The following is a 108,580-nucleotide window of genomic DNA, read 5'->3' as shown; positions in this document are numbered from 1 at the left end:
GCAGGGCGTCCGCCAGCGACTGCACGTCGCGCAGCGACAGGTTGAAGCCCTGACCGGCGATCGGGTGCAGGCTGTGGGCGGCGTTGCCCAGCACCACCAGGTGCGGGCGTACCTGCTCCTCGGCCTCGACCAGCGACAGCGGATAGAGATGGCGGGCACCGACCTGGCGCAGGGCGCCGAGGCGGTAGCCGAAGGCCTCCTGCAGCTCGCGCAGGAAGCTGCGCTCGTCGAGCTCGGCCAGGCGCCTGGCGTCCATCCCCTGTCGGGTCCAGACCAGCGCGCAGCGGTTGTCCGCCAGCGGCAGCAAGGCCATCGGGCCTTGCTCGGTGAAGCGCTCGAAAGCCTGGCCGGCGTGGGCTTCGCCCGGGGTGATATTGGCGATCAGCGCGCTCTGGTCATAGGGCGTGTTGCGCACATGGATGCCCAGTTGCTCGCGCAGGCCCGAACGACCGCCGTCAGCCAGCACCGCCAGGTCGCATTCCAGCGAAGTGTCGTCGTCCAATTCCAGGCGGTAGCCGCCGGCGATGGCCTGCATCGCCTGCACCTGCGCCGGGCAGCGCCAGCTGATCACTTCGTTGTCGATGGCCTGCCACAGGCACTGGCCGAGCCAGGCGTTCTCCACCACGTAGCCGAGTGCCGGCACGCCTTCTTCCAGGGCGTCCAGGCGGGTGCCGCCGAAGCGGCCGCGGTCGGACACCTGGATCTGCCGGATCGGCTCGGCGCGGCGGCTGATGGTCTGCCACAACCCCAGGCGCTCGTATATCTGCCGGGTGCCGTAGGACAGCGCCGAGGAACGTGCGTCATAGCTGGGCTGGAAGCTATCGCCGGGCGCGAACGGCTCGATCAGCAGGATCTTCCAGCCACGGGCCTTGGCCGCGGCCTGCAGCGTCAGGGCCAGGCTCGCGCCCACCAGGCCGCCACCGATGATCGCCAGGTTGACCCGGTTCATGCGACGTCCTTGCGGGCGTCATGCATCAGCGCCTCGATCTCGGCGACCGTGCGCGGCACGCCTGAAGTCAGGATTTCACAGCCTTGTCTGGTCACCACCACGTCGTCCTCGATCCTTACCCCGATGCCGCGCCACTTCTTCGCCACCGCCTGGTTGTCGACGGCGATGTAGATGCCGGGTTCGACGGTCAGCGCCATGCCCGGTTCGAGCACGCGCCACTGGCCACCGACCTTGTATTCGCCCACGTCGTGCACATCCATGCCCAGCCAGTGTCCGGCGCGGTGCATGTAGAAGGCGCGGTAGGCCTCGCTGTCGATCAATGCCTGCACCTCGCCCTTGAGCAGCCCCAGCGCCACCAGCCCTTCGGTTATCACCCGCACGGTCGCCTCGTGGGCGTGATTCCAGTGCTTGCCCGGGGCGATCTCGGCGAACGCCGCGGCCTGGGCCGCGAGCACCAGCTCGTAGATGGCTTTCTGTTCCGGCGAGAACCGCCCGTTGACCGGGAAGGTGCGGGTGATGTCGCTGGCGTAGCAGTCGATCTCGCAACCGGCGTCGATCAGGACCAGGTCGCCGTCCTTGAGCGGCGCATCGTTCTGCTGGTAGTGCAGGATGCAGCCATTGCGCCCGGCGGCGACGATCGAGCCGTAGGCCGGCATCTTCGCTCCGCCCTTGCGGAACTCGTAGTCCAGCTCGGCTTCCAGGCTGTACTCGTGCAGCCCGGCACGGCAGGCCTGCATGGCGCGCACGTGGGCCCGGGCGGAAATCGCCGCGGCCTCGCGCATGACCTTCACTTCCGCCGCCGATTTATACAGGCGCATGTCGTGCAGCAGATGATCCAGGGCAACGAACTCGTTCGGCGGCTGGGCGCCGAGGCGGGCCTTGGAACGGATCACGTTAATCCACTCCATCAGCCGGCGGTCGAACTCGGGGTTGCTGCCCATGTTGCTGTAGACCCGCTCGCGCCCTTCGATCAGGCCCGGCAGGATCTCGTCGATATCGCTGATGGGGAAGGCATCGTCGGCGCCGAAATCGCGCACTGCGCCTTCCTGGCCGGCGCGCAGGCCGTCCCACTGCTCGCGCTCGGGGTTGCGCTCACGGCAGAACAATACGTACTCGCCATGCTCGCGCCCCGGAATCAGGGCGATCACCGCCTCCGGCTCGGGGAAGCCGCTCAGGTACTGGAAATCGCTGTCCTGGCGGTAGACATGCTCGACGTCGCGGTTGCGAATGGCAACTGCGGCCGCCGGCAGGATGGCGATGCTGTTGGGGACCATCTGCGCCATCAGCGCCTTGCGCCGACGGGCGTACTCCGCCTTGGGTATGTGGCTCATGGGCAAACGACCCCGTTCAGATCAGTGCAGCGATGGCTTTGGCGCGGGCGCTTGCGGCTTGGCCAGCTCCGTGTACAGCAGCAACGGGGCGACGCGCAGGTACTCCATGACTTCCATGTAGTCGCTCTCGCCGTCCTCGGACTCTTCCAGCGCCTCCTGGACCTGCGAGATGGCCACCAGGTCCTGGAGCACTTCCTTGGCATCGGTGGACAGGTCCTTGCCACCGGCGTTCAGGCCGAAACCGGTGATGAAGCCCTGGCACCACTGGCCCAGCGCGGTGGCGCGGTCGCTGAGTGCGGCATCATCGGAAGGCAGCAGCAGGACGATGGCGACGTCCTCGCCGGTCAGCTCGGCCTTGACCATCTCTTGCAGGCCGACCAGGGCGTTGCGCACCGAGTCGCCGGGCTCGGTCTCGAGCAACTGGGCGGCGTCGGCCAGCCAGGCATCGGCATCGAAGCCGGCGCCGGCGCAGCTGCGGCCGATCAGCAGGCCATGCAGCTCGGCGGGGGTGACGGGGTGGCCATTGCTCGAAAGCAACATGGCGAAGGCGATGTAGGGCGATTGGGTATTGGGCATGGGCAGCTAGGCGCCAGACGGCGCAATGACTAGAATGGAGACCTTGTATCCTAGCACCGGCAGGCGCGCCAAGACCATCGGCACTGGCCGTCGCGCCCTTGGGGCAGGCATGATCGCCAGGCGAGTGAAGGAATCGAGTGCAACCCATGCAAGAGAACGACCTGCAAGCGCTGATGAGCCGGTTCGAGTTGCTGATCGAACGGGTCGAGCAACTAAAGCGACAAAACGCACTCTTAGTAGCTCAGGAACGATCCTGGCGCGAGGAGCGCGCCCACCTGATCGAAAAGAACGAGATCGCCAAACGCAAGATCGAATCGATGATCCTGCGCCTCAAGGCCCTGGAGCAAGACTCATGAGTTCAAGCAATAGCGTCACCGTCCAGATCCTCGACAAGGAATACTCGATCATCTGCCCGCCCGAGGAGCGCAACAACCTGGTCGGCGCCGCCCGTTACCTGGACGGCAAGATGCGCGAGATCCGCAGCAGCGGCAAGGTGATCGGCGCCGACCGCATCGCCGTGATGGCCGCGCTGAACATCACCCACGAGCTGCTGCACCGCCAGGAACGCCCCGAAGTGACCAGCGGCGGCACCACCCGCGAGCAGGTGCGCGACCTGCTGGAGCGGGTCGACCAGGCCCTGTCCGACGATCCGGTTAGCAAAAACGACTGAGATTGGTATACTGGCGCCACTCCCTGGGGGATGCGCCAGTCGGTTATGTCCCTGAGCCGATACGCACAACCACGGGGGTTGCACGCTGGGGCAGGTGTGCATGTCCGCCCGACGGAAAGCCTTAACGCCCCCTGCAATCTCCACCTTGAACTTTCGGGTTCAAGGGCTACACCGATAGCGGTCTTGTCGGGGAGCCTGCATTCAGAACTGCCCGCCTCCAACGGCGGGCTTTTCGTTTCTTCTGGGATCGCCCGTGCCATGACCGACACCGCGCCGCTTACCCGCCCCCAGCTTCGCCGCCTCCTGCGCAACGCCCGCCGCGCCCTCACGCCCGCCCAGCAGCGCCAGGCCGCCGAAGGCCTGTATCGCCAACTGGCGCAGGATCCGCTGTTCCGCCGAGCCCGGCATATCGCCCTGTACCTGCCCAACGACGGCGAGATCGACCCGCGCCTGCTGCTGCGCGAAGCACACAAGCGCGGCAAGCGCGTCTACCTGCCGGTGCTGCACGCCTGGCCACGCACGCGCATGGTGTTCCAGCGCTTCGAGGCCGGCGAGGCACTGCGCCCCAACCGCTTTCGTATCCTGGAGCCGGTGATCGAACGCAAGCGGCAACGGCCGATCTGGGCGCTGGACCTGATCCTGCTACCGCTGGTCGGTTTCGACGAGATGGGGGGGCGCCTGGGCATGGGCGGTGGTTTCTATGACCGCAGCCTGGCCTATCAGGGCCGGCGCAAGGCGTGGAAAAAACCGCTGCTGCTGGGGCTGGCGCATGAATGCCAGAAAGTGGAGCGGCTCAACCAGGCGAGCTGGGATGTACCGTTGCAAGGCACGGTCTCGGACCGTGGTTGGTACCTGGCACCCAAGTGAGGTGCGCGAAGGGGGATCAGCGGTGCTGTTGCTGCGCCGGATCGACGGGCGCCTGCTGGTAGGCGGCATCCAGCTTGCGTTCCCACAAGCCTTGCGCGTAACCGGTGGTGACCACGCCCAGCCCGAAGATGAAGGCCAGGATCCAGAGCAGGTCCGGTTTACGTTGTTTCATTGATCGTCCCCCAAGAACAACTGTCCAGGCTCGGCGGCTTTCTTGATGGCGGCCGGAGCGTATAGCTTAAAATCGGCGCATTTTCCGACAACATGAGTCGCCAGGCAAACGTTGACGCCAACCGACTGTCGGTTTCATGCAACGAGTTATTTCAAACTCTTTCAGGAGCAGCATCCATGGCCTACTGGCTGATGAAATCCGAGCCCGACGAGCTCTCCATCGAAGCCTTGGCACGCCTGGGCAGCGCCCGCTGGGACGGGGTGCGCAACTACCAGGCGCGCAATTTCCTGCGGGCCATGAGCGTAGGCGACGAATTCTTCTTCTACCACTCCAGCTGCCCGCAACCGGGGATCGCCGGCATCGCCCGGATCAGCGCCGCCGCCTACCCGGACCCGACCGCCCTGGATCCGCACAGCCACTACCACGACGCCAAGGCCAGCGCCGAGAAGAACCCATGGAGCGCGGTGGACGTCGAACATGTGCAGACCTTCCGCCAGGTGCTCGGCCTGGGCCTGCTCAAGCAGCAGGCGGCGCTCGAGGAACTGCCCCTGGTGCACAAAGGCAGCCGCCTGTCGGTGATGCCGGTGACCGCCGGGCAATGGGCCGCGATTCTCGCGCTGAGCTGATTGTGCGGCTATTGTCAGGGGTTTGACCAATATCAACGCGCAAGGAAGCGCGTCGCGCCAGGATAAGGCGTGCCAGCCGCAGGATGCAGACCGATGAATCGAAAAGCCCCCAGAATCTTCGCCTCCGCCTTGGTATTGTTGTTGCTGGCGGCAGGCGGGCTGGGCTACTGGAAGTCCCTTCACGACCGCCTGCCCGAAGGCCTGAGCATGGGCAACGGGCGCCTCGAGTCCACCGAGGTGCAAATCGCCAGCAAGATCCCCGGGCGCCTGGCCGAGGTGCTGGTCGACGAAGGCGACAAGGTCACCCGCGGCCAGTTGCTGGCGCGCATCGACACCCGCACGATGGAAGCCCAGCGCAGCCAGGCCGAGGCCGAAGTGCTGCGCGCCCGCGAGAACTACGCCGCCGCCCAGGCCAGCGTACAGCTGCGCCAGAGCGAACTGTTGCTGGCCAGCCAGGAGCTCAAGCGGGTACGCGAGATCTACCAGCGCAAGTTTGCCAGCCAGCAGCTGCTCGACCAGCAGCAGGCCCGCTACGACACCGCCACCGCAGCCGTGGTCGCGGCCCGGGCCCAGCTGGCGGCGATCAAGGCCGCCATCGGCGCCGCCGAGGCCCAGGTCGCCCAGCTCACCAGCGAGATCGACGACAGCAGTCTGCGCGCGCCCATCGACGGCATCATCCAGCTGCGCCTGGCCGAACCCGGCGAAGTGCTCGGCGCCGGTGGCCGGGTGCTGATGCTGATCGACCCCAGCGACCAGTACATGAACCTCTACCTGCCCGCCGCCACCACCGGCCGGTTGACCGTGGGCGACCAGGCGCGGATCGTGCTCGACGCCCTACCCGACAAGGCCCTGCCAGCCAAGGTGGCATTCGTCGCGGCCAAGGCGCAGTTCACCCCGAAGCAGGTCGAGACCCGTGATGAGCGGCAAAAATTGGTGTTCCGGGTCAAGCTGCGCCTGACCGAACCGAGCGCCGTGCCCCAGGCCAAGCCGGGCATGCCCGGCGCCGGGTACGTGCGCACCGCCGACGTGGGCTGGCCGGCCAACCTGCAATGAACGCGGCGATCGCCCTGCGGGCCGAGGGTGTCAGCCACCGCTATGGCGACCTGCAGGCCCTGCACAGCCTCGCGTTCAGCCTGCCGGCCGGGACCCGCTGCGGCCTGATTGGCCCGGATGGCGCCGGCAAGTCGACCCTGCTCGGGCTGATCGCCGGGGTCAAGCGCCTGCAACAAGGCGAGTTGCAGGTGCTCGGCGGCTCGATCCGCCAGCGCCGCCACCGCACCGCGCTGTATCCCAAGGTCGCCTTCATGCCCCAGGGCCTGGGCAACAACCTGTACCCGGAGCTGTCGATCCGCGAGAACATCCGTTTCTTCGCCACCCTGTTTGGCCTGGGCCGTGCCGAATGCGAACAACGCATGGCCAGCCTGCTGCGCGCCACCGACCTGGAGCGCTTCGCCGAGCGCCCGGCCGGCAAGCTGTCCGGCGGCATGAAGCAAAAGCTCGGGTTGTGCTGCGCGCTGATCCACGAGCCGGACCTGCTGATCCTCGACGAGCCGACCACCGGCGTCGACCCACTGTCGCGGCGGCGCTTCTGGGAGCTGGTCGAGCAGGTGCGCGCCCAGCGCCCGCAGCTGACCCTGCTGGTGGCCACCGCCTACATGGAGGAAGCCGAGCAGTTCGAGCACTGCCTGATGCTCGACGCTGGCCGCCTGCTGGCCGCCGGCCTCAGCCGCGAATTGGCGGCGGCCACGCCCAGCGGCAAGCTGGACGACGCCTTCACCCACTTCCAGGGCGCCGGCCGACCACAGCCCGAGCCCCTGCGCATTCCGCCACGCCAGGCCGACGACGGGCCGATTGCGATCGAGGCCCACGACCTGACCCTGCGCTTCGGTGACTTCACCGCGGTGAACAAGGTCAGCTTCGCCATCGGCCGCGGCGAGATCTTCGGTTTCCTCGGCTCCAACGGCTGCGGCAAGACCACCACCATGAAGGTGCTCACCGGCCTGATGCCGGCCAGCGAGGGCAGCGCCAGCCTGCTTGGCCGACCGGTGGATGCCCGCGACCTGGCCACGCGCAAGCGGGTCGGCTTCATGTCCCAGAGCTATTCGCTGTATGGCGAGCTGAGCGCCCGGCAAAACCTCGAACTGCACGCCCGCCTGTTCGACCTGGCCAAGGCCGACAGCGCGCCGCGCATCGCCGAGCTCATCGAGCGCTTCGACTTAGGCGCCATTGCCGACCAGCCGTCCGGCGCCCTGCCCCTGGGCCTGCGCCAGCGCCTGTCGCTGGCCGTGGCGGTGCTGCACCGCCCGGAAGTGCTGATCCTCGACGAGCCGACCTCGGGTGTCGACCCGGCGGCCCGCGACGATTTCTGGCGCCTGCTGGTGGAGTTGTCCCGCGAGCAGGGCGTGACCATCTTCCTGTCCACCCACTTCATGAACGAGGCCCTGCGCTGCGACCGCATCTCGCTGATGCACGCCGGCCGAGTGCTGGCCTGCGACACCCCGCTGGCCCTGCAGCGAAAGTTCGGCGGCGAAACCCTGGAAGACGCCTTCGTGCGCTGCCTCGAACAGGCCCAGGACGCGCCCGTCCAGGCGCAGGCCGACACGGGGCTGGAACAGGCCGCCGCCCCGGCGCCCGCCTTGCGCCAGGCCTTCAGCCTGCGCCGCCTGCTGGCGGTGGCCAGCCGCGAAGGCAAGGAACTGCTGCGCGACAAGGTACGCCTGGCCTTCGCCCTGCTTGGCGCGCTGTTCATGATGGTGATCTTCGGCTACGGCATCTCGCTGGATGTGGAGGATCTCGCCTTCGCCGTGTACGACCAGGACCAGAGCCCGCAGAGCCGCGCCTACCTCGAGGCCTTCCGTGGCTCGCGCTATTTCGCCGAACAGGCGCCGATCCGCGATGCCCGCCAGTTGCACCAGCGTCTGCAACGCTCGGAGATCAAGCTGGCCCTGGAAATCCCGCCGGGCTTCGGTCGCGACCTGCATGCCGGGCGCCAGCCGGTGGTGGCCGCCTGGCTCGATGGCGGCATGCCGTTCCGCGCCGAGACCAGCCGCAACTATGTCGAAGCCGTGCACCAGGCCAACCTGGAGCAACTGGCCGCCCTCGGCCCGCACCCGGTGGCGCGCCAGCAGCCGGTACGCCTGGAGACACGCTTTCGCTACAACCAGGACGTGGTCAGCGTGAACGCCATCGGCCCCGGCGTCATGGCGCTGATCCTGGCCTTCATCCCGGCCATGCTCACCGCGCTGGGCATCGTGCGGGAAAAGGAACTGGGCTCGATCACCAACTTCTACGCCACCCCGCTGACCCGCCTGGAGTTCCTGCTCGGCAAGCAGGCGCCCTACCTCGCGGTAAGCCTGGTCAACTTGGCGCTGCTGGTGGCGATGAACCGCTGGCTGTTCGGCGTGCCGCTCAAGGGCAGCCTGCTGGCCCTGGCCTGCGGCGGCCTGGCCTATCTGCTGGCGACCACCAGCCTGGGCCTGCTGATCTCGGCGTTCACCCGCACGCAGATCGCGGCGATCCTCGGCACCATGATCATCACCAGCCTGCCGACCATCCAGTTCTCCGGCCTGATCGTGCCGCGCTCGTCGCTGGACGGCGCGGCGGCGCTGATGGGCCAGCTGTTCCCGGCCGGCTATTTCCTCGACATCGCCGTCGGCACCTTCACCAAGGCCCTGGGCCTGCGCGAGCTGTGGCCGCAGTGCCTGGCGCTGCTGGGCTTCTTCGCCGCCTTCACCGGGCTGAGCCTGGCCATGCTGAAAAAACAGGAGGCCTGAGATGAGCCGCCTCTCCCACACCCTGCGCCTGGGCCTGAAGGAACTCACCAGCCTGCGCCACGACAGCGTGTTGCTGCTGTTCCTGCTGTACGCCTTCAGCGTGGCGATCTACATGCCCGCCGCAGGCTCGGTGATCGGCGTGCACAATGCCAGTGTCGCGGTGGTCGACGAAGACCACGGCGCCGTCTCGCGCAAGCTCGCCGAATCGCTGCAGCCGCCCGAGTTCCAGCCCGCCGTGGCACTGCCGGCGAATCGCCTGGACCAGGCCATGGACAGCGGCCAGTACACCTTCGTGGTCAACGTGCCGGTGAACTTCCAGGCCGACCTGCTGGCCGGGCGCTCGCCGGAACTGCAGGTCAATGTCGATGCCACGGCCATGAGCCAGGCCTTCATGGGGGCCGGCTACATCGGCCGGATCTTCGAGCGCGAACTGCTGGAGTACGCAGGCCGCGGCACCAGTAGCCCGGCCCTGCTCAACCCGAAAGCGCTGTTCAACCCCAACCTGGAAGGCGGCTGGTTCCTGGCGGTGATCCAGATCGTCAACAACATCACCATCCTGGCCATCATCCTCACCGGCACCGCGTTGCTGCGCGAACGCGAGCACGGCACCCTAGACCACCTGCTGGTGCTGCCGCTGACAGCGCTCGAGATCATGCTGGCGAAGATCGCCAGCAACGCCCTGGTGGTGGTGGCCTGTACCTGGATTTCGCTGGAAGTGGTGGTCAAGGGCGCCCTGGGCGTACCGCTGGCGGGCTCCATGGGGCTGTTCCTGGGGGTGACCGCGCTGTACCTGTTCGCCAGCACGGCGCTTGGCATTTTCCTCGCCACCCTGGCGCGCTCGACACCGCAGTTCGGCCTGCTGGCGATCCCGGTGATCATCCCGATGCTGCTGCTCTCGGGGGGCAGCACGCCACTGGACAGCATGCCGCAGTGGCTGCAGTGGGTCATGCAGGGCTCGCCCTCGACCCACTTCGTCAGCCTCGGCGCGGCGATCCTGTTCCGCGACGCCGGGCTGAACGTGGTGTGGCCGGATGTGGCGGCCCTGGCCGCGATCGGCCTGGTGTTCTTCGGCGTGGCCCTGGCGCGCTTTCGCCGCAGCCTCGCCGCCTGATCACTGCACGATCAGGTTGTTGAACAGCAGGTCCTCGACGATCGGCTTGCCCTCTTCGGACTCCATCACCTGCTGCACCTGCTTCAGGGCTTCCTGGCGCAGTTTTTCCTTGGCCTCGACGTTGCTCATGTTGTCCACGCCCTGCTGGGTGAACAGCGCCACCAGCTGGTTGCGGATCAGCGGCTCGTGGTGCTTGACCGCGGTGGCGGCGGCATCGCCGGTCACGCGCAGGGCGACGTCGGCCTTGTACACGCGCAGCTTGGGGCCGCCGTCGAGGGCGTAGTTGCCGACGAAGGGCGGGCTGAGGCTGATGTAGGCGACCTTGGGCTCGCCTTCCTTTTCCTCGGCCATCGCCGCCACTGGCAGCATCAGGGCCAGCACCATCAAGATCCACGCTTTCACGAATTCGCTCCTCAATACAGTTGGCGCCAGCTTACCCAGCGCGCCGGCCAAACCCAAGCCCGGGCTTATGCCGGCTCATCAGGGCCGGCCATGCTCGTTGACCCTCGGGACAGCCCTCCTACACTTATCGGCCACCACACGCAAAGGAATAGCCCTGATGAAAGCCTTGTTGTGCAAAGCCCTGGGCCCGGCGCGGGACCTGGTCCTGGAAGAGGTCGCCAGCCCCACGCCTAAGAAGAACGAGATCCTCCTCGATGTGCACGCCGCCGGGGTCAATTTCCCCGACACCCTGATCATCGAGGGCAAGTACCAGTTCCAGCCGCCGCTGCCGTTCGCCCCGGGTGGCGAGGCGGCCGGCGTGGTGGCCGCGGTCGGCGAGAAGGCCGGCGCGTTCAAGGTCGGCGACCGGGTCATGGCCCTGACCGGCTGGGGCGCCTTCGCCGAGCAGGTGGCGGTGCCGTTCTACAACGTGCTGCCGATCCCGGCGGGCATGGACTTCACCACCGCCGCCGCGTTCGGCATGACCTACGGCACCTCGATGCACGCGCTGACCCAGCGCGCTCAGCTCAAGGCCGGCGAAACCCTGCTGGTGCTCGGTGCCTCGGGCGGCGTGGGGCTGGCGGCGGTGGAGATCGGCAAGGCCCTGGGCGCCCGGGTGATCGCCGCGGCCAGCAGCGCCGAGAAACTGGCGATCGCCCAGGCGGCCGGGGCCGACGAACTGATCGACTACAGCCAGGCCAGCCTCAAGGACGAGATCAAGCGCCTGACCGGCGGCCAGGGCGTGGACGTGATCTACGACCCGGTCGGCGGCGCGCTGTTCGACCAGGCCGTGCGCGGACTGGCATGGAATGGCCGGTTGCTGGTGGTGGGCTTTGCCAGCGGCACGATTCCGCAACTGCCGGTGAACCTGACCCTGCTCAAGGGCGCGGCGGTGCTCGGGGTGTTCTGGGGCGCCTTCGCCCAGCGCCAGCCGGAAGACAACGCGGCCAACTTCCGCCAGCTGTTCGCCTGGCATGCCGAAGGCAAGTTGAAGCCCCTGGTGTCGCAGACCTTTGCACTGGCCGAGGGTGGCGAGGCGATCGAACGCCTGGCGCAGCGCCAGGCGGTGGGCAAGCTGGTGGTGACTATCCCGCGCTGACCGCTCTGGCCTCATCGCCGGCAAGCCGGCTCCCACAGTGTTGCGGCGTTTTCATGGGAACCGGCTTGCCGGCGACAGAGCCGACCCTGCAGTTCTTCTATTCATATTCCTAAACGGTAGTTCATAAACTTTTTCTAAACGAATAGGGTATATCGACCGGACCACCGGACCAGCAAACGTCTGTCGCCATCAGCTGAGGCGACGCTTTCAACTTTGTGAGGTTAGGAATGGTCAGGATCACAATCACCCCAGTGCATAACGCCAGGGCATTGAGTGCAGCCAAGGAGCGGTACTGATGTCCAGCCAACCAACTACCCGATTCCACAGCGATCTCGACAGCTCGCCGCTGCTGCTGCCGGCCACGGTGTTGCGCAACGACGAAGAGGCCCTGCAGGCCGCCCGCGAACTGGCCGAGGTGGCCCGCCAGCAGGCCGCCAAACGTGACCAGCAGCGCAAGCTGCCATGGGCCGAGATCGAACAGTTCACCCGCAGCGGCCTGGGCAGCATCAGCGTGCCCAAGGCCTTCGGCGGTCCCGAGGTGTCCTTCGCCACCATCGCCGAAGTGTTCCGCCTGATCAGTGCCGCCGACCCGGCGCTGGGGCAGATTCCGCAGAACCAGTTCGGCATCCTGCAACTGGTCCGCCTGACCGCCACCCAAGCCCAGCAGGAACTGATCTTCCGCTCGGTGCTCGACGGCTGGCGCATCGGCAATGCCGGCCCCGAGCGCGGAACCAAGGACACCTTGACGCTCAAGGCGCGCCTTACCCGTGATGGCGACGGCTATCGCATCAGCGGCGAGAAGTTCTATTCCACCGGCGCCTTGTACGCCCACTGGGTGGCGGTCAAGGCGCTGGACGACGATGGCCGCCAGCGCCTGGCGTTCGTCCGTCGCGGCAGCCCGGGGCTGCGCATCGTCGACGACTGGTCCGGCTTCGGCCAGCGCACCACCGCCAGCGGCACCGTGTTGCTCGACCAGGTGCCGGTGGACGGCGACCTGGTGGTGGACAACTGGCGCCTGCGTGAGGAGCCCAGCATCCAGGGCGCCGCCTCGCAGCTGATCCAGGCGGCGATCGACGCCGGCATCGCCGAAGCGGCCATCGAGGACACGATCCAGTTCGTTCGGGAGAAGTCCCGGCCGTGGATCGAGGCCAAGGTCGAACGCAACAGCGACGATCCCTATGTGATCGCCGACATCGGTCGCCTGAAGCTCGAACTGCACTCCGCCGAAGCCCTGCTGCGCAAGGCCGCCAAGGTGCTCGATGAGGTGAACGCCGGTGTGATCGATGCCGCCGCCGCAGCCCGTGCCTCGATTGCCGTCGCCGAAGCCAAGGTGCTCACCACCGAGATCTCGCTGCAGGCCAGCGAGAAGCTGTTCGAGCTGGCCGGCAGCCGCGCCAGCCTGGCCGAGTTCAACCTCGACCGGCACTGGCGCAACGCCCGGGTCCACACCCTGCACGACCCGGTGCGCTGGAAGTACCACGCCGTCGGCGCCTACCACCTCAACGGCACCCTGCCTGCCCGCCATTCCTGGATCTGATATCGAGCCTTGGGGCTGCTGCGCAGCCCTTCGCGGGTAAACCCGCTCCCACAGGGATCGCACCGATTCCGATAACAGCGCTGTACCTGTGGGAGCGGGTTTACCCGCGAAGAGGCACACGGCGTCCCCAGGCTCCGGAGAGCAAAATGACTGCATCCATCATCACCACCGACGCCCAGGCCCTGGCCGTCGCCGACGAACTCGCCCAACACCTGCGCCAGGACAGCGCCCTGCGCGACCGCGAGCGCCGCCTGCCCCATGCCGAACTCGAACGCTTCGTGCAGTCCGGCCTTTGGGGCATCAGCGTGCCCAAGGCCTTCGGCGGCGCCGGAGTGTCCAACGTCACCCTGGCCAAGGTCATCGCCCGCATCGCCCAGGCCGACGCCTCGCTTGGGCAGATCCCGCAAAACCACTTCTACGCCCTGGAAGTGCTGCGGGTGAACGGCAGCCCAGAACAGCAAAAACGCCTCTACGCCGAGGTCCTCGCCGGCCGGCGCTTCGGCAACGCGCTGGCCGAGCTCGGCACCAAAAACGCCCACGAGCGCACCACCCGCCTGAGCCGCGACGGCGACCACTACCGCATCGACGGCCGCAAGTTCTACTGCACCGGCGCGATCTACGCCCAGCGTATCCCGACCCTGGTGATCGACGAGCAGGATGTGTCGCACCTGGCCTTCGTGCCCGCCGACAGCCAGGGCATCGAGGTGATCGACGACTGGAGCGGCTTCGGCCAGCGCACCACCGGCAGCGGCTCGGTGGTGTTCAACCACGTGGCGGTCCGCGCCGAGGACGTGGTGCCATTCCAGAGCGCCTTCGAACGCCCGACCACGGTCGGCCCGCTGGCGCAGATCCTCCATGCCGCCATCGACACCGGTATCGCCCGCGCCGCCTACGAGGATGCCCTGCACTTCGTGCGCACCCGCAGCCGGCCGTGGATCGACTCCGGCCTCGACAAGGCCAGCGACGACCCGCTGACCCTGAAGAGCTTCGGCCACCTGGCGATCCGCCTGCATGCCACCGAGGCATTGCTCGAGCGCGCCGGGGAAATCCTCGACATCGCCCAGGCCGACGGCAACGCCGAGACCCTGGCCGCCGCCTCCATCGCCGTGGCCGAGGCCCGGGCGATCAGCACCGAGATCTCCCTGGCCGCCGGCACCACGCTGTTCGAGCTGGCCGGCAGCCAGGCCACCCTGGCCGAGCACAACCTCGACCGCCACTGGCGCAACGCCCGGGTACACACCCTGCACGACCCGGTGCGCTGGAAGTACCACGCCATCGGCAACTACTACCTCAACGACGAGAAGCCGCCGCGCCGGGGGACCATCTGATGGCGAAGCAGATCCTGCTCAATGCCTTCAACATGAACTGCATCGGGCACATCAACCACGGCCTGTGGACCCACCCGCGGGACACCTCCACGCGCTACAAGACCCTCGAGTACTGGACCGACCTGGCCCGCCTGCTCGAGCGCGGGCTGTTCGACGGTCTGTTCATCGCCGACATCGTCGGCACCTACGACGTCTATGGCCAGTCGGTCGACGTGACGCTCAAGGAGTCGATCCAGCTGCCGGTCAACGACCCGCTGCTGCTGGTCTCGGCCATGGCGGCGGTGACCAGGCACCTGGGCTTCGGCCTCACCGCCAACCTGACCTACGAGGCGCCCTACCTGTTCGCCCGGCGCCTTTCCACCCTCGACCACCTGAGCAATGGCCGGGTCGGCTGGAACATCGTCACCGGCTACCTCGACAGCGCCGCCCGGGCCATGGGCCTGGAGCAGCAACCCGAGCACGATCGCCGCTACGACCAGGCCGACGAGTACCTGCAGGTGCTGTACAAGCTGCTCGAAGGCAGCTGGGCCGACGATGCCGTGGTCGCCGACCGCGAGCAGCGGGTCTATGCCCGCCCCGACAAGGTGCGCAAGGTCGAGCACCACGGCGAGTTCTACAAGGTCGAGGGCTACCACCTGTGCGAGCCTTCGCCGCAGCGCACCCCGGTGCTGTTCCAGGCCGGCAGCTCGCCGCGCGGGCTGGCCTTCGCCGGCAACCACGCCGAGTGCGTGTTCATCAGCGGCCAGGACAAGGCCGCCACCCGCGCCCAGGTCGACAAGGTGCGCGCCGCGGCCAAGGCGGCCGGACGCGACCCACAGGCGGTCAAGGTGTTCATGGGCATCACCGTGATCGTCGCGCCGACCGAGGCACAGGCACAGGCCAAGCACGCCGAGTACCTGCGCTACGCCAGCGCCGAGGCCGGGGTCGCGCACTTCGCCAGCTCCACCGGTATCGACTTCTCGCGCTACGAACTGGACGAGCCCATCGGATTCGCCAAGGGCAACGCCATCCAGTCCGCCACCCGCCAGTTGCAGGAAAGCGCCTGGACCCGCCGCCGCCTGCTCGAGCAGCACGCCCTGGGCGGTCGCTACGTGACCCTGGTCGGCGACGCCGAGCAGGTGGCCGAGCAACTGATCGCCTGGATCGACGAGACCGGCCTGGACGGTTTCAACCTGACCCGCACCGTCACCCCGGAAAGCTACGAGGACTTCATCGAGCTGGTGGTCCCCGCCCTGCAACGCCGCGGTCGCTACAAGACCGCCTACGCCGAGGGCACCCTGCGCGAGAAGCTGTTCGCCAGCAGCGAGCCGCGCCTGCCCGCCGGACACCCCGGCGCCCGCTACCGCAACACCCCCGACCCTGCCCCGACTGGAGCCCTGCACCATGCTTGAGAAACTGTTCCGGCCCGTCGCGGCCATTGCCCTGGGCCTCGGCCTGTCCGCCGCCGCCTTGGCCGCCGAACCGCTGAAGATCGGCACCACCGCCGCCTTCGCCATCCCCCTGGAGGCGGCGGTGGAGGAGGCCCATAAACAGGGCCTGGAAGTGAAGCTGATCGAGTTCAGCGACTGGATCGCGCCCAATGTCAGCCTCAACAGCGGCGATATCGACGTGAACTACTTCCAGCACATCCCGTTCCTGGAAAACGCCAAGGCCGCCGCCGGCTTCGACCTGGTCCCGTACGCGCCGGGGATCATCAACAACGTCGGCCTCTACTCGAAGAAGTACAAAAGCTTCGCCGAGCTGCCCGAGGGCGCCAGCGTGGCCATCGCCAACGACCCGATCAACAGTGGCCGTGGCCTGCAATTGCTGGCCAAGGCCGGGCTGATCACGCTCAAGCCGGGCGTGGGCTACAAGGCCACCGAGGACGACATCGTCGCCAACCCGAAGAAGATCCGGATTCTCCAGGTCGAAGCCGTGCAACTGGTGCGCGCCTATGACGACGCCGACCTGGTCCAGGGCTACCCGGCTTACATCCGCCTGGCCAACAGCTTCGACGCCACCTCGGCGCTGCTGTTCGACGGCCTGGAGAACAAGGAGTACGTGATCCAGTTCGTCATTCGCCCGCAGGAGAAGAACGACCCGCGCCTGGCCAAGTTCATCGATATCTACCAACATTCGCCGGTCGTGCGCGCCGCCCTGGACAAGGCCCATGGCAAGCTCTACCAGGCCGGCTGGGAAGGCTGACATGGCCCAGGCCAGCGCCCTCAGGGCGCCCGTCCCGCCCGCTGAACCGTTCAAGGTCGAGGATACCGCCCTGCGCCCGGAGGTGAACCAGGCGCACATCCGCTTCATCGGCCTGGGCAAGACCTATCCGGGCCAGGGGCAGCCGGCGCTGCAAGGCATCGACCTGAACATCCGCCGGGGCGAGATCTTCGGCATCATCGGCCGCAGCGGCGCCGGCAAGTCCTCGCTGCTGCGCACTATCAATCGCTTGGAGCAACCTAGCCAGGGCCGGGTGCTGATCGACCAGGTGGATATCGCGCCGTTCGACGAGGACCGTCTGGTGGCCTTGCGCCGGCGCATCGGCATGATCTTCCAGCACTTCAACCTGATGTCGGCCAAGACCGTGTGGCAGAACGTCGAGCTGCCGTTGAAGGTGGCCGGGGTGGCCAAGGCCGAGCGCCAGCGCAAGGTGCGCGAGCTGCTGGAGCTGGTCGGCCTGGCGGAGAAACATCACGTCTACCCGGCGCAACTGTCCGGCGGGCAGAAGCAGCGCGTCGGCATCGCCCGGGCGCTGGTGCATGACCCCGAGATCCTGCTGTGCGACGAGGCCACCTCGGCGCTGGACCCGGAAACCACGGCCTCGATCCTCGAACTGCTGCGCGACATCAACCGGCGCCTGGGCCTGACCGTGGTGCTGATCACCCACGAGATGGCGGTGATCCGCGACATCTGCCAGCGCGTAGTGGTGCTCGAACGTGGCGAGATCGTCGAGCAGGGCGAGGTCTGGCAGGTGTTCGGCGCGCCGCGCCACGACGTCACCCGCACCCTGCTCGCACCGCTGCAGACCAAGCTGCCGGCAGCCTTGCAGGCCAGCCTGCGCGCCCAGCCGGTCAGCCGCGACGCGGCCGTGGTACTCAAGCTCGACCTGGTCGGCGAGCCGGAGCTGAGCGCCCTGTTCAACGACCTTGGCGGACGCGTGCGGCTGCTCCAGGGCGGCGTCGAGACCATCGGCGAGCAGGCCCTGGGGCAGTTGATCCTGTCCGTGCGCGGCTCGCCATTGGACACCCACCAATTGCTCGAACGCGCCCGCCGCTGGGCCGCGGATGTGGAGGTACTCGGCCATGTGGATTGATCGCCTGCTGCAAGGCCTGTTAGACACCCTGCTGATGGTCGGCGTGTCCTCGCTGGTCGCGCTGCTCGTCGGGGTGCCGATGGCGGTGCTGCTGGTCACCAGCGACAAGGGCGGGATCTTCGAGGCCCCGGCGCTGAACCGGGTGCTGGGCGCCATCGTCAACCTGTTCCGCTCGATCCCGTTCCTGATCCTGATGGTCGCGCTGATCCCCTTCACCCGCCTGGTGGTCGGCACCACCTATGGCGTGTGGGCAGCCGTGGTGCCGCTGACCATCGCCGCCACGCCGTTCTTCGCGCGGATCGCCGAGGTCAGCCTGCGCGAGGTCGACCACGGCCTGATCGAAGCCGCCCAGGCCATGGGCTGCCGGCGCTGGCACATCGTCTGGTACGTGCTGTTGCCGGAGGCCCTGCCGGGGATCGTCGGCGGCTTCACCATCACCCTGGTGACGCTGATCAACTCATCGGCCATGGCCGGGGCGATCGGCGCCGGGGGTCTGGGGGATATCGCTTATCGGTACGGATACCAACGCTTCGACAGCCAGATCATGCTGACCGTGATCGTGATGCTGGTGGCATTGGTGGCGGTGATCCAGCTGGGCGGGGACCGTTTGGCCAAGGGTTTGAACAAGCGTTGACGACAGGCCGCCGCCTCACAGTCAAAACTGACTCAAAGCTTGATTCTGGCTGTGAGGCTCCTGCACACGACAAGAACGAAATTATAATTTCGTTTCCCCACAGAAACATCATCCAACATATGAAAACTAAGTAATGGTTTAGTTTTTCTTGAAACCTGACCGTTGTGCGACATAATCGAAGCTATTCTTTCGCTTCAGACAGGTCGCGTTCGCATGAACGGTCTCACACAGATCCGCACCCCTGCCGAGCTGGGAAACACGGTAAGAAACATCCGGAAAAGCCAGAACATCACCCAGACCGATCTCGCGCTGATCGTCGGCAAGAGTCATGTCCTGCTCAGGGACATCGAGCAGGGCAAAGGCAGCGTTTCTCTCGCCAGCGTCCTGCAAGTACTACAGGAGCTCGGCATACGGCTCTACGTGGATACACCTGACCGATGAGAATGCTCGAGGTCCTCATAAACGCCGATCACGTCGCCACGCTACGCGACGATGGAGGTGTCTGGAGCCTTTCGTACACGTCGGGGTGGCGCTCCAGCGCAACGGGGTATGACCTTTCTCCCGCACTTCCCAGAGCCCGCGAGACGATTGTCGACAGCTCCTCCTATCGCCCGGTCCAGTGGTTCTTCGACAACCTTCTGCCAGAAGAGCACGCCAGGTCCCTGCTGGCCAACGACGCCAGAATCGAATTCGCCGATGCCTTTGGCCTGCTCGGGTACTATGGGTCGGAGTCAGCCGGTGCGATCACGCTGCTGGAGGACCTGGCGCAAGACCAGCCCGATGGGCTCAGGCCGCTCACCGATGCCCGACTTAGTGAACGCATTCGTAACCTACCGCATAGCGCGCTGACCACGGGAGCACCGAAACGCATGTCGCTGGCCGGCGCGCAGCACAAGCTGCCAGTCGTGATAGTAGGCAATGCCCTGTTCGAACCCGAAGGCAACACGCCGTCAACCCACATCCTCAAGCCCGATCACCCGCTACGCGAGCTGTACGATGCAACCGCCATCAACGAATGGTTCGTGATGCGTCTGGCTCGGGTAATGAACCTCGCAGTACCTGACGTGTCATTTCGGCGCGTACCGGAAGCCGTCTACCTGATCGAGCGCTTTGATCGCATGGGTCACGGCGAACGGCTCGAACGCATACATGTGCTGGATGCGTGCCAGCTCCTGGCGTTGGACAAAAGCTTCAAATACCACCAGGCGACACCGGAAACACTACTGAAAATCCTGGATCTTGTGCGCAATGTCGCACAGACCCGCATGCAATTGTTTCGCTGGCTGGTATTCAACATCCTGGTGGGGAACAACGATGCACACCTGAAGAACCTGTCGTTCTTCATGCATCCGGACGCTTGCTATCTGGCTCCGCACTACGATCTGCTGTGCACCGCTGTGTATGGTGACTCGGCCGCCCCCTGGCTGGACGCGGAACTGGTGTGGAAACCTGATGGAGTCCGCACCCACGGTGAGGTCACCAGGGACAGCGTGTTGAGCCTTGGTGAAGCCATCGGCGTACGTGGAGCACTCGGGCAAAGGATCATCGATGAGCTTGTACCGGGCACTGAGACCCAGGCCAAGGCTTTGCTTGATCAGCATGTGGACGGCTTGAACGCTGGTGAGAGCAGGCTCGTCAGGCGGATCGTGCATGGCGTGATCCGCGACATGACGCAAAGGCTTCGTTACTGACGGACTCAGCCCCAGTGCAGCTCCGCCGCCGGCACCGGCCGCCCGAACCAGTACCCCTGCCCCAGCTGGCATTGCTGCTCCAGCAGGAACCGCGCCTGCTCCGCCTGCTCGACCCCTTCGGCGTGCACCTGCATGCCCATGCTCCGCGCCAGGGCGATGATCACCCGCACGATGGCGATGTCGTCCTCGTCATGGGGCAGGCCCGCGACGAAGCCCTGGTCGATCTTGAGCTTCTGCACGGGCATTCGCTTGAGTCGCAGCAATGACGAATACCCCGTGCCGAAGTCGTCAATGGCCAGTGTCACGCCCAGCTCGCGCAAGCGGTGAAGCTGCTCCAGGGCAACCTCGGGATCTTCCATCACCGCGCTCTCGGTCACTTCGAGTTCGAGCAGCGCAGGGTCCAGCCCGGTGTCGTGCAATGCATCGGCCACCTGCCGGTACAGGTCGCGCTGGCTGAACAGGCGGCTGGAAATGTTCACCGCGACGAACGCCAACTGCCGACCCTCGGTCTGCCACTGCACCATCTGCCGGCAGGCCTGGTGCAGCACCCAGGCGTCGATCTCGGCGATCAGTCCGGTGCGTTCGGCGATGGGGATGAACTCCCCGGGCGGGACCAGGCCGCGCTGGGGATGCTGCCAGCGCACCAGTGCCTCGACGCCGATCATTCGGGCGGTAAACAGGTCGTGCACCGGCTGGAAGAACACCCGCAGCTCCTGCTGCTCCAGCGCCCGGCGCAACTCGCCGGCGGTCTCGACCCGCTGCTGGGCATGGGCGGTGAGCTCCTCGGTGTACAGCGCATAGCAGGCTCGGCCGTTGCTCTTGGCCTTGAACAGCGCCGAGTCGGCGTTGCGCAGCAACTGCTCGGCGCTCAGCGCATCGCTGGGGAACAGGCTGATGCCGATGCTGACGCTGATGAACAGGCGGTTGTCTTCGAAGCAGAACGGTTCCTTCAATCGCTCGATGATCGATTGCGCCAGCTTGCCGGCCTGGCCGACCTGCTGGCAGTTCTCGGCCAGCACGCCGAACTCGTCGCCGCCCAGCCGGGCCAAGGTCACGCCGCTGCCCAGCACCTGGCGCAGGCGCTCGCCGACCAGCTTGAGCAACTGGTCGCCGATGGTGTGGCCGAGGCCGTCGTTGATGCTCTGGAAATGGTCGAGGTCGAGCAGCAGCAGGGCGCAGCCGCGCTTGTTGGCCTGGGCCGCGGCCATGGCCTGCATGGCGCGGTCGTTGAACAGCAGGCGGTTGGGCAGGCCGGTCAGCGGGTCGTGATGGACGAGATAGGCCAGTTCTTCCTCGGTGTGCTTGATCGCGCTGATGTCGCTGAAGACCGCGACGTAATGGCTGAGCGCGCCACTGTCATCGCGAATGGCGCAGATCGTCTGCCATTGCGGGTAGATCTCGCCGCTTTTGCGGCGGTTCCAGATCTCCCCGCTCCACTCGCCCTGCTCCGCGAGGGCGGCGTAGATCTGCTGGTAGAACGGCGCGCCATGCCGACCGGACTTGAACTTGCTCGGGCGCTGGCCGATGACTTCTTCCTGCTGGTAGCCGGTGATGCGCATGAAGGCCCGGTTGACGTGCACGATCAGGCCATTGCGGTCGGTCACCAGCACACCCTCAAGGGTGCTGTCGAACACCGCCGCTGCCATGCGCAGGCGCTCGCGGTCTTCACTGCGCAGGCGGGCGCCGATGCCGATGAAGTTCAGCAGGCGGGCACGAGAGACGAAGATCAGCAAGGCACTGAGCAGTACCCAGACCACCACGTTGATCTGCCGGCCCACGACCAGCGCCAGCGGGTCGTCGGTCATGCCACGCAGAACCAGCTCGGACAGCACCAGCCAGAGGATCGAAAGCACCACGTAGAGCCCGGCCATGCGCAAGGCGTCGCGAACGGAAACAGACATGTCGGGTGGAGGAGCCCATGAAAAAGGAAGGGGCATTATAAGGGCTGAAACACCCTGTGACCTCCTATCTAAAAGGGCGACTGGTTTTATTTCCCCGCCCAGGGATAATGCGAGCGCTGTTCCCCTGAGTTTTCGAGGGTCTTTCCCGTTATGTGGTATTACGGTCTACTCGACTTGTCGGCCTGGCAACTGGTCGCCGTCACCCTGCTGATGACCCACCTGACCATCGTCAGCGTCACCATCTACCTGCACCGCTACTCGGCGCACCGCGCGTTGGAGCTGAACGCGGGGCTCAAGCATTTCTTCCGTTTCTGGCTGTGGCTCACCACCGCGCAGAACACCCGCGAATGGACCGCCATCCACCGCAAGCACCACGCCAAGTGCGAAACCCCGGACGACCCCCACAGCCCGGTGCACAAGGGCCTGGGCACCGTGCTGCGCAAGGGCGCCGAGCTGTACCGTGAAGAGGCGCGCAACGAGGAAACGCTGCGCATCTACGGCAAGAACTGCCCGGACGACTGGATCGAGCGCAACCTCTACACCCGCTACAAGCTCGGCGGCATCGCCCTGATGGCAGTCATCGACCTGCTGCTGTTCGGCACCATCGGCATCACCATCTGGGCGATCCAGATGATGTGGATTCCGTTCTGGGCCGCCGGCGTGGTCAACGGCCTGGGCCATGCCGTGGGCTACCGCAACTTCGAGTGCCGCGACGCCGCCACCAACCTGGTGCCGTGGGGCATCATCATTGGCGGCGAGGAGCTGCACAACAACCACCACACCTACCCCAACTCGGCGAAGCTGTCGGTGCGCCGCTGGGAGTTCGACATGGGCTGGATGTGGATCCGCCTGCTGAGCCTGCTGCGCCTGGCCAAGGTGCAGCGCGTCGCGCCCATCGCCCATCGCGTGGAGGGCAAGGCGTCGCTGGACATGGACACCGCCATGGCCATCCTCAACAACCGCTTCCAGATCATGGCCCAGTACCGCAAGCTGGTGATCGGCCCGCTGGTCAAGCAAGAGCTGGACAAGGTCGACGCCTCGGTGCGCCACCGTTTCCGCCGTGCCAAGCGCCTGCTCTCGCGGGAAACCAGCCTGCTGCAGGACCGCCACCACGTGCGCATCGAGTCGATGCTGGCCCACAGCCAGGCACTCAAGACCATCTATGAAAAGCGCCTGGCGCTGCAGCAGATCTGGGCGCGCACCAGCGCCAACGGCCACGACATGCTCGCCGCGATGAAAGATTGGGTACACGAGGCCGAGGCCAGTGGCATCCACTCGCTACGTGACTTCGCCGCCCAGCTCAAGACCTACTCGCTGCGCCCCAACGGCGCCTGAGCACCGTTGATCGGCATGCCCCGTAGCGGGGCGTGCCGACCGGAACTTCCCCTGCGCAAATCGACTCAAACCCGGCATATCGCCCGCGTGGCGGGCCGGACCGTGGCCGCACGCCCATCGTCGAGAAACGTTCCGTGCTCATGGCCAAAGACCTCCCACCCACACCTGCCGGCACTCCCCGCCCAGAAGCCGCCCAGACCCTGCTGGCCCTGCTCCACGCCCAAGGCGAAGTGGCTCGCCTGAGCGAACGCGAGCAGCTGTACAGCTCGCTGCTCGACAGCGTCAACGCCGTGCTCTGGGCCTTTGACTGGGAAACCCGCCAGGTGCTCTACGTCAGCCCCGCCTACGAGCGCATTTTCGGCCGCCCGGCCAGCCTGGTACTGGCCGACTACAACGAATGGCGCGACGCCATCTACCCGGACGACCTGGAGTACGCCGAGCGCAGCCTGGCCCAGGTGCTGGTCAAGGGCACCGTCGAGGACCGCGAGTACCGCATCCTCAATGCCGCCGGCGAGGTGCGCTGGCTCAGCGACAAGTGCTACATCAACCAGCAGCGCGAGGGCGACCAGCGGGTGATCATCGTCGGCATCGCCGAGGACATCACCGAAAAGAAGCAGCTCGAAGGCGAGTTGCAACGCCTGGCCACCACCGATGTGCTCACCCAGAGCAGCAACCGCCGGTACTTCTTCGAGTGCGCCCAGCAAGCCTTCGACAGCGCCCGCGAGGAAGGCACGCCGATGGCTTTCCTGCTGCTGGACATCGACGATTTCAAGCACATCAACGACACCTACGGCCACCAGGAAGGCGACCAGGTGCTACAGCGCATCGCCGACAGCGGCAAGGCCGTCCTGCGCCGTGGCGATCAGTTCGGGCGAATCGGTGGCGAGGAGTTTGCGGCAGTGTTCCCCGGCTGCACTGCACAAGTGGCCGAGCAGATTGCCGAGCGTCTGCAGCGGGAAATCCAGCGGTTGAGTTTCATCCATGGCGAGCACACCTACGGGGTTACCGTAAGCCAAGGGCTGACCGGGCTGCAGGATGAGGATGAAACGCTCGACAGCCTGTTCGCCCGAGCAGACGCCGCCATGTACCGTGCCAAGCGCCAGGGCAAGAACCAGATCGTTAAAGGCTGAAGCGGATCACTTCACGGCTGCGGTACTCCACTCGTAATCGATCGGCCCGCTACGTGGCCCAGCCAGTTTCCCCCCGGGCTCTTTCTCCAGACCCTCCTTGAAGCCGACTTCAAGAAAATGCCATTGCTGATCGGTGATTTCACCCGCCAGAGCGATGGCTTGGGCTGTGTAGCGTTTGATCAATGCAGCCTTCCTGGAATCTTTCGAATAGCTCATAGGTACCTCCGATATGTGGAAAGTACGTTGCTGGCTCATAGCCGCAACGGGTAGAACGAGACTCCCGGCTGAATCGCGAACGAAGCCAAGCGACTGATACAGGGGTTCAGCCCCCGGGTCGGGCTGTTGAACTTCGATTCGCGAGTACTTGAGCATCCTTGCGTACTCCGCAACCGCCAGCAGCGACAGTGATGCCACCAGCCCTCTCAGTGGGTTCCCAGGACCTGGCTTGCCCTCCAGCAGGATGATCTTGATGCAGCGCCTGCTTTGCCGGGGACTGGCATAGCAAAGACCGCAGAGCTCTCGTTCTGACCACAACGACAGGTCGAAACCTTTGAGATCGCAGTCAGTCCATCGCGGCACCTCCTCCCAAGGGAAGTGGTGAGTCTGCTCGCCCCAGCGCTGAAAAGCCTCGACAGCCCTGTGACCAATGGGTTCGAAACACAGCTTGTCGACGTCAAGCCCAGGCCTGAGCAGACGTTGACTCCTGCAGAATGCTTGCAGGGCGAGCTTCCGCGCTTGCGATCGATAGACCTGATAGCGCAGACCACGGTGTCTGTACGTGCTCATCTTCGGCCGCAACCTTCCTGCCATTCCGTTGATGGAGTGAAGGGAAAGCTACGCCTGAAGGACTTCTCTGGATACGAACAGTCGTCCGCAAAATCTGTAGGAAGGGTCCCAAGCCTGATACAACCCCGGCGATACGCCGATCAGGCCTGGCGCTCCTCGCCCTCGGCCGAGCCTGCATCGGTAGCCGGCGCAATGACCGGGGCAACCTCCGGCTCGCTCGCGGCAGCTTCCGCTGCCTGACGCTCGGCCTCCTCCCGCGCCAGCGCCTCAGGGTCCACCTTGCGCAGCCGCGTCAGCTCCGGCAACCCAAGCTTGAGCAGGCGCGCCGTCTTGCTGCTGGCGACCTTCTCCAGCCCTTCGCTGGGCTTGAGCTGCGACAGCTGCCCGGCCAGGTTCATCGCCAGGATCTCCCGGGAATAGACGCCGCCGCCAAGCTGGTACACCGCGGCGATCAACTCGCGCAGGTCCAGCGGCAGACGCCAGCGGGTGCGCAGCGCCGAGCCGAACGGCGCGCCGAACTCGTTGAGCGACAGCTCCACCTGGTCCTCGTCCAGCTCGCCACCGGCCAGGCGCCACTCCTGCAAGGTACGCAGCACCGCCAGGTCACCCAGACAATGCAGCAGCCCCGCGCAATAGCAGCGCGCTTCGTCCACCTCGAGCATGCGCGCCAGGGTGCGGCCGTACTCGGCGGTGTGCAGCGACAGGTTCCAGTAATGGGTGGCGTGCCGGGTCAGCAGCGGGTCGCTCAAACGGGCGCTGCGCTTGAGCGTGAGGCCGAGGATGAGGTTCATGCTCTGGGTGCTGCCGAGCTTGTTCAGCGCCTGCAGCAGGGTCTGTACCGGCGCTTCTCGGTGCAGGGCGGCACTGTTGGCAGCGGCGATGAGCACGCCGGTGATCTGCGGGTCGTTGCGCACCTCTTCCTCGAGCACCTTGAGGTTGAGGCCATGGGGATTGAGGGCACGCTTGACCGCCACCTGCACATCGGCGAACAACGGGCCGCCATCGGCGGTGGCCCGGCGCTGTTCCAGGTAGGCCGGCAGTTGCGCGCCGGGCTGCAGCGGCGGTACCGGACAGGCGATCTGCTCGCCCACTGCCAGCAGCAGGTTCTCCAGGCGCTTGCGCAGGTTGTCCAGGTCGAGCGGTTTGCTCAGGTAGGCGGTCGGGTGCAACGGCAGCGCCTCGCGCACACTGGCGCTGTCGGTGCGGTCACTCATGAGGATGAACGGCAAACCGGGCTTGTCGCCCTTGGCGCGCACCTTGCGCAACAGATCGAGGCCGTCGAACCCTGAGAGTTCACGGGCGGCGATGATCAGGTCGGGTTTGGCCGCCAGCGCGCTCAGCGCCTCGGAACCATCGGCACAGACCTGCAGGCGGGCGTCGCAACGCACGCTGAGCAGCATTTCGCTGAGCATGTCGCGCACCCAGGGATCGCCTTCGGCAATCAGCACGCAGGGGGGGACGGGGTCGACAGCGCTCATGGGCTATTCTCCAGGCTATGACGCGCGATCCATCGCAGCTTCCATGGAATCCTCGTACAACCTTAGCGCCTGATGCCGGCCAACGGCACAAAAAAAACCCGCCGAGGCGGGTTTTTTTCTGAAACCTGTCACATTTTTCAGGCCAGTTCGGCGAAGCACTCTTCGATGATGGCCAGGCCTTTGTCCAGCAGCGCGTCTTCGGCGGTCAGCGGAACAAGGATCCGCAGGACGTTGCCGTAAGTGCCGCAGGACAGCAGGATCAGACCCTTGTCGCGAGCCTTGGCAACCACCTGGGCAACAGCGGCGGCGTTCGGGGTGTGGGTGCCTTTCTCGAAGACTTCCACGGCGATCATCGAGCCCAGGCCACGGACATCGCCGATGATCGGGTGCTTCTTCTGGATTTCACGCAGGCCAGCGGTCAGGCGCTCGCCGACTGCCTTGCTGCGGTCCAGCAGCTTCTCTTCCTCGAACACCTCGATCACGGCCAGGGCCGCGGCGCAGGCGATCGGCGAACCGGCATAGGTGCCGCCCAGGCCGCCCGGGGCGATGGCGTCCATGTACTCGGCCTTGCCGCACACACCGGCCAGCGGGAAGCCGCCGGCAATCGACTTGGCGAAGGTGGTCAGGTCAGGCGCGACGCCCATCTGCTCCATGGCGAAGAAGGTGCCGGTACGGCCGGCGCCAGTCTGCACTTCGTCGGCGATCAGCAGGATGCCGTGCTGGTCGCACAGGGCGCGCAGGCGCTTCATCAGCTCTTTCGGCGCCGGCAGGAAACCGCCTTCGCCTTGTACCGGCTCGAGGATGATCGCGGCGATGTCGCGCGGCTCCGCGTCGTTCTTGAAGATGCGCTCGACCGAGGCGATGGCGTCGTCGACGCTGATGCCGTGCAGTTCGCTCGGGAACAGGGCGCGGAAGATGCCGCCTGGCATCAGGCCCATGCCGGCGGAGTACGGCACGACCTTGCCGGTCAGGCCCAGGGTCATCATGGTGCGGCCGTGGTAGCCGCCGGTGAAGGCGATCACGCCGGCACGGCCGGTGGCGGCACGGGCGATCTTCACGGCGTTTTCAACGGCTTCGGAGCCGGTGGTGACCAGCAGGGTCTTCTTGTCGAAGTTGCCCGGGACCAGCTTGTTGATCTTCTCGCACAGCTCGACGTAGGGCTCGTAGGCCAGTACCTGGAAGCAGGTGTGGCTGACCTTGGTCAGCTGCTCTTGCACGGCGGCGACCACTTTCGGGTGCAGGTGGCCGGTGTTCAGTACCGCGATGCCGCCGGCGAAGTCGATCAGTTCGCGGCCTTCGACGTCGATCACCGTCGAGTTCTTCGCGGTGTCGACGAAGATCGGGTGGATCTGGCCGACGCCACGTGGGACGGCGGCGACACGGCGTTGCATCAGGGATTCGTTGGTCTTGCTCATAGTGCCCTCAATTGCGCCGGTTCTGCGGCGCTTTTGTTCGGGGGTGGCTGGATGCAGGCGTGCACAGTATTCGTTGATCGACTGCCACACATGCCCTGGCCACCAGGTACCGCTATGTCAAAAAGGCCAGCGAGACGTCGCTCTCGCGCCCCGCTGGCAGAGGTAAAAGCGTTTACCTGGCGATCAGACGCTGATGCACAGGTATTTGATCTCGAGGTAGTCCTCGATACCGTACTTGGAACCTTCACGGCCCAGGCCCGAGGCCTTGATGCCGCCGAACGGCGCCACTTCGTTGGAGATCAGGCCGGTGTTGATACCCACCATGCCGTATTCCAGGGCCTCGGCGACGCGGAACACGCGGCTCATGTCGCGGGCGTAGAAGTACGAGGCCAGGCCGAACTCGGTGTCGTTGGACATGGCGATGACTTCTGCCTCGTCCTTGAAGCGGAACAGCGGTGCCAGCGGGCCGAAGGTCTCTTCCTTGGCAACGGCGGCGGTCTTCGGCACGTCGACCAGGATGGTCGGCTCGAAGAAGTTGCCTTCGATGATCTTGCCACCGGACAGCACCTTGGCGCCCTTGGCGACGGCGTCCTCGATGTGCTCCTGGACCTTGGCGACAGCCTTGCCGTCGATCAGCGGGCCAGTTGTGGTGCCTTCTTCCAGGCCGTTGCCGATCTTCAGCTTGGCCACGGCGGCTTTCAGCTTCTCGGCGAACGCGTCGTAGACGCCGTCCTGCACGTAGATGCGGTTGGCGCAAACGCAGGTCTGGCCGTTGTTGCGGTACTTGGAGATGATCGCGCCCTCGACCGCCTTGTCCAGGTCGGCGTCGTCGAACACGATGAACGGCGCGTTGCCGCCCAGCTCCAGGGATACCTTCTTGATGTCCTTGGCGCATTCTTCCATCAGCTGGCGGCCGATTTCGGTCGAGCCGGTGAAGGACAGCTTGCGCACCAGGGAGTTGCCGGTCAGTTCGCTGCCGACTTCGCCGGCGCTGCCGGTGATCACGCTCAGCACGCCGGCCGGGATGCCGGCACGGGTGGCCAGCTCGACCAGGGCCAAGGCGGAGTACGGGGTCTGCGAAGCGGGCTTGAGCACCATGGTGCAACCGGCGGCCAGGGCCGGGCCGGCTTTGCGGGTGATCATCGCGGCCGGGAAGTTCCACGGGGTGATGGCGGCGGTGACACCGATCGGCTGCTTGATGACGATCAGGCGCTTGTCCGGCTGGTGGCCTGGGATGACGTCGCCGTACACACGCTTGGCTTCTTCGGCGAACCACTCGATGAACGAGGCGGCATAGGCGATCTCACCCTTGGCCTCGGCCAGTGGCTTGCCCTGCTCGGTGGTCATCAGGCGGGCCAGGTCGTCCTGGTGCTCGATCATCAGCTCGAACCAGCGACGCAGCTTGCCGGCACGCTCTTTGGCAGTCAGTGCGCGCCAGGCCGGCAGGGCCTTGTCGGCGGCCTCGATGGCGCGGCGGGTCTCGGCGGCACCCATCTTCGGCACGGTACCGATCACCTCACCGGTGGCCGGGTTCGTCACCTTGATGGTCTGACCGCTGTCCGCATCCAGCCATTCACCGTTGATGAAGGCCTGCTGGCGGAACAACTGAGCGTCTTTGAGCTGCATGTCGGCTTCCCTTTACTGCGAATTATTGATTGTTGAAAAGGCGCCCCGAGAAGGGGGCGGCCGTCACAAATTCGTGCACCAGGGTGTTCGACGCCTGGGTGCCGAGCGTTTGAAATCTCAAACGGAATGCTAAGCGGGGGTTGGGGTGTTGGACAATAGGCTGTTCGAAAAAAAGAACGAATGGTTGAACACCCCCCTGGCAAACGGCCCAATCGCGGGGCAAGCCCGCTCCCACAAGGAGCGCAGGGTTCCTGTGGGAGCGGGCTTGCCCCGCGATTGGGCCGTAAAAGGTTAGACCATCGGTCAGAAGGAAGGGTCAGAACGCCTTGTCGAGATCGATCACCAGCGCCCGGTAGCCCACGCTGCCCGGCTGGCGACTGTGCACTTTCAGCTCCACCGCCACCTCCTGGGTGCCACGGCGCACTTCATTGAGCACGCTGGTCGTCAGCTTCTCGGACGTCAGGAAATTCACCGAAGCCGAGTAGATGAACTGGGTATCGGTATCCGCCCGGTACGCCACCACCGAGGTGATCGGGCTATACCACTCGTCACCGCGCTCCTTGCCGTACTGCCACACCTGCTCGACCGTGCCCTTGGCCTCGTCGATGCGGTATTCCACCGCCCGGCTGTAGTTTCCGCTCAGTTTCGTCGGCCCGAAGTCACGGCCCCAGCCGTTGTCGAACACGTTCAGCGTGCCACGCCCGGTCAGCCAGGCGGTGTGCTGGGTCCAGGACCACTCGAAGCCCTCGCCCACGGGCTTGAGCACCTTGTCCTGCAGGCGCGTCGGCCAGCCCTGGGGGGCGGCCAGAATCCACTTCACCTGCTTGTCACGGCCGATCTTCACCACGCCCTGGTGCCGTGCTGAAACGATGATGCTGTCGTCATCGGCATCGTAGTCGATGGCATTGACGTGGGCCCAGTTGCGCCCGGTACCGACGCCGGGCGTGTCGCCGAACGGCAGGTCGCCTTCGGCCAGTTCGTTGGCCAGCCGGTCGTCCTGTTTCTGCACACCGTCCGGCAGCTGGATCGCGGCCTTGCCCAGGGTTTCCAGCAACTCGCCGCGGTACGGGTCGAGGATCTGGTTCAGATCCCAGAAGTCCAGCACGTCGCCGGCTTCGTTGATTTCGATGATATGGTCGCGGATCGAGCGCACGCGCTTGCCGTCCGGGCGACGGTAGTCGCTGGTGCCGACCCGCAGCAGGTAGCTGCCGCTCACCGTCTCGCGGATTTCGTGGGAGAAGTCGGCGAACTTGTCCGGCAGGTTGCGCTGCCACACCTTGCGCCCCAGCAGGTCGTACTTGGAGTAGGTCTGGCCCTGGCCCCAGATCAGCTTGCCGTCGCGGGTCTGGTGGAAGCCCATGGTGCCGCCCAGGCCATCGCGGTGGTTGGAGTCGTGGATCTGCTCGATGTCCAGGTACCAGCGCACGTCACCGTTGCTGTCGGCGATCCAGTTGTTGCCCACCGAGTCCCATTCGGCGGCGCCGCCCAGGCCGTTCCACTTGAAGGCACGCCCACCGGGGATCTCGGCCAGCAGGTGGTTGAACAGGTACAGGCGCTGCTCGAAACCGGGCGCGACCTTGACCGGCTCCACCTCGGGCAGCGCGGCGGTCTGCTTCGCCACCACTGGCAGGCGCACCGCCGGGGCGTAGATTTGGTAACGCTCGCGGATGCGTTCGCCATCGAGCTTGTAGCTCACCTCGACCTGGTTGACGTGGTCGGGGTACAGGCCGAACACCGGGATGCCGCCGTAGGTCCACAGCGAGCGGTCGGACACGTCGTAGATGATATCGACACCGCGCTCGCCGCGGCCCAGTACCCGCACATGGGCGGCGCTCAGGGTACGTCCGCCGTCACGGATGATCGCGGTCAGCGGCGCCAGGCGGTAAGGGTTGACCACCACGTCGCCGAGCAGGGCTTGGTCGCGGTCGGGCACCTTGGCGGTGAGGCAGGCGCCTTCGGGCAGGTCGTGCGGTTGGGTCTTGGCATTCATGGCAAAGCTCCTTGTGCTCAGAAGTCGTAACGGGCGGTGGCGCCCACGGTGCGCGGGGTGCCCAGCACGCCGGCATAGCCACCGTTGGCGGAGTTCCACAGGCTGGTGAAATAGGTCTTGTCGCCGGCGTTCTTCACCCACAGCGACAGGTCGAGCACGCCGTCGCCCTGGTCCAGGCGCACGCCGGTGGACAGGTTGACGATGCCGTAGCTGGGGATCTGGCCGTAGTCGGAGTCATCGATGGTGCCGACGGCCTTGGAGCGGAACGCGTAGCTGGCGGTGACGTAGGGCTCGATGCGTTCGCCGAGCTGCCACTTGTACTGGCCGTTGAGGTTGGCGATGTACTTGGAGGCGCCGACCACCTGGTGGCCGGACAGGTCGCAGGTGGCGGCGGGGTTGGCCAGGCTCACCTCGGGCGGGCACGGCGCGTCCTTGTAGTCGGTGTAGCGCACGTCGTTCCATGAACCGTTGAAGTTCACCGTCAGGCCTCGGATCGGCAGGGCCGTGGCTTCGAACTCCAGGCCGCGAGAACGCACGCTACCGGCGTTGGCCAGGTACTGCACACGGTTGGCTTCGTCGTAGACGTTGGCCTGGTAGCCGTGTACTTCGGTCCAGAACAGGTTGGTGTTCAGCTGCAGACGGTTGTCGAACAGGGTGCTCTTGAGCCCGAGCTCGGCGTTGTTGGCCCGCTCGGTACCCACCAGCAGCGAATCGGTGCCCAAGCGTGGGGCGGCACCGACGGTCAGGTTGACACCCCCGGACTTCTCGCCGTGGGACAGGCTGGCATAGCCCAGCACGTCGTCGCTGAAGCGGTAGCTCAGGCTGAGCAGCCCGGACGGTGCGAAGCTGTACTGGTTGAGGTCACCTGAATCGTAGGCGCCCACCCGGCCCTGACGGGCGGCGGCCGCCGCGCCGGTGACGGGCGCGCCACCGGACGGCGCATCGCGGGTAACCCAGGCGCTTTTCTCCTCGTAGGTACCACGCACCCCGGCGGTGAAGTCCAGGCGTTCGGTCAGGTGCCAGGTACCCTGGGCGAACAGGGCGTAGCTGTCGGTGTCGATGTGACCATTGCCGATGGTGTTCACGTTGGCCAGGGCGCCGGCCGGGGTCAGGTTCCAGACATCGGCCTGCGGCCCGTAGTAAGTGAACGATTTATTGTCCAGGTCCTGCTTGAAGTAGTAAGCGCCCAGTACGTAGTCGAAGAAGCCGCCGGTGGGTGAGGCCAGCCGAATCTCCTGCGAGTACTGCTTGTCCCGCACCGAAACTCCGGCACTGTAGAACACCGGCACGTTGAGACCGTCGTCGTTGCGCGGGGTGAAATCCCACCAGCGGTAGGCGCTGATCGAGGTGAGGGTGAAATCGTTGGGCAGGGTCCAGTTGGCTTCCACCGAGGTGCCACCCTGGAACACCTTGACCATCTGGTCGGCGTCGAAGTTGACCTTGCGGTCCTTGCCCGACACCAGGGTGGCGCCGGCCTGGGCGGCCAGGCTTTCGTAGCGGTTCACGCCATTGATGGTCGGGCCGGTGCTGTAGAGGCTGAGGATGCCGTTATCGGAGTCTTCTTCGTTGTACTCGCCGATCCAGCGCAGGTTGAAGGTTTCGCTGGGCTTGAACAGCAACTGGGTACGAAAGCCCTGGCGCTTGCCGCCATTGAGGTCGTGGCCGTTGTAGACGTTCTTCACATAGCCGTCGTCCTCGGTGTGGTAGGCGCTGATGCGCCCGGCGAGGGTGTCGGTCAGGGGGCCGGAGAAGCTGCCCTGGGTCTGCCAGTAGCCATCCTCGCCCAGCGACGACTGCACGCTGCCCTCCTGGTGGAAGGTAGGCTTGCGGGTGGTGATGTTGAGCACCCCGGCGGTGGTGTTCTTGCCGAACAGCGTGCCCTGCGGCCCGCGCAGCACCTCCAGCTGCTCGACATCGAGCAGGTCGAACACCGCCATGCCCGGGCGCCCCAGGTAGACGTTGTCCAGGTACACGCCGACGCTGCCTTCCAGGCCATCGCTGGCCGGGTTGTTACCCAACCCACGGATGGAGATGCTCGACTGCCGGGCGTGCACATAGGCGACGTTGGTACTCGGCACCAGCTGTTGCAGGTCCTGCACGCGATAGATGCGCTGGGTCTCCAGGGTTTCGCTGCCCAGCACGCTGATCGGCGTGGGCACGCTCTGGGCGGTCTCCTCACGGCGCCGGGCATTGACGGTGACGGTGCCAAGCTTGGCCTCCTGCTCGACGGCCGGCGCAGCCGGGCGCGGTTCTTCGGCGAAGCTGTTGCCGGCGGCGGCCAGCAGCACGCCAGCGGCCAAGGGTTGCAGGGCGAATACCGACGCGCGCGCCGGCCAACGGGAAATTCGGGACATGCAGATGCTCCTTGGAGGCACAGGCCCTGGCGAGCATTTCCGTTGGCGGAACCGAATCGCGATCAGATGGGCTTTATTCTTTTAAGAAATATAAATATTTATATTTCATATTTTGTGGAATAAGTGACTCCCTTTATAAGGTTCCCAACCCTTCCCAGCAATTGCATTCCACCGAAAGTTTCCATGTAGAAAATGCATATCGACCTGCGCCAGCTCCGCCACTTCATCGCCCTTGTCGAGCACCGCAGCTTTGTCGCCGCGGCGGCGGCGGTGAACCTCTCGCAATCGGCCTTCAGCCGCAGCATCCAGACGCTGGAACACAACGTCGGCTGCCGCCTGGTCGACCGCGCCAGCAAGGAGCTGGCGCCGACCCGCCAGGGCCTGCTGGTGCTGGAGCATTCGCGGCGGCTGGTGCACGGGGCGCATAACCTGGTCAACGAGATCAACCAGTTCAATGGCGCCACCACCGGCGTGGTGCGCTTCGGTTCGGGGCCGGCCCCCGCCGGCGGGCTGGTGCCCCGGGCGGTGGCGCGGTTCGTCGCCGAGTACCCGGCGGCGCGCACCTGCTTCCAGGTGGACAACTGGCAGGCGCTGAACCGGCGGCTGATCGCCGAGGAGATCGAGTTCTTCGTCGCCGACACCCGCCAGTTCGAGGCCGACCCGGATTACCAGGTGCACAAGCTCAGGCCACAGCGCTGGCATTTCTGCTGCCGCCGGGGGCATCCATTGACCGAGCTGGCCGAGGTAAGGGCGCGGGACCTGTTCGATTACCCGCTGGCCACCACGTTTCGCCCGCCGAACATCCGCAAGATCCTCAGCGATCTGAGCGGGCGGCAGGACTTTCTGCCCAGCGTGGAATGCGAGCATGGCTATGCGCTGCTCAATGTCGTGCTGCAGTCGGACACCATCGGTATCGCTTGCAGTGCGAACTTGCGGCCTTATGAAGGCGATCGCGGGCTGGTCGCGCTGAAGCTGGTGGACCTGGCGCCCGAGCAGGAAGAGGCGTTCTACACCCGTTATGGGGTGGTGAGCCGGGTGGGGTATGGGTTGTCGGCGCTGGCGCAGGGGTTGGTGAGGCAGCTGGTGGCCTGCGATACCGAGTTGTAGCGGATAGGGGCTGCTGCGCAGCCCTTTCGCGGCGCAAGGCCGCTCCTACAGGGGAACAAGATCTCCTGTAGGAGCGGCCTCGTGCCGCGAAAGGGCCGCAAAGCGGCCCCAACGATCTCAACCCTTACGCGTGGTCCGGCTCAGTTGCCCATCGACGCCCACCGGCACCTCGCCAGCCAGGGTAACCCGGCGCACGATGCGCGGCTGGGTGCCATAGTCATCCACCGCATAGTGCTGCGTCGCGCGGTTGTCCCAGATCGCCACGTCCCCCGCCTGCCAGCGCCAGCGCACGGTGTTTTCCAGGCGTGTCACATGCCCCTGCAGCAGCGCGAACAGATGCTGCGAGTCCGCCAGCGAATAGCCCTTGATGCGCTTGACGAAGTGCCCCAGCTGCAACGCCCGCTCGCCACTGATCGGATGCACCCGCACCACCGGGTGCTCGGTCTCGTACACCGTCGAGGTGAACACCTTGCGGTAGCGCTCAAGCTTCGCCGGATCGACGTCCGGCTTCACGCTGGCATAGTCATATTCGTTGCTGTGCACCGCCCACAGCTTGTCGGCCAGTTCGCGCAGCGGCTCGGGCAGCTCCTGGTAGGCTGCGGCGGTGTTGGCCCACACCGTGTCGCCACCGGCAGCCGGGGCCACCACGCTGCGCAGGATCGAGGCCTTGGGGTAGGCGTCGACGAAGGTCACGTCGGTGTGCCAGGAGTTGGCCCGCTGCCCCTCGGCGCCATCGAGCTGCAGCAGGTAGCTGGTGCCATCGACCACCGGCACCGTGGGGTGGGCGATCGGCTCGCCGAGCAACTGGGCGAAGGCCTCCTGGCCCACGTCGTCCAGGTGCTCCTGGGCGCGGAAGAAGATCACTTTGTGGCGCACCAATGCCGCCTGTATGGCATCGATGGTAGCCGGATCGAGGTCGGCGGACAGCTTGATGCCATGGATCTCGGCGCCGATGCGCCCGGCAACGGGGTGGATGTCGAGTTCGAGGGATTGCGGCGCGGTGGCCAGTGCGGCGTTGCTCATGGTCGTGCTCCTCACGGTTGTTGTCGGATCAGCGGGCGGCCTGAACGGCCTGGTCCTGGCGCTGGGCGGCATCGATGAAACGCGGTTCGATCCAGTCGGCCACCTGGAAGCCACGGCGGATCAGGCGCTCCTTGACGGCCAGGTCCACGCCCTGTTGCAGCAGGCCGACGAAACCGGCATCCAGGCGTGGGTCGAAGTAGTCGGCGAGGTTCTCCTCGGCCAGGTCGTCGCGCAGGATCGCCTTCGGCCAGTTGGCGGTGTTCGCCACCAGGTCCACATAGGCCTCGCGGTTGCGTTCGTCGCGCAGCCACTTCACCGCCTGCTCCTGGGCGTTGACCACCCGCTGCACCAGGTCGGGGTGCTGGCGGATGAACTCGCCGGTACCCAGCAGCACCGCCTGGGTGCTGCCGGCGCCTTTCAGGTCCCGGGAGTTGACCGGCAGCTCGACCAGCCCACGCTCGCGCAGCGACAGCAGGTTGGACAGGCCCCAGGTGGCGTCGATCTGCTTGGCGGCCAGGGCGGCGTTCGCCGCGTTGAAATCGAGGTTGATGACTCTCAGCTCACGTTCGGACAGCCCCTGGCTGGCCAGGGCGCTGGCGAACGACAGCTGGTTGGCGGTGCCGCGGAACACCGCCACGCGCTTGCCCTTGAGGTCCTGCAGGCTGTGGATACCCGAGCCCGGCACCACGCCGAGGTAGCTCTTCACCCCACGCACCCCGGCCGACAGCACGCGGGTGTCGAGGCCGTTGGCCTTGCCGATGATCGCGGCCAGGTCGCCCAGGTAGGCGAAGTCCGCCTGGCCGTTGGCCAGGGCTTCGTTGACCACGGGGCCGGCGCCCTTGAAGAAGCGCCAGTCGATACGGATGCCGTCCTTGGCAAACTCTTTCTCCAGCAGTTGCTGGTCGCGCAGCACATCCACCACGCCGCCGGCGCTGGGCTTGCTGCCAGCGCTGAGGTCGGGCACGGCGATACGGATCACATCCGGCTGGGCGGCATGGGCTGCCACGGGCACGGCACTCAACACGGCGGCGAGCAACGGGCTGAGCAGATGGCGGAAGGCGGTTTTCATGGCAAGGCTCCTTGGCAGGCTGCCACCGGCGATGGCCGGCGCTATGGGCCAGAAGCTAGGCAGGTCCGGTTAGAACCTACAAAGATCAAAACTTCATTTTTTAGTAACCAGAAGACATAACCCAGGCGCCATGCGGGGCGCCGGGCGGCTTGCAGAGCACGCATGGAAAATATGAGGAAAACGCAATGCCTCGGGGGTTTCGCATGCAACAGCCGCATGCTCTTATCTCTTGAATATCGCTTGTGAGAACTTTTTAATTCCATAAACGAATAAACAAGGAATGGTTTGTTTGAGAGGTGCCTTGATGAGCGAAGTCTTGAGCGTAGGCCAGCGCCGTCGATGGGGGCCGCGACGCGGCCCTTTCGCGGCGCAAGGCCGCTCCTACATACCGTGGGTCGTGCCGCTGGTGGTGGCGGCGTTATGGATTATCGCCAGCCGTGAACACTGGATGAGCGAGCAGATCCTGCCTGCGCCATCGCTGGTCTGGCAGAGTGCGCTGGAGTATGGCTCCGGCGAGCTCTGGGGACATCTGTGGATAAGTTTGCAACGGCTGATCTGGGGGCTATTGGCGGGGATTGGCAGCGGGTTGCTGCTGGGGACCTGGCTGGGCGGATCGCGACGGGCGCAGACCCTGGTGCTGCCCACCTTCGTCGCCCTGGCGCAGATCCCGACCCTGGCCTGGATCCCGCTGTTCATGCTGTTCTTCGGCATCGGCGAGCTGCTCAAGCTGGTGGTGCTGGTCAAGGCCGTGGTGGTGCCGGTCACGCTGCATACCCTGGTCGGCGTGCGCGACGCCCAGCCCAAGCTGCGTGAAGCCGCCGCCGTCCTGCGCCTGCCCCCTCACCTGCTGTTCCTGCGCCTGCTGCTGCCCGCCGCGCTGTCGGCGTTTCTCGCCGGTGTGCGACTGGCCCTGGCCACTGGCTGGACCTCGCTGCTGGCCGTGGAGCTGCTGGCCTCCAGCGAAGGCATCGGCTACCTGATGGTCTGGGGGCGGCAACTGTTCATGCTCGACCTGGTGTTCCTCTGCATCCTGGTGATCGGCCTGGTCGGCGCGCTGATGGATCGCGGCTTCACGCGCCTGGAGCGCGGCCTGTTGCACTGGCCGCAACCGGCCACGGGCGAACAGCTGCGCGGCCAGGTGCCACGCGGCTGGCAAAGCCTGCTGCTGCCTGCGGGGCTGTTGCTGCTGTGGCAGGCCGCCAACAGCCTTGGCTGGGTCGACGCCAACATCCTCACCTCGCCGCTGGATGTGCTGCGCAGCCTGTACGCAGGCCTGCTCGACGGATCACTCCCCGAGGCCCTGCGCCTGAGCCTGCAACGCACCCTGGCCGGGCTGCTGCTAGGCGGTGGCGCGGGCTTTGTGCTGGGCCTGCTGCTGGGCCTGTCAGCCAACGCCGAGCGGCTGCTCGGCCCGAGCCTGTCGGCGCTGCGTCAGGTAGCGCTGTTCGCCTGGGTGCCGCTGCTGACCGCCTGGTTCGGCCTGGGCGAGGGCGCCAAGCTAGTGTTCGTCGCGCTGGCGGCGTTCTTCCCGCTGCTGATCGCCACCCAGCGCGGCATCGCCAGCCTTCCGCCACAGCTGGGCGAAGCCGCCCAGGCCCTGCGCCTGGACCTGCCGCACCGGCTGCGTCTGCTGGTGCTGCCCGGCGCCGCCCCGGCAATCTTCGCCGGGTTGCGCCTGGCACTGATCTACGCCTGGCTTGGCACCATCGGCGCCGAGTACTTCATGCCCTCGGACGGTGGCATCGCCAGCCAGATGATCGGCGCCCAGCAATTGTTCCGCATGGACCAGGTGATGGCCGCCATGGTCCTGATCGGCCTGGTCGGCGCCCTGCTCGGCCACCTCGGCCAACGCCTCGAATCGCGCGCCACGCGCTGGAGATCCGCATGAATGCCTTCATCACCCCGGCCCTGCACGCGGCCAACCAACCCGACGCCACGCCGCCGCTGGTCAGTTTCGAGGGGGTCGGCAAGACCTTCAGCGTCGACGGCCAGCCCTTCGAGGCGATCCGCGACTTCGACCTGTCGATCAACGAAGGCGAGTTCATCGCCATCGTCGGCTCCTCCGGCTGCGGCAAGTCCACCCTGCTGCGTCTGCTGGTGGGGCTGGACACCGACTACAGCGGCACGATCCGGGTCGACGGCCAGCCGCTCGACGGCATCGGCGGCGAACGCGGCATCGTGTTCCAGGAGCACCGCCTGTTCCCATGGCTGACGGTGGCGCAGAACATCGGCCTGGGGCTGGTCAACGAGACGCTCACCCAGGGCGAGCGCGCCCGGCGCGTGCACGAGTACGTGCAACTGGTAGGCCTGGTCGGCTTCGAATCGGCCTATCCGCACCAGCTGTCCGGCGGCATGGCCCAGCGCGTGGCCATCGCCCGTGGCCTGGTGGCCAGCCCACGGATCCTGCTGCTGGACGAACCCTTCGGCGCCCTCGACGCGCTGACCCGCCAACAGTTGCAGGACGAACTGCTGGCGATTCGCGAACGCTCGGGCATCACCATCCTGCTGGTCACCCACGATGCCGAGGAAGCCACCTACCTGGCCGATCGGGTGGTGGTGCTGGAGCCGAGGCCGGGGCGGATCAAGGCGGTGGTGGAAATCGAACTGCCGCACCCGCGCCAGCGCACCGGCGTGGCATTGCATGGCTTGCGCGAAAAGGTCTTGCACCAGATCACCGGGGATGGCGGGTATCTCAAGCCTGCGGGACAGCGGGTGGAGGGGCTGCGGCCGGAGCTGATCGCACTGTGACCGGCACCCGCTGTCCCCCCGGGAAAAAACTCCGCAGATCAAGGTCATGGACGCCACCGACACAGATGGGTATCATGCGGCCCGTTGCACTCGTAGCTCAGCTGGATAGAGTACTGCCCTCCGAAGGCAGGGGTCGTGGGTTCGAATCCCGCCGAGTGCGCCATACACCAAAGCCCCGGAACGCTCCTGGGCTTTTTTGTTTCAGCCCCCCACCCGCGTGAAGAACCCTCTACGCGGGTGCATGGCCACCTCTCATGCCCCTTGTTAATCGGTACAGGGTTGCCCACCGTCTCGGACGGCCTGCCGGGCGACGCTTCCGGCACCCTATCCATGCACACAGCAAACCGACGCACTGACCGGCCCAGGCAAGCGCTCCTCGCTCAGATCTTGATCCTGTCGATCCCCAGCACGACATAGAAGGGCGAGTACTTGATCTGCTCAATGGTCAGCAGGAACGTTTCGTTCTCATGGGTAAAGGTGATCGTCGAGCCTGGCTGAACGTCGTAGTTCGGCATACGAAAGGATGAAGTCGTGACATCCAAGGTGGCCTTCGACTTAACCTGGCAAGGCAAGGCACATATATCGCCCATCGACTTGAGGATGATCGTCAGGCCAAGAGAAGGCTCGGTGCGTGTGCCGCCGGGAGCGAGCGCCGACCTCGCGGGAAACACCATGCTCTGCTTGTTCTGTGCCTTGTCATCGCCAGGTGTTCCTCGCGCAGGTGAACCGAACAGGGGCAGTGCCTGGATTGCCTTTTTGTACTCCTCCTTGGTGAAGGTCCCATTCGAGTACTCGATGCACAGGCGATAGTGGACAGTCTCGACCGTTTGAAGCTGAGGGTCGATCTCTCGGATCTTCTCGTACTTCCTCTCGATACCCGCCCCCGCTTCCAGGGCGACCTTACGCACCTCATTCAGCTTGAAGTCGAAGGAACCATCCGCCTTGGTAGCCGTTTGCATGACATCCGCCGGAGGTGGGGGGCAACGAATGCCATCGGTAGCCGTCTTCACGACAGTGGAATCCCGGGCATTCGGATCATTAACGCATCCGGCACAGACCAAGGCACAACACAGCAAAAACAGCATTCTAGTCGTCATTTCCATACGCCTGCACATTTCCGGGGCCGCCCACCATATAGGCTTGATGCCGGAAACAAAAGGCCACTATAAGGCCACCACCAAATTCGCCATGACCTCACAATGCCACCTCTCACACGCAGCCGCGCATTGGTGATAGCTTGAGCATCTTCCGTTTGCGTAAACGGTCACCCTCCACCCCTTGCAAAGGAATGCGCACCCCCATGCCATTTACCAAGCTATCCGCCGCATCGCTCCTGCTGGCCAGCGTGGCCATGTTCTCGATCCCGGCCCAGGCCAACCTCTCCCAGCAGCAGTCCGCCGCCATCATCAAGGCCTACGATGGCAGCGACCCGGCCGACTTCAAGCAGTTCCTCGGCAAGCTGGCCGGCAGCGACCTGGCCAAGGCCGACAAGCTGGACGACACCCTCAAGCTGTACCTGGCCGGCAAGCCGCTGAGCGCCGAGCAGCAGGACGAGATCAACCGCCTGCTGGGCCTGTACACCCGCATCAAGTACGGCAAGGCCGCCAAGGAAACCCTGCGCGAGCTGGTGGAGATCCCGACCTATCGCAAAGAGGGCGTGGCGCAGCACGAGAACCCGGAATTTCTCAAGATCGCCGACAAGATCAAGGCCCTGGCCGAGGGCTTCGGCCTGACGTTCCGCAACATCGACAACCGCGTCTACGAGATCACCCTCGGTGAAGGCAAGGAAGTGATCGGCATCCACGCCCACGCCGACGTGGTACCGGTCACTCCGGAAAACTGGAAGCTCAAGGACGGCACCAAGCTCGACCCGTTCAAGGTCACCCTGGTGGGCGACCGCATGTATGGCCGCGGCACCGAGGACGACAAGAACGGCATCGTCGTCGCGCTGTACGCGCTGAAGGTGGCCAAGGACGAGAAGCTGCCGCTGGCCCGCCAGTTCAAGCTGCTGGTGGACACCACCGAAGAAACCACCGGCGACGCCATCCCTTACTACTTCGAACGCAACGCCACCCCCGACTACAACCTGGCGCTGGACGGCGGCTACCCGGTGGTGATCGCCGAGAAGGGCTATGGCACCGTCATGGCCACCTTCGCCAAGCGTGCCGGTGACGGCAAAGGCGCCGAGGTGATCAACCTCACCGGCGGCCTGGCCACCAACCAGATCCCCGGCAGCTCGGTGGCGACATTGACCGGCGACAAGCCGGCCGACCTGGCCAAGGCGCTGAACAAGGCCGGCGCGGCCTACGTCAAACGCCATGGCGGCGACTTCAGCATCGACGCCAAGGTCGACGGCAAGCAGGTGCTGCTCACCGTGACCGGCGTCTCGGCGCACTCCTCCGAGCCCGAGTCCGGGGTCAACCCGGTGGCACGCATGCTCGACTTCCTCAACGGCCTGGGCAAGGACGTGCCGCTCAAGCACAACCACATCACCGACGCCGCCCGCTACGCCGCCGACAACTGGGGCTTGGACTACCTGGGCAACAAGCTCGGCGTCGGCTTCAAGGACGACTTCATGGGCCCGCTGACCACCTCGCTGACCTTCGTCGGCCTGGATGACAAGGCGCTGAAGCTGGCGGTGAACCTGCGCATTCCCAAGGGCAAGTCGCTCGACACCCTGAAGGGCGAGATCGCCCGCAAGCTCGACGGCTGGAAGGCCAAGAGCAAGACCCAGGTGGCCTTCGACTACACCCTCGACGCGCCGATGTACCGCAACCCTGAAGGCGAATGGGTCAAAGCCCTGCTGGCCGTGGCCAGCGAGAACCTGGGCATGAAGCACGAGTACGGCACCTCCGCCGGCGCCACCTCGGTGCACGACCTGCCCAACGGCGTGCAGTTCGGCCTGGCCATGCCGGACGTGAAGTACACCGGGCACAACGACAACGAGTTCAAGACCGTGGAGCAGTTCATGCTCGACCTGCAGATCGTCAGCGAGATGGTGGCGCGGATCGGGCAGATGCCGAAGCTCTGATGACCCACTTGGGGCCGCGTTGCGGCCCCTTGCCGCAATGACGTTTTTCAATCACCTCGATGCCGTTTCCTGCATTGCCGTGCAGAGCGCCGTGCCGGATGCTTTATTTACTCCGACACGTCGCGTTTCCACCCACAGAGGCCCGTATGAAGAACGTCGAACAAATCCTCAAAGCCAAGTCCCAGCACCACACCGTCTACACCATCAACCCTGACGACTCGGTGCTGGATGCCTTGAGGCTGCTGGCGGAGAAGAACGTCGGTGCACTGCCGGTGGTGGAGAACGACCAGGTGGTGGGAATCGTCAGCGAACGCGACTACGCCCGCAAGCTGGTGCTCAAGGGTCGCTCCTCGGCGGCCACGCCGGTACGCGACATCATGAGTTCTCCGGTGGTCACGGTTGAGCCCAAGCAGAACCTCGAGTACTGCATGAACCTGATGACCAACCGCCATCTGCGCCACCTGCCGGTGGTACACGAAGGCAAGCTGCTCGGGCTGCTGTCGATCGGCGACCTGGTCAAGGAAACCATCGCCGAACAGGCCAACCTGATCCTGCAGCTGGAGCAGTACATCCGCGGTGAATGACCCTGCTCAGTGATAGGCGCGTTCCAGCTCGTCCAGCTGATGGTCGAAGCTGCGCAGGCGCGCCGACCAGGTGTACACCAGCACTTCCAGATCCCTGTTGAGCACGGCGGTGTTGCCGCCGTCACGGGCCGGCGCGTCGCACAGGTCCAACTGGTAGCGCTCGCGGGCCATGGCCGTGGCCACGCTGGACAGGTCGCGGGCATTGGCCAGCCAGTGATGGTGGTGGTCATGCACTTCCCGGTCGAGTTCCCGGCACTGGCGCTTGAGCGCGTCCAGGCTCTGCTCCAGCGGCGTGCCCTTGAGCTCGCCCATCACCTCCTCGAAGGTACGCCCGGAGTGCCAGTAGCTGCCCCAGAAATAACGGTCGAACACCGTCTCGACCCGGCGCAGGGCGACCTTGGTGTTCCAGATGGTCAGCAACGTTCGTCCCTGGGCGACTTCGCGCCTGTTCAGGTGCAGCTGCTGCCAGGCGATCCACGCCAGGCCGCACAACGCCACCGCTGCGGTCACGGCGGCGGCGGCATAGAGAAACTGCACGGCCTGGTTCATCGTGTGGGTGTGCCGGATACCGTAGAAGTAGCCGGCGGTCAGGGTGCCCAGGATCGTCACGGTGCACCAGAAACCTGGTGCGTAGGGATCTTTCATTGCGCCATCCCCTCTTGTTTTACCTGAGCATAGCAACGGCCCGATCGCCCATCAGGTGCCGCTCGGCGCTTTATTGGCGGGGACGGCGCAGCGCTTCGTTGAGTTGGTCGAAGGGTACCGCCCAATCGGCGTCCTCTTTGATGCTTTCCTCCAGGAAGTCTTTTTGGGCCTTGGTCCAGAACGGTGCATCCACCAACTTGATTTCGTTCTTCAACGGCGAATGACTGGTAATGAACTGGTCGATGCTCTTGGCATCGTCCGGCAGGCCCAGTTGCTTGAACAGTTCGGAAAACTTGTGGATCGGCGCTTCCATGATTCACTCCTATGGCCGGGTTGGTCGTCCACGACGCCAGCCCGGCGTGGGTTGCGAGCATCAGCTCAGTTCGCGCACTTCGGCGTGCGGCACCAGTTTCAAGTATTGCTCCATGCTCATGTGGATAAGGTGATCGTGGTCACCTGCCTCGAGATAGACATCACCCTGGCGGGTAAGGGTCCGGTCGAGCAGCATGGGAATGTTGTAGGCGTCGCCCAGGGCCGGGATGGCGCCGCGCTCGCAATCGCCGAACAGGCTCGGCAGGTTGCTTTCGCGGGTCAACTGCCAGGCGCCGGTCATGCGCACCTCGGTCATGTCCAGGTGCCGGTTGGCCGGCAGCACGGCCATGATGTAGTTGCCATGGCGGTCATCGAGCATCACCGACTTGGCGACCCGCTCAGCGGGTACGCCGGCCGTGCGCGCCGACTCCAGGCTGGTGGCCGAATGGGGATGGGGAATGATGTCGTAGTCGCAGTTGGCCTGGTCCAGGCGCTGCTGAAGGGTCTTGGCCATACGCATGATGCACCTCCGGTTTTGCCCCCACCCTCAAGTTTAGGCCGTGGACCGGCAGCCACGGCTAAACTTCAAGGACAGGTCCGCATGAGGTGACGACAGGTGATCGCCCGACGCTGGCGCATGCTGCTGTTGTTGCTGATCCTGGGCTTCGCTCCGGGCGGCTTGGCCGCGCCCGGCGCCAATGTGTGGCTGCTGAGCGTCGACGACGCCATCGGCCCGGCCAGTGCCGACTACCTGTTGCGCGGGCTGGACCAGGCGCAGGCGCAAGGCGCGCAACTGGTGGTGATCCGTCTCGACACCCCCGGCGGGCTCGACAGCGCCATGCGCCAGATCATCAAGGCCATCCTCGCAAGCACGGTGCCGGTGGCCACCTACGTCGCCCCGGGCGGTGCCAGGGCGGCCAGCGCCGGCACCTACATCCTCTATGCCAGCCACGTGGCGGCCATGGCCCCAGGGACCAACCTGGGCGCGGCGACGCCGGTACAGATCGGTGTCCCCGGCACGGAGGAAAAGCCCGCCGCGAACAGCGAGCAGGACACCCTCGCCCGCAAACAGGTCAACGATGCCGCAGCCTACATCCGCGGCCTGGCGCAATTGCGCGGGCGCAACGCCGACTGGGCGGAAAAGGCCGTGCGCGAGGCGGTCAGCCTGTCCGCCAGCGAAGCGCAACGACTGAAGGTGATCGACCTGGTTGCCGCTGACCTGCCCGACCTGCTGCGCCAGCTCGATGGCCGGACGCTGACCGTCGCCGGCCAGGCCCTGCCCCTGCAGACCGCCGGCGTCAATGTGGTGGAGCACCTGCCGGACTGGCGCACTCGCCTGCTGGCGGTGATCACCAACCCCAGCGTGGCGCTGATCCTGATCATGATCGGCGTGTACGGCCTGCTGTTCGAATTCATGAACCCAGGCTCCGGGGTCGGCGGCGTGGTCGGCGGCATCTGCCTGCTGCTGGCGCTGTACGCCCTGCAATTGCTGCCGGTGAGCCACGCCGGGGTGGCGTTGATCCTGCTCGGGGTGGCGTTCATGGTCGCCGAGGCGTTCCTGCCCAGTTTCGGGGTGATCGGCTTCGGCGGCATCGTCGCCTTCGTGGTCGGCGCGGTGATCCTGATGGACACCGACGCCCCTGGCTTTGGCATTCCGCTGACGCTGATCGTCAGCCTGGCGGTGCTGTCGGCGCTGTTGCTCGGCGGCGTGCTGGGCATGGCGCTGAAGGCGCGCCGGCGCGCCCTGGTCAGCGGCGATGCCGGGCTGGTGGGCAGCCTGGTGACGGTGACCCAGGTGCGCGCGGACAACCCGTTCTGCGGCTCGGTACAAGCCCAGGGCGAACAGTGGCAGGCGCAGTGCGCGACACCGCTGCAGCCGGGCCAGCACGTGCGGGTAACGGCCCGTCATGGCGTGACGCTGGAGGTCAGCGCCACTGCGCCCACGGCGCAAGGAGAGTAGACGATGTTCATGCAATTCGGATTCAGCGCCGGGCTGGTGCTGCTGGGCATACTGCTGCTGTCGGCCCTGCGCATCCTGCGCGAGTACGAGCGAGGCGTGGTGTTCCAGCTTGGGCGCTTCTGGCAGGTCAAGGGCCCGGGGCTGATCATACTGATTCCCGGCATCCAGCAGATGGTCAGGGTCGATCTGCGCACCGTGGTGCTCGACGTGCCGCCCCAGGACGTGATCACCCGCGACAACGTCTCGGTCAAGGTCAACGCGGTGCTGTACTTTCGCGTGCTCGACCCACAGAAGGCGATCATTCAGGTCGAAGACTTCCTCACCGCCACCAGCCAGCTGGCCCAGACCACCCTGCGCGCCGTGCTCGGCAAGCACGAGCTGGACGAACTCCTGGCCGAGCGCGAACAGCTGAATTCGGACATCCGCGAGGTGCTGGACGCGCAGACCGACGCCTGGGGCATCAAGGTGGCCAACGTCGAGATCAAGCACGTCGACCTCAACGAGTCGATGGTCCGCGCCATCGCCCGCCAGGCCGAGGCCGAGCGCGAACGACGGGCCAAGGTGATCCATGCCGAAGGCGAGCTGCAGGCGTCGGAGAAACTGATGCAGGCGGCGCAGATGCTAGGCAAGGAGCCGGGGGCGATGCAGCTGCGCTACATGCAGACGCTGGGGTCGATTGCCGGGGACAAGAGCTCGACCATCGTGTTTCCGTTGCCGGTGGATCTGCTCAAGGGGTTGGTGGACAAGCAGCGATAGCGGTGCAGCATTCGCGGGTAAACCCGCTCCCACAGGTACGCCACTGTCCTCGAGAGGAGTGGTATGCCTGTGGGAGCGGGTTTACCCGCGAATGGCTTCACGCAATTTATCAGAGCGGCGCCCGGCGCAGAGTGGCAAGGAACGTCGCCGCACCGATGAACAACCCGGCAAAGGTACGGTTCAGTCGCTTCTGCTGCTTCGGCGTGCGCAACAGGCGCAGCACCCGCGAAGCCAGCCCGGTGTAGCCCGCCATCACCAGCAGGTCGACGCTGATCATGGTCACGGTGATCGCCAGGTACTGGGGCAGCAACGCCTCGTGCGGGTTGATGAACTGCGGCAGCACCGCCAGCATGAACACCAGCGCCTTGGGGTTGCTGACGTTGACCAGGAAACCACGGAACACCAGGCTCAGCGGCTTGCCGATCGGTCGCACGCCGGACTCGTCGCTCATGTCCATCGGCAGGGCTTGCCATTGCTTGTAGGCGAGGTAGACAAGGTAGGCGACGCCGAACCACTTGATGACCTGGAAGGCGGTGGCCGACGCGGCGAGGATGGCGCCAACACCGGCGGCGATGATGGCGATCTGCACGATCAGGCCCAGTTGCAGGCCCAGGGCGTTCCAGTATCCACGCCAGAAACCGTACTGCAGACCACTGGACATCGAGGCGATTGCCCCGGCACCCGGCGACAGGCTGATCACCCAGCACGCGGCAAAGAAGGCCAACCACGTTTCCATCGACATCGCACACCTCGCTCGAACAGCTTTTGCAAACCGCTAAGCTAAGGTGTTGGCGAAAAAATAACCAGTGGTTTTTCTGCTTGAAACGATCGCGGGGCAAGCCCGCTCCCACGCCAGCCATCCAAAAGGACCAGGGCGTGGGAGCGGGCTTGCCCCGCGATTACAATGAGCAGCGCCCTGTCAGTCGCTCTCGACAGGTGCCTCTTGCAAGGCCACTGAAGCCTCGGTACCACGCCAACGCCGCACCGCCTTCTGGAAGAACTGGCTGTTCGGCACCTGCACCAGTGCCCCGCCCGCCTCCGGCGTTTCCATCAGCGTGGTGTACAGCAGGTTGATGGCGATCACCCGGCCTTTCACCCCCGGCTTGTCGAGGGTATCGACCAGCTCGACCACATCGCCAATGCGAAACGGTCCGACGGTGAAGATCAGCACCGCGCACAGCAGGTTGGACAGCACGCTCCAGATGGCGAAGAACGCCACCGCCGCCACCGCGACGAAGCCCGACAATGCCGTCCACAGCACCGTGGCGGACACCCCCATGCGCTCGAGCACGAACAGCAACGCGCTGCCCATGATCAGCCAGCGCAGGGCACCGCGCACCGGCACCATCAGCTCGTGCGGCAACGGGTAGCGTTCGCCCAGGCTGCGCAGGCCGCGGGCGACCATGCGCTGCAGGACGAACGCGGCGATCAGGATCAGCAGGATCTGCAGCCCCAGCCAGAACGTGTCCATCCACTGTCCCGGCAGCAGCGAACGCAACTCCTCCATCAGGACAGCGCCTCGAGCTCGGCCTGCATGCTTTCCAGCGTTTCCAGGGCTTCCATCCAGGCTTCCTCAAGCTCGCCTTCGCGTTGCTTGAGCTTGGTCTGGCGGGCCAGCAAGTCGCGCAGCTCATCCTTGCGCGAGCCCTCGTACAGACCACTGTCGCCCAACGCCGTTTCGATCTCGGCCAGTTGCTGGTGCACCTGGTTGAGTTCGCTCTCCAGCTTGTCGGCTGCCTTCTTGTGCGGCGCCAACTGCTGGCGCAGGGCCGCGGCGGCCTGGCGCTGGGCCTTCTTGTCGGTCTTGTCCGGGTTCGCGGGCGTGCTGCTCACCGGCGCGTTGCGCTGGCGATACTCGACCAGCCAGCGGCTGTAGTCGTCCAGGTCGCCGTCGAAGGTGTCGACCTTGCCATCGGCCACCAGCAGGAAGTCGTTGGTGGTGCTCTTGAGCAGGTGACGGTCGTGGGACACCACCACCACGGCACCGGCGAACTCCTGCAGGGCCATGGTCAGCGCCAGGCGCATCTCAAGGTCCAGGTGGTTGGTCGGTTCGTCGAGCAGCAGCAGGTTCGGCCGCTCCCAGGCGATCAGCGCCAGGGCCAGGCGTGCCTTTTCGCCACCGGAGAAATTCACCACCGGTTCGTCGACACGGTTGCCGTGGAAGTCGAAGCCGCCGAGGAAGTCGCGCAGGGTCTGCTCGCGCTCACCTGGGGCGATGCGCTGCAGGTGCAGCAGCGGGCTGGCCTTGTCGTCCAGCGAGTCGAGCTGGTGCTGGGCGAAGTAGCCGACGGCGAGGTTCTCGCCACGCACCAGGCGCCCGGACAACGGCTGCAGCTCGCCGGCGAGGTTCTTGATCAGGGTCGACTTGCCCGCACCGTTGGGACCGAGCAGGCCGATCCGCGCACCCGGCGCCAGTTGCAGCTTGACCTTCTCGAGGATGGCCTTGTCGCCATAGCCCAGGCGGCCTTCGGACAGGTCGAGCAAGGGGCTGGAGATCTTCTCCGACTCGCGGAAGACAAAGTCGAACGGCGAGTCGACGTGGGCCGCCGACAGCTCCTCCATGCGCTCCAGGGCCTTGATCCGGCTCTGCGCCTGGCGGGCCTTGGTGGCCTGGGCCTTGAAGCGGGCGATGTACTTTTCCATGTGCGCGCGCTGCGCCTGCTGCTTCTCGTAGGCCTGCTGCTGTTGCGCCAGGCGTTCGGCGCGGGTGCGCTCGAAGGCGCTGTAGCCGCCCTTGTAGAGATTGAGCTTGCGCTGTTCGACATGCAGCACATGGTCGACCACGGCATCGAGGAAGTCGCGGTCGTGGGAGATCAGCAGCAGCGTGCCCGGGTAGCCCTTGAGCCACTCTTCCAGCCAGAGGATGGCATCGAGGTCCAGGTGGTTGGTGGGCTCGTCGAGCAGCAGCAGGTCGGACGGGCACATCAGTGCCTGGGCCAGGTTCAGGCGCATCCGCCAGCCACCGGAGAAGTCGCCGACGCGGCGGTCCATCTGCTCGTTGGTGAAACCCAGGCCGGCCAGCAGCTTGCGCGCGCGGGCATCGGCGGTGTAGCCGTCGGCGCTGTCCAGCTCACTGTGCAGGCGCGCCAGGGCGGTGCCGTCGTGGGCCTGCTCGGCGGCGGCCAGCTCCGCCTGGACCTTGCGCAGGCGGGCATCGCCGTCGAGCACATAGTCCACGGCGATGCGGTCGAGGGTGTCGACCTCCTGGCGCATGTGGGCAATGCGCCAGTCGCCGGGCAGCAGGCAATCGCCGGCATCGGGCGACAGCTCACCGCGCAGCAGGGCGAACAGGCTGGATTTGCCGGCGCCGTTGGCGCCGATCAGGCCGGCCTTGTGACCGGTGTGCAGGGTCATCTCGGCGCCTTCTAGCAGGCGCTGGGGACCACGCTGTAAAGTGAGGTTCGATAGTCTGATCATGATGGTCGCGGAGTCTACCAGCTTCGCCGATCACTGGCGCGAGTGAAACCATGCACACCGACCTGTGGAATCACGCCCTGGCCTTGTATGCCCGGCCAGGCGTCGAAGCCGCCAGCCTGGCCCTCCAGGAACTGGGCGGCGATGTCTGCCTGCTGCTCTGCGGCACCTGGCTGCAGGCCCGCGGCGTGGCCGCCGATGAACAGCGGATCGCCGCCCTGCAGGCCCTGGCCGGCCCCTGGCAACGCGATGTGGTGACGCCGCTGCGCGCGCTACGCCGGCAATGGCGCGAGCAGGCGCTGGCCGACCCACAACTGAGCGTGATGCGTGAGCAGGTGAAGGCGCTGGAGTTACAGGCTGAACGCACCTTGCTGGAGCGTCTGGAGGCGTTGGCGCGTGGATGGCCTGCGCAGGCGGGCGCCGCGCAGGACTGGCTGACCCGGCTGGCGCCGGACCAGGCCCGGGACCACGACGCGCTGCATCAGCTGCGCGCCGCGGCCCGTGAGCTTCAGGACGCCGAAGTCGGCGACTGAGCCGGTGTGGTGGTTGCCGCAGGCGTGGCCGCGCTGGTCGCAGGCGCCGGAGTGGCGCTGGCGGTCGGCGTGGCTGGCTTGCTTTCGGCTGGCTTGCTGGCTACAGGCTTGGCCGGAGCTTTGGCAGCGGCTGGTTTGGCCGGGGCCTTGGCGGCAGCAGGCTTGGCTGCTGGTTTCGCTGCAGCGGTCTTTGCCGGTGCCTTGGCAGCAGCTGGTTTGGCCGCTGGCTTGGCAGCAGGTTTAGCGGCAGCGGTCTTCACCGGGGCCTTGGCGGCAGCCGGTTTGGCTGCTGGCTTGGCAGCAGGTTTCGCGGCGGCGGTCTTCGCCGGGGCCTTGGCAGCAGCCGGTTTGGCTGCTGGTTTGGCCGCAGGCTTCGCAGCAGCAGTCTTCGCCGGTGCCTTGGCGGCAGCAGGCTTGGCCGCTGGCTTGGCGGCAGGTTTCGCGGCGGCGGTCTTCGCCGGGGCCTTGGCGGCAGCAGGCTTGGCCGCTGGCTTGGCCGCAGGTTTTGCGGCGGCAGTCTTCGCCGGGGCCTTGGCGGCAGCAGGCTTGGCCGCTGGCTTGGCGGCAGGTTTCGCTGCAGCGGTCTTCGCGGGAGCCTTGGCAGCAGCCGGTTTGGCCGCTGGCTTGGCGGCAGGTTTCGCGGCTGCAGTCCTCGCCGGGGCCTTGGCGGCAGCCGGCTTGGCCGCTGGTTTGGCAGCAGGTTTCGCGGCGGCTTTCGGTGTCGCAGTACGCGAGTCCAGGGCCTTGGCGGCCGCCTCACGTACCTTGCCGACACCCTGGGCCAGTTTCAGGCTTTCCTGGGCATCGCGCTTGAGTTGCTGGATATAAGTACGGGTTTGCGCCTGGCGATCCTTGAGCGAATCGAGCAAGTCCTCAAGTTCTCCGGCGACTTTCTGCGCCTTGCCCTGAGCCTTGGCTTTACCGGCCTTGGCGGCGTCCTGCAACTTCAGGCGAGCGTTATGCAGTTTCTCCTGGGCCTTGCCACGTTGTTTTTCCAACTTGGCCAACAGTTTCTCGGCATCCGCCAGCGCTTGGGAGCAGGCATCTTCCAAATGTTCGAGCAAGCTACCCGAAAGTTGCTGGAGCAGGTGCAACGGCGTACTGACTGCTTTCTTCTTGGCCGACATGGTTTACCTCCTGGCTGACGAGAGTGCGGCTCATACTATGCTTCTGCTGCTACCGCCGCTAGGGCATGTTGACAGTCTCAGTAGCGCCGCGTTGCATGCCTGGGCAAAGTTGTTGTCTTGCAGCTGGAAACAAGTGTAGTTGCCCATTAGTGCACTGCCGATATTTACACATCTTCGCCCAACAACGCTGGCATACTTTGCGCTCTTTACCGCAGGAACCGTCCATGCCTCGTTATCTGATTCTGGGCCTGTGCCTGGTGATGCCGCTCTCCCTGGCCAACGCCGAAACCGCCCCCGCCAACGACAGCGACCTGGCCTACAGCCTTGGTGCCAGCCTGGGCGAGCGCCTGCGCCAGGAAGTCCCCGGCCTGCAGCTCGACGCCCTGGTCGAAGGCCTGCGCCAGGCCTACCAGGGCCAGCCGCCACGCATTGCCAAGTCACGCATGCAGGCCATCCTCGAGCAGCACGAGACGCAAGCCAACGCCGCCGCCGAACAGGCCCAGGTGGAAAAACTGGTGGAAGCGGAAAAACGCTTCATTGCCGGTGAGCGGGCCAAGACCGGGGTACGCGAGCTGCCCGAGGGCATCCTCTACAGCGAACTGGCCAGCGGCAGCGGCGCGCAACCCAAGGCCAGCGGTCGCGTGCAGGTGCGCTATGTGGGGAAACTGCCGGATGGCACGGTGTTCGACCAGAACCTGCAACCGCAATGGTTCAAGCTGGACTCGGTGATCGAGGGCTGGCAGGTGGCGCTGCCACGCATGAAAGCGGGGGCGAAGTGGCGGCTGGTGATCCCGTCGGCGCAAGCCTACGGCGCCGACGGTGCGGGTGACCTGATCGCACCCTATACCCCACTGGTGTTCGAGATCGAACTGCTGGACGTGGCCGACTGAATCAGGCCTGCAGCGCGTCCTCTTCCTTGTGCGCGGTATGCAGCACTTCGATGAGGCAGTCCTCCAGCTCGAAGCGTTCTCGCAACAGGCCGCCCAGCTTGCCCAGCTTGTCCGCGAAGCGCTCGGGGTCGGTGCACTCGCCCTTCTCGCAATGGTCGTTGAAAGCCAGCGCGATCTGGGTGCTGTCATCGATACGCGGGTTGATCTGTGTGGCAAGCTCCAGGGCCTTGGTATCGCCAAAGGCCTTGGCTTCGCTGACCAGCTGCTCGCTGACTTCGAAGTGCCAGGCCGAGACATAGTCGACCAGGAGCGCGCAAAAATCGCGGTTCTTGTCCTTGTCGGCAAAAGCCGGCTTGGCATCGCGCAAGGCGCGGAAGGCATGCACCAGCTCCTGGCGCTCCTCCAGCCAACGATCGATCAGCTTGTGAACACCGCCCCAGCGTTCCTGGGCGTTCTGGCAACTATCGAGCATGGCGATCTCTTCCCTTCTGGGTAGATGCCGCTGCACCTCGCGACACAACACCGTGGCACAAAGGTGACGTCAGCAAACGGCATCGAGCAGTTGTATTTTCGGTAAGCGTGCTGGGAGATTATTCCCGCGCGACCTGCCCTTCAAGGTACGCAGCAGACAAAGTTCATACAAGCGTTTAATCCCGTTGCCGGCCACCGCTGGTCGCGCAACACCTGGTGCATTGCCGTGGATCAACCCGCCGCGTCCTGGCGCAATCGATACAGCACCAGCCACGACAACGGCACCGCCGCCAGCAACAGGAACGCCAGCAGGCTCCATTCCGGCAGGGTCAGGTCGAGGAAGCTCCAGTTGACCGACACGCAGTCCGGGCTGCCCAGCAGGAACGCCTGCAGGATCTCGCTCCACGGGCGTTCGACCAGGTGCGCCAGGGGCAGGTGGCAACCGCTGACCGGCAGCGGCTCGGCCTGCAGCCAGACATGCCGCCCCGCCAGCAAGGCGCCCGCCGACGCGAACAGCAGCGCCAGCCAGGCATGCCAGCGGCGGGCGCCGGCGTGGAGCGTAGCGACCAGGCAGGCCAGCGCAAAACAGCCCAGCATCAGGCGCTGGCTGAAACACAACGCGCAGGGGTCCAGGCCGACCACGTTTTCGAGACGAAACGATGCGACCAGCACCGCCACGGCGGCCAGGAAGGCGGGAAGGAACGAGCTGCGCAAGCAGGCCAGCGACATGGGCAGAAGTGATCCGAAAATGAAGGAAGTGGTTTGAAACGGTAGAGGAAAGGGGCGCTTTGTATCAAGGCGCTACAGTGCAGACAAGTCGCTGAATGGCTAGGGAATCATTTTCGTGAAACGTGGGAATATTCCGACGCGGACGAAGGACGATTCGACGCCCTCTGCGCAGAGGGCGTCTTGAGTCATCGCTCATCAGAGAATGCAACGCGCCGCTGGCAAAACATCGCACCGGCACAAGCAGGTATGCCCGCGATGCGCGACAGGTCCATCCCTTTCAAGGTTTTTGCGTTTTCTCGGATATGGCCGCTTCAATTCAAGATTGCCGGGGCTGCTTTGCAGCCCATTCGCGGCACAAGGCCGCTCCTACAGGATGGCGCGATCACCTGTAGGAGCGGCCTTGTGCCGCGAAAGGGTCGCAAAGCGACCCCGGCAAGTCCAAGTCGAACGCCCCTTCTCAACACCTGAAAGGGTTGGGCCTCAGGCCCGAACACCCTCCGGCAGCGGCAACGCCAGCAGGCGCTCATCCAGCAGCCCCAGGCCCTCCTGGAACAGCTGATTGCTGCGCTCGGTCTCGCCGAGCCCGGCCAGCAAGCGCGCCAGCTCGGCGCAGGTTTCCGGATTGCGCTCCATGCGCAGACTGCTCTCCAGATAATCACGCGCCTTGCCCCACAAGCGGTTCTGCAGGCTCAGTCGGCCGAGGGTGAGCAGCAGGCTCGGGTCCTGCGGATGCTCCTTCAGCCAGCCTTCGGCCGTCTGCAGCTGGCGCGCCGGATCATCGCCGCGCACCAGCCCGTAAAGGCGCGCCAGATGGCTTTCGTAGTCGCGCTTGAGCGCGCCGCGAAGCACCTGCTCGGCCTCGCCCTGGGCACCGACCTGACGCAGTTGCTCGGCGTAGGCCGACACCAGTTGCGGTTCCTGACGCTGGGCATTGGTCAGCTGCTGCCAGGCGCGCTCGAGCGCCTGGCGTGCCGCCTGCGGATCCTCGCCACGTGTCGCCGCCAGCCCCAGGTTCTGGCCCCAGGCGCGCTGTTCCAGGTCGGCCAGTTCCGCCGTCGGCAGCACCTTGTGCTTGCGCAGGTCCGGCAGCAGGCGGATCAACGCCGGCCAGTCGCCGCGCTCCAGGTGCAGGCGCTGCAACAGGCGCAGCACCTGGGCATTGTGCGGGTGACGCTCCTGCATCGCCTGCAGGGCCTCCAGCGCACCCTCGCTCTCGCCCCGGTCCATCTGCAGCTGGGCATGGGTGAGGGCAACGGCAAGCTCGGCCTGCGGCTGGCGTTCCAGGGCGCGTTCGAGCAGGTTGTCGCGCTCCTCGACCCGTCCCAGTTCGTTGGCGGCGCGAGCGGCGCCGAGGTAGTAGAGCAGTGGCTGGCGATCGGACTCGGCGGCCCGCTGCAAGTGGCGCTGGGCACTGGCCCAACGCCCCTCGGCCAGGTCCAGCTGGCCTTGTTCGACGGCGATGCGGGTGCGCCGGCTGCGGTTGCGCCGCGACCACGGGTTGACCACCCCGGACGAGGTCAGCACCAGGCCGACCAGGTAGCGCAGCAGCAACAGCAGCAGGATGATGCCGACCAGCGCGCCGAGCGCCGCCCACAGCCCCGACTGGTAGCGGAAACCGCCGTAGGCGATCAGCACGTAGCCGCTGTGCTTGGCGATCGCAATGCCCAGCGCCGCGGCGACGACGATCGCCAGCACCGCCAGCAGGTAGACACGCTTCATGGCTTGGCCCCCTCGGCGGCGGCCGGCAGGTGGCGACGCTGGATGTAGGCCTGCACCGCGGCCAGGCTCTCGCTCAGGTCAGGCGTGACCACCGACACCGGCTGTTCGGCCAGCTGGTTGAGGTTGTCGAGCATCGCCTTGCTTTGCGGATTGTCCGGATTGAAGTTGGCCAGCAACACGCTGCGCGCATCGTCCATGGCCTGGGCATAGACCTTGGCCTCGCCGTTGAGGGCCGCCCACTGCGCCTGCTCGATGGTCAGGCTCAGGGCCAGGCGCAACTGGTTGAGCGACTGCCCGGACAGCAGCGGGCGGACGTTGTCGTCGGCATTGAACTCGATCTGGAAATACTTGGAGATCTCCGCCCACCACTGCGACCAGCGACTGGCACCGTCGCCATCGGCGGTCAGCGCGCCCATGGCGTCGGCCTTGCTGTCGAATTCCGGCGACTGGGCACTGAGCTGCTGCACCAGTTCGCGTTGCGCGGCGAGCTTGAGGAACAGCCCGGTGCGATCCGGCTGCTCGGTGCTGGACAGCGTCGCCAGGCTGCGGGCCAACTGCTCGCGGGCAGCGAAGGCGCCAGGGTCGCTCTGCTCGCGGAGGATTTCATCGGCACCTTCGACCAGCGCCTTGGCGCTGGTGATGTCCTGCAACGCCGACAGGCGCAGGGTGGCCAGGCGCAGCAGATGCTCGGCCTCGGCCAGGCGCCACTCCTTGCGGCTCTCGCCGAGCACGGTCTCCAGGCGCTGGCTCAGGCGCTGCTGGTCGCCCTGCAGTTGCGCCACCAGGCGCCGGCGGTCTTCCAGTTCACTGGCCGCTGGCAGGCTGGCCAACTGCGCGCTGAGCTGCTGCTCGCGCTGCTGCAGCGCGTCGGCGCGTTGGTTGAGGGCTTGCAGGTGCTCGCCCTGGCCTTGCTCGCTGCCTTGCAGCTGGCGGACCTGCCAGACGCCCCAGCCGCCGACCGCGACGCCGGCGGCGCCCAGCAGCAGGGCCAGCAGCGCCAGGCCGTTGCCGGAGCGTCGGGCGGGCTTGGCGGTGGCGGATTGCGGCGCCTCGGGCGCCGCGGGCTGTTCGGTGTTGGACAAGACAGTTTCGCTCACGTATCCATCCTTTGCATGGTGGCGCATCGCTCTCTAGCTTAGCGCCTTAAGGGGCAGGCGCAGCGGTTCGCTGCACGGCTGCCAGCAAGGCCGCGGCGCTGGCGCCACGGCAATCCACAATGTCTTTCGCCCCGAGCGCTCGGGCCTGCTCGGCCACCCGGGGGCTGGGCACGAACAGCGGCAAGCGGGAAAACCGCGGCCAATCCGCACCCGCCAGTCGATGCAAGTGTTCCAGACCCTGCCCACTGCTGACCACCAGGCCATTGAGGCGTTCCCCATCGATGCGCTGGGCGAGGGTCGTGGCGGGGTAGTGCGGCAGGCAGCGGCGATACAATTCCAGATAATCGACACTAGCACCTTGCTCGGCAAGACGCTCGGCCAGCAGTTCACGACCTCCGACGCCGCGAACGATAAGGACGCGGGGTGCCGGCCCGGCGATAGCCTCGCGCAGCGCGGGCAGAGCAAGCAAGGCTTCGCTGTCGTCGCCGGCCGCCGGAAAGGCCACCTGCAACCGGTGCTCCTGAAGGATCCGCGCCGTCGCCTCGCCCACCGTGAACCAGCCGGCGGACGGCGGCATCACTCCCGCCTGGGCAAGTTGCTCCAGCAGCAGGCGGGCCGCCGGCTTGCTGACCACGATGATGGCCTGGGCCTCGACGATCGCGCGCAGGCGCTGCACCTGCGCAGCGTCCGGCGCAATCGCCTCGATCACCAGCAATGGCAGGCTGGCGCTGGCAATGCCCGCGTCGGCCAGGGTCTGCGCCAGCGCCGCACAGTCCTCTTCAGGCCGGGTCAGCAGCAGGCGCCAGGGGCTCACGGGTGGCCGGCCTCGCCGTAGACTTCCTTGAGGATCGCCTCGGCGCCCTGCCCAAGCAGGTCTTCGGCGACCTGCACGCCGAGGCGCTCGGCATCGGCACGCGGCGCTCGGGCCTCGGCCACCAGCAAGGTGCCGCCGGAGGGCTGGCCAACCAGGCCGCGTAGCCACAGCTGCTCACCTTCGAGCACCGCGTAGCAGGCGATCGGCACCTGGCAGCCGCCATTGAGGCGCTTGTTCAGGGCACGCTCGGCCACCACCCGGTCGGCGGTGTCGGCATGGTGCAACGGCGCCAGCAAGGCATGGATCTCGGTGTCGGCGCTGCGACATTCGATGCCCACCGCGCCCTGGCCGCCCGCCGGCAGGCTGTCGTCAACGCTGATGGAGGCAGTGATGCGGTCCTCGAAGCCGAGGCGGATCAGGCCGGCGGCGGCGAGGATGATGGCGTCGTACTCACCGGCATCGAGCTTGGCCAGGCGAGTGTTGACGTTGCCGCGCAGGAAGCGAATCTCGAGGTCGGGCCGGCGCGCCAGCAACTGGGCCTGACGGCGCAGGCTGGAGGTACCGACGATGCTGCCGGCCGGCAAGGCCTCGAGGCTGGCGAAGGTGTTGGAAACGAAGGCGTCGCGCGGGTCTTCACGCTCGCAGATGCAGTAGAGGCCCAGGCCCTCGGGGAAGTCCATGGGGACGTCCTTCATCGAGTGCACGGCGATGTCGGCCTCGTTGTCGAGCAGGGCGGTTTCCAGCTCCTTGACGAACAGGCCCTTGCCGCCGATCTTCGCCAGCGGCGCGTCGAGCAGCTTGTCGCCACGGCTGACCATTGGCACCAGGGTCACCAGCAGGCCGGGATGCGCCTGTTCCAGGCGGGCTTTGACGTATTCGGCCTGCCACAGGGCCAAGGCACTTTTACGGGTGGCAATGCGGATTTCGCGAGTGGACATGAAACGCACCGATCCAGAGAAATGCGGTCGATGATAACAGCTCCTCCGGATGTGCCCGCAGATTCAGATCAGCAATCACGCTCCCTGCGCAGATACTGGTCGCGATTTGCGTGGGAGCGGCCTTGGCCCGCGATTGCGATGGCGGATCTTGCACTGCTATCGCGGGGCAAGCCCGCTCCCACGTTCCCTGAAGCCTTTCAGTGCAGGCTCTGCATCATCTTGCGCACCCCCGCCACATGACGGCGGCTGACGGTCAGGGCGTCGCCTTCCAGACCCTTGAGATAGAGCTGGAAATGCCCCAGCGGCGTACGCTGCAGCCGTTCGATGCGCTCACGGGCAACCAGTGCATTACGGTGGATGCGCACGAAGCGCTCGCCAAACTCGTCCTCCAGGGCCTTGAGCGGCTCATCGAGCAGCACCTCGCCCGCCTCATGGCGCAAGGTGACGTACTTGTGGTCAGCGATGAAGTAGATGACCTGGGGAATGGGGATCAACTCGATGCCTTTGCGGGTACGAGCACTGATATGGCTGCGCGGACCGCCACCGGCGTCGCCGGCGGGGCGGGTCAACGCCGCCAGCTGGGCACGGTTGGGTTTTTCCGCCCGGCGCAGGGCATCGCGCAGGGCCTGCGGCTGGATGGGCTTCTCGACGTGGCTCAGGGTGCTGTCCCTGAAGGCTTCGCTGCCGTATTCATCGTCACCGGTGCAGAACACCACCGCCGGCGGCGACTCGCGCTCGCACAGCCGGGCGGCGACCTGCAGGCCATCGAGGCCCGGCATGCCGATATCCAGCAGCACCACATCGGGCTTGAGGCTTTCGATCAGGGTCAGGGCCTCCTCGCCGTTGGTGGCGCTGGGCTCCATCACGGTGTAACCCTCCAGCTCGCCAAGCAGCCGGCTCAGGCGCTCGCGGGCCTGGGGTTCATCATCAACGATCAGGACATTCATAATTGCGCTGGATTCCTGAGTGAGTCTCGCACGGGTATAGCGTAGACAAGTGTGGGCGACCAAAACGCGGTCACGCTACAGACCGGTGCGAAGGCCAAAGATTCACTGGTCTGGCAGATTCAGCACCAGTCCTTTGTCCAACTGTAGACGCTCCGTGGAACACTGCCGTTCAATCGTTGAATATGCCGCACCCCCTTGTAACCGGACGATTCTCGCGACCAGCGCCCTGCGGCGGCGGGCGCAACCCTGCTATGATCGGCGCACTTTTTCCGTTCACGCCTTCAACGAGTGAATCCATGAGCACCGACAAGACCAATCAGTCCTGGGGCGGCCGCTTCAGTGAGCCCGTCGACGCCTTCGTCGCCCGCTTCACCGCCTCGGTCGATTTCGACAAGCGCCTGTACCGCCACGACATCATGGGTTCGATCGCCCACGCCACCATGCTGGCGCAGGTCGGCGTCCTCAGCGATGCCGAGCGCGACACCATCATCGATGGCCTGAAGACCATCCAGGGCGAAATCGAGGCCGGCACCTTCGACTGGCGCGTCGACCTCGAAGACGTGCACATGAACATCGAGGCGCGCCTGACCGACCGCATCGGCATCACCGGCAAGAAACTGCACACCGGCCGCAGCCGCAACGACCAGGTAGCCACCGACATCCGCCTGTGGCTGCGCGACGAGATCGACCTGATCCTGGCCGAGATCACCCGCCTGCAGCAGGGCCTGCTGGAGCAGGCCGAGCGCGAGGCCGAGACCATCATGCCCGGCTTCACCCACCTGCAGACCGCGCAGCCGGTGACCTTCGGCCACCACCTGCTGGCCTGGTTCGAGATGCTCAGCCGCGACTACGAGCGCCTGGTGGATTGCCGCAAGCGCGCCAACCGCATGCCCCTGGGCAGCGCCGCCCTGGCCGGCACCACCTACCCGATCGACCGCGAGCTGACCTGCAAGCTGCTGGGCTTCGAGGCCGTGGGCGGCAACTCGCTGGACAGCGTCTCGGACCGCGACTTCGCCATCGAATTCTGCTCGGCGGCGAGCATCGCGATGATGCACCTGTCGCGCTTCTCCGAAGAGCTGGTGCTGTGGACCAGCGCCCAGTTCCAGTTCGTCGACCTGCCTGATCGTTTCTGCACCGGCAGCTCGATCATGCCGCAGAAGAAGAACCCGGACGTGCCGGAGCTGGTGCGCGGCAAGAGCGGCCGCGTGTTCGGCGCCCTGACCGGCCTGCTGACCCTGATGAAAGGCCAGCCGCTGGCCTACAACAAGGACAACCAGGAAGATAAAGAGCCGCTGTTCGACGCCGCCGACACCCTGCGCGACTCGCTGCGCGCCTTTGCCGACATGATCCCGGCGATCAAGCCCAAGCACGCGATCATGCGCGAAGCGGCCCTGCGCGGCTTCTCCACTGCCACGGACCTGGCCGACTACCTGGTGCGCCGCGGCCTGCCGTTCCGTGATTGCCACGAGATCGTCGGCCATGCGGTGAAGTACGGTGTCGATACCGGCAAGGACCTGGCCGAGATGAGCCTGGACGAACTGCGCCAGTTCAGCGACCAGATCGAGCAGGACGTGTTCGCCGTGCTGACCCTGGAAGGTTCGGTCAACGCCCGCAACCACATCGGCGGTACCGCACCGGCCCAGGTGCGCGCTGCCGTTGCGCGTGGCAAGGCCTTGCTGGCTTCGCGATAAGCGACTGTCTTCAGCTCGAATCGCGGGGCAAGCCCGCTCCCACGCTTGTGGGAGCGGGCTTGCCCCGCGATTGTTTAGAACGTTAGCGCTTGCTCTTGATCATTTCGAGGAACGCCGGCATCGCCGCGTCCTTGTCCGCCACGATCCGCGCCATGTGCGGGTTCTCGCGCAGCTTCTCCAGCAACGCCGTCGCTTGCGGGAAATCCGCCAGGAAGTCGATGTTCAGCACCTTCTTGCCCACCGCGCAGGCTAGGTCGACCGAGAAGCAGAACATCAGGTCAGCGATGGTCAGTTGCTCACCGGCCACGTAAGGCTGGAACCGCCCATTGCGCTTGAGGGTGGCAAAGCCCGCCAGCAGGTCCGCCCGTGCCCGCTCCTTGATCAGCGGCTCCACCGCCGCGCCGAAGAACGCCTCGGCATAGCAGGTACGCGCCGGCAACTCGATATACAGCTCGATCTCCCGCAACAGCTCACGCACCTTGGCCTGCCCGAAGGCATCGGCCGGCAGCAGCGCCTTGCCCGGCTGGGTCTGCTCGATGTAGTCGAGGATGACCCCGGTTTCGCTGATGAAACCGTGCTCGGTCTCAAGCACCGGCACCTTGCCGCGAGGGCTGATGGCCAGGGCTTGAGGCAACTGACCGCCGAAGAACGGCACCTCTTCGAAGGGCACGCCTTTCTCCAGCAAGGCCAGCTTGACCATGTTGTAGTAGTTGCTGACCGCGAATCCATGAAGCTTGAGCATTGAGACAGCCTCCAAGGCCGTATGGGGTTGGCCCGGCTGTTATAGCCCCCTGCCCGTCCCTTGACCAGTGCCATGCTTGGCGCTGATGGCCGGGCATTGCCAACGCAGACATGGCACACTGTGCGCTTCACCACAGGAGTACCGCCATGAGCGAGCACGACGAGATCGACGGCAACGACGAAGAAGCCTTCACCGAGGCCACCCTCACCCAGGCCATCGAGAACCAGATCGAAAGCGGCGAACCCGCGGCGGCCAAGGCCACCTTCAACAAGCTGACCCTGGTCGGCTACGAGCGCGAGGACATCCTCAACCTCATGGCCCACGTGCTGGCCATCGAAATCGACGCCATGCTCGACGAAGACCGCCCGTTCAACACCGAATGGTATGAAACCGCCCTGCGCGCCCTGCCGGAGCTGCCACCTGAGGCGGATCAAGGCGACATCGAATAAACCTGACTACACTCCTGACTTCCATCCTTGTCTCGAAGTCAGGAGTAGCCTATGCCCTTCAACCCCGAACTGATCGCCGAACTGGAAGTGCTTGCCCAGTTCAACCTGGACAGTCACCAGGAAGGCATCAAGGTTTGTAGCGACGCCTCCCCGGCACTGGTCGCCGCAGCCAAGCGCCTGCACGACAAAGGTCTCACTGACCAACCCGACGGCGGCTACCTCACCAGCCTGGGTACTGACGCCGCCGAAAGTATGCAGCTGCTCCTCAGGGTACTTAAGACCCCACAGCCTGCCTGAGTTCACCAAGCCCGCCCCACGTGGGAGCGGGCTTGCCCCGCGATGAGCCCCAGACGAACGTTGTAAAACTGACGTCAAAAAGCCACCAACCCCTTATCCGACCGCCCCACTCAGGCTAAACTCGCCAGTGCTCCCCTGCCTGCCTGAGTGCGCAATGAACCACCCCCATGAAATCCGCCCCGATCTTGACCAAGGCATCGACCGCAAGGAGCTGTCCAAGCTGCGCGCGCGCTTCCTGAAGATCAACCAGGGCCGCCTGGCACGGGCCATGGAGGGGTTGTCCACGCGCCAGCAGCAGGTCCTGACCCTGTTGCCACTGTTCTTCCACGTCAATCACCCGCTGTTGCCGGGCTATGTCTCGGGCACCACCCCCGCTGGCGTGTCCGGCTTCGAGCCCGACAGCGACCTGCTGGCCGAGGCCCAGCGCCTGACCCGCTCGTTCACCTACAAGCCACGCCACGGCAAGCCGCCACAACCGATCCACGGCCTGTTCCTGATGGGCAGCCTGGGCACCCTGGCTCAGGCCGAGCAGAGCGACATGGACCTGTGGGTCTGCCACGCCCCCGACCTGGACGAACAGGCCCTGGCCGACCTGCGGCGCAAGTGCCAGCTGCTCGAGGCCTGGGCCGCCAGCCAGGGCGCCGAGGCGCACCTGTTCCTGATCGAGCCTCGCGGCTTCGTCCAGGGCGAGCGCGACAGCCAGCTCAGCTCCGACGACTGCGGCACCACCCAGCACTACCTGCTGCTCGACGAGTTCTACCGCACCGCCATCTGGCTGGCCGGACGCACACCGCTGTGGTGGCTGGTGCCGGTGTACCAGGAGCATAACTACCGGGACTTCACCCAGACCCTGCTGGCCAAGCGCTTCATCCGCATCACCGACGCCCTGGACCTCGGCAACCTGGCGCACATACCGCCTGGCGAGTATGTCGGCGCCGGGCTTTGGCAGCTGTTCAAGGGCATCGACTCGCCCTACAAATCGCTGCTCAAGCTGCTGCTCACCGAGGCCTACGCCAGCGAACACCCACAGGTGCGCTGCCTGAGCCTGGACTACAAGCAGGCCGTGTTCGCCAACCAGCTGGACCTGGACGAGCTCGACCCCTACGTCATGGTCTACCGGCGCATCGAACGCTACCTGCTCCAGCGCGGTGAATCGGCGCGCCTGGAACTGGTGCGGCGCAGCCTGTACCTGAAAGTGAACAAGAAGCTCAGCGACCTTGGCCGCACCCGCAACGGCGGCTGGCAGCGCCAGCTGCTCGGGCGCCTGACCGAGGAATGGGGCTGGGACGAGCGCCAGCTGGCGCTGCTCGACAGCCGCAGCCAGTGGAAAGTGCGCCAGGTGGCGGTCGAGCGCCGCGAGCTGGTGGCCGAGCTGAACCACAGCTACCGCTTCCTGACCCAGTTCGCCCGCCTGCAGAACGCCAACAGCCGCGCCGACCAGCGCGACCTCAACGTCCTCGGCCGGCGCCTGTATGCCGCCTTCGAGCGTCGGGCCGGCAAGATCGAGGTGATCAACCCGGGCATCGCCCCGGACCTGGCCGAAGACACCCTCACCCTGGTGCACTCGCCCAACCGCAAGGAACCGGGCACCCATCACTGGGGCCTGTACAACGGCAACCTGGGCGTGCACGAGTGGGAACACTTCAGCCCGATCAAGCGCTGCCGCGAGCTGCTCGAACTGCTCACCTGGGCCCATCGCAACGGCGTGATCGACAGCGGCACACGCCTGGCCCTGCACCCTGGCGCCAGCGACCTGAGCGAGTTCGAGCTGTTCAACCTGATCGGCAGCCTGCAACAGAGCATCCCCCTGCCGCTGGAGACGGTCAGCGAGGTGCGCCTGCTGCAACCGAGCGTGGCCGATGAGATCCTGCTGCTGGTGAATGTCGGGGTCGATCCACTGCGCCATCACCGCGACCTGAACATCCTGATGACCACCGAGCGCACCGACTCGCTGAGCTACGCCGGGGTGCGCGAAAACCTGGTGCTGACCCTCGACCAGATCACCCTCAACAGCTGGAACGAGGTGCTGGTGCAGCGCTACGACGGCGAGCATGCGCTGGTGCGCTGCCTGCGCGACTTCCTCAACAGCCTGGGCCAGCGCAGCCACCGCCCGCGGGTGCGGGTGCGCTGCTACTGCCACAACCGCGCCCAGGCCATCAGCCAGCGGGTCGAGGACATCTTCGACACCGTGCAGCTTCTGCTCGACCAGGGTCTGAATCACCGCTACCTGCTGCAGGTGGCCCAGCACACCCACATCCTCGACCTGCAGCCCGGGCAGGTGACCCTGGCCAGCCTCGCCGACCACGACGCGGTGCTGATGGCCCTCGGCGAGGAGCGCAGCCGCTACAGCCCGCTGCACCTGGACGCCCATGCCCTGCAGGACCACGACCTGCCGCTGATCCTGGCCCAGGGTCGCCCCGGCTGCATCCAGGTGTTCTACCGGCTGTTCGAAGGCTGGGCCGACCTGTACGTGCTCGACGAGCACAACGCGCTGTGGCAGCAACGGCTGCCGCTGCAGGACGAGCAGCACCTGCTGCTGCCGCTGCAACGCTTCCTGCAGTCGATGCTGATGCGCCGCGATGCCCAGCTGCCCCTGGACAGCCTGCCGCTGGTGTCCCTGGACATCCTCTACTACCAGTTGCTGCCCTCCGGCCTCGGCAAGGCACGCAGTCTGGAGCCGCGACAGACGCCAATGGACAGCCAGAACCAGGCCTACTACGAAGTTCAGGCGATCCTCCAGGCGGGTACCGGCGACGGGGTGCATGCCACGCTCTACTGCGACCAGCAGGAGTTTTCCGAACTGGAGCATGGCGACCAGCTGTATGCCGTGGTCGCCCGGCAGATCCTGGGTCAGCGGCGCAGCAGCGGCCGTTACCGCTGCTACATCACCGACCTCGACCTGTCCGAGCTGCTGGAGGACGAGCAGGGGTCCACCAGCCTGTACCTGCGCTACAAGCGCGAGCTGGAGCAGGCGCTCAACGATGGGCTGGAACAACTGCAGGCGCGGCTGGAGCCCTGATTCTCTCGGCGCTCACGTACACCTCTGTAGGAGCGGCCTCGTGCCGCGAAAGGGCTGCGTAGCAGCCCCGGACATTTTGCATGATGCGAAGATCCCGGGGCTGCTACGCAGCCCTTTCGCGGCACAAGGCCGCTCCTACACGGAACTGGCGCGGCATCAGAGATCGAAATCCCCTGCCGCCTCCGGCTGGTACTCGACCGCCAGCAGTTCCAGCTTGAGGGTCTTGCCGCCCGGCGCCGGCCAGTCGATCTGGTCGCCCACCGAAAGGCCCAGCAAGGCACAACCGATCGGCGCGAGGATCGAGACATTACCCTCGGGGCCGGCATCCTTCGGATACACCAAGGTCAAGTGATAGTCCTTGCCGCTGGCGATCTCGCGGCAGTGCACCCGCGAGTTCATGGTCACCACGCCGGCTGGCACCTCCTCATGCCCGACCACCTGCTCGGCACGGTCCAGCTCGTCCTGCAGGGCGAGCACACCCGGGGTGCTTTCATCGAGGTCGTCGAGCAGGCGCTCGAGACGCTGCACGTCCAAGCGGGTGAGGGTGAGGGAAGGCTTGGTGCTCATGATCCAGTCAGACTCCTTTGAACAGGCAATTTTCAACAGGCAGATAAAGCAAAACCCCGCCCAAGGGCGGGGTTTACAAAAGGCTGTGGCGTCATCGACGCAGACCCTGACACTACCACAGCGGGGCAAATACTCAAGCCCACACCTTCGTTGTGCCTATGCCGATGCCCGCGTTTTCAGGGCCAGCGCCTCGCGGCAGATCTGCCGACGCCGCTCGTCATCGGCCGAGCGCCACTCGCGGATATGCTCGACATGGCGGTGACAGCCGGTGCAGACCTTGTGCTCATCCAGCCGACATATGCTGATACAAGGTGACGGCACCGCCGGGCTCACGTTGCTGTAGAGCGGCTTGGGTGGCCGGGGCAGGTCGCTCATCTCAGATCTCGTCGAAGTCCAGCTTCTCGCCGGCGCGTTCCCAGACGATGCGTTCGAGCATCTCGCCCAGCAGTTCTTCGCTCTTCTCGCAGACCCACTTGCCGCTCTCTTCGTCGTAGTCGAAGTGGAAGCCGCCGGACTTGTCCGCCAGCCACAGCTGGCGCAGCGGCTCCTGGCGGCTGAAGATCAGCTGGCTGCCGTTGTCGAACTTGACGGTGAGAACGCCGGCGGAGTTCTCCATGTCCAGGTCCATGCCGCTTTCATCGAACAGGTCTTCCAGGGCCTGTTGGGTCGCATCGACCAGGTCGTGGAAACGCGCTTCGCTCAAACTCATTGCAGGGACCTCGAAAAATGGCTGTACACACGCAAGCCGGGCACGATAAGGGCGAACGCCTCAAGCTACAAGCTAATCGCTGTAAGAAAAAGCCGCATGTCCTTCGGTCGCCCACGCCCGCCGAGCGGGGGCGCCCCTTGCATAGGCAATCAGGTGGGCGCTCGGTATACTCGGCCGCAATACTGCATATTTCCAAGGATTTCACCCATGAAACGCCTGATTTCCTCCCTCGCGGCGCTGGTCGCGGTTGCCTGCCTCGTTTCGGCCTGCGGTCAGAAAGGCCCCCTGTACCTGCCTGAAGACGGCAAGGACGGCAAGGGCCCGCGCAAATCGCACCAGCATGCCAAGCCTGTCCAGCCGCAACCGGTGCTGGTGCAGCCGCAAGAGCAGCCAGAAGAGTCGCCCGCGCAGTAAGGAAATCCCATGGACGCATTCAACTACCGCGGCGGCGAGCTGTTCGCGGAAGGGGTGGCCCTGACGGCGATCGCCGAACGCTTCGGCACGCCCACCTACGTGTACTCGCGCGCCCATATCGAGGCCCAGTACCGCAGCTATACCGACGCCTTGCACGGGGTCGAGCACCTGGTCTGCTTCGCGGTCAAGGCCAACTCCAACCTGGGCGTGCTGAACCTGCTGGCGCGCCTGGGCGCGGGCTTCGACATCGTCTCCGGCGGTGAGCTGGAGCGCGTCCTCGCCGCCGGCGGGCGCGCTGATCGCGTGGTGTTCTCCGGGGTCGGCAAGACCCGTGACGACATGCGCCGCGCCCTGGAAGTGGGCGTGCACTGCTTCAATGTCGAGTCCACCGACGAGCTCGAGCGCCTCCAGGTCGTTGCCGCCGAAATGGGCAAGACGGCACCGGTTTCGCTACGTGTGAACCCGGACGTCGACGCCGGCACCCATCCGTACATCTCCACCGGTCTCAAAGAGAACAAGTTCGGCATCGCCATCGCCGACGCCGAGGCGATCTACGTGCGTGCCGCGCAGCTGCCGAACCTGGACGTGGTCGGCGTCGACTGCCACATCGGCTCGCAGCTGACCACCGTCGAGCCCTTCCTCGACGCCCTCGACCGCCTGCTGGTACTGGTCGATCGCCTGGCCGAGTGCGGTATCCACCTGCGCCACCTGGACCTCGGCGGCGGTGTCGGCGTGCGCTACCGCGACGAACAGCCACCGCTGCTGGCCGACTACATCGCGGCCATTCGCGAACGCGTCGGCGAGCGCGACCTGGCCCTGGTGTTCGAGCCGGGCCGCTACATCGTCGCCAACGGCGGCGTGCTGCTGACCCGCGTGGAATACTTGAAGCACACCGAGCACAAGGACTTCGCCATCATCGACGCGGCCATGAACGACCTGATCCGTCCCGCCCTGTACCAGGCCTGGATGGACGTCAGCGCGGTCAAGCCCCGTGAAGGCGAAGGCCGGGTCTACGACCTGGTCGGCCCGATCTGCGAGACCGGCGACTTCCTGGGCAAGGACCGCGTACTGGACCTGGCCGAGGGCGACCTGCTGGCCGTCCGCTCCGCGGGCGCCTATGGTTTCGTCATGAGCTCCAACTACAACACCCGTGGCCGTTGCGCCGAAGTGCTGGTCGATGGCGACCAGGCCTTCGAAGTGCGTCGCCGCGAGACCGTCGCCGAATTGTTCGCCGGCGAAAGCCTGCTGCCGGAGTGAGCCCATGCTGCTGCGTTTCACCAAGATGCACGGGCTGGGCAACGACTTCATGGTCCTCGACCTGGTCAGCCAGCACGCGCACATCCAACCCAAGCACGCCAAGCAATGGGGCGACCGCAACACCGGCATCGGCTTCGACCAGCTGCTGATCGTCGAGGCGCCTAACAACCCGGATGTGGACTTCCGCTACCGGATCTTCAATGCCGACGGCTCCGAGGTCGAGCAGTGCGGCAACGGCGCGCGCTGCTTCGCCCGCTTCGTGCTGGACAAGCGCCTGACTGCCAAGAAGCGCATTCGCGTCGAGACCAAGGGCGGCATCATCGAGCTCGATGTGCGCAACGACGGCCAGATCTGCGTCGACATGGGGCCGCCACGCTTCGCCCCGGCCGAGATCCCGTTCATCGCCGACGAGCAGGCCAGCAGCTATGCGCTGGAAGTCGATGGCCAGGTGCACCAGATCGCCGCGGTGTCCATGGGCAACCCGCATTCGGTGCTGCGCGTCGACGACGTGCGCAGTGCGCCGGTCCATGAACTGGGCCCGAAGATCGAGCATCACCCGCGCTTCCCGCAGCGGGTCAACGCCGGCTTCATCCAGGTGGTCGACCGCCACCGCGCCAACCTGCGGGTATGGGAGCGTGGCGCCGGCGAGACCCAGGCCTGCGGCACCGGCGCCTGCGCCGCGGCCGTGGCGGCGATCAGCCAGGGCTGGATGGACTCGCCGGTGACCATCGACCTGCCGGGTGGACGCCTGAGCATCGAGTGGGCCGGCCCAGGCAAGCCGGTGCTGATGACCGGCCCCGCCGTCCGCGTGTTCGAAGGACAAGTTCGTCTCTAAGCGAGTATCCGCCATGACCGATCAGCCTAACGTTGCATCCCCGCAGGCCCGTGAGCTCGATGCCGAAGCGGTGGTCGCGTACCTGCGCGCCCACCCGACCTTCTTCGCCGAGCACGACGAACTGCTGCTCGAACAGCGCATCCCCCACCAGCGCGGCGACAGCGTGTCGCTGGTGGAGCGCCAGCTCAAGCTGCTGCGCGACCGCAACATCGAGATGCGCCATCGCCTGTCGCAGCTGATGGACGTGGCCCGCGACAACGACCGGCTGTTCGACAAGACCCGCCGGCTGATCCTCGACCTGCTCGACGCCGGCACCCTCGAAGAGGTGGTGATGGCGGTCGAGGACAGCCTGCGCCAGGAGTTCCAGGTGCCCTTCGTCAGCCTGATCCTGTTCGGCGAGAACGCCGCGCCCGTGGGCCGCTGGGTTTCCGGTGCCGAGGCGCAGCATGCCATCGGCGGGCTGATCGGCGGCGGCAAGACCATCAGCGGCAGCCTGCGCGAGCATGAACTGGCCTTCCTGTTCGGCGATGCCCAGCACAAGGAAGTCGGTTCCAGCGCCGTGGCCACCCTCGAGTACCAGGGCCTGCACGGCGTGCTGGCGATCGGCAGCCGCGACCCGCAGCACTACAAGAGCAGTGTCGGCACTCTGTTCCTCAGCTACATCGCCGAAGTGCTCGGCCGCGTGGTGCCGCGCTTCACCCAGACGCTGCGCTCGGTGCGCTGATGGAACGCCAGCTGGAGGCTTATTGCGCTCACCTGCGCAACGAGCGCCAGGTGTCCGAGCACACCCTGCTGGCCTACCGTCGCGACCTTGAGAAAGTCATCGAATTCTGCAACACCCAGGGTATCGCCGGCTGGGGCGCCCTGCAGGTCCAGCAACTGCGCCAGCTGGTCGCCCGCCAGCACCACCACGGCCAGTCCTCGCGCAGCCTGGCGCGCCTGCTTTCGGCGGTGCGCGGCCTGTACCGCTACCTCAACCGCGAAGGCCATTGCCAGCACGACCCGGCCAACGGCCTGGCGCCGCCCAAAGGTGAGCGGCGCCTGCCCAAGGTGCTGGACACCGACCGCGCCCTGCAACTGCTCGATGGCGGCGTCGACGATGAATTCATCGCCCGCCGCGACCAGGCGATCCTCGAACTGTTCTACTCGTCCGGCCTGCGCCTGTCGGAACTGACCGGGCTCGACCTCGAACACCTGGACCTGGCCGCCGGGCTGGTGCAGGTGCACGGCAAGGGCGGCAAGAGCCGCGTGCTGCCGGTCGGCCGCAAGGCCCGTGAGGCGCTGCAGGCGTGGCTCAAGCTGCGTGGCATTGCCGGCCCACGGGACGGCGCGGTGTTCCTCAGCCGCCAGGGCAAGCGCCTCGGCCCCCGCGCCATCCAGCTGCGGGTCAAGGCCGCCGGCGAGCGCGAGCTCGGCCAGCACCTGCACCCGCACATGCTTCGCCATTCCTTCGCCAGCCACCTGCTGGAGTCGTCCCAGGACCTGCGCGCGGTGCAGGAGATGCTCGGCCACGCCGACATCAGCACCACGCAGATCTACACCCACCTGGACTTCCAGCACCTGGCCGCGGTGTACGACAGCGCCCACCCTCGGGCCAAACGCAGCAAGGACACGGACTCATGAGCATCAAGCTGATCACCTTCGACCTGGACGACACCCTCTGGGACACCGCGCCGGTCATCGCCAGCGCCGAAGTCGTCCTGCGCGACTGGCTCGAAGCCAACGCGCCGATCCTCGGCGGCGTGCCGGTGGAGCACCTGTTCGCCATCCGCGAGCGCCTGGTGCAGGCCGAACCGGGCCTCAAGCACCGCATCAGCGCCCTGCGCCGGCGGGTGCTGTTCCACGCCCTGGAAGAAGTCGGCTACAGCGAGAAACACGCCCAGGAGCTGGCCAACGAGGGCTTCGAGGTGTTCCTGCATGCCCGGCACCAGGTGGAGGTGTTCCCCGAGGTACAGCCGGTGCTGGAGATCCTGCGCCACCACTACACCCTCGGCGTGGTCACCAATGGCAATGCCGACGTGCGCCGCCTGGGGCTGGCGGACTACTTCCGCTTCGCCCTGTGCGCCGAGGACCTGGGCATCGGCAAACCGGACCCGGCACCGTTCCTCGAAGCGCTGAAGCGCGGCGAGGTGGACGCCGGGGCGGCGGTGCACGTCGGCGACCACCCGGGCGACGACATCGCCGGCGCCCAGCGCGCCGGCTTGCGCGCGGTGTGGTTCAACCCACAGCACAAGCCCTGGAGTGGCGAGCAGGCGCCGGATGCGGAGATCCAGCGGCTGTCGCAGTTGCCCGACGTGCTGGCGCGCTGGCGCTGACCGGGCTTTGCACTCTGCAGCCAAATAGGTTGTTCGTGGGAGCGGGCTTGCCCCGCGATGGCGGTATCAGCGCCAAACCGCCATCGCGGGGCAAGCCCGCTCCCACGTTGGTCTGACTAACAGTCGCCCACAAAAAAGCCCGCAGCGACGGCGGGCTTTTTTGCGTTCAGCCACTCAGATAGGGCGGCTGCCGTACTTGTTGTCCGGCTTCTTGGGCGGATCGGCGACCACGTTGGCCTCCACTTCCTGCACCTTGCCACCGCGCGACAGGAATTCTTCCATCGCCTTGGCCAGCGCATCGCGCTCTTTCTGCTTGGCTTCCATGCTCGGCATCTCGTCTACCGAGACCGCCGCCTTGGACTTGCCCTTGGCCGCCGGAGCCGGGCTGCTGTCGTCGTCGCCGGCGTCTTCCGCGCCGTCGTCAGCAGCCGCTTCAAGGCCGTCATCAGCCTCGTCTTCGTCGCCTACCTCGAGGTCATCATTTTCCAGATCGTCGTCGCTCATGTTCTACCTCATGACTTGCGAAAAGCAGGTTAGTTATAGACCGGTGCAGCCGTAGACCGGCAGCCACCAGTGAAAATTCAACTGGCCGTGGATTGGCCACTGCCCTGGGTGTCCACCCCCTCATGGGGGGCCCGGCACCCTGCAGGCCCTGCTCCTGGCAAGGCCTGACAAAATTTTTGAGCCCTTGCTGGCCACAGGCTATTGGCAAGCCTAGCAAAGGGTAGCGAAGTGTGTGGACTACTCGTCCAGCTTCCTTCGGCGCGCATTCTAGCGCGCTCGCAGAAAAAGCAAAGCACCAGAAACACCCGATGGCTTGTAAGTTTTAACCCCGGGTCGCGATCAGCGCAGGGAAACCGTTTGCCCCAGGCCAAACGGCAAATTACAGGCAAAAAAATGCCCGGCGAACCGGGCAAGTTTTCCAGCATCGCGGTTACAGGTTGTAGCCGCGCTCGTTGTGTTGAGCCAGGTCGAGGCCGACCGACTCTTCTTCTTCGCTGACCCGCAGCCCCATCACCAGGTCGAGGACCTTGAGGATCACGTAGGTGACGATGGCGGTGTAGACCACGGTGAAGATCACGCCCTTGGCCTGGATCCAGAACTGCGCGGCGATGTCGGTGACCGCGCCGAAGCCGCCCAGGGCAGGCGCCGCGAACACGCCGGTGAGCAGGGCGCCGATGATGCCGCCGATGCCGTGCACGCCGAAGGCGTCCAGAGAGTCGTCGTAGCCCAGCTTGCGCTTGAGGCTGGTGGCACAGAAGTAGCAGACCACGCCGGACACCAAGCCGATCACCAGGGCGCCCATCGGGCCGACGGTGCCGGCGGCCGGGGTGATGGCGACCAGGCCGGCGACCACGCCCGAAGCAATGCCCAGGGCGCTTGGCTTGCCGTGGAAGATCCACTCGGCGAACATCCAGCCCAGGGCGGCGGCGGCGGTGGCGATCTGGGTCACCAGCATGGCCATGCCGGCGGTGCCGTTGGCCGCGGCAGCGGAACCTGCGTTGAAGCCGAACCAGCCGATCCACAGCATGGCCGCGCCCATCAGGGTGTAGCCCAGGTTGTGCGGGGCCATCGGCGTGGTCGGGTAGCCCTTGCGCTTGCCCAGCACCAGGCAGCAGACCAGGCCGGCGATACCGGCGTTGATGTGCACCACGGTGCCGCCGGCGAAGTCCAGCACGCCCCAGTCCCACATCAGCGCGCCGTCACCGCTCCAGACCATGTGCGCGATCGGCGCATAGACCAGGGTGAACCACACGCCCATGAAGATCAGCATCGCCGAGAACTTCATGCGTTCGGCGAACGCACCGACGATCAGCGCCGGGGTGATGATGGCGAAGGTCATCTGGAAGGTGATGAACACCGCCTCGGGGAACAGCGCGGCGGCCGAGGTCAGGCCCGACGGCGTAACGCCGTTGAGGAAGGCCTTGGAGAAGCCACCGATGAAGGAATTGAAGTTGAGCACGCCCTTTTCCATACCGGCGGTATCGAAAGCCAGGCTGTAGCCGTAGATGACCCACAGGATGCTGATCAACCCGGTGATGGCGAAACACTGCATCATCACCGACAGCACGTTCTTCGAGCGCACCATGCCGCCGTAGAACAGGGCCAGGCCCGGGATGGTCATGAACAGGACCAGTGCCGTCGAGGTGAGCATCCAGGCGGTGTCGCCGGAGTTCAGCACGGGGGCGGCAGTTTCCTCGGCCAGGGCCAGCCCTGGCATTACGAGGGACAATAGGGCTCCTAGCCCTGCGATCTTGCGCAGAGTCATGTTGTTTTCTCCTGGGGCGTTGGGTTTGGTGAGGCTTGGTTTGGCGCTTAGATCGCGTCGGTATCGGTCTCGCCGGTACGGATGCGGATCGCCTGCTCCAGATTGACCACGAAGATCTTGCCGTCGCCGATCTTGCCGGTGTTGGCCGCCTTGGTGATGGCTTCGATCACCCGATCGAGGTCCTTGTCGTCGATGGCGACATCGATCTTCACCTTGGGCAGGAAATCGACCACATATTCAGCGCCGCGATACAGCTCGGTGTGACCCTTCTGCCGGCCGAAGCCTTTGACTTCGGTCACGGTGATGCCCTGCACGCCGATTTCCGACAGCGACTCGCGCACGTCGTCCAGCTTGAACGGCTTGATGATGGCAGTGACTAGCTTCATGAAACTCTCTCCCGATTTGGTGGACTTGCCCCAGGAAAACAAACCCGTCTCAAGTCTAAGCGCAGCGCCTGGCTTTGTAACGCGTCGTCGGCTCCATCCTCCCCGCCGACGCACGATCCGGCTGTGACGAAGAACCTTCCGGCTCCGCCTGCGCACTGCCTGGTCACAAGGGACTGCATCAGTGCATGGCTCAGTCAGGTCTTTGCAGAAACCTTGCCAGTTGGCGCAATTCACGGGAAAACAGGTAGTTGCGTGAACCGGCAGGGATTGGCCAATCGCCAGCAGGGAAAAAGCGCACAAAATCGGTGCGCGACCTTTGGCCGCCCTGCGCGAAAAGCGTGCAACGCAAGTGGCCCGGAGCCCCGTGCTACACTGCTGCCCTTTCAGTGATCAGCGGATACCAGACATGCTCGCGCCCAAAGCCTTCCTCGATGCCCTGAGCGACCAGGCCTCGCGCCTGTTCAGCGGTGACACCGCCGCGCCCCGCGCCGAACTGGAAAGCCAGTTCAAGGTGCTGATGCAGGGTGCCTTCAGCAAGCTCGACCTGGTCAGCCGCGAGGAGTTCGACAGCCAGATGGTGGTGCTGGCCCGCACCCGCGCCCGCCTCGAAGCCCTCGAGCGGCAGTTCGCCGAGCTGGAAGCAAGGATCGCCCCGCCTACTCAGGAATAAGCCATGCAGCCGTCCAGCGATTACCCGGTATTGCTGTTCTCCTACGGCACCTTGCAGGACAAGGCCGTGCAACTGGCCAACTTCGGCCGTGAACTGACCGGCCAGGCCGACCGCATGCCGGGCTATCGCCGGGACTGGGTGCAGATCACCGACCCGCAAGTGCTGGCCACCAGCGGCAAGAGCCACCACCCCATCGTCTCCCCCAGCGAGCGGGCCGAAGACAGCGTCGCCGGCATGGTCTTCCAGATCAGCGAACAAGAGCTGGCCGCCGCCGACCGCTACGAAGTGTCGGACTACAAGCGTATCGCCGTCGGCCTCGCCTCGGGGCTGACCGCCTGGGTTTACGTACGCGCCTGAATGCCTCGTGCGTGGTGATTGATCACACGGAGTGCTTCCCCATGAAAGTCAGTGCGCGCAATGTCTTCGAAGGTACCGGCACCGAGGTGTATGCCATCGTCACTCGCGAAGCGGTGCAGGAGCTCGGCCTGAAGCCGGGCGTGAAGGCCACCGCGCTGATCAAGGCCTCGCACGTCATCCTGGGCGCCAAACCCTGAAAACCGATGATGCGTTGCACAGAGCGCCGAGTTGATAGCATGACCAGCGTGGGAGCGGGCTTGCCCCGCGATTGCACTTGAGCACCACGCTGGATTAATTCACCTTGCAGCAGATGAAACATATTTAAGTTACGCCTTCCCGGTTGACTTCCCCGCTATGCTTTGCATAAAGTTCACCCGCCCCGAAAAGCGGGCCTTTATTTCAACTCACGAAGAATTCAATGGACACAGTATCTAGTCGCTGTCTGGCGGCCTTTGGCCGCCAGGCACTTGAACCGGAACTCCGGGCCCGCCCCTAGGTCGGGCAAGCCGCGCCAGAGCCTGTTGCTCCGCCGTAGCTTGCCGCCCCGGGTGCCCGCCCGGTCGGAGGCAAGCTCATGAACCTCGATATCGCCATCCCACGCCTGCGCGCCTGTGCGCACAAGGCCCCGCACCGTCCTGTCCTCGGCTGGGGCCTGTCCTCGTCCCTGGAACCGCCCAGTCGATAGCGCGCCCGTTACTGCCTGCAGTGACGCGCGCGAGGCTGTCCGTTCGCTGAACCGACGCCATATAAATCGTCAGAAACTTCCGAATTTTAAATAATTAAAGTTCGTTGGAGTTCTATTGCCCGCTATTTAGCAAAGGAATTAACCGACCATGGAAACAGCCAGTCGAAAGTTCGCTGCCGATCTAATTTCCGGCATTCGCCAGCGAACACGTAAACGTCGGAAAAACCACGTTTTTCATTGTTTGAATCATTGCGACACGGGACACGTTCACTCACCTTCCCCACCGTGAGTCGACTGTGTGTCGTGCCGCCTCCTGCGGCAGGAGCACAGCCAAATGACCGTAAAAGACCGCAACACCCGCAGCAAAGCAGGCGAAGATACCCGCCTCTCCATGCGCGCCGCCCGCGAGGCACGCAACGGCTTGGCCGTGACCCTGGCCAACCTCGACGCCAGCGAGCTGGGCCTGACCGAGCACGAAGCCGCCAAGCGCCTGCAGCGCGACGGCGCCAACCAGGTTGCCCACGACAAGCCGCAACCGGCCCTCGTGCAACTGCTCAAGGCCCTGCACAACCCCTTCATCTACGTGCTGCTCACCCTCGCCGGCATCAGCTTCGTCACCGACTACTGGCTGCCGGTACGCGCAGGCGACCTGGAAGAAGCGGACCTGACCAAGGTCATCATCATCATGACCATGGTCAGCCTCAGCAGCCTGCTGCGCTTCTGGCAGGAGTACCGCTCGGGCAAGGCCGCCGATGCGCTCAAGGCCATGGTCCGTACCACCGCCACCGTGCTGCGCCGCGAGCGCCATGACCAGCCGGCGCGCCTGCGCGAAGTGCCGATGAACGAACTGGTGGCCGGCGATATCGTGCAACTGGCCGCTGGCGACATGATCCCCGCCGATATCCGCCTGATCGAGTCCCGCGACCTGTTCATCAGCCAGGCGGTGCTGACCGGCGAAGCGCTGCCGGTGGAGAAGTACGACACCCTCGGCCATGTCGCGCAGAAGTCCGCCGCCGACAGCGCCAACGATGAAAGCGGCCTGCTGGATCTGCCCAACATCGGCTTCATGGGCACCAACGTGGTCAGCGGCCGCGCCCGCGCCGTGGTGGTGGCCACCGGCAAGCGCACCTACTTCGGTTCGCTGGCCAAGGCCATCGTCGGCTCGCGCAGCCAGACCGCCTTCGACCGTGGCGTGAACAGCGTCAGCCGCCTGTTGATCCGCTTCATGCTGGTGATGGTGCCGGTGGTGTTCATGCTCAACGGCGTGGTCAAGGGCGACTGGAGCGACGCCTTCCTGTTCGCCCTGGCCGTGGCCGTGGGCCTGACCCCGGAAATGCTGCCGATGATCGTCAGCGCCAACCTGGCCAAGGGCGCCGTGGCCATGGCCCGGCGCAAGGTGGTGGTCAAACGCCTCAACGCCATCCAGAACTTCGGTTCGATGGACGTGCTGTGCACCGACAAGACCGGCACCCTGACCCAGGACCGTATCATCCTCGAGCACCACGTCGACCCCAGCGGCCACAAGGACCCGCGCCTGCTGGAACTGGCCTGGCTCAACAGCCACCACCAGAGCGGCGTGAAGAACCTGATGGACCAGGCCGTGCTGCGCTTTGCCGGCGAAGACCAGCGCTTCCAGCCTCCCTACGCCTACGCCAAGGTCGACGAGCTGCCCTTCGACTTCGTCCGCCGGCGCCTGTCGGTGATCGTCAAGGATGCCCTGGGCGATCACCTGCTGGTGAGCAAGGGCGCCGTCGAGGAAATGCTGGCCATCGCCACCCATGTGGAAGAAGGCGGCCAGCGGGTCGCCCTGGACGCCGGGCGACGCCAGCAGCTGCTGGCCACCGCCAGCGCCTACAACCAGGAAGGCTTTCGCGTGCTGCTGGTCGGCACCCGCGACATTCCGGCCGCCGCCGGCAAGCCCCAATACCACACCGATGACGAGCGCGAGCTGGTGATCCGCGGCTTCCTGACCTTCCTCGACCCGCCCAAGGAAACCGCCGGCCCGGCCATCGCCGCCCTGCGCGAGATGGGGGTGAAGGTCAAGGTGCTGACCGGCGACAACCCGGTGGTCACCTGCAAGGTCTGCCGCGAAGTGGGGCTGGAACCCGGCCAGCCGCTGCTCGGCCAGGACATCGAGCGCCTGGACGACACCCAGCTCAAGGCGCTGGTCGAGGAGCGCACGGTGTTCGCCAAGCTCACCCCGTTGCAGAAGTCGCGGGTGCTCAAGGCGCTGCAGGCCAACGGCCACACCGTGGGCTTCCTCGGCGACGGCATCAACGACGCCCCGGCGCTGCGCGATGCCGACGTGGGCATCTCGGTGGACAGCGGCACCGACATCGCCAAGGAGTCGGCCGACATCATCCTCCTGGAAAAGAGCCTGATGGTGCTGGAAGAAGGCGTGCTCAAGGGCCGCGAAACCTTCGGCAACATCATGAAGTACCTGTGCATGACCGCCAGCTCCAACTTCGGCAACGTGTTCTCGGTGCTGGTGGCCAGCGCGTTCATCCCGTTCATGCCGATGCTGGCGATCCACCTGCTGCTGCAGAACCTGATGTACGACTTCTCCCAGCTGTCGCTGCCGTGGGATCGCATGGACAAGGAATTCCTGCGCGAGCCGCGCAAGTGGGATGCCCGCAACATCGGCCGTTTCATGCTGTGGATCGGCCCCACTTCGTCGATCTTCGACATCACCACCTTCGCCCTGATGTGGTACGTGTTCGCCGCCAACAGCGTGGAAATGCAGGCGCTGTTCCAGTCCGGCTGGTTCATCGAGGGGCTGCTGTCGCAAACGCTGGTGGTGCACATGCTGCGCACCCGCAAGGTGCCGTTCTTCCAGAGCACCGCGGCGCTGCCGGTGATCCTGGCCACAGGCCTGGTGATGTGCCTGGGCATCTACATCCCGTTCTCGCCGCTGGGGGCGATGGTCGGGCTGGTGCCGCTGCCTTGGGAATACTTCCCGTGGCTGGCCGCCACCCTGCTGGGCTACTGCCTGGTGGCCCAGGGCATGAAGACCCTGTACATCCGCCGCTTCGGCCAGTGGTTCTGAGGGGGTGGGCATGCGCGTACTGATCTGCGCAGGGCGCAACTACGCCGACAGCCAACGCTGCCGCCAGGCGCTGGACGCCCTCCAGCGCCAGCAACCGATCCGGGTGCTGATCCACGGCGGCAGCCAGCACCTGGGTGGCGAGATCGAAGGCTGGGCCCGCGAACAGGGCGCCGACATCGTGCGCTACCCGCCCAACTGGCAGCTGCACGGCAAGCTGGCCGAGCGCCTGCGCAACGTCTTCATGCTGCGTGACAGCCGGCCCGACCTGGTGCTGGCGCTGCCGGGCGGCGACGACACCGAGGAGCTGCTGGCACGGGCGCGGGGTTCGGGGATTCCGGTGATCTGCGGCAGGCAGCCTCGGGCGGCAGGCGTCCACAGTCTTGGGGACTAGGCTGACCCACACAACTACCTGTTCGAGTAGGTCCTGGGTTCAAATACCCAGTTCCTTGAACAACGCCTCGGCGTTGTCATGCGTCTGCACGGTACGCTCACGGTCCTGGGCTTCCATTACCTGAAGGGCTCTATCATTCAACGACAAGGCCTTCACTTCGAACGGCAGCGCCTTGGTCTGTACGACCTGGACCAGCATCATGCGGATGGCCTGGGAAACGGTGATGCCCATTTCCTCCAGGATTCTTGTCGCGTTGGTCTTAAGTTCGCTATCGATGCGCGTGCGAACGACTTCGGTGTGGGCCATGAAATTCCTCCTTAAAACCATCGCATTCAAGGTCTTTGGGCGCGAGGCTATTGACCGAGTGAGGGCCTCCAGGTGTCCGCCGAATGCCTTGCAGCGCCTATGAGATCGAGCGCCGCCCGCGCGGCGCGTCGCGACGCAAGGCCGCTCCTACATTTGTTGCAACGTGCCGAACCTGTCAGGCCATGGTTGCCCGCCTTGGTGCATGTCTTGAGACAGGTGGAGCGTCAGTGGTGCCCATGCTGAAACCGCGTCGAGCAAACAAGGCGGACCAGGTGATGGCCCAGGAGGGATTGGCCCGAAACAAATGTAGGAGCGGCCTTGCGTCGCGATGCGCCGCGCGGGCGGCGCTCGATCTGATAGGCGCTGCAACTCTAACGTAGAACACTTGAAAGCCCTGCCTACTAAAGCACTTTGTAGCTACGTTGTAACCACATTCTAGACCTTAGCCTCGCCCTGTCCAGATACAACAGTCAGAAAGCCGGGCTGACCCGGAAAAACCTCGACGCACTCTTCTCGTCCACCCGCCCAGGAGCACCACTAAGCTTTGCCAGGCCGCAGGATGCGGCCATCACCTGCAAACACGGAGTGCCCATGTCCCTCGCCCTCGTCCACAGCCGCGCCCAAGTGGGCGTGCAGGCCCCCGCTGTCAGCGTCGAAACCCACCTGGCCAACGGCCTGCCCACGCTTACCCTGGTCGGCCTGCCGGAAACCACGGTCAAGGAGAGCAAGGACCGGGTACGCAGCGCCATCGTCAACTCCGGCCTGGACTACCCGGCCCGACGCATCACCCAGAGCCTCGCCCCCGCCGACCTGCCCAAGGACGGAGGCCGCTACGACCTGGCCATCGCCCTGGGCATCCTCGCCGCCAATGGCCAGGTGCCGGTAGCCACCCTCGACGATATCGAATGCCTGGGTGAGCTGGCCCTGTCGGGCGCCTTGCGCCCGGTACAGGGCGTGCTGCCTGCGGCATTGGCGGCCCGGGATGCGGGCCGAGCGTTGGTGGTGCCGCGGGAGAATGCCGAGGAGGCCAGCCTGGCCAGCGGCCTGGTGGTGTATGCGATGGGGCACCTGCGCGAGCTGGTGGCCCACCTGAACGGCCAGCCAGCGCTGTCTCCCTACGCGGCCAATGGCCTGCTGCTGGAACAGCGCCCCTATCCGGATCTCAGCGACGTCCAGGGCCAGATCGCGGCCAAGCGCGCCCTGCTGGTAGCCGCGGCCGGGGCGCATAACCTGTTGTTCACCGGCCCGCCGGGAACCGGCAAAACCTTGCTTGCCAGTCGTCTTCCCGGGCTGCTGCCGCCGCTGGACGAGCGTGAAGCGCTGGAGGTGGCGGCGATCCGCTCGGTCAGTGGCCATGCACCGCTCGACAGCTGGCCGCAGAGACCCTTTCGTCACCCCCATCATTCCGCATCCGGCCCGGCATTGGTGGGCGGTGGCAGCCGGCCGCAACCCGGTGAGATCACCCTGGCGCACCACGGCGTGCTGTTTCTCGACGAGCTACCCGAGTTCGAACGGCGCGTGCTGGAGGTGCTGCGCGAGCCGCTGGAGTCCGGCGAGATCGTGGTGGCCCGGGCCAAGGACCGGGTGCGTTTTCCGGCGCGCTTCCAGCTGGTGGCGGCCATGAACCCCTGCCCCTGCGGCTACCTGGGCGACCCCACCGGCCGCTGCCGGTGCAGCAGCGAGCAGGTCCAGCGCTACCGCAACAAGCTGTCCGGCCCGCTGCTCGACCGCATCGACCTGCACCTGACGGTGGCTCGGGAAAGTACCGTGCTGACCCACCAGCCCAGTGGCGAGACCAGCGCCAGCGTTGGCCAGAGAGTGGCCGAGGCACGGGCGCTGCAGCAGCGTCGGCAGGGCTGCGCCAACGCCTTCCTCGACCTCAAGGGGCTGCGCCGGCATTGCCCGCTGGAACCGGTTGACCAGGCCTGGCTGGAGCAGGCCTGCGAACGGCTGACGCTGTCGTTGCGGGCGGCGCACCGGCTACTGAAGGTAGCCCGCACGCTGGCGGACCTGGAGGGCGCGCAATCCATCGCCAGGGCGCACCTGGCGGAAGCATTGCAGTACCGACCCAGCGCCTGAGGCTGCCCGTCCGCTCCCACAGAAGCTTGCCAAGACGCACTCAATCAGCGCCATAGCGGAAATATATTTTGCGCGCTAAATATTTGCGCGCAATATTCATCTCAAGCAGCAAGCAGTCGCCAACCCCACTCAGCAAAACCCGGAGAACGATCATGACCCTTCGCAAAGCCTTCGCCCTCACCGTCACCACCCTGGCCCTCGGCACCAGCGCCGGCAGCTTCGCCAGCGAAGCCACCCCGTACCGCTACGGCATGGAACTGGACATCGCCAAGGTCATCAGCATCGATGCACCCTCCAGCGCCCAGGGCCAGGCCAGCACCGCCACCCTGACCTACCGCGACAGCAGCGGCCAGCTGCGCGCCGTGAGCTACGTGCAACCCACCGTCCTCGCCAACCAGAACTGAGCCACGGCTCGAACCCTAAAGGAGCTAGAACATGAAACTGTCCCATACCCTGACCGCCGGCCTGCTGGCCCTCGCCGTGAACAGCGCCTTCGCCGCTGGCAGCCCTGGCGTCGAGCACACCACCCAGGGCTTCCTCGAGGCCCTGGCCGCTGGTGGCGGCAAGCCGCTTGAAACCCTCGCGCCCAAGGATGCCCGTGCGGTGCTGAGCGGTGCCCAGGCCGGGGTGAAGGTCGACCTGTCGGGGATCCGCGTCGAACGCCGGACCATCCAGGCCGATGGCCAGCCGCTGGAGATCCGCGTTGTGCGGCCCGAAGGCGCCAAGGGTGAACTGCCAGTGTTCATGTTCTTCCACGGCGGCGGCTGGGTGCTGGGCGACTACCCCACCCACGAACGCCTGATCCGTGACCTGGTGGTGGGCTCCGGTGCTGCGGCGGTCTACGTCGACTACACGCCATCGCCGGAAGCCAGGTTCCCCACCGCGATCAACCAGGCCTATGCCGCCACCCGCTGGGTCGCCGAACACGGCAAGGAGATCGGCGTGGACGGCAGCCGCCTGGCGGTGGCCGGCAACAGCGTCGGCGGCAACATGGCCGCGGTGGTGGCACTGAAGGCCAAGGAGGCCGGCACGCCCAAGCTGCGCTTCCAGGCCCTGCTGTGGCCGGTGACCGACGCCAACTTCAACAACGCGTCGTATAACCAGTTCGCCGAAGGCCACTTCCTGACCCGCAACATGATGCAGTGGTTCTGGAACAACTACACCACCGACCCGCGCCAGCGCGACGATATCCACGCCTCGCCGCTGCGCGCCAGCCTCGAGCAGCTGAAAGGCCTGCCGCCGGCCCTGGTGCAGACCGCCGAGATGGACGTGCTGCGCGACGAAGGCGAAGCCTATGCCCGCAAGCTGGACGCCGCCGGGGTACCGGTGACCGCCGTGCGCTACAACGGCCTGATCCATGACTACGGCCTGCTCAACGTGCTGAGCAGCGTGCCCAGTGTGCGCAGTGCCATGGACCAGGCGGCACAGGCCTTGAAAACCCATCTGCAGTAAGTGGCCGATCACCATCGCGGGGCAAGCCCGCTCCCACGAAGGTTTTATACCTTGCGTGGGAGCGGGCTTGCCCCGCGATGGGCCCAACAAAGGTCCCACTTTCAGAACGCTGCTTCCTGTAACCCCGGGATTGTCCTGTTTCCCATCTCACCCGAAAATGCCCGCCTCTTTCATCGATGACATAAGCTGTTGCATCAAACGCTGCCGCACGCAGTTCAAGGAGTCCGAGCAATGCCACACGAAGGCAGCCTTCTACAAACCGCCGTCATCTTCCTCCTCGCCGCCGTGGTCGCCGTGCCCCTGGCCAAGCGCCTGCAACTGGGCGCCGTGCTCGGCTACCTGCTGGCCGGCGTGGCCATCGGCCCGCAGGCCCTGGGGCTGATCCGCGACACCGAGAGCGTCGCGCACATCTCCGAGCTGGGCGTTGTCCTGCTGCTGTTCATCATTGGCCTGGAGCTGTCGCCCCGGCGCCTGTGGCTGATGCGCAAGTCGGTGTTCGGCGTCGGCACCGCGCAGGTGGTCCTGACCGGCGCGGCGCTCGGCGCCATCGCCCTGTTCGGCTTCAGCCAAAGCCTGCCGGCGGCCATCGTGCTCGGCCTGGGCCTGGCGCTGTCGTCCACCGCCCTGGGCCTGCAGAGCCTGGCCGAGAGCAAGCAGCTCAACGCGCCCCACGGCCGCCTGGCCTTCGCCATCCTGCTGTTCCAGGACATCGCCGCGATCCCGCTGATCGCCCTGGTGCCGCTGCTGGCCGCCAGCGGCCCGGACACCAGCCAAGGCGACAGCTTCGAGCATGGCCTGAAGGTATTCGCCAGCATTGCCATCGTCATCGTCGGCGGCCGCTACCTGCTGCGCCCGCTGTTTCGCACCGTTGCCCGCACCGGCCTGCCGGAGGTGTCCACCGCCACCGCGTTGCTGGTGGTGATCGGCACTGCCTGGCTGATGGAGGAGGCCGGTATTTCCATGGCCCTGGGCGCCTTCCTCGCCGGCCTGTTGCTGGCCGACTCCGAATACCGCCACGAACTGGAAGCGCAGATCGAACCGTTCAAGGGCCTGCTTCTTGGGCTGTTCTTCATCAGCGTCGGCATGGGCGCCAACCTGCGTCTGCTGCTGGAGATGCCGCTGGTGCTGCTGGGCATGACCGTGCTGTTGATCGCGGTGAAACTGGTGCTGCTGATCGGCGTCGGCCGCATCGCCGGGGGCCTCAACAGCGCCAGCGCCCTGCGCCTGGGCATGGTGCTGGCCGCCGGAGGCGAATTTGCCTTCGTGGTGTTCAAGCTGGGCAAGGACCAGAGCCTGTTCGACACCCTGACCTACGACCTGCTGCTGATGACCATCACCCTGTCGATGGCCCTCACCCCGCTGCTGATGATTGGCTGCGCCCGCGCCCTCAAGCGTCCGCAACCCGCCCGGGAAGTGCCCGAGCAGTACACGCAGATCGACGCCGGCACGCCACGGGTGGTGATCGTCGGCATGGGCCGCATGGGTCAGATCGTGGCGCGCATCCTGCGGGCGCAGAAGATCCCCTTCGTCGCCCTGGAAACCTCGGTGGACACCATCGAGATGACCCGCATGTTCGAGCAGGTGCCGGTGTTCTACGGCGATCCGTCGCGCACCGAGGTGTTGCATGCGGCCAAGGTCGCCGAAGCCGAGTACGTGATCATCACCATCGACGACCCCGAGGCCGCGACCCGCACCGCGGAGCGGGTCAAGCGCCTGTACCCGCACCTGAAGGTCATCGCCCGGGCGCGCAACCGCCAGCATGTGCACAAGCTGGTGGACGTGGGCGCCGAGCCGATTCGCGAGACTTACCATTCCAGTCTGGAGATGAGCCGCCGGGCGCTGGTCGGGCTGGGGCTGACGGAAGCGCAGGCGGCGGATCGCATCGCCCGCTTCACCGAGCATGACGAGCAGGTGCTGGAGGCCCAGGGGCATGTGCGCGACGACCGGGCCAAGGTGATGCAGACGGCCAAGGAGGCGCGGGTGGAGCTGGAGCGGTTGTTTGCGTCGGATGAGGATTGACGCTCAGACGAACGCCAGCCGCTCGATGGGTGGATGCTCGCGGTGCGCGGCCTGCCACAGGTCGTAAGCCGCCTGCTCGGCCAGATACTGCCGAGCACTGCCAAGACCGGCCAGTTCGAGGCGATAGGCCAGGTCGGCTGAAATGGCTGCATGGCCGTTGAGCACTGTGGATAACTGACCACGTGAATAGCCAAGGTGGCGGGCCAGGGAGGAGACGTTCATGCCGATGGCGGGCAGGACGTCTTCGCGCAGGGCTTCGCCGGGGTGGGGTGGGTTGTGCATAGTTGTCACTTCGTCTTGAAATCTTGGGGCTGCTACGCAGCCCTTTCGCGACACAAGGCCGCTCCCACAGCGATCGCGCCAGATCGAGGGGCATGAGCAAGACAGTTGCTCCCACAGGAGGTCGCGATCCCTGTGGGAGCGGCCTTGTGTCGCGAAAGGGCCGCAAAGCGGCCCCCAGTTCAAACGGCAGATCGAGGTCTCACCCTACGCTGATGATCCAGCCACCAACGGGGTTCCTACGCCAGTTCTCGCCACTGGATAGCAACTGGTTTCGCGCTCGCCTGAAACCATACAACAGCGGCAGTGCAGATCAATCGAGAAGCTTCCGACAAACTCGAATGAACGTGTTCAAAAAACGCTCGAATCTGCTGAACTCAGCCAAGTCCTACGTGTTCTGAAAACCTTTCCTACTGGGCAGCCTGCAGCCCAAGAAATACCCTACAAAGTCTGTCGATCCCCTTCTGATTGTCCGGGGAAATCATGCCCTCTAGGCTGACCGGGTCGCTGTCGGTTCAGCGATCGGACGTGGAAATCCGGTTAGGGTTATTGCCTTCAATGGCAGTTGTGCGCGGGAGGCCTTCTGGCCTGCCGGGTTGACCTCTAACCGGTTTCCACCCCGCGTACGACGATCGTGTCCCGGGAAGTGGTGTAACTCATCATGGCCTTGACCACTGAGTTTGCCGTTTAGTTGATCACGGCCGACAGCTTGGCCTGTGGATTATCGCTGACTGCCTCGAAGGCCTCCAACTGCATATACCGCCGTTGCAGGCACCACTCGTCGTTCTGCTCCAGCAGCATCGCGCCTACCAGCCGTGTGATTGCAGGGTCGTTGGGAAAGATGCCCACGACGTCGGTGCGACGTTTGATTTCAGCGTTGAGCCGTTCCAGTGGATTGGTGCTGTGCAACTGCTGACGGTGCGCTTTTGGAAACGCCATGTGCGCCAGCACTTCATCCTCGCAGCCGTCCATGAGCGTCGCGATCTTGGGGTACTTTTCGCGCAACTGATCGGCGACCAGGCGCCACTGCTGATGACATTCGGCACGGCTGTCCTGGGCGAAAACCGTGCGCAGAAGCGCTGCCACCATGGTGCGCTGACCCTTGCCGACATGGGCCATGGCGTTACGCATGAAATGCACGCGGCAGCGCTGCCAGGTCGCGTTGAAGACCTTGGAGACAGCCGCCTTGAGCCCCTCGTGGGCATCGGAGATGACCAACTTCACTCCACGTAAGCCACGCCGCATCAGGCTTCGCAGGAAGTCCGTCCAGAACGGCTCGGCTTCTGATGGGCCAACACGCATGCCCAGGACTTCACGGCCACCATCGGTGTTCACGGCCACAGCGATTATTACGGCGACCGAGACGATGCGCCCGGCCTCCCGCACTTTGACGTAGGTGGCATCTATCCAGAGATAGGGCCAGTCGCCTTCAAGCGGTCGGTCAAGGAAGGCGTGAACGCGCTCATCGATCTCACCAGCCAGCCGTGACACTTGGCTTTTGGAGATGCCGGTCATGCCCATGGCCTTGACCAGCTCGTCCACCGAACGCGTTGAAACGCCCTGAATGTAAGCTTCTTGGATCACCGCTGCCATGGCCTTCTCGGCGGTACGTCGAGGCTCGAGAAAGCCAGGAAAGTAGCTGCCCTGGCGCAGCTTCGGGATCTTCAGGTCAACGTCACCGGCGCGGGTTTGCCAGAGGCGATCACGGTAGCCATTGCGGCTGTTTGTCCGGTCTGGGCTTTTGACATCGAAGCCGGCGCCGCACAGGCCTTCGACATCGAACTCCATCATGCGCTGGGCAACGAACTGGATCATTTGCTTGAGCAGATCAGCGTCTGCCCCTTTCTCAACCAACTCGGTCAATGCGATAGTGGGCTTGGTCATCGTGGTTTCTCTGGTGAAGGTTAAGTCCGCAAACTCAACGTTAGCCAAGAACCACGATGACCATCCTCTTTCGCCCGCAGGGCGCCTTCGGCTGGTTCAGTTACACCACTTCCTGGGACACGATCCACATGACTGCTCTTCGCAGCACGATTGGCCGAAATGATGGCTATGGCAATGAAATCTATGATGAGGCGATTTTTGAACTGACGGCCCGCAAGCCCAAGGCGGAGCTCTATTCCATCGTGCCTAAAGGCGATAGAAACAAGCCCAAAAATAATGGCCGCTTAAGCGGCCAAAGGGTAAGGATGCACTCGCCCGGATAACTTGAAACTCAACCGGCGCACCAGCACAACCTCAGGGAGAAAGGCTACGCCTCAGAGCCGGCACGGTCAAGCGAGGCCCTACCCCCCGCGTGTCGCTCCCACAGGGATTCTCTGCACCCTCAGGACTTTCTGATTTTTCCTCCCAAGGCTGCCCATCTCGCATTCAGAGAAATATCCTACGCAGTCTGTCGACTGCCATTACCTTCTCAGTGGGAACGCTTGCCTCTAGGCTCCAAACCGTCGCCGAATAACTTGGCGATCGGGTGTGGTAGCCCGGGTATTCGATTCCCCATGTCAGTCCATGGCGGCTGTGCGTGGGAGGCTTTCGAGCCTGCCTGGTTTGGGAATCGCCCGGGTCTACCACCTCGCGTACAGTCGCCACCCAATTCGCGTGGTAGCGGGGCCGGTGGTTTTTTAAGGAGCGAATTCCCATGACTAGAAAGCTTGTTCCCGATCCACCACTCCCAAATACCACAACCCACCCCTTCGGCCGCTGCGACGCCGGCCACCCTCCACTCTTCACTGTAAACCCCAACATCGAAGCCCACGACGCCCTGGTACACGTCGCGCTCTACCTGCGCTGTGCCTATGACACCGGCATCAAGGCCCTCGACCACCTACGCGATGAGGGACGAGGCATGTATTGGTCGAGCCTGCATTCGCTGGAAATGGCGGAGGGGTTGGTGGAGGCGATGCTCGATGGCATCGAGTCGGCGCCAGCGGCGAAGAAGCCCACCGGCTGAACTGACGCAATCGCGGGGCAAGCACGCTCCCACGCCGATCTCTGGTCATGGCATGGGAGAGGACTTGCCCCGCGATGAAATAGAAACTGGGAAATACCCTACGTGTCACACCGATCCAATCACGTTCCCGCTGAAGGTTTGGGCCGGTAATCTCCCTTTGCTTTGCGCAGCACTCCATCCCGAGTGATGAAGACGCCGACGGCGGGTCGTTGAGATTTGTACACAGCTTTGTACAATGTTCGCTCAGCTCTCCTTTGTAATCCGGGAAGGATTGGACAAATGCATGTACTGACTTTTAGCCAAGCTCGCGCCGACCTGAAGCAAACGATGGATGACGTATGCCGCGACCACGAGCCGGCGATCATCACGCGCCAACGTGGCGAGCCGGTGGTCATGCTGTCCCTGGAGGATTACAACGGCATGCAGGAGACCCTTTACTTGCTAGGGTCTTCTGCCAACGCAAGGCGCTTGCGTTCATCAGTCGAGCAGCTGCGGTCGGGTCAGCCAGTTACTCAAGAGCTGATCATCGATGAACATGAAGTCAAAGCAACGCAACAAGACTGAGGCTCGGAATTCCGTGAGCGTTGCGTTCACTGCCGAGGGATGGGAAGACTATCACCACTGGCGGGAAGCTGATTCGGCGATCTTCGAGACGGTCAATGTGCTGATCCGCGAGTGCTGCCGTACACCCTTCAAAGGGACTGGTAAACCTGAGCCGCTCAAGGGCGATCTTTCCGGGTTCTGGTCTCGTCGCATCACCCGAGAGCACCGTCTGGTCTACTTCTATGAAGGTGGCCAGTTGACTGTACTTCAATGTCGGTTCCACTACGACTGAGAAATCGCATCGCTGGGCAAGCCCACTCCCACGCGGGTCTCTGATATGGCGTGGGAGCGGGCTTGCCCCGCGATAGAGCCATCAAGGCAGAAGCACAGTCGAGCCAACGGTCCGCCGGGCCGACAACTCCGCCTGCGCCTTGGCCGCCTCACTCAACGGATACCGCTGCTGGATATCCACAACCAGCTTGCCGCTGGCGATCATCGCGAACAGATCATCGGCCATGGCCTGGGTGTTCTCGGCATTGTTGGCGTAGCTCCCCAGCGTCGGCCGGGTGACATACAACGACCCCTTCTGCGACAGGATCCCCAAGTTGACCCCGGTTACCGCGCCGGAGGCATTGCCGAAGCTCACCATCAACCCTCGCGGCCTCAGGCAATCCAGCGAGGTCAACCAGGTATCCGCCCCCACGCCGTCATACACCACCGCGCACTTTTGACCGTCTGTCAGCTCCAGCACGCGCTTGGCCACGTCTTCATGGCTGTAGTCGATGGTCGCCCAGGCACCGAGGGCCTTGGCCCGTTCGGCTTTCTCAGCAGAGCTGACGGTACCGATCAGCTTCGCGCCCAGGGCCTTGGCCCACTGGCACGCCAGCGAGCCCACACCACCGGCGGCGGCATGGAACAGCACGAAGTCCCCCGGCTGCAGGGCATAGGTCTGCTTGAGCAAATACTGCGTGGTCAGCCCCTTGAGCATCACCGCCGCCGCCTGTTCGAAGCTGATCGCCTCCGGCAGCTTCACCAGGTTGGCCTCCGGCAGCGTATGCACCTCGCTGTAGGCCCCCAGCGGCCCACCGGCATAGGCCACGCGGTCGCCGACCTTGATCCGGCTGACGCCCTCGCCCACCGCCTCGACCACACCGGCCGCTTCGGTACCCAGCCCGGAAGGCAGTGCAGGCGGCGCATACAGCCCGCTGCGGAAATAGGTGTCGATGAAATTCAAGCCGATTGCATGGTTACGCACCCGCACGTGCTGCGGGCCGGGCGGTGCCGGGTCGAACTCCACCAGCTGCAGGACTTCCGGGCCGCCATGCTGGCTGAACTGGATACGCTTGGCCATCACACACTCCTGTCGTCGAGGGTCGCAAAGGCCTTCTATCGGACGCCTTTGCTTGACCGCCGTCAACTGCGACGCGGCGTCGGCCGGTGGTATGCTACGCGGCGAATTTTCCCGCTCCTTCCAGGTGACCCGATGACCAGCCGCACCGAGGCCGTAAAAGCCTACCTGCTCGACCTGCAAGACCGCATCTGCTCTGCCCTCGAAACCGAAGACGGCGGCGCCCGCTTCGTCGAGGATGCCTGGGTGCGCGATGCCGGTGGCGGCGGTCGCACGCGGGTGATCGGCGAGGGCAAGGTGATCGAGAAAGGCGGGGTGAACTTCTCCCACGTGTTCGGCGCCGGCCTGCCGCCGTCGGCCAGTGCCCACCGCCCGGAGCTGGCGGGCCGTGGCTTCGAGGCCCTGGGCGTGTCGCTGGTGATCCACCCGCACAACCCGCACGTACCGACTTCCCACGCCAACGTGCGCTTTTTCATCGCCGAGAAGGAAGGTGAAGAGGCGGTATGGTGGTTCGGCGGCGGCTTCGACCTGACCCCGTACTACGGCTTTGATGAAGACTGCGTGCACTGGCACCGCGTCGCCGAGCAGGCCTGCGCGCCTTTCGGCGCCGACGTCTACCCGCGCTACAAGGCCTGGTGCGACCGCTACTTCCACCTCAAGCACCGCGGCGAGCCGCGCGGCATCGGCGGCCTGTTCTTCGACGATCTGAACGAGTGGGACTTCGACACCTGCTTCGCCTTCATGCGCGCCATCGGCGACGCCTACGTCGATGCCTACCTGCCGATCATCCAGCGCCGTAAGGACACGCCGTACACTGCCAAGCAGCGTGAATTCCAGGAATACCGCCGTGGCCGCTACGTCGAGTTCAACCTGGTCTACGACCGTGGCACGCTGTTCGGTTTGCAGTCGGGCGGTCGTACCGAGTCGATCCTGATGTCGCTGCCGCCGCAGGTGCGTTGGGGCTACGATTGGAAAGCCGAGCCGGGCAGCGAAGAAGCGCGCCTGACCGAATACTTCCTGCAGGACCGCGACTGGCTCGCCCAGTAAGCCTGTGGATAACCGAGGAGCTCCCATGGACCAGTACGTCGTATTCGGCAACCCCATCGGCCATAGCAAGTCGCCGCTGATCCACCGCCTGTTCGCCGACCAGACCGGCCAGGACCTGGAGTACGCCACCCTGCTGGCGCCTCTGGACGAGTTCAGCGACTGCGCCACAGGCTTCTTCAAGCAAGGTAGCGGCGCCAACGTCACCGTGCCATTCAAGGAAGAGGCTTATCGTCTGTGCGACAGCCTCACCCCGCGTGCGCAACGTGCTGGCGCGGTGAACACCCTGACCAAGCTGGCCGACGGTACCTTGCAAGGCGACAACACCGACGGCGCCGGGCTGGTGCGTGACCTTACGGTGAACGCCGGGGTGACCTTGGCTGGCAAGCGCATCCTTATCCTTGGCGCTGGCGGTGCTGTTCGGGGTGTGCTTGAGCCGATCCTGGCGCACAAGCCGCAATCGCTGGTGATCGCCAACCGTACCGTCGAGAAAGCCGAGCAGCTGGCGCGGGAGTTCGATGAGCTGGGGCCGGTGGTGGCCAGTGGTTTCAGTTGGTTGCAGGAGCCGGTGGACGTGATCATCAACGCTACTTCTGCGAGCTTGTCTGGCGAACTGCCGCCGATTGCCGACAGCCTGGTCGAGGCGGGGCGCACCGTCTGCTACGACATGATGTATGGCAAGGAGCCGACGCCGTTCTGCCTGTGGGCCACCAAGCTGGGTGCGGCCAAGGTGCTGGATGGACTGGGGATGCTGGCCGAGCAGGCGGCCGAGGCGTTCTTTATCTGGCGGGGGGTGCGTCCGGACACGGCGCCTGTGTTGGATGAGCTACGTCGTCAACTGGCGCGCAGTTGACGTCGGAGCTCTGTCGGATGAATTGGCGCTCCAGTTCGACCTGCTGTTGGTAGTGAGCGAGTTTTGCTGCGGATTGCGTTATGCCGGTGTAGGGATCGCGCGCTGTCATATCGCTTTCCAGCCGGGCGATACGTGCCTGTGCATCTGTAACGCTCCAGCAGTTGTCCACAGCGCTGCTGCTTGGAGCGGCTAGTAATGGCACGAGTGCCAGTGCGAGATGAACGCAACTACTCATGGCGTGCTCCGCAGTGAATGAGCGTTGTTTACTCTTTCATCGCCTGCACGCTGTTCGCAACTGACAGAAATACCAGTTGACCGTCAGCCCTCGAAGCGAATCGGGCAACTCGCCATGCCTTCCAGCTTCTGCAGTTCCTCGATCACCTGCGGCCTTGCCCGCTGCAACGTCAGGCTCCCGCCATTGCGCATCAACCGCCGCGCTTCGCGGTGCAACATATCCACACCCGAATAATCGATGAAGTTCACCTGTCGCGCATCGATCACCACATGCGGCCCCTGGCAGCGCTGCAAGCGCAGCTGCAGGTAATGCGCCGCGCCGAAGAAGATCGACCCGCCCACCCGCAACACGTCCGCCTCCCCTTCCCGGCTCTGCTGTACTCGCGGCCTCGAGGTGCGCTTGAGGTAGAAGAACAGCGATGCCAGCACCCCGGCGTAGATCGCCGTCTGCAGCTCCAGCAGCAGGGTCGCGGCGGCGGTCAGCGCCATCACCAGGAACTCCGAGCGGCTGACCCGGAACAGCGCGCGGATGCCGTGATGGTCCACCAGCCCCCAGCAGATCAGCAGGATGCTGCCCGCCATCGCCGGGATCGGCAGATGAGCGATCAGCCCGGCCCCCGCCACCGCGAACAGCGCCACCCACAGCGCCGAGAACACCCCGGCCAACGGCGAGCGGGCGCCTGCGTCGTAGCTGAGCCCGGAACGGGTAAAGGAGCCGGAGGACAGGTAGCCGGAGAACAATGCCCCGACGATGTTCGACAAGCCCTGGGCGCGGATCTCCTGGTTGGCGTCGATCAGTTGCTCGGAACGTGCGGACAGGGAACGGGCGATGGACAGGCTGGTGACCAGCCCGAGCATGCCGACAGCCACGGCACTGGGCAGCAGGCGCAGGATAAGTTCCACATCGAGTAACGGCAGTGGGCTGAGCGGTGGCAACTGGCCGACGAAAGCGGGCACGCGCGGCACATGGCCGAACACGCTGGGCAACAGCCAGGCCGCCAGGCTCACCAGCAGCAGACTTATCAACAGGCCCGGCCAGCGTGGACGCCACAGCTTCAACAGCACGCCAATCGCCAGGGTGCTCAGTCCCAGAACCAGCGATGGCATGTCCACCTCGCCAACATGCCCAGCGAGTTCCTGCACGGTCTTCAGAGCCGTGGCCTGGCTAGGCAGGTCCAGGCCCAGCAGGTTGGGAAATTGCCCCAGGGCGATGACGGCGGCGGCACCGAGGGTGAAGCCCAGCACCACCGAATGGGAGACGAAGTTGACCAGCGCGCCGAAGCGCAGCAGCCCCAGCAAGAGTTGGAAGATGCCGCCGAGGAAGGTCAGCAGCAGCACCAGGGTCACGTAGTCGTCGCTGCCGGCGACGGCCAGCGGGCTGATGCTGGCATAGAGGACGATGGAAATGGCGGCGGTGGGGCCACAGATCAGGTGCCAGGACGAGCCCCACAGGCAGGCCACCAGCACCGGCACGATGGCGGCGTACAGGCCGTACTCGGCGGGCAGGCCGGCGATCAGGGCGTAGGCGATCGATTGCGGCAAGGCGAGGATGGCGCCGCTCAGGCCCACCAGCAGGTCCTGGCGCAGGCTACGGCCTGACTGGCGGGGGAGCCAGGTGAGGAAGGGCAGCAGGTGGTGGAGACGAGGCATGCGTCATTCCTGTTCAGTATCGCAGGCGAGGGCGTTGCCCTCGTTTCGCGACACAAGGCCGCTCCTACAGAAAAGCGCGAACTCCTGTAGGAGCGGCCTTGTGTCGCGAAAGGGCCGCAAAGCGGCCCCAGCAGCCTAACAGACAAAAATCAGAGTTTGGCTTTGACCGTTTCTGCTGCATCCCCGCCAGCTTTGGTGGTCACCCCTGCAAGCCAGGCATCCAGGACCTGTGGATGAGCCTTCACCCACCTCCTGGCCGCTTCATCAAAGCTCACCTTCTTGTCCACAACCTCGGCCATGATGCTGTTCTCCATGTCCAGCGTGAACGTCAGGTTGCCCAGCAACTTCGCCGCATTCGGGCACGCCTGTGGATATCCCTTGCGGGTCAGCGTGTACACATCGCCTTTGCTGCCAAACCATTTTTCGCCACCCGTGAGGTAATGCATCTTCAACTTCACGTTCATCGGGTGCGGGGTCCAACCCAGGAAGGTGATGAACTGCTGCTTCTTCACCGCCCGATCCACTTGGGCCAGCATCGCCTGCTCGCTGGACTCGACCAGCTTCCACTGGCCAAGCGCGAAATCGTTCTTGTCGATGATCTCCTTCAGCGACAGGTTGGCCGGCGCGCCGGAGCCGATGCCGTAGAGCTTCTTGTCGAACTTGTCGGCGTGCTTGTGCAGGTCGGCGAAGTCCTTCACGCCGGCCTCCCACACATAATCGGGCACCGCCAGGGTGAATTCGGTGCCCTCCAGGTTGCGCGCCAGCTGCTGCACGTCGCCATTGGCGATGAACTTGTCATGAAAGCCCTGCTGCGCCGGCATCCAGTTGCCGAGGAAGGCATCCACCCGGCCATCCTTCAGGCCACCATAGATGATCGGCACGGCCAGGCTGTCGATCTTCACCTGGTAGCCCAGGCTTTCCAGAAGCAGGCGGGCGACGGCGTTGGTGCTGGCGATATCGCTCCAGCCGGGGTCGGCCAGTTTCACGGTGCTGCATTGCGCGTCGCCGTCGGCGGCGTGGGCCGTGCCCAGGCTCAGGGCCAGGGCGAGCACGGCGGTGGAGAACTTCTGCATGGCGGCCTCTCTTCTCAATCCAGGGGGGCGGGCTGTGGATAACGTGCCTTGCGCTCGAGGTCGTCGAGATCGATGTGGTTGCGCATGTACTGTTGGCTGGCGTCCACCAGGGGTTGGTGGTCCCAGCTTTTCAGCGTGCCGATGGACAGCGCCTCGGCCACCAGACGGCGGCGGCGCTGGCTGGCCAGCACCTGCTGGCGCAGGCTGGGGATATCCCAGCGCAGCTTCGCTTCATCGACAAATGCCTGCAGCAGCGCCTGGTGGTCGGGGCTGCCGGTGAGGTTCTCCCGCTCGTGCGGGTCGCGGCTCAGGTCGTAGAGTAAACAGGGGTCGTCCTCGCTGTACACGAACTTGTACGCGCCGCGGCGGATCATCATCAGCGGGCCGACGGTACCTTCGGCCATGTATTCGCCGATCACCTCGTCATGACCGCCCTGCCCTTGCAGATGGCCGAGCAGTGAGCGACCGTCCAGGTGCAGGCTTTTATCCACAGCGCCGCCGGCCAGTTCGACAAGCGTCGGCAGCAGGTCGCAGGTGGAAACGCTGGCGCTGATGCGCGCAGGATCGAAGTGCCTGGGCGCGTGGATCAGCAGCGGTACCCGCGCCGACATCTCGAACCAATGCATCTTGTACCAGAGCCCCCGCTCGCCAAGCATGTCGCCGTGGTCGCCGGAGAAGACGATCAGGGTGTCGTCGGCCAGGCCGCAGTCTTCCAGCGTCTGCACAAGCAGGCCGATATTGTCGTCGATGTAGCTGCAGGCACCGAAGTAGGCGCGGCGGGCATCGCGGATCTTGTCTACGGGCAGCGGCTTGTCCCACAGGTCGTAGACCTTGAGCAGGCGTTGCGAGTGCGGGTCTTGCTGGCTCTGGGCGATCGTGTCGCGGGGCAGCGGGATATCCACCGCCTCGTAGAGATCCCAGTAGCGTTTGGGGATGGTGTACGGATCGTGCGGGTGGGTCATCGACACGGTCAGGCAGAACGGCCGGCCATGGTCTTCGCGTACATGGTCGTAGAGGTACTGGCGTGCCTTGAACACCACCTCCTCGTCGAAATCCAGCTGGTTGGTGCGCACGCACGGTCCGGCCTGCAGCACCGAGGACATGTTGTGGTACCAGCTCGGGCGCTCGTCAGGCGCGTCCCAGTTCACCGCCCAGCCATAGTCGGCCGGGTAGATGTCGCTGGTCAGGCGTTCTTCGTAGCCGTGCAGCTGGTCCGGGCCGCAGAAATGCATCTTGCCCGACAGCGCGGTGCGGTAGCCGAGGCGGCGCAGGTAGTGGGCGTAGGTCGGAATGTCGGCGGGGAAGTCGGCGGCGTTGTCGTAGGCGCCGATGCGGCTGGGCAGCTGGCCGCTGACCAGGGTGAAGCGCGAGGGCGCGCACAGCGGGCTGTTGCAATAGGCGGAGTCGAACACCACGGCCTGCTCGGCGAGGCGCGCCAGGTTGGGCATCTTGATCGGCGACGGGCTGTAGATCGGCAACAGCGGCGCGGCCATCTGGTCGGCCATGATGAACAGGATATTGGGTTGCTTCATGGTGCCCTTCCATCGTCGAGAGTTATGGTGAACGCTTGCAATCCAGCATGGTCCTGTGGATAAGGTGGGTAAAGCCCACGTCGGGCAATGACTCGGATTAGCCATGCTTATGTTTGAACACCTTGCCGACCTGTCTCTGGACGCATTGCGTGTGTTCGAGTCCGCCGCGCGCTTGCGTAGCTTCACGGCTGCGGCCGTGGAGCTGGGCACCACCCAGCCGGCGGTCAGCCAGCAGATGAAGCGCCTGGAGGCGCAGTTGGGCACGCGGTTGTTCGACCGGATCTACCGGGGCATCGAGTTGACCGAGGCGGGGTTGCTATTGTTCGAACAGGTGCACCAGGGCTTGCAGGCGATGGACGATGGCGTCGCCCAAGCCAGTGGGCGCGGCCAGCGCGAGGTGCTGCAGGTGGCTACGGACTTCGCCTTTGCGGCGTTCTGGCTGATGCCGCGCTTGCAGCGTTTCCACGACGCTTATCCACAGGTGGACGTGAGCCTGGTGACCGGCGAGCGCAGCCAGGGGATGCTGCGCCCGGACATCGATGTGGCGGTGCTGTTTGGTGATGGGCGTTTCCATCAGGGCGAGAGTCGCTGGTTGTTCGACGAGGAGGTCTTCCCGGTCTGCAGCCCACGGCTGACTCATGGCAAACCCTTGTCAGCCGAGGCTTTGCAACGATTGCCGTTGTTGCACCTGAAGGGCGAGCAGGCCAGTCGCTGGTTCGATTGGGCGGGGGTGTTTCGTGGTCTTGGCGTGGACAGCCCTCCTCCGTCCGGTCAACTGCGGTTCGACAACTACACCCTGCTGATTCAGGCGGCGATTGCTGGCCAGGGCGTGGCGATCGGCTGGGCGCATCTGGTGGACGGGCTGGTCGAGCAAGGGTTGTTGTGTCGGCCCATGGAAGGCAGTTTGCGATCGGAGCGCGGGTATTACGTGGTGCTGCCGCCGCGCAAACGGCGCGGGGCGTTGATCCAGCGGTTTGTGGATTGGCTGGAGCGGGAGCCCGTCCTGTAGGAGCGGCCTTGTGCCGCGAAAGGGGCGCGAAGCGGCCCCAGGTTTCAGCATTCCTGCAACATTGCCGGGGCTGCTTCGCAGCCCTTTCGCGGCACAAGGCCGCTCCTACAGAGATGGCGTAGACTTCCAGGCATGCTTTCAACGCCATCAGGAGCCACCGTGCAAAGGATCAAGGGCTATCACGCCCACGTGTACTACGACGCATCGACCATGGAACAGGCCCGTGAGCTGTGCGAGGAAGCAACGCGGCTGTTTCCCGTGACCATGGGACGCATGCACCAGAAACCGGTTGGGCCGCACCCGGACTGGAGCTGTCAGCTGGCCTTCGGGCCGGAGGTGGTGGGTGTGGTTTTGCCGTGGCTGGCGCTGTATCGCAAGGGGCTGGTGGTGTTTTTACATCCGGAAACCGGCGATGAACTGGCGGATCATCGCGATCATGCGATCTGGATGGGGGCGATCAGGCCGTTGGATCTGTCGATCTTTGGTGCTTGATGCAACGTGGTAGCGGGCTTTGCCCGCGATGGCTTCACTGCCGCCATCGCGGGGCAAGCCCGCTACCAGAACATCAATTGCGGGCGGCGCGCACGCCTTCGGCCAGCGCCGAGCACAGGCTCAGCACATCCTGCACTGCCTGGCCGGCATCCTTGGCCTGGGCGATCTTGTCGACCAGCGCCGAACCGACCACCACGCCATCAGCCAGACGGGCAATGGCGGCGGCCTGTTCAGGCGTGCGGATACCAAAGCCAACGCTGATCGGCAGATCGGTATGCCGACGCAGGCGGGCAATGGCCTCGGTCACATGCTCGGTGGTTGCCGAACCCGCACCGGTCACACCTGCAACCGACACGTAGTAGACGAACCCGGAGCTGCGCTCCAGCACGCGCGGCAGGCGCGCATCATCAGTGGTCGGGGTGGTCAGGCGGATGAAGTCGATGCCCGCGGCCTGGGCTGGCGTGGCCAGCTCGGCGTCGTGTTCCGGTGGCAGGTCGACGATGATCAGACCATCGACGCCCGCCTCTTTCGCCTCGGCGACGAACTGCTCGACGCCGAAACGGTGGATCGGGTTGTAATACCCCATCAGCACGATAGGCGTGGTCTGGTTATCCACACGGAATTCGCGAACCATCTGCAAGGTCTTGGCCAGTGTCTGGCCGGCTTCCAGGGCGCGCAGGGTGGCGAGCTGGATGGCCACGCCGTCGGCCATCGGGTCGGTGAAGGGCATGCCCAGTTCGATCACGTCGGCACCGGCGGCCGGCAGGCCCTTGAGGATCCGCAGCGAGGCATCGTAGCCCGGGTCGCCGGCGGTGACGAAGGTGACCAGGGCGGAACGGCCTTCGGCCTTGAGTTCGGCGAAGCGTTGTTCGAGACGGCTCATGCCTGTTTCTCCTGGGCGGCCATGTGGTTCATCACGGTTTGCATGTCCTTGTCGCCGCGACCGGACAGGCAGATCACCATCAGGTGGTCCTTGGGCAGTTTCGGCGCGCGCTTGATCGCCTCGGCCAGGGCGTGGGAGCTTTCCAGCGCCGGGATGATGCCCTCCAGGCGGCAGGTGGCGTGGAAGGCGTCCAGGGCCTCGTCGTCGGTGATACTGACGTACTCTACGCGCTTCACTTCGTGCAGGTAGGCGTGCTCCGGGCCGATGCCGGGGTAGTCCAGGCCTGCTGAGATCGAGTGGGCGTCGGTGATCTGGCCGTCGTCGTCCTGCAGCAGGTAGGTGCGGTTGCCGTGCAGCACGCCCGGTACGCCGCCGTTGAGGCTGGCCGCGTGCTTGTCGGTGTGCACGCCGTGGCCGCCGGCTTCGACGCCGATGATCTGTACGCTGGCATCATCGAGGAAGTCGTGGAACAGGCCCATGGCGTTGGAGCCGCCGCCGACACAGGCGATCAGGCTGTCGGGCAGGCGCCCTTCCTTCTCCTGCAGCTGGGCACGGGTTTCCTTGCCGATGATCGACTGGAAGTCGCGGACCATCGCCGGGTACGGGTGCGGGCCTGCCACGGTGCCGATCAGGTAGAAGGTGTCCTCGACGTTGGTGACCCAGTCGCGCAGGGCCTCGTTCATGGCGTCCTTGAGGGTGCCGGTGCCGGCGGTCACCGGGACGATCTCGGCGCCCAGCAGCTTCATGCGGAACACGTTGGCCTGTTGGCGCTCGATGTCGGTGGCGCCCATGTAGATCACGCAAGGCAGGCCGAAGCGCGCGGCGACGGTGGCGGTGGCCACGCCGTGCATGCCGGCGCCGGTCTCGGCGATCAGACGTTTCTTGCCCATGCGCTTGGCCAGCAGCACCTGGCCGATGCAGTTGTTCACCTTGTGCGCGCCGGTGTGGTTGAGCTCTTCACGCTTGAAGAAAATCTTCGCGCCGCCGCAGTGCTCGGTCAGGCGCTCGGCGAAGTACAGCGGGTTGGGGCGGCCGATGTAGTCGCGCTGGAAGTAGGCCAGTTCTTCGAGGAACTTGGGGTCGGCCTTGGCGGCTTCGTATTCACGGGCCAGGTCCAGCACCAGGGGCATCAGGGTTTCGGCCACGTAGCGGCCGCCGAACGAGCCGAACAGGCCGTTGGCATCGGGGCCGGCGCGGTATTGGGTCTGGGTCATGGGGCGCTCCAGGGCGTAATGGATGAGTGATGGGCTTTACTCTAACCACGACGCGGCCGGCTGAAAACCGATAAGATTGCGCAAACCTGTCAGGAAAACTCACAAGTAAAATGGCCCAGGACCTTCCCCCCCTCAACGCCCTGCGGGCCTTCGAGGCGACCGCCCGGTTGAACAGTGTCAGCCAGGCTGCCGAGGCACTTCACGTTACCCATGGCGCCGTCAGTCGACAGATCAAGGTGCTCGAGGAGCATCTGGGCGTGGCCCTGTTCGCCAAGGACGGGCGTGGCGTCAAACTCACAGATGCCGGGGTGCGCCTGCGTGATGCCAGCTTCGAGGCGTTCGACCGCTTGCGCAGTGTCTGCGCCGAGCTTTCCCGCGATGCCGACGAAGCGCCCTTCGTGCTCGGCTGTTCCGGCAGCCTGCTGGCGCGCTGGTTCATCCCGCGCCTGGGGCGCTTGAAGGCCGACCTGCCGGAACTGCGCCTGCACTTGTCCGCTGGCGAAGGCGATCTCGATCCCCGCCGCCCGGGGCTGGATGCCCTGCTGGTCTATGCCGAACCGCCTTGGCCGGCAGACATGCAGGTGCATGTGCTCGCCCAAGAGCGGATCGGTCCGGTGATGAGCCCGCACTTCGAAGGCTTCGATCGTTTGAAAGCCGCGCCAGCCGTGGCTTTGCAACGAGAGGCAGTGTTGCACACGACCTCGCGGCCACAGGCCTGGCCGACCTGGGCGCAGCAGCATGGCATCGAGCCTGGTGCGTTGAGTTACGGCCAGGCATTCGAGCATTTGTATTACCTGTTGGAAGCGGCGGTGGCCGGCCTTGGCGTGGCCATCGCGCCACAACCGCTGGTGGCGGACGACCTGAAGGCCGGGCGGCTGGCTGCGCCATGGGGCTTCTCCCCGACCCGCGCCGCGTTGGCCCTGTGGGTGCCCCGGCGCGCCGAGCACGGGCGCGCCGAGCAGCTGGCGCAATGGCTGCGCCGGGAGCTGCAGCAGCAGGCGGGCTAGCTGCGCCGGCACATCAGGTAGGCGGCCAGCAGGCCGAGGGCGCCGACTGCCACACCCGCAGTGGTCCAGGGATGTTCCTGGGCGTAGTCACGGGTGGCGACGCCGGTCTGGCGGGTACGGGTTTTCACCTCCTCATAGGCATCGCTGAGCAGGCTGCGCGAATGTTTGAGGGCGTTCTCGGCATTGCCGCGCAGCGCCTTCATGGTCTTGTGGGATTCCTCCGAGGCATCGTGCTTGAGGTGCTCAAGCGTCTTGAGCAGGCTCTCGATCTCGGCTTCCATGCTTTCCAGGGAGGCTTGGCGCAGGGAATTGCGGGGCATAGTGACTCTCCTTCGCGGTATGGGCTGTAAGAAGTGCGACTGCGCGGCGCTGGGAAAGTGCAGTCGAACTTTCTCCTGCGGCGATCGCTCGCAGGTAAACCGGGCTTGCGCTGCTAGGCTCAACGGACTACCCAACCAAGGAGAGCACTCATGTCGGATCATCACACCTACAAGAAGATCGAGCTGGTCGGATCCTCCCCCACCAGCATCGAAGAAGCGATCAACAATGCCCTGGCCGAGGCCGGCAAGAGCATCAAGCACCTGGAATGGTTCGAGGTGGTCGATACCCGCGGGCATATCCGCGACAACAAGGCCGCGCACTTCCAGGTGACGCTGAAGGTGGGCTTCCGCATCGCCAACAGCTGAAACGAAGCTGGGCTAGGCTTGCCCGGCCTGATCGGGTAATAAGGTTGCAGGGCGCGAGCTTCGCGCCCTTTTCGTCTTTGATCTGTACAAGGAAAGCGATCGATGAAGAAGTTGATTCTGGCCATGGGGCTGATGGCGTTGGCCGGTGGCGCGCTGGCGGCAGGCAAGCCGTGCGAGGAGCTCAAGGCGGAGATTGCGGCGAAGCTCGATGCCAAGGGGGTGAAGGGTTACAAGCTTACGATCGCCCCCAAGGGTGATCCTGCCGACAAGGTGGTGGGTACCTGCGAGGGTGGGACCAAGGTAATTGCCTATAGCCGTGACTGATTGTGGCTCCATCGCGGGGCAAGCCCGCTCCCACAGAGCGTACCCTGTAGGAGCGGGCTTGCCCCGCGATGACCTTTAACCGGTCTTCAAGGCCTGCGCCATCAGCTCATAGGACCTGATCCGGTCGGCATGCTCGTACAGATCGCTGGTGAAGATCAGCTCATCCGCCCCGGTCTGCTCCAGCAGTACCTCCACCTTCGCCCGCACCTTCTGCGGGCTACCGATCATCGCCAGGCCCAGGAAGCTGCTCACTGCATCGCGCTCATGGGGCAGCCATAGTCCATTCATGCTCTCGACCGGTGGGCGCTGCATCAGGCTCTGGCCACGGATCAGCGCGAGGATGCGCTGGTACACCGACGTCGCCAGGTACTCGGCCTTTTCGTCGGTCTCGGCCACCACCATCGGGATGCCGAGCATCACGTAAGGCTTGTCCAGCGTGGTGGACGGCTTGAAATGGTCGCGGTAGATGCGGATCGCCTCGTGCATGTAGCGTGGCGCGAAGTGCGAGGCGAAGGCATAGGGCATGCCGCGCATGCCGGCCAGCTGGGCGCTGAACAGGCTGGAGCCGAGCAGCCACATCGGCACCTCGGTGTCATGGCCGGGCACGGCGATCACTTTTTGATCATCTGTACGCGGGCCAAGGTAACGCGACAGTTCCTCGACATCATCGGGGAAGTCGTCGGCACTGCCGGAGCGTTCACGGCGCAGGGCGCGGGCGGTCATCTGGTCGGAACCCGGGGCGCGGCCCAGGCCCAGGTCGATACGCCCCGGGTACAGGCTGGCCAGGGTACCGAACTGTTCGGCGATCACCAGCGGCGCATGGTTGGGCAGCATCACCCCGCCGGAGCCGATGCGGATGCTCGAGGTGCCACCGGCCAGGTAGCCGATCAGCACGGCGGTGGCCGAACTGGCGATGCCGTCCATGTTGTGGTGTTCGGCGACCCAGAAGCGGTTATAGCCGAAGCGCTCGACGTGTCGGGCCAGGTCCAGCGAGTTGCGCAGCGATTGCGCCGGGCCGCCATCGGCGCGCACGGGCACCAGGTCGAGGGTGGAAATCTTCAGGTCTCGCAGGTGCGTCATTGGAGCCTCCGCTTCAGGTGATTGGCCATGGCCTTCTGGACTCTGTATGGGCATATTCGCTGGATTCAATGCCGTCCTGTGGATTGATCTGAACTTGGCGTGGGCTTGGTCCTCAGAACCTTAGACACCCCAACCCTGTGACAGGAGGCAGCATGAAGAAGACAGCATCGGCGGTCTGGCAAGGTGGCCTGAAGGATGGCAAGGGCCAGATCTCCACTGAAAGCGGCGCGCTCAAGCAGGCGCCCTACGGCTTCAACACCCGTTTCGAAGGCATGCCTGGGACCAACCCGGAGGAACTGATCGGCGCTGCCCATGCCGGCTGCTTCTCCATGGCATTGTCGATGATGTTGGGCGAGGCGGGATTCACGCCTGAGCGGATCGACACTCACGCCGAGGTGAGCCTGGACAAGCAGGCCGATGGCTTTGCCATCACCGCCGTTCACCTGACCCTCAAGGCCACCGTGCCTGGGGCCAGCGAGACACAGTTCCAGGAGATCGCCAACAAGGCCAAAGCCGGCTGTCCGGTGTCCAAGGTGCTGAACGCAACCATCAGCCTGGATGCCACACTGCTTTCCTAGGCGTCGCAACGGCGGCGGTTTCCTGTAGTCTAAACAGCGTTGGCAGCTTGTCTGCCCTGTCTCAGGAGCCGTTCCATGATCCGCGTTGCATTTGGTGTGCTGGTTTCCCTGCTGGCCTCGGCCGCACTGGCCGCGCCCAAGCCGTGCGAGGAACTGAAAGCCGAGATCGAAGCGAAGATTCAGGCGAACAAGGTTTCCTCCTACACGCTTGAGATCGTGCCCAATGCCGAGGTCAGTGATCCGAACATGATCGTTGGCAGCTGCGAGGGCGGCACGAAGAAGATCATCTACCAGAAGAACGATCGGTAAGGTCGGCCTCCACCTCTGTAGGAGCGGCCTTGTGCCGCGATGGGGCGCGTAGCGGCCCCAGGATTTCAGCATCAAACAAAAATCGCCGGGGCTGCTGCGCAGCCCCATCGCGACACAAGGCCGCTCCTACAGGCGAATGGCTGTGAGTCCTAGGGAATGCAGGTCACGTTGCTCGGCTCGTTGACCACCACCTTGCGGTTGGCGTCATACAGCAGCACCTGCGGCTGCATCGCCGGGGCCCGCGCCTCCAGGCGATAACGCTGGCCGGCCTTGAAGTCGTTGTAGCGCACGGTGAGGTAGCAGGTTCGCTCGGTGGGGTCGGTGCTGAAGCCGCCGGAATAGATCTCGTAGTCGAAGCGCACCACCAGCTCATGCTTGCCGGGCGTCACCTGGAAGTAGCGGCCGTCGTCCAGGCGCTGGCCGTCCAGACGGTCAGCCATGATGGTTCTGCCGGGGGTGATGGTGTAGAGATCGACCCAGGCCTTGCCTGGGTCTACGGGCGGCAAGGGGCTGGCGCACGCCCCCAGTGCACTGAGGGCCATCAGCATCATGGGCTGGCGCATGGTGAAACTCCCGCTCGCGGTTCACAGGTTACAAGCATAGCGCCGTTCGCGGGGTTCAGGTGCGCTGGCAGCCTGCCGGCTCACCCTGGCCGATCAGTTTCTGCTGCTGGTCGTAGAGCTTGATCCAGGGGCGGAAACCGATGCTGCCCGCCTGCATCTGGTAGCGTTGCCCGGCGGAGAAGTCCTTGTAGCTGAGATTGAGCTGGCAGTCGCGCCACAGCGGCTCGTCCACCGGGCCGATATTGCTGGGCGTCACGGCGAACTGGTAGCGCACGGTCAGCTCGTGATTGCCGGGCTGCACCTGGAAATAGCGGGTGTCGGCCCAGTCGCGCTCATCGACCTGCAGGGCGTGCAGCGAGTCGTTGTCTCCGGGGGCCAGGTCGATCCAGGCCTGGTTTGGGTCGGCGTGGGGCAGGAAGGAGGCACAACCGGACAACAGCACGAGCGTGCCGGCGGCAAACAGCAGAGTACGCATGGCGGAGCTTCCCCTTGGCGAGATAGTCTTGGTCGCATTCGGCCGACGAGCGAGATAGACAGCCTCGATGTTTGGACTTTTTCTTTTCATGCGCTGCAGCCGTCGGGTTCTCGACCGCGTTTTCACCCGGTTGGTTCCCGTGGCACTGGGCGTCCTGCTGAGCGGTTGCTCCAGCGTGGGGTATTACGGCCAGTTGGCCGAGGGCCAGTGGCAGCTGTTGCGGGCACGCCAGCCGCTGGACCGGGTGATCGGGGATCCGGCCACCAGCCCGGCGTTGCGCCAGCGCCTGTTGTTCGCCGAAAAGGCCCGGGCGTTCGCCAGCACGCAATTGAAGTTGCCGGACAACGGCAGTTACCGGGTCTACGCCGACCTGGGTCGACCGTATGTGGTGTGGAATGTATTCGCGACCCCTGAATTGTCGTTGCAACCGGTGACCCATTGCTTCCCCATCGCCGGCTGCGTGGCCTACCGCGGCTATTACCGACAGGGCGCGGCCCGCGGCGCGGCGGCGTTGATGCGCCAGGAAGGCCTGGATGTCTATGTGGGAGGTGTGGAGGCTTATTCCACCCTGGGCTGGTTCGACGATCCGATCCTGTCGACCATGGCCGGCTGGGGCGATGAGCGCCTGGCCACGGTGATCTTTCATGAGCTGGCACACCAGCGCTTCTACGTGCAGGACGATACCGAGTTCAACGAGTCGTTCGCCTCGTTCGTCGAACAGGAGGGCACCCGGCAATGGCGTGCCGCGCGTGGGTTGGCAGCCATCGAGGATGCTGGCGCCAGGCAGCGCGAGCAGTTCACCCGCTTGGTGCTGGCCAGTCGCGAGCGGTTGCAGGCGATCTATGCCGGGCCGCTGGATGAGGCGGGCAAACGGGCGGCCAAGCAGGCCGAGTTCGAGCGGTTGCGCCGGGAGTACCGTGAGGTGCGGGATCGGGACTGGAGCGGGGATCGGCGGTTCGATGCCTGGGTCTTTGCGCCGTTGAACAATGCCAAGCTGCTGCCTTTTGGGCTTTATGACCAGTGGGTTCCGGCGTTTTCGCAGTTGTTCAAGGATGTTGGTGGGGATTGGCTGCGTTTTTATCAACGGGTGGAGGCGCTTGGGAGGCTGCCGATCGAGCAGCGCAAATTGGCGTTGGCAGAGCTGGCCTCATCGCGGGGCAAGCCCGCTCCCACGACCTGATACGTGGACTGCTCCCAAAGCAGTTGGACACCAAGCCAACTCTTGAGGGCATGCCACAGCGTGGGAGCGGGCTTGCCCCGCGATGAGGTTTGAATCAGCGAGCGAACGCCTGGTGCATCTCGGCCAGGGTCTCGAAATGGAATGCTGGCGACTCGGCTTCCAGTTCTTCCCGGCTACCGAACCCATAGCCCACCGCCACGGCCTGTAACCCATTGCTGCGCGCACCGATCAGGTCATGCTTGCGGTCGCCGATCATCAAGGTCTGCGCCGGGTCCAGCCCTTCTTCGTCCAGCAGGTGGCGAATCAGCTCGACCTTGTTGGTGCGGGTGCCGTCCAGCTCGCTGCCGTAGATCACCTTGAAGTGCTGGTCGAACTCGAAATGCCGGGCGATCTCGCGGGCATACACCCACGGCTTGGAAGTGGCGATATACAGGGTGCGGCCCTGGCCGTTGAGCGCCTGCAGCAACTGCGGCACGCCGTCGAACACCAGGTTCTCGTACAACCCGGTGACCTTGAAGCGCTCGCGGTAGAAGTTCACCGCGTCCCAGGCCTTGGCCTCGTCGAAGCCATAGAACTGCATGAAGGCCTGCAACAGGGGTGGGCCGATGAAGTGCTCGAGGCGGGTCAGGTCCGGCTCGTCGATGCCCAGCTTGGCCAGGGCGTACTGGATCGAGCGGGTGATCCCTGAGCGCGGGTCGGTCAGGGTGCCGTCGAGGTCGAAGAGGATGTTCTGTTGGTGCATGGGGCTGTCCACTCTGGTGTTCGTCAGGACGCCCTCGCGGGGCAAGCCCGCTCCCACGCAGGCCATGCAAGGATCGTGGGAGCGGGCTTGCCCCGCGATGGGGTCATTCCGGTTGGTCGTAGCCTTCGGCCAGGTGCTGGTCCTTGAGCTTCACGTAGTTGCCGGCGCTGTAGGGGAAGAACGCGTGTTCCTGCTCGCTCAGCAGGCGCACCTGTTTCACCGGGCTGCCCATGTACAGGTAGCCGCTGATCAGGCGCTTGCCCGGCGGCACCAGGCTGCCGGCGCCGATGATCACCTCGTCCTCGACGATGGCGCCGTCCATGATGGTGCTGCCCATGCCGACCAGGATGCGGTTGCCCAGGGTACAGCCATGCAGCATGACTTTGTGACCGATGGTCACCTCGTCACCGATGATCAGCGGAAAACCGTCGGGGTTGAATGGCCCGGCGTGGGTGATGTGCAGCACGCTGCCGTCCTGCACGCTGGTGCGCGCGCCGATGCGGATGCGGTGCATGTCGCCGCGCACCACGGTCAGCGGCCAGATCGAG

110 protein-coding genes, 1 tRNA gene, 1 other RNA gene and 1 pseudogene (2 of these 113 only partly in view) are annotated in these 108,580 nt (G+C 65.3%); 62 read left to right on the top strand and 51 right to left on the bottom strand.

Annotated features, from left to right (window positions below):
* The 3 genes in view from ubiH to K2O50_RS01060 are tightly spaced (at most 21 nt apart) and all read right to left on the bottom strand, a layout consistent with a single transcriptional unit that may run on beyond the window.
* Positions 1–949: the 5' portion of a 2-octaprenyl-6-methoxyphenyl hydroxylase gene (ubiH, locus tag K2O50_RS01070; protein WP_050703326.1), read on the bottom strand. 251 nt of this gene lie to the left of the window's left edge; the window shows 949 of its 1,200 coding nt (coding positions 1–949); its start codon is at positions 947–949; its stop codon lies off the left edge, out of view.
* Positions 946–2,280: a Xaa-Pro aminopeptidase gene (gene pepP / locus K2O50_RS01065; protein ID WP_050703325.1), complete on the bottom strand. Its 1,335-nt coding sequence runs from the start codon at positions 2,278–2,280 to the stop codon at positions 946–948. Before pepP ends, ubiH begins: the two co-directional genes overlap by 4 nt.
* 21 nt (positions 2,281–2,301) lie before the next feature.
* Positions 2,302–2,856 (bottom strand): YecA family protein, encoded by a 555-nt coding sequence (locus K2O50_RS01060; RefSeq protein WP_050703324.1) that lies wholly within the window; start codon positions 2,854–2,856, stop codon positions 2,302–2,304.
* A 146-nt stretch (positions 2,857–3,002) separates the two neighbouring features.
* Here K2O50_RS01060 and K2O50_RS01055 point away from each other — a divergent pair, with 146 nt between their 5' ends.
* The 4 genes from K2O50_RS01055 to K2O50_RS01040 all read left to right on the top strand — a co-directional run bounded on the left by K2O50_RS01055 (position 3,003) and on the right by K2O50_RS01040 (position 4,393).
* Positions 3,003–3,212: a TIGR02449 family protein gene (locus tag K2O50_RS01055; protein WP_023631616.1), complete on the top strand. Its 210-nt coding sequence runs from the start codon at positions 3,003–3,005 to the stop codon at positions 3,210–3,212.
* The gene (locus K2O50_RS01050; RefSeq protein WP_028688562.1) at positions 3,209–3,526 is read left to right on the top strand and encodes a cell division protein ZapA; all 318 of its coding nucleotides are present in this window, start codon (positions 3,209–3,211) and stop codon (positions 3,524–3,526) included. The genes K2O50_RS01055 and K2O50_RS01050 overlap by 4 nt, the downstream gene beginning before the upstream one ends.
* A 17-nt stretch (positions 3,527–3,543) precedes the next feature.
* Positions 3,544–3,723: non-coding RNA, 6S RNA (gene ssrS / locus K2O50_RS01045), on the top strand.
* A gap of 61 nt (positions 3,724–3,784) precedes the next feature.
* On the top strand, positions 3,785–4,393 hold the full coding sequence (locus K2O50_RS01040; protein WP_050703323.1) for a 5-formyltetrahydrofolate cyclo-ligase: 609 nt from the start codon (positions 3,785–3,787) through the stop codon (positions 4,391–4,393).
* Positions 4,394–4,409: 16 nt separating this feature from the next.
* Here K2O50_RS01040 and K2O50_RS01035 read toward each other — a convergent pair whose 3' ends face one another.
* The gene (locus K2O50_RS01035; RefSeq protein ID WP_011536298.1) at positions 4,410–4,565 is read right to left on the bottom strand and encodes a hypothetical protein; all 156 of its coding nucleotides are present in this window, start codon (positions 4,563–4,565) and stop codon (positions 4,410–4,412) included.
* 176 nt (positions 4,566–4,741) lie between these two features.
* Between K2O50_RS01035 and K2O50_RS01030 the strand changes: the two genes are divergently transcribed.
* The 4 genes from K2O50_RS01030 to K2O50_RS01015 all read left to right on the top strand — a co-directional run bounded on the left by K2O50_RS01030 (position 4,742) and on the right by K2O50_RS01015 (position 10,075).
* On the top strand, positions 4,742–5,191 hold the full coding sequence (locus tag K2O50_RS01030; protein WP_050703322.1) for an EVE domain-containing protein: 450 nt from the start codon (positions 4,742–4,744) through the stop codon (positions 5,189–5,191).
* A 93-nt stretch (positions 5,192–5,284) separates the two neighbouring features.
* Positions 5,285–6,244, top strand: coding sequence for an HlyD family secretion protein (locus K2O50_RS01025; protein ID WP_050703321.1), 960 nt, complete (start codon positions 5,285–5,287; stop codon positions 6,242–6,244).
* A complete protein-coding gene (gene rbbA, locus K2O50_RS01020) occupies positions 6,241–8,964 on the top strand; it encodes a ribosome-associated ATPase/putative transporter RbbA (protein WP_050703320.1) in 2,724 nt (907 codons plus the stop codon). The genes K2O50_RS01025 and rbbA overlap by 4 nt, the downstream gene beginning before the upstream one ends.
* A 1-nt stretch (position 8,965) precedes the next feature.
* On the top strand, positions 8,966–10,075 hold the full coding sequence (locus tag K2O50_RS01015) for an ABC transporter permease (protein WP_050703319.1): 1,110 nt from the start codon (positions 8,966–8,968) through the stop codon (positions 10,073–10,075).
* Here K2O50_RS01015 and K2O50_RS01010 read toward each other — a convergent pair whose 3' ends face one another.
* Positions 10,076–10,477 carry a flagellar basal body-associated protein FliL gene (locus K2O50_RS01010; RefSeq protein WP_050703318.1) on the bottom strand — a complete coding sequence of 134 codons (402 nt, stop codon included), beginning with the start codon at positions 10,475–10,477 and terminating at the stop codon, positions 10,076–10,078. It lies immediately after the preceding gene.
* 157 nt (positions 10,478–10,634) lie between these two features.
* On the opposite strand from K2O50_RS01010, the gene K2O50_RS01005 reads away from it, so the two are divergent.
* The 9 genes from K2O50_RS01005 (at position 10,635) to K2O50_RS00965 (ending at position 20,100) form a co-directional block, all read left to right on the top strand.
* The gene (locus tag K2O50_RS01005) at positions 10,635–11,615 is read left to right on the top strand and encodes an NADPH:quinone oxidoreductase family protein (protein ID WP_050703317.1); all 981 of its coding nucleotides are present in this window, start codon (positions 10,635–10,637) and stop codon (positions 11,613–11,615) included.
* Positions 11,616–11,910: 295 nt separating this feature from the next.
* The gene (locus K2O50_RS01000; protein WP_050703316.1) at positions 11,911–13,152 is read left to right on the top strand and encodes an SfnB family sulfur acquisition oxidoreductase; all 1,242 of its coding nucleotides are present in this window, start codon (positions 11,911–11,913) and stop codon (positions 13,150–13,152) included.
* 146 nt (positions 13,153–13,298) lie between these two features.
* Positions 13,299–14,480, top strand: coding sequence for an SfnB family sulfur acquisition oxidoreductase (locus tag K2O50_RS00995; RefSeq protein WP_050703315.1), 1,182 nt, complete (start codon positions 13,299–13,301; stop codon positions 14,478–14,480).
* Positions 14,480–15,871: an LLM class flavin-dependent oxidoreductase gene (locus K2O50_RS00990; RefSeq protein ID WP_050703314.1), complete on the top strand. Its 1,392-nt coding sequence runs from the start codon at positions 14,480–14,482 to the stop codon at positions 15,869–15,871. Before K2O50_RS00995 ends, K2O50_RS00990 begins: the two co-directional genes overlap by 1 nt.
* Positions 15,864–16,664 carry a MetQ/NlpA family ABC transporter substrate-binding protein gene (locus tag K2O50_RS00985; RefSeq protein WP_050703313.1) on the top strand — a complete coding sequence of 267 codons (801 nt, stop codon included), beginning with the start codon at positions 15,864–15,866 and terminating at the stop codon, positions 16,662–16,664. Before K2O50_RS00990 ends, K2O50_RS00985 begins: the two co-directional genes overlap by 8 nt.
* A 1-nt stretch (position 16,665) precedes the next feature.
* Positions 16,666–17,775: a methionine ABC transporter ATP-binding protein gene (locus K2O50_RS00980; protein WP_050703312.1), complete on the top strand. Its 1,110-nt coding sequence runs from the start codon at positions 16,666–16,668 to the stop codon at positions 17,773–17,775.
* A complete protein-coding gene (locus K2O50_RS00975; RefSeq protein ID WP_050703311.1) occupies positions 17,765–18,409 on the top strand; it encodes a methionine ABC transporter permease in 645 nt (214 codons plus the stop codon). The genes K2O50_RS00980 and K2O50_RS00975 overlap by 11 nt, the downstream gene beginning before the upstream one ends.
* A gap of 213 nt (positions 18,410–18,622) precedes the next feature.
* Complete coding sequence (locus tag K2O50_RS00970) at positions 18,623–18,850, top strand: helix-turn-helix domain-containing protein (RefSeq protein ID WP_050703310.1); 228 nt, start codon at positions 18,623–18,625, stop codon at positions 18,848–18,850.
* 2 nt (positions 18,851–18,852) lie between these two features.
* A complete protein-coding gene (locus K2O50_RS00965; RefSeq protein WP_218188883.1) occupies positions 18,853–20,100 on the top strand; it encodes a HipA domain-containing protein in 1,248 nt (415 codons plus the stop codon).
* A gap of 5 nt (positions 20,101–20,105) precedes the next feature.
* Here K2O50_RS00965 and dibA read toward each other — a convergent pair whose 3' ends face one another.
* Entirely contained in the window at positions 20,106–22,001 is a 1,896-nt protein-coding gene (gene dibA, locus K2O50_RS00960; protein WP_050703308.1) for a phosphodiesterase DibA, read from the bottom strand.
* Between the two features lie 150 nt (positions 22,002–22,151).
* Here dibA and desA point away from each other — a divergent pair, with 150 nt between their 5' ends.
* On the top strand, positions 22,152–23,336 hold the full coding sequence (gene desA / locus K2O50_RS00955; protein ID WP_050703307.1) for a delta-9 fatty acid desaturase DesA: 1,185 nt from the start codon (positions 22,152–22,154) through the stop codon (positions 23,334–23,336).
* A 140-nt stretch (positions 23,337–23,476) separates the two neighbouring features.
* Positions 23,477–24,466, top strand: a complete 990-nt coding sequence (locus K2O50_RS00950; protein WP_050703306.1) for a sensor domain-containing diguanylate cyclase — start codon at positions 23,477–23,479, stop codon at positions 24,464–24,466.
* A 6-nt stretch (positions 24,467–24,472) separates the two neighbouring features.
* On the opposite strand, the gene K2O50_RS00945 is transcribed toward K2O50_RS00950, so the two are convergent.
* The 6 genes from K2O50_RS00945 to K2O50_RS00920 all read right to left on the bottom strand — a co-directional run bounded on the left by K2O50_RS00945 (position 24,473) and on the right by K2O50_RS00920 (position 34,115).
* Positions 24,473–25,252: a hypothetical protein gene (locus tag K2O50_RS00945; RefSeq protein ID WP_052896348.1), complete on the bottom strand. Its 780-nt coding sequence runs from the start codon at positions 25,250–25,252 to the stop codon at positions 24,473–24,475.
* Between the two features lie 140 nt (positions 25,253–25,392).
* Positions 25,393–26,730, bottom strand: coding sequence for a response regulator (locus K2O50_RS00940; RefSeq protein WP_050703305.1), 1,338 nt, complete (start codon positions 26,728–26,730; stop codon positions 25,393–25,395).
* Positions 26,731–26,867: 137 nt separating this feature from the next.
* Positions 26,868–28,145, bottom strand: coding sequence for a 4-aminobutyrate--2-oxoglutarate transaminase (gabT, locus tag K2O50_RS00935; protein WP_050703304.1), 1,278 nt, complete (start codon positions 28,143–28,145; stop codon positions 26,868–26,870).
* Positions 28,146–28,328: 183 nt separating this feature from the next.
* Complete coding sequence (gabD, locus tag K2O50_RS00930; RefSeq protein ID WP_028688580.1) at positions 28,329–29,771, bottom strand: NADP-dependent succinate-semialdehyde dehydrogenase; 1,443 nt, start codon at positions 29,769–29,771, stop codon at positions 28,329–28,331.
* 316 nt (positions 29,772–30,087) lie between these two features.
* Complete coding sequence (locus K2O50_RS00925; protein ID WP_050703303.1) at positions 30,088–31,761, bottom strand: aryl-sulfate sulfotransferase; 1,674 nt, start codon at positions 31,759–31,761, stop codon at positions 30,088–30,090.
* Between the two features lie 17 nt (positions 31,762–31,778).
* Positions 31,779–34,115, bottom strand: coding sequence for a TonB-dependent receptor (locus K2O50_RS00920; RefSeq protein WP_050703302.1), 2,337 nt, complete (start codon positions 34,113–34,115; stop codon positions 31,779–31,781).
* 192 nt (positions 34,116–34,307) lie between these two features.
* Between K2O50_RS00920 and K2O50_RS00915 the strand changes: the two genes are divergently transcribed.
* Complete coding sequence (locus K2O50_RS00915) at positions 34,308–35,222, top strand: LysR family transcriptional regulator (RefSeq protein WP_050703301.1); 915 nt, start codon at positions 34,308–34,310, stop codon at positions 35,220–35,222.
* Positions 35,223–35,339: 117 nt separating this feature from the next.
* On the opposite strand, the gene K2O50_RS00910 is transcribed toward K2O50_RS00915, so the two are convergent.
* Together K2O50_RS00910 and K2O50_RS00905 are read right to left on the bottom strand one after the other, a co-directional pair.
* The gene (locus tag K2O50_RS00910) at positions 35,340–36,245 is read right to left on the bottom strand and encodes a TauD/TfdA family dioxygenase (RefSeq protein WP_050703300.1); all 906 of its coding nucleotides are present in this window, start codon (positions 36,243–36,245) and stop codon (positions 35,340–35,342) included.
* 28 nt (positions 36,246–36,273) lie between these two features.
* Complete coding sequence (locus K2O50_RS00905) at positions 36,274–37,314, bottom strand: ABC transporter substrate-binding protein (protein WP_050703299.1); 1,041 nt, start codon at positions 37,312–37,314, stop codon at positions 36,274–36,276.
* Between the two features lie 304 nt (positions 37,315–37,618).
* On the opposite strand from K2O50_RS00905, the gene K2O50_RS00900 reads away from it, so the two are divergent.
* The 3 genes from K2O50_RS00900 (at position 37,619) to K2O50_RS00890 (ending at position 40,225) form a co-directional block, all read left to right on the top strand.
* Entirely contained in the window at positions 37,619–39,202 is a 1,584-nt protein-coding gene (locus K2O50_RS00900; protein ID WP_052896346.1) for an ABC transporter permease, read from the top strand.
* A complete protein-coding gene (locus K2O50_RS00895; RefSeq protein ID WP_050703298.1) occupies positions 39,199–40,062 on the top strand; it encodes an ABC transporter ATP-binding protein in 864 nt (287 codons plus the stop codon). The genes K2O50_RS00900 and K2O50_RS00895 overlap by 4 nt, the downstream gene beginning before the upstream one ends.
* A gap of 86 nt (positions 40,063–40,148) precedes the next feature.
* Positions 40,149–40,225: transfer RNA gene (locus K2O50_RS00890), tRNA-Arg, on the top strand.
* A 217-nt stretch (positions 40,226–40,442) separates the two neighbouring features.
* Here K2O50_RS00890 and K2O50_RS00885 read toward each other — a convergent pair.
* Positions 40,443–41,147, bottom strand: coding sequence for a hypothetical protein (locus tag K2O50_RS00885; RefSeq protein ID WP_156329569.1), 705 nt, complete (start codon positions 41,145–41,147; stop codon positions 40,443–40,445).
* Positions 41,148–41,362: 215 nt separating this feature from the next.
* On the opposite strand from K2O50_RS00885, the gene K2O50_RS00880 reads away from it, so the two are divergent.
* Both K2O50_RS00880 and K2O50_RS00875 read left to right on the top strand, forming a co-directional pair.
* Positions 41,363–43,093: a dipeptidase gene (locus K2O50_RS00880; protein ID WP_050703296.1), complete on the top strand. Its 1,731-nt coding sequence runs from the start codon at positions 41,363–41,365 to the stop codon at positions 43,091–43,093.
* Positions 43,094–43,239: 146 nt separating this feature from the next.
* Positions 43,240–43,677 carry a CBS domain-containing protein gene (locus K2O50_RS00875; protein ID WP_050703295.1) on the top strand — a complete coding sequence of 146 codons (438 nt, stop codon included), beginning with the start codon at positions 43,240–43,242 and terminating at the stop codon, positions 43,675–43,677.
* Positions 43,678–43,683: 6 nt separating this feature from the next.
* Here K2O50_RS00875 and K2O50_RS00870 read toward each other — a convergent pair whose 3' ends face one another.
* The 3 genes from K2O50_RS00870 to K2O50_RS00860 form a co-directional block, all read right to left on the bottom strand.
* Positions 43,684–44,322: a hypothetical protein gene (locus K2O50_RS00870; RefSeq protein ID WP_028688591.1), complete on the bottom strand. Its 639-nt coding sequence runs from the start codon at positions 44,320–44,322 to the stop codon at positions 43,684–43,686.
* 70 nt (positions 44,323–44,392) lie between these two features.
* Positions 44,393–44,635 carry a DUF2789 domain-containing protein gene (locus tag K2O50_RS00865; RefSeq protein WP_050703294.1) on the bottom strand — a complete coding sequence of 81 codons (243 nt, stop codon included), beginning with the start codon at positions 44,633–44,635 and terminating at the stop codon, positions 44,393–44,395.
* A gap of 60 nt (positions 44,636–44,695) precedes the next feature.
* Positions 44,696–45,154 (bottom strand): aminoacyl-tRNA deacylase, encoded by a 459-nt coding sequence (locus K2O50_RS00860; protein ID WP_028688593.1) that lies wholly within the window; start codon positions 45,152–45,154, stop codon positions 44,696–44,698.
* A gap of 96 nt (positions 45,155–45,250) precedes the next feature.
* Here K2O50_RS00860 and K2O50_RS00855 point away from each other — a divergent pair, with 96 nt between their 5' ends.
* Both K2O50_RS00855 and K2O50_RS00850 read left to right on the top strand, forming a co-directional pair.
* Positions 45,251–46,594 carry a nodulation protein NfeD gene (locus K2O50_RS00855; protein ID WP_050703293.1) on the top strand — a complete coding sequence of 448 codons (1,344 nt, stop codon included), beginning with the start codon at positions 45,251–45,253 and terminating at the stop codon, positions 46,592–46,594.
* A gap of 3 nt (positions 46,595–46,597) precedes the next feature.
* Positions 46,598–47,350, top strand: a complete 753-nt coding sequence (locus tag K2O50_RS00850; RefSeq protein ID WP_050703292.1) for a slipin family protein — start codon at positions 46,598–46,600, stop codon at positions 47,348–47,350.
* A 109-nt stretch (positions 47,351–47,459) separates the two neighbouring features.
* Here K2O50_RS00850 and K2O50_RS00845 read toward each other — a convergent pair whose 3' ends face one another.
* The 3 genes from K2O50_RS00845 to K2O50_RS00835 form a co-directional block, all read right to left on the bottom strand.
* Positions 47,460–48,092, bottom strand: coding sequence for a LysE family transporter (locus K2O50_RS00845; RefSeq protein WP_050703291.1), 633 nt, complete (start codon positions 48,090–48,092; stop codon positions 47,460–47,462).
* 177 nt (positions 48,093–48,269) lie between these two features.
* Entirely contained in the window at positions 48,270–48,857 is a 588-nt protein-coding gene (locus K2O50_RS00840) for a mechanosensitive ion channel family protein (protein ID WP_050703290.1), read from the bottom strand.
* Positions 48,857–50,767 (bottom strand): ATP-binding cassette domain-containing protein, encoded by a 1,911-nt coding sequence (locus K2O50_RS00835; RefSeq protein ID WP_050703289.1) that lies wholly within the window; start codon positions 50,765–50,767, stop codon positions 48,857–48,859. The genes K2O50_RS00840 and K2O50_RS00835 overlap by 1 nt, the downstream gene beginning before the upstream one ends.
* 50 nt (positions 50,768–50,817) lie before the next feature.
* On the opposite strand from K2O50_RS00835, the gene K2O50_RS00830 reads away from it, so the two are divergent.
* On the top strand, positions 50,818–51,297 hold the full coding sequence (locus tag K2O50_RS00830; protein ID WP_050703288.1) for a TIGR02444 family protein: 480 nt from the start codon (positions 50,818–50,820) through the stop codon (positions 51,295–51,297).
* Here the strand turns inward: K2O50_RS00830 and K2O50_RS00825 are convergent.
* Complete coding sequence (locus K2O50_RS00825; protein ID WP_082337600.1) at positions 51,273–52,424, bottom strand: AlgP family protein; 1,152 nt, start codon at positions 52,422–52,424, stop codon at positions 51,273–51,275. The genes K2O50_RS00830 and K2O50_RS00825 overlap by 25 nt on opposite strands.
* A gap of 224 nt (positions 52,425–52,648) precedes the next feature.
* Between K2O50_RS00825 and K2O50_RS00820 the strand changes: the two genes are divergently transcribed.
* Complete coding sequence (locus K2O50_RS00820) at positions 52,649–53,314, top strand: FKBP-type peptidyl-prolyl cis-trans isomerase (protein WP_050703286.1); 666 nt, start codon at positions 52,649–52,651, stop codon at positions 53,312–53,314.
* A 1-nt stretch (position 53,315) separates the two neighbouring features.
* On the opposite strand, the gene K2O50_RS00815 is transcribed toward K2O50_RS00820, so the two are convergent.
* The 7 genes from K2O50_RS00815 to K2O50_RS00785 form a co-directional block, all read right to left on the bottom strand.
* Complete coding sequence (locus K2O50_RS00815; protein WP_050703285.1) at positions 53,316–53,786, bottom strand: Rsd/AlgQ family anti-sigma factor; 471 nt, start codon at positions 53,784–53,786, stop codon at positions 53,316–53,318.
* 230 nt (positions 53,787–54,016) lie between these two features.
* A complete protein-coding gene (locus K2O50_RS00810; RefSeq protein ID WP_220689961.1) occupies positions 54,017–54,514 on the bottom strand; it encodes a disulfide bond formation protein B in 498 nt (165 codons plus the stop codon).
* 480 nt (positions 54,515–54,994) lie between these two features.
* Positions 54,995–56,233, bottom strand: coding sequence for a heme biosynthesis protein HemY (locus K2O50_RS00805; RefSeq protein ID WP_050703282.1), 1,239 nt, complete (start codon positions 56,231–56,233; stop codon positions 54,995–54,997).
* Positions 56,230–57,330: a uroporphyrinogen-III C-methyltransferase gene (locus K2O50_RS00800; RefSeq protein ID WP_050703281.1), complete on the bottom strand. Its 1,101-nt coding sequence runs from the start codon at positions 57,328–57,330 to the stop codon at positions 56,230–56,232. The genes K2O50_RS00805 and K2O50_RS00800 overlap by 4 nt, the downstream gene beginning before the upstream one ends.
* Positions 57,331–57,376: 46 nt before the next feature.
* The gene (locus K2O50_RS00795) at positions 57,377–58,144 is read right to left on the bottom strand and encodes a uroporphyrinogen-III synthase (RefSeq protein WP_050703280.1); all 768 of its coding nucleotides are present in this window, start codon (positions 58,142–58,144) and stop codon (positions 57,377–57,379) included.
* Positions 58,141–59,082, bottom strand: coding sequence for a hydroxymethylbilane synthase (gene hemC, locus K2O50_RS00790; RefSeq protein WP_050703279.1), 942 nt, complete (start codon positions 59,080–59,082; stop codon positions 58,141–58,143). The genes K2O50_RS00795 and hemC overlap by 4 nt, the downstream gene beginning before the upstream one ends.
* A gap of 197 nt (positions 59,083–59,279) precedes the next feature.
* Positions 59,280–60,029 carry a LytTR family DNA-binding domain-containing protein gene (locus K2O50_RS00785; RefSeq protein ID WP_050703278.1) on the bottom strand — a complete coding sequence of 250 codons (750 nt, stop codon included), beginning with the start codon at positions 60,027–60,029 and terminating at the stop codon, positions 59,280–59,282.
* Positions 60,030–60,325: 296 nt separating this feature from the next.
* On the opposite strand from K2O50_RS00785, the gene argH reads away from it, so the two are divergent.
* Positions 60,326–61,720, top strand: coding sequence for an argininosuccinate lyase (gene argH / locus K2O50_RS00780; protein ID WP_050703277.1), 1,395 nt, complete (start codon positions 60,326–60,328; stop codon positions 61,718–61,720).
* 82 nt (positions 61,721–61,802) lie between these two features.
* Here the strand turns inward: argH and K2O50_RS00775 are convergent, their stop codons facing one another.
* Positions 61,803–62,462, bottom strand: coding sequence for a glutathione S-transferase (locus K2O50_RS00775; protein WP_050703276.1), 660 nt, complete (start codon positions 62,460–62,462; stop codon positions 61,803–61,805).
* A gap of 146 nt (positions 62,463–62,608) precedes the next feature.
* On the opposite strand from K2O50_RS00775, the gene K2O50_RS00770 reads away from it, so the two are divergent.
* The 3 genes from K2O50_RS00770 (at position 62,609) to K2O50_RS00760 (ending at position 66,227) form a co-directional block, all read left to right on the top strand.
* Entirely contained in the window at positions 62,609–62,911 is a 303-nt protein-coding gene (locus tag K2O50_RS00770) for a hypothetical protein (RefSeq protein WP_028688611.1), read from the top strand.
* Between the two features lie 51 nt (positions 62,912–62,962).
* On the top strand, positions 62,963–63,208 hold the full coding sequence (locus K2O50_RS00765) for a TIGR02647 family protein (protein WP_050703275.1): 246 nt from the start codon (positions 62,963–62,965) through the stop codon (positions 63,206–63,208).
* A 154-nt stretch (positions 63,209–63,362) separates the two neighbouring features.
* The gene (locus tag K2O50_RS00760) at positions 63,363–66,227 is read left to right on the top strand and encodes a class I adenylate cyclase (protein WP_050703274.1); all 2,865 of its coding nucleotides are present in this window, start codon (positions 63,363–63,365) and stop codon (positions 66,225–66,227) included.
* A gap of 156 nt (positions 66,228–66,383) precedes the next feature.
* Here K2O50_RS00760 and rnk read toward each other — a convergent pair whose 3' ends face one another.
* The 3 genes from rnk to cyaY all read right to left on the bottom strand — a co-directional run bounded on the left by rnk (position 66,384) and on the right by cyaY (position 67,503).
* Entirely contained in the window at positions 66,384–66,794 is a 411-nt protein-coding gene (gene rnk / locus K2O50_RS00755; RefSeq protein ID WP_050703273.1) for a nucleoside diphosphate kinase regulator, read from the bottom strand.
* 156 nt (positions 66,795–66,950) lie between these two features.
* Entirely contained in the window at positions 66,951–67,169 is a 219-nt protein-coding gene (locus tag K2O50_RS00750) for a DUF1289 domain-containing protein (protein WP_050703272.1), read from the bottom strand.
* Position 67,170: 1 nt separating this feature from the next.
* On the bottom strand, positions 67,171–67,503 hold the full coding sequence (cyaY, locus tag K2O50_RS00745) for an iron donor protein CyaY (protein WP_028688616.1): 333 nt from the start codon (positions 67,501–67,503) through the stop codon (positions 67,171–67,173).
* 207 nt (positions 67,504–67,710) lie between these two features.
* On the opposite strand from cyaY, the gene lptM reads away from it, so the two are divergent.
* The 6 genes from lptM to K2O50_RS00715 are packed head-to-tail and all read left to right on the top strand — an operon-like array spanning position 67,711 to position 72,324.
* The gene (gene lptM, locus K2O50_RS00740) at positions 67,711–67,917 is read left to right on the top strand and encodes an LPS translocon maturation chaperone LptM (protein ID WP_050703271.1); all 207 of its coding nucleotides are present in this window, start codon (positions 67,711–67,713) and stop codon (positions 67,915–67,917) included.
* Positions 67,918–67,926: 9 nt separating this feature from the next.
* Complete coding sequence (lysA, locus tag K2O50_RS00735; RefSeq protein WP_050703270.1) at positions 67,927–69,174, top strand: diaminopimelate decarboxylase; 1,248 nt, start codon at positions 67,927–67,929, stop codon at positions 69,172–69,174.
* A 4-nt stretch (positions 69,175–69,178) separates the two neighbouring features.
* A complete protein-coding gene (dapF, locus tag K2O50_RS00730) occupies positions 69,179–70,009 on the top strand; it encodes a diaminopimelate epimerase (RefSeq protein WP_050703269.1) in 831 nt (276 codons plus the stop codon).
* Positions 70,010–70,022: 13 nt separating this feature from the next.
* Positions 70,023–70,733, top strand: a complete 711-nt coding sequence (locus K2O50_RS00725; protein WP_050703268.1) for a DUF484 family protein — start codon at positions 70,023–70,025, stop codon at positions 70,731–70,733.
* Positions 70,733–71,632, top strand: a complete 900-nt coding sequence (gene xerC / locus K2O50_RS00720; RefSeq protein ID WP_050703267.1) for a tyrosine recombinase XerC — start codon at positions 70,733–70,735, stop codon at positions 71,630–71,632. The genes K2O50_RS00725 and xerC overlap by 1 nt, the downstream gene beginning before the upstream one ends.
* Positions 71,629–72,324 (top strand): HAD family hydrolase, encoded by a 696-nt coding sequence (locus K2O50_RS00715; protein ID WP_046853674.1) that lies wholly within the window; start codon positions 71,629–71,631, stop codon positions 72,322–72,324. Before xerC ends, K2O50_RS00715 begins: the two co-directional genes overlap by 4 nt.
* 174 nt (positions 72,325–72,498) lie before the next feature.
* On the opposite strand, the gene sutA is transcribed toward K2O50_RS00715, so the two are convergent.
* The 3 genes from sutA to glnK form a co-directional block, all read right to left on the bottom strand.
* Positions 72,499–72,828: a transcriptional regulator SutA gene (gene sutA / locus K2O50_RS00710; protein WP_023632536.1), complete on the bottom strand. Its 330-nt coding sequence runs from the start codon at positions 72,826–72,828 to the stop codon at positions 72,499–72,501.
* Positions 72,829–73,258: 430 nt separating this feature from the next.
* Entirely contained in the window at positions 73,259–74,593 is a 1,335-nt protein-coding gene (locus tag K2O50_RS00705) for an ammonium transporter (RefSeq protein ID WP_050703266.1), read from the bottom strand.
* Positions 74,594–74,640: 47 nt separating this feature from the next.
* Positions 74,641–74,979: a P-II family nitrogen regulator gene (gene glnK / locus K2O50_RS00700; protein ID WP_002555808.1), complete on the bottom strand. Its 339-nt coding sequence runs from the start codon at positions 74,977–74,979 to the stop codon at positions 74,641–74,643.
* Between the two features lie 406 nt (positions 74,980–75,385).
* Between glnK and K2O50_RS00695 the strand changes: the two genes are divergently transcribed.
* The 5 genes and pseudogenes from K2O50_RS00695 (at position 75,386) to K2O50_RS00675 (ending at position 80,128) form a co-directional block, all read left to right on the top strand.
* Entirely contained in the window at positions 75,386–75,649 is a 264-nt protein-coding gene (locus tag K2O50_RS00695) for an accessory factor UbiK family protein (RefSeq protein ID WP_050703265.1), read from the top strand.
* Positions 75,650–75,652: 3 nt separating this feature from the next.
* Positions 75,653–76,006, top strand: coding sequence for a gamma-glutamylcyclotransferase family protein (locus tag K2O50_RS00690; RefSeq protein ID WP_050703264.1), 354 nt, complete (start codon positions 75,653–75,655; stop codon positions 76,004–76,006).
* Between the two features lie 26 nt (positions 76,007–76,032).
* Positions 76,033–76,203, top strand: a pseudogene (locus K2O50_RS00685) (molybdopterin-binding protein); the annotation flags it as partial.
* Positions 76,204–77,025: 822 nt separating this feature from the next.
* Complete coding sequence (mgtA, locus tag K2O50_RS00680) at positions 77,026–79,737, top strand: magnesium-translocating P-type ATPase (RefSeq protein WP_050703263.1); 2,712 nt, start codon at positions 77,026–77,028, stop codon at positions 79,735–79,737.
* Between the two features lie 10 nt (positions 79,738–79,747).
* Positions 79,748–80,128: a DUF2493 domain-containing protein gene (locus tag K2O50_RS00675; protein ID WP_050703262.1), complete on the top strand. Its 381-nt coding sequence runs from the start codon at positions 79,748–79,750 to the stop codon at positions 80,126–80,128.
* A gap of 39 nt (positions 80,129–80,167) precedes the next feature.
* Here K2O50_RS00675 and K2O50_RS00670 read toward each other — a convergent pair whose 3' ends face one another.
* Complete coding sequence (locus tag K2O50_RS00670) at positions 80,168–80,434, bottom strand: type II toxin-antitoxin system RelB/DinJ family antitoxin (protein WP_050703261.1); 267 nt, start codon at positions 80,432–80,434, stop codon at positions 80,168–80,170.
* A gap of 591 nt (positions 80,435–81,025) precedes the next feature.
* On the opposite strand from K2O50_RS00670, the gene K2O50_RS00665 reads away from it, so the two are divergent.
* From K2O50_RS00665 to K2O50_RS00650, 4 genes are all read left to right on the top strand, one after another.
* Complete coding sequence (locus K2O50_RS00665; RefSeq protein ID WP_220689960.1) at positions 81,026–82,513, top strand: YifB family Mg chelatase-like AAA ATPase; 1,488 nt, start codon at positions 81,026–81,028, stop codon at positions 82,511–82,513.
* 152 nt (positions 82,514–82,665) lie between these two features.
* On the top strand, positions 82,666–82,917 hold the full coding sequence (locus K2O50_RS00660; RefSeq protein WP_050703246.1) for a DUF2790 domain-containing protein: 252 nt from the start codon (positions 82,666–82,668) through the stop codon (positions 82,915–82,917).
* Positions 82,918–82,948: 31 nt separating this feature from the next.
* Complete coding sequence (locus tag K2O50_RS00655) at positions 82,949–83,965, top strand: alpha/beta hydrolase (RefSeq protein WP_050703245.1); 1,017 nt, start codon at positions 82,949–82,951, stop codon at positions 83,963–83,965.
* 231 nt (positions 83,966–84,196) lie between these two features.
* Positions 84,197–85,984 carry a monovalent cation:proton antiporter-2 (CPA2) family protein gene (locus K2O50_RS00650; protein WP_050703244.1) on the top strand — a complete coding sequence of 596 codons (1,788 nt, stop codon included), beginning with the start codon at positions 84,197–84,199 and terminating at the stop codon, positions 85,982–85,984.
* A 3-nt stretch (positions 85,985–85,987) separates the two neighbouring features.
* Here K2O50_RS00650 and K2O50_RS00645 read toward each other — a convergent pair whose 3' ends face one another.
* Positions 85,988–86,266 (bottom strand): HigA family addiction module antitoxin, encoded by a 279-nt coding sequence (locus tag K2O50_RS00645; protein ID WP_050703243.1) that lies wholly within the window; start codon positions 86,264–86,266, stop codon positions 85,988–85,990.
* A 684-nt stretch (positions 86,267–86,950) separates the two neighbouring features.
* Positions 86,951–88,147 (bottom strand): IS256 family transposase, encoded by a 1,197-nt coding sequence (locus tag K2O50_RS00640; RefSeq protein ID WP_016391483.1) that lies wholly within the window; start codon positions 88,145–88,147, stop codon positions 86,951–86,953.
* Between the two features lie 56 nt (positions 88,148–88,203).
* On the opposite strand from K2O50_RS00640, the gene K2O50_RS00635 reads away from it, so the two are divergent.
* From K2O50_RS00635 to K2O50_RS00620, 4 genes are all read left to right on the top strand, one after another.
* On the top strand, positions 88,204–88,470 hold the full coding sequence (locus tag K2O50_RS00635) for a hypothetical protein (protein ID WP_256205946.1): 267 nt from the start codon (positions 88,204–88,206) through the stop codon (positions 88,468–88,470).
* 431 nt (positions 88,471–88,901) lie between these two features.
* Positions 88,902–89,213, top strand: coding sequence for a hypothetical protein (locus K2O50_RS00630; protein WP_050703158.1), 312 nt, complete (start codon positions 88,902–88,904; stop codon positions 89,211–89,213).
* Positions 89,214–89,492: 279 nt separating this feature from the next.
* Positions 89,493–89,777 (top strand): type II toxin-antitoxin system Phd/YefM family antitoxin, encoded by a 285-nt coding sequence (locus K2O50_RS00625; RefSeq protein WP_046853585.1) that lies wholly within the window; start codon positions 89,493–89,495, stop codon positions 89,775–89,777.
* A complete protein-coding gene (locus K2O50_RS00620) occupies positions 89,743–90,048 on the top strand; it encodes a Txe/YoeB family addiction module toxin (RefSeq protein ID WP_082337593.1) in 306 nt (101 codons plus the stop codon). The genes K2O50_RS00625 and K2O50_RS00620 overlap by 35 nt, the downstream gene beginning before the upstream one ends.
* Positions 90,049–90,129: 81 nt before the next feature.
* Here K2O50_RS00620 and K2O50_RS00615 read toward each other — a convergent pair whose 3' ends face one another.
* On the bottom strand, positions 90,130–91,107 hold the full coding sequence (locus tag K2O50_RS00615) for an NADPH:quinone reductase (RefSeq protein WP_050703159.1): 978 nt from the start codon (positions 91,105–91,107) through the stop codon (positions 90,130–90,132).
* 132 nt (positions 91,108–91,239) lie between these two features.
* Here K2O50_RS00615 and hemF point away from each other — a divergent pair, with 132 nt between their 5' ends.
* Both hemF and aroE read left to right on the top strand, forming a co-directional pair.
* On the top strand, positions 91,240–92,151 hold the full coding sequence (gene hemF, locus K2O50_RS00610) for an oxygen-dependent coproporphyrinogen oxidase (RefSeq protein ID WP_050703160.1): 912 nt from the start codon (positions 91,240–91,242) through the stop codon (positions 92,149–92,151).
* Positions 92,152–92,176: 25 nt separating this feature from the next.
* A complete protein-coding gene (gene aroE / locus K2O50_RS00605) occupies positions 92,177–93,001 on the top strand; it encodes a shikimate dehydrogenase (protein WP_050703161.1) in 825 nt (274 codons plus the stop codon).
* Between the two features lie 318 nt (positions 93,002–93,319).
* On the opposite strand, the gene K2O50_RS00600 is transcribed toward aroE, so the two are convergent.
* The 3 genes from K2O50_RS00600 to betC all read right to left on the bottom strand — a co-directional run bounded on the left by K2O50_RS00600 (position 93,320) and on the right by betC (position 97,490).
* A complete protein-coding gene (locus K2O50_RS00600; RefSeq protein WP_050703162.1) occupies positions 93,320–94,885 on the bottom strand; it encodes a SulP family inorganic anion transporter in 1,566 nt (521 codons plus the stop codon).
* Between the two features lie 149 nt (positions 94,886–95,034).
* On the bottom strand, positions 95,035–95,958 hold the full coding sequence (gene choX, locus K2O50_RS00595) for a choline ABC transporter substrate-binding protein (protein WP_050703163.1): 924 nt from the start codon (positions 95,956–95,958) through the stop codon (positions 95,035–95,037).
* Between the two features lie 14 nt (positions 95,959–95,972).
* Positions 95,973–97,490 carry a choline-sulfatase gene (gene betC, locus K2O50_RS00590; RefSeq protein ID WP_050703164.1) on the bottom strand — a complete coding sequence of 506 codons (1,518 nt, stop codon included), beginning with the start codon at positions 97,488–97,490 and terminating at the stop codon, positions 95,973–95,975.
* A 109-nt stretch (positions 97,491–97,599) separates the two neighbouring features.
* Here betC and K2O50_RS00585 point away from each other — a divergent pair, with 109 nt between their 5' ends.
* Both K2O50_RS00585 and K2O50_RS00580 read left to right on the top strand, forming a co-directional pair.
* A complete protein-coding gene (locus tag K2O50_RS00585; RefSeq protein ID WP_050703208.1) occupies positions 97,600–98,499 on the top strand; it encodes a choline sulfate utilization transcriptional regulator in 900 nt (299 codons plus the stop codon).
* 159 nt (positions 98,500–98,658) lie between these two features.
* Positions 98,659–98,991: a DOPA 4,5-dioxygenase family protein gene (locus K2O50_RS00580; protein ID WP_028688720.1), complete on the top strand. Its 333-nt coding sequence runs from the start codon at positions 98,659–98,661 to the stop codon at positions 98,989–98,991.
* A gap of 73 nt (positions 98,992–99,064) precedes the next feature.
* Here K2O50_RS00580 and trpA read toward each other — a convergent pair whose 3' ends face one another.
* Both trpA and trpB read right to left on the bottom strand, forming a co-directional pair.
* Positions 99,065–99,874, bottom strand: coding sequence for a tryptophan synthase subunit alpha (gene trpA / locus K2O50_RS00575; protein ID WP_050703165.1), 810 nt, complete (start codon positions 99,872–99,874; stop codon positions 99,065–99,067).
* Entirely contained in the window at positions 99,871–101,088 is a 1,218-nt protein-coding gene (gene trpB / locus K2O50_RS00570; protein WP_011531493.1) for a tryptophan synthase subunit beta, read from the bottom strand. The genes trpA and trpB overlap by 4 nt, the downstream gene beginning before the upstream one ends.
* A 110-nt stretch (positions 101,089–101,198) precedes the next feature.
* Between trpB and K2O50_RS00565 the strand changes: the two genes are divergently transcribed.
* Positions 101,199–102,095: a LysR family transcriptional regulator gene (locus tag K2O50_RS00565; protein WP_050703166.1), complete on the top strand. Its 897-nt coding sequence runs from the start codon at positions 101,199–101,201 to the stop codon at positions 102,093–102,095.
* Here the strand turns inward: K2O50_RS00565 and K2O50_RS00560 are convergent.
* Entirely contained in the window at positions 102,092–102,415 is a 324-nt protein-coding gene (locus K2O50_RS00560; protein WP_050703167.1) for a YqjD family protein, read from the bottom strand. The two genes, K2O50_RS00565 and K2O50_RS00560, sit on opposite strands and share 4 nt — an antisense overlap.
* A 150-nt stretch (positions 102,416–102,565) precedes the next feature.
* Between K2O50_RS00560 and K2O50_RS00555 the strand changes: the two genes are divergently transcribed.
* Together K2O50_RS00555 and K2O50_RS00550 are read left to right on the top strand one after the other, a co-directional pair.
* On the top strand, positions 102,566–102,781 hold the full coding sequence (locus tag K2O50_RS00555; RefSeq protein WP_011531496.1) for a dodecin: 216 nt from the start codon (positions 102,566–102,568) through the stop codon (positions 102,779–102,781).
* Between the two features lie 102 nt (positions 102,782–102,883).
* Positions 102,884–103,105: a DUF1161 domain-containing protein gene (locus K2O50_RS00550; protein ID WP_050703168.1), complete on the top strand. Its 222-nt coding sequence runs from the start codon at positions 102,884–102,886 to the stop codon at positions 103,103–103,105.
* Positions 103,106–103,180: 75 nt separating this feature from the next.
* Here K2O50_RS00550 and K2O50_RS00545 read toward each other — a convergent pair whose 3' ends face one another.
* Positions 103,181–104,185: an LLM class flavin-dependent oxidoreductase gene (locus K2O50_RS00545; protein ID WP_050703169.1), complete on the bottom strand. Its 1,005-nt coding sequence runs from the start codon at positions 104,183–104,185 to the stop codon at positions 103,181–103,183.
* A gap of 152 nt (positions 104,186–104,337) precedes the next feature.
* Here K2O50_RS00545 and K2O50_RS00540 point away from each other — a divergent pair, with 152 nt between their 5' ends.
* Entirely contained in the window at positions 104,338–104,763 is a 426-nt protein-coding gene (locus K2O50_RS00540; protein ID WP_050703170.1) for an OsmC family protein, read from the top strand.
* 75 nt (positions 104,764–104,838) lie between these two features.
* Positions 104,839–105,072, top strand: a complete 234-nt coding sequence (locus K2O50_RS00535) for a DUF1161 domain-containing protein (RefSeq protein WP_050703171.1) — start codon at positions 104,839–104,841, stop codon at positions 105,070–105,072.
* Between the two features lie 149 nt (positions 105,073–105,221).
* Here the strand turns inward: K2O50_RS00535 and K2O50_RS00530 are convergent, their stop codons facing one another.
* Complete coding sequence (locus K2O50_RS00530) at positions 105,222–105,635, bottom strand: hypothetical protein (RefSeq protein WP_028688711.1); 414 nt, start codon at positions 105,633–105,635, stop codon at positions 105,222–105,224.
* Positions 105,636–105,690: 55 nt separating this feature from the next.
* Positions 105,691–106,110 carry a hypothetical protein gene (locus K2O50_RS00525; protein WP_050703172.1) on the bottom strand — a complete coding sequence of 140 codons (420 nt, stop codon included), beginning with the start codon at positions 106,108–106,110 and terminating at the stop codon, positions 105,691–105,693.
* An 88-nt stretch (positions 106,111–106,198) separates the two neighbouring features.
* On the opposite strand from K2O50_RS00525, the gene K2O50_RS00520 reads away from it, so the two are divergent.
* Positions 106,199–107,290 (top strand): aminopeptidase, encoded by a 1,092-nt coding sequence (locus K2O50_RS00520; protein ID WP_050703173.1) that lies wholly within the window; start codon positions 106,199–106,201, stop codon positions 107,288–107,290.
* A gap of 94 nt (positions 107,291–107,384) precedes the next feature.
* Here K2O50_RS00520 and K2O50_RS00515 read toward each other — a convergent pair whose 3' ends face one another.
* Entirely contained in the window at positions 107,385–108,032 is a 648-nt protein-coding gene (locus K2O50_RS00515; RefSeq protein WP_050703174.1) for an HAD family hydrolase, read from the bottom strand.
* 103 nt (positions 108,033–108,135) lie between these two features.
* A protein-coding gene (locus tag K2O50_RS00510; protein ID WP_050703175.1) for a gamma carbonic anhydrase family protein crosses the window boundary here: on the bottom strand, positions 108,136–108,580 show its 3' portion. The gene runs 104 nt beyond the window's last position; only the last 445 of its 549 coding nucleotides appear in the window; the start codon falls outside the window, past its right edge — the gene reads right to left on this strand; the stop codon is at positions 108,136–108,138.

Source organism: Pseudomonas sp. 2hn, assembly GCF_019646095.1.
In the GTDB taxonomy this organism is placed as follows: domain Bacteria; phylum Pseudomonadota; class Gammaproteobacteria; order Pseudomonadales; family Pseudomonadaceae; genus Aquipseudomonas; species Aquipseudomonas peradeniyensis.
Note: the sequence above shows the minus strand (reverse complement) of the source record. Positions and strands in the feature narration are given on the sequence as shown.

Excerpts from the sequence above, each read along its gene's own strand:
- K2O50_RS00655 (WP_050703245.1), top strand. The coding sequence starts at position 82,949 with ATGAAACTGTCCCATACCCTGACCGCCGGCCTGCTGGCCCTCGCCGTG.
- dibA (WP_050703308.1), bottom strand. The coding sequence starts at position 22,001 with ATGTCTGTTTCCGTTCGCGACGCCTTGCGCATGGCCGGGCTCTACGTG.
- K2O50_RS01060 (WP_050703324.1), bottom strand. The coding sequence starts at position 2,856 with ATGCCCAATACCCAATCGCCCTACATCGCCTTCGCCATGTTGCTTTCG.
- K2O50_RS00950 (WP_050703306.1), top strand. The coding sequence starts at position 23,477 with ATGGCCAAAGACCTCCCACCCACACCTGCCGGCACTCCCCGCCCAGAA.
- K2O50_RS00785 (WP_050703278.1), bottom strand. The coding sequence starts at position 60,029 with ATGAATGTCCTGATCGTTGATGATGAACCCCAGGCCCGCGAGCGCCTG.
- K2O50_RS00770 (WP_028688611.1), top strand. The coding sequence starts at position 62,609 with ATGAGCGAGCACGACGAGATCGACGGCAACGACGAAGAAGCCTTCACC.
- K2O50_RS00585 (WP_050703208.1), top strand. The coding sequence starts at position 97,600 with ATGTTTGAACACCTTGCCGACCTGTCTCTGGACGCATTGCGTGTGTTC.
- K2O50_RS00810 (WP_220689961.1), bottom strand. The coding sequence starts at position 54,514 with ATGTCGCTGGCCTGCTTGCGCAGCTCGTTCCTTCCCGCCTTCCTGGCC.
- K2O50_RS00615 (WP_050703159.1), bottom strand. The coding sequence starts at position 91,107 with ATGGCCAAGCGTATCCAGTTCAGCCAGCATGGCGGCCCGGAAGTCCTG.
- K2O50_RS00690 (WP_050703264.1), top strand. The coding sequence starts at position 75,653 with ATGCAGCCGTCCAGCGATTACCCGGTATTGCTGTTCTCCTACGGCACC.
- K2O50_RS00520 (WP_050703173.1), top strand. The coding sequence starts at position 106,199 with ATGCGCTGCAGCCGTCGGGTTCTCGACCGCGTTTTCACCCGGTTGGTT.
- gabD (WP_028688580.1), bottom strand. The coding sequence starts at position 29,771 with ATGCAGCTCAAAGACGCTCAGTTGTTCCGCCAGCAGGCCTTCATCAAC.
- trpA (WP_050703165.1), bottom strand. The coding sequence starts at position 99,874 with ATGAGCCGTCTCGAACAACGCTTCGCCGAACTCAAGGCCGAAGGCCGT.
- K2O50_RS01040 (WP_050703323.1), top strand. The coding sequence starts at position 3,785 with ATGACCGACACCGCGCCGCTTACCCGCCCCCAGCTTCGCCGCCTCCTG.
- K2O50_RS01015 (WP_050703319.1), top strand. The coding sequence starts at position 8,966 with ATGAGCCGCCTCTCCCACACCCTGCGCCTGGGCCTGAAGGAACTCACC.
- K2O50_RS00985 (WP_050703313.1), top strand. The coding sequence starts at position 15,864 with ATGCTTGAGAAACTGTTCCGGCCCGTCGCGGCCATTGCCCTGGGCCTC.
- desA (WP_050703307.1), top strand. The coding sequence starts at position 22,152 with ATGTGGTATTACGGTCTACTCGACTTGTCGGCCTGGCAACTGGTCGCC.
- K2O50_RS00750 (WP_050703272.1), bottom strand. The coding sequence starts at position 67,169 with ATGAGCGACCTGCCCCGGCCACCCAAGCCGCTCTACAGCAACGTGAGC.
- K2O50_RS00560 (WP_050703167.1), bottom strand. The coding sequence starts at position 102,415 with ATGCCCCGCAATTCCCTGCGCCAAGCCTCCCTGGAAAGCATGGAAGCC.
- K2O50_RS00540 (WP_050703170.1), top strand. The coding sequence starts at position 104,338 with ATGAAGAAGACAGCATCGGCGGTCTGGCAAGGTGGCCTGAAGGATGGC.
- K2O50_RS00640 (WP_016391483.1), bottom strand. The coding sequence starts at position 88,147 with ATGACCAAGCCCACTATCGCATTGACCGAGTTGGTTGAGAAAGGGGCA.
- K2O50_RS00620 (WP_082337593.1), top strand. The coding sequence starts at position 89,743 with ATGAACATGAAGTCAAAGCAACGCAACAAGACTGAGGCTCGGAATTCC.
- K2O50_RS01005 (WP_050703317.1), top strand. The coding sequence starts at position 10,635 with ATGAAAGCCTTGTTGTGCAAAGCCCTGGGCCCGGCGCGGGACCTGGTC.
- K2O50_RS00825 (WP_082337600.1), bottom strand. The coding sequence starts at position 52,424 with ATGTCGGCCAAGAAGAAAGCAGTCAGTACGCCGTTGCACCTGCTCCAG.
- K2O50_RS00665 (WP_220689960.1), top strand. The coding sequence starts at position 81,026 with ATGTCCCTCGCCCTCGTCCACAGCCGCGCCCAAGTGGGCGTGCAGGCC.
- K2O50_RS00535 (WP_050703171.1), top strand. The coding sequence starts at position 104,839 with ATGATCCGCGTTGCATTTGGTGTGCTGGTTTCCCTGCTGGCCTCGGCC.
- K2O50_RS00715 (WP_046853674.1), top strand. The coding sequence starts at position 71,629 with ATGAGCATCAAGCTGATCACCTTCGACCTGGACGACACCCTCTGGGAC.
- K2O50_RS00945 (WP_052896348.1), bottom strand. The coding sequence starts at position 25,252 with ATGAGCACGTACAGACACCGTGGTCTGCGCTATCAGGTCTATCGATCG.
- K2O50_RS00630 (WP_050703158.1), top strand. The coding sequence starts at position 88,902 with ATGACTAGAAAGCTTGTTCCCGATCCACCACTCCCAAATACCACAACC.
- K2O50_RS00725 (WP_050703268.1), top strand. The coding sequence starts at position 70,023 with ATGACCGATCAGCCTAACGTTGCATCCCCGCAGGCCCGTGAGCTCGAT.
- K2O50_RS00875 (WP_050703295.1), top strand. The coding sequence starts at position 43,240 with ATGAAGAACGTCGAACAAATCCTCAAAGCCAAGTCCCAGCACCACACC.
- K2O50_RS00805 (WP_050703282.1), bottom strand. The coding sequence starts at position 56,233 with ATGAAGCGTGTCTACCTGCTGGCGGTGCTGGCGATCGTCGTCGCCGCG.
- K2O50_RS00850 (WP_050703292.1), top strand. The coding sequence starts at position 46,598 with ATGTTCATGCAATTCGGATTCAGCGCCGGGCTGGTGCTGCTGGGCATA.
- K2O50_RS00845 (WP_050703291.1), bottom strand. The coding sequence starts at position 48,092 with ATGTCGATGGAAACGTGGTTGGCCTTCTTTGCCGCGTGCTGGGTGATC.
- K2O50_RS00840 (WP_050703290.1), bottom strand. The coding sequence starts at position 48,857 with ATGGAGGAGTTGCGTTCGCTGCTGCCGGGACAGTGGATGGACACGTTC.
- lysA (WP_050703270.1), top strand. The coding sequence starts at position 67,927 with ATGGACGCATTCAACTACCGCGGCGGCGAGCTGTTCGCGGAAGGGGTG.
- K2O50_RS00555 (WP_011531496.1), top strand. The coding sequence starts at position 102,566 with ATGTCGGATCATCACACCTACAAGAAGATCGAGCTGGTCGGATCCTCC.
- rnk (WP_050703273.1), bottom strand. The coding sequence starts at position 66,794 with ATGAGCACCAAGCCTTCCCTCACCCTCACCCGCTTGGACGTGCAGCGT.
- K2O50_RS00530 (WP_028688711.1), bottom strand. The coding sequence starts at position 105,635 with ATGCGCCAGCCCATGATGCTGATGGCCCTCAGTGCACTGGGGGCGTGC.
- K2O50_RS00815 (WP_050703285.1), bottom strand. The coding sequence starts at position 53,786 with ATGCTCGATAGTTGCCAGAACGCCCAGGAACGCTGGGGCGGTGTTCAC.
- K2O50_RS00765 (WP_050703275.1), top strand. The coding sequence starts at position 62,963 with ATGCCCTTCAACCCCGAACTGATCGCCGAACTGGAAGTGCTTGCCCAG.
- K2O50_RS00920 (WP_050703302.1), bottom strand. The coding sequence starts at position 34,115 with ATGTCCCGAATTTCCCGTTGGCCGGCGCGCGCGTCGGTATTCGCCCTG.
- aroE (WP_050703161.1), top strand. The coding sequence starts at position 92,177 with ATGGACCAGTACGTCGTATTCGGCAACCCCATCGGCCATAGCAAGTCG.
- K2O50_RS00675 (WP_050703262.1), top strand. The coding sequence starts at position 79,748 with ATGCGCGTACTGATCTGCGCAGGGCGCAACTACGCCGACAGCCAACGC.
- K2O50_RS00990 (WP_050703314.1), top strand. The coding sequence starts at position 14,480 with ATGGCGAAGCAGATCCTGCTCAATGCCTTCAACATGAACTGCATCGGG.
- sutA (WP_023632536.1), bottom strand. The coding sequence starts at position 72,828 with ATGAGCGACGACGATCTGGAAAATGATGACCTCGAGGTAGGCGACGAA.
- K2O50_RS00695 (WP_050703265.1), top strand. The coding sequence starts at position 75,386 with ATGCTCGCGCCCAAAGCCTTCCTCGATGCCCTGAGCGACCAGGCCTCG.
- K2O50_RS01035 (WP_011536298.1), bottom strand. The coding sequence starts at position 4,565 with ATGAAACAACGTAAACCGGACCTGCTCTGGATCCTGGCCTTCATCTTC.
- K2O50_RS00910 (WP_050703300.1), bottom strand. The coding sequence starts at position 36,245 with ATGAGCAACGCCGCACTGGCCACCGCGCCGCAATCCCTCGAACTCGAC.
- K2O50_RS01050 (WP_028688562.1), top strand. The coding sequence starts at position 3,209 with ATGAGTTCAAGCAATAGCGTCACCGTCCAGATCCTCGACAAGGAATAC.
- gabT (WP_050703304.1), bottom strand. The coding sequence starts at position 28,145 with ATGAGCAAGACCAACGAATCCCTGATGCAACGCCGTGTCGCCGCCGTC.
- K2O50_RS01030 (WP_050703322.1), top strand. The coding sequence starts at position 4,742 with ATGGCCTACTGGCTGATGAAATCCGAGCCCGACGAGCTCTCCATCGAA.
- trpB (WP_011531493.1), bottom strand. The coding sequence starts at position 101,088 with ATGACCCAGACCCAATACCGCGCCGGCCCCGATGCCAACGGCCTGTTC.
- K2O50_RS00645 (WP_050703243.1), bottom strand. The coding sequence starts at position 86,266 with ATGCACAACCCACCCCACCCCGGCGAAGCCCTGCGCGAAGACGTCCTG.
- K2O50_RS00635 (WP_256205946.1), top strand. The coding sequence starts at position 88,204 with ATGACCATCCTCTTTCGCCCGCAGGGCGCCTTCGGCTGGTTCAGTTAC.
- cyaY (WP_028688616.1), bottom strand. The coding sequence starts at position 67,503 with ATGAGTTTGAGCGAAGCGCGTTTCCACGACCTGGTCGATGCGACCCAA.
- K2O50_RS00600 (WP_050703162.1), bottom strand. The coding sequence starts at position 94,885 with ATGCCTCGTCTCCACCACCTGCTGCCCTTCCTCACCTGGCTCCCCCGC.
- K2O50_RS00975 (WP_050703311.1), top strand. The coding sequence starts at position 17,765 with ATGTGGATTGATCGCCTGCTGCAAGGCCTGTTAGACACCCTGCTGATG.
- K2O50_RS00760 (WP_050703274.1), top strand. The coding sequence starts at position 63,363 with ATGAACCACCCCCATGAAATCCGCCCCGATCTTGACCAAGGCATCGAC.
- K2O50_RS01000 (WP_050703316.1), top strand. The coding sequence starts at position 11,911 with ATGTCCAGCCAACCAACTACCCGATTCCACAGCGATCTCGACAGCTCG.
- lptM (WP_050703271.1), top strand. The coding sequence starts at position 67,711 with ATGAAACGCCTGATTTCCTCCCTCGCGGCGCTGGTCGCGGTTGCCTGC.
- K2O50_RS00925 (WP_050703303.1), bottom strand. The coding sequence starts at position 31,761 with ATGAATGCCAAGACCCAACCGCACGACCTGCCCGAAGGCGCCTGCCTC.
- K2O50_RS01055 (WP_023631616.1), top strand. The coding sequence starts at position 3,003 with ATGCAAGAGAACGACCTGCAAGCGCTGATGAGCCGGTTCGAGTTGCTG.
- hemF (WP_050703160.1), top strand. The coding sequence starts at position 91,240 with ATGACCAGCCGCACCGAGGCCGTAAAAGCCTACCTGCTCGACCTGCAA.
- K2O50_RS00830 (WP_050703288.1), top strand. The coding sequence starts at position 50,818 with ATGCACACCGACCTGTGGAATCACGCCCTGGCCTTGTATGCCCGGCCA.
- betC (WP_050703164.1), bottom strand. The coding sequence starts at position 97,490 with ATGAAGCAACCCAATATCCTGTTCATCATGGCCGACCAGATGGCCGCG.
- K2O50_RS00915 (WP_050703301.1), top strand. The coding sequence starts at position 34,308 with ATGCATATCGACCTGCGCCAGCTCCGCCACTTCATCGCCCTTGTCGAG.
- K2O50_RS00625 (WP_046853585.1), top strand. The coding sequence starts at position 89,493 with ATGCATGTACTGACTTTTAGCCAAGCTCGCGCCGACCTGAAGCAAACG.
- rbbA (WP_050703320.1), top strand. The coding sequence starts at position 6,241 with ATGAACGCGGCGATCGCCCTGCGGGCCGAGGGTGTCAGCCACCGCTAT.
- K2O50_RS00660 (WP_050703246.1), top strand. The coding sequence starts at position 82,666 with ATGACCCTTCGCAAAGCCTTCGCCCTCACCGTCACCACCCTGGCCCTC.
- K2O50_RS00650 (WP_050703244.1), top strand. The coding sequence starts at position 84,197 with ATGCCACACGAAGGCAGCCTTCTACAAACCGCCGTCATCTTCCTCCTC.
- K2O50_RS00545 (WP_050703169.1), bottom strand. The coding sequence starts at position 104,185 with ATGACGCACCTGCGAGACCTGAAGATTTCCACCCTCGACCTGGTGCCC.
- pepP (WP_050703325.1), bottom strand. The coding sequence starts at position 2,280 with ATGAGCCACATACCCAAGGCGGAGTACGCCCGTCGGCGCAAGGCGCTG.
- K2O50_RS00995 (WP_050703315.1), top strand. The coding sequence starts at position 13,299 with ATGACTGCATCCATCATCACCACCGACGCCCAGGCCCTGGCCGTCGCC.
- K2O50_RS00895 (WP_050703298.1), top strand. The coding sequence starts at position 39,199 with ATGAATGCCTTCATCACCCCGGCCCTGCACGCGGCCAACCAACCCGAC.
- K2O50_RS00870 (WP_028688591.1), bottom strand. The coding sequence starts at position 44,322 with ATGAAAGATCCCTACGCACCAGGTTTCTGGTGCACCGTGACGATCCTG.
- K2O50_RS00775 (WP_050703276.1), bottom strand. The coding sequence starts at position 62,462 with ATGCTCAAGCTTCATGGATTCGCGGTCAGCAACTACTACAACATGGTC.
- K2O50_RS00565 (WP_050703166.1), top strand. The coding sequence starts at position 101,199 with ATGGCCCAGGACCTTCCCCCCCTCAACGCCCTGCGGGCCTTCGAGGCG.
- dapF (WP_050703269.1), top strand. The coding sequence starts at position 69,179 with ATGCTGCTGCGTTTCACCAAGATGCACGGGCTGGGCAACGACTTCATG.
- K2O50_RS00515 (WP_050703174.1), bottom strand. The coding sequence starts at position 108,032 with ATGCACCAACAGAACATCCTCTTCGACCTCGACGGCACCCTGACCGAC.
- K2O50_RS00940 (WP_050703305.1), bottom strand. The coding sequence starts at position 26,730 with ATGAGCGCTGTCGACCCCGTCCCCCCCTGCGTGCTGATTGCCGAAGGC.
- K2O50_RS00820 (WP_050703286.1), top strand. The coding sequence starts at position 52,649 with ATGCCTCGTTATCTGATTCTGGGCCTGTGCCTGGTGATGCCGCTCTCC.
- mgtA (WP_050703263.1), top strand. The coding sequence starts at position 77,026 with ATGACCGTAAAAGACCGCAACACCCGCAGCAAAGCAGGCGAAGATACC.
- K2O50_RS00885 (WP_156329569.1), bottom strand. The coding sequence starts at position 41,147 with ATGCTGTTTTTGCTGTGTTGTGCCTTGGTCTGTGCCGGATGCGTTAAT.
- xerC (WP_050703267.1), top strand. The coding sequence starts at position 70,733 with ATGGAACGCCAGCTGGAGGCTTATTGCGCTCACCTGCGCAACGAGCGC.
- K2O50_RS00705 (WP_050703266.1), bottom strand. The coding sequence starts at position 74,593 with ATGACTCTGCGCAAGATCGCAGGGCTAGGAGCCCTATTGTCCCTCGTA.
- K2O50_RS00900 (WP_052896346.1), top strand. The coding sequence starts at position 37,619 with ATGAGCGAAGTCTTGAGCGTAGGCCAGCGCCGTCGATGGGGGCCGCGA.
- choX (WP_050703163.1), bottom strand. The coding sequence starts at position 95,958 with ATGCAGAAGTTCTCCACCGCCGTGCTCGCCCTGGCCCTGAGCCTGGGC.
- K2O50_RS01025 (WP_050703321.1), top strand. The coding sequence starts at position 5,285 with ATGAATCGAAAAGCCCCCAGAATCTTCGCCTCCGCCTTGGTATTGTTG.
- K2O50_RS00965 (WP_218188883.1), top strand. The coding sequence starts at position 18,853 with ATGCTCGAGGTCCTCATAAACGCCGATCACGTCGCCACGCTACGCGAC.
- K2O50_RS00970 (WP_050703310.1), top strand. The coding sequence starts at position 18,623 with ATGAACGGTCTCACACAGATCCGCACCCCTGCCGAGCTGGGAAACACG.
- K2O50_RS00880 (WP_050703296.1), top strand. The coding sequence starts at position 41,363 with ATGCCATTTACCAAGCTATCCGCCGCATCGCTCCTGCTGGCCAGCGTG.
- glnK (WP_002555808.1), bottom strand. The coding sequence starts at position 74,979 with ATGAAGCTAGTCACTGCCATCATCAAGCCGTTCAAGCTGGACGACGTG.
- K2O50_RS00905 (WP_050703299.1), bottom strand. The coding sequence starts at position 37,314 with ATGAAAACCGCCTTCCGCCATCTGCTCAGCCCGTTGCTCGCCGCCGTG.
- K2O50_RS00525 (WP_050703172.1), bottom strand. The coding sequence starts at position 106,110 with ATGCGTACTCTGCTGTTTGCCGCCGGCACGCTCGTGCTGTTGTCCGGT.
- K2O50_RS00835 (WP_050703289.1), bottom strand. The coding sequence starts at position 50,767 with ATGATCAGACTATCGAACCTCACTTTACAGCGTGGTCCCCAGCGCCTG.
- hemC (WP_050703279.1), bottom strand. The coding sequence starts at position 59,082 with ATGTCCACTCGCGAAATCCGCATTGCCACCCGTAAAAGTGCCTTGGCC.
- K2O50_RS00865 (WP_050703294.1), bottom strand. The coding sequence starts at position 44,635 with ATGGAAGCGCCGATCCACAAGTTTTCCGAACTGTTCAAGCAACTGGGC.
- argH (WP_050703277.1), top strand. The coding sequence starts at position 60,326 with ATGAGCACCGACAAGACCAATCAGTCCTGGGGCGGCCGCTTCAGTGAG.
- K2O50_RS00980 (WP_050703312.1), top strand. The coding sequence starts at position 16,666 with ATGGCCCAGGCCAGCGCCCTCAGGGCGCCCGTCCCGCCCGCTGAACCG.
- K2O50_RS00670 (WP_050703261.1), bottom strand. The coding sequence starts at position 80,434 with ATGGCCCACACCGAAGTCGTTCGCACGCGCATCGATAGCGAACTTAAG.
- K2O50_RS00860 (WP_028688593.1), bottom strand. The coding sequence starts at position 45,154 with ATGCGTATGGCCAAGACCCTTCAGCAGCGCCTGGACCAGGCCAACTGC.
- K2O50_RS00550 (WP_050703168.1), top strand. The coding sequence starts at position 102,884 with ATGAAGAAGTTGATTCTGGCCATGGGGCTGATGGCGTTGGCCGGTGGC.